Here is a 108649-nt window from a genome sequence, read left to right as displayed (position 1 = left end):
GCGTGAACGCGTGACCTGCCGCAGGCGAACACCGCAACCTGAAACAGGAGACGCCTCACGTGGCGACCCACGACCTCAAAACCAGGTCACTAGGGCCTGTCGGCACTAGTCTCTGGCGACACAGAGCCAGCCTTGGGGAGGCAGCCGTGCCGCAGGATCCGACGGAACGCCGCGTCGTCGTCACCGGGGTGCCCCGGCGCACCCGCGGGCTCACCGGATACCGGCCCCGGACCGAGATCGAGGAGCAGACCACCCTCGGCCACACCTATGTGCGTTCCCTCATGCGCAGCCAACTGCTCGCCGGACTCACCGTGTTCGCCGTGCTCGTGCTGCTGGTCGGGCCGCTGCCGCTGGTGTTCGCGGTGCGGCCGCAGAACCCCGGGCTGGTCTGGGGCGTGCTCGGCTTCGGCGTCTACCCGCCGCTCGTGCTGCTCGCCCGCTGGTACGTGAAGCGGGCCGAGCGCAACGAACGCGACTTCGCCCGCCTCGTCGAGGACCGCTGACCCGGAAGCCCGCTGACCCGAGGGCCCCTGCCCCAAGGGCCCCTGCCCCGAGGACCGCTGACCGCCCGCCCGGCGCCCGCCGAGGAACGTGAGAACGTGAACCAGAACTACGCCGTACCGGCCGTGGCCCTCGTGGTCCTCGCTACGGTCCTCGTCGGCGCGCTCGGCCTGCGCATATCCCGGACCACCTCCGACTTCTACGTGGCCTCGCGCACCGTGGGCCCCCGGCTCAACGCGGCCGCGATCAGCGGCGAGTACCTCTCCGCCGCCTCCTTCCTCGGCATCGCGGGCCTCGTCCTCGTCCAGGGCCCCGACATGCTCTGGTACCCGGTGGGCTACGCCGCCGGCTATCTCGTCCTGCTGGTGTTCGTCGCGGCCCCGCTGCGCCGCTCCGGCGCGTACACCCTGCCCGACTTCGCCGAGGCCCGGCTCGAATCGCGCTCCGTGCGACGGCTCGCCGCCGCCCTGGTCGTCGGGGTGGGCTGGCTCTATCTGCTGCCCCAGCTCCAGGGCGCGGGCCTCACCCTCAAGGTCCTCACCGGGGCGCCGCGGTGGTTCGGCGGGGTCCTGGTCGCGGTGGTCGTCGTCGCCACCGTCGCCGCGGGCGGCATGCGCAGCATCACCTTCGTGCAGGCCTTCCAGTACTGGCTGAAGCTCACCGCCCTCCTCGTGCCCGCGCTCTTCCTGCTGCTCGCCTGGCACGGCGACGGCACCCCGCGCGTCGCCTTCGACGAGCCCTCCGCCTTCCGTGAACAGCGGGCCGTACGCGTCGACGACACCCTCGACATCAAGCTCGCCGCCCCGCTCACGGTCACGGCGACCGGCACCGTCGACGGCACGCGCCACCCCGGTGAACGCGTCCTGCTGCCCACCGGCACCCACCGCGTCGAGCGCGGCACCCGGCTCGTGTTCGCCCCCGGCGACCCGGTCCCCAGCAGCGACGCGGGCGGCGCGGGCATGTCCACGCCGCTCGCGCACGCCCGCCAGGAACGCCCGCTGTACGCCACGTACGGACTCATCGTCGCCACCTTCCTCGGCACCATGGGCCTGCCGCACGTGGTGGTCCGCTTCTACACCAGCCCGCACGGCGTCGCCGCCCGCCGCACCACGGTCGTCGTCCTCGGCCTGATCGGCGCCTTCTATCTGCTGCCGCCCGTATACGGCGCCCTGGGCAGGCTGTACGCGCCCGAACTCGCCCTCACCGGACAGGCCGACGCGGCCGTGCTCGTCCTGCCGCACCGCGTCATCGGCGGGGTCGGCGGGAACCTGCTCGGCGCGCTGCTCGCGGGCGGCGCCTTCGCGGCCTTCCTGTCCACCGCGTCGGGGCTGACCCTGGCGGTCGCGGGCGTCCTCACCCAGGACGTGCTGCCGACCCGGGGGGTCCGGCACTTCCGCCTCGCCACCCTGCTCGCCGTCGCGGTACCGCTGGCGGCCAGCGCCCTGGTGGGCGGGCTTCCGGTGGCCGACGCGGTGGGCCTCGCGTTCGCGGTCTCCGCCTCCTCGTTCTGCCCGCTGCTGGTACTCGGCATCTGGTGGCGCGGGCTCACTCCGCCGGGCGCGGTCGCCGGGATGGTGGCGGGCGGCGGCTCGGCGCTGCTCGCGGTCACCGCCACCATGGCGGGCCTGCCCGGCGGCGGACCGCTGCACGCGCTGCTCGCCTGGCCCGCGCTCTGGTCGGTGCCGCTCGGCTTCCTGACGATGATCCTGGTGTCCCTGGCGACGCCGGCCCGGATCCCGGCGGGCACGGCCGCGATACTGGCCCGTTTCCATCTGCCGGAGGCGCTCTACGCGGGGCAGCGCGGCGGACCGGCTCGCACCGCCGCACCCCGTCAGGCCCAGGCGTGAACGGGTTCCTGGCCGGGATGTTCGCGGCCGCCCTCCCGCTGGTCGCGGCCGGCTTCTGGGCCGGGAGGCGCACCGCGCGCCCGCCGGGGCTCGGCGATCTGGGCACGCCCGTCGAGCACGCCACCTTCCAGACCCTGCACACCGCGTCCCTGGCCGCGCCCCCGCTGCGGGCCGGGCTCACCCCCGACACCGCGCGCCGGGCCGTCCGGGGGCTGCGCACCCTGCTCGGCACCGACGCGCTGTGCCTGACCGACGGTTCCTCGGTGCTGACCTGGGACGGCGCGGGGGAGCACCACAGCGCGGAGATCCTGGAGCGGCTCGGCCGCATCCGTGAGACCGGCCGCGGCGAAGCGTTCCGCATCCACTGCGACGACGTCGGGTGCGCCCTGCGCTGGGCGGTGGTGGCCCCGCTCACCGTCGAGGACCGGGTGCACGGCGCCCTGGTCGCCTGCGCGCCGCGCGAGTCGGCGGTCCTGGTGCGGGCGGCGGGCGAGGTGGCCCGCTGGGTGTCGGTCCAGCTGGAGCTCGCCGACCTCGACCGGTCCCGCACCCGGCTGATCGAGGCCGAGATCAAGGCGCTGCGGGCGCAGATCTCCCCGCACTTCGTCTTCAACTCGCTGGCCGTGATCGCCTCGTTCGTGCGCACGGACCCGGACCGGGCGCGCGAACTGCTCCTGGAGTTCGCGGACTTCACCCGGTACTCGTTCCGCAGGCACGGCGACTTCACCACCCTGGCCGACGAACTGCACGCCATCGACCAGTACTTGGCCCTGGTCCGCGCCCGCTTCGGCGAGCGGCTCTCGGTGACCCTCCAGATCGCCCCCGAAGTGCTGCCGGTGGCCCTGCCCTTCCTCTGCCTCCAGCCGCTCGTGGAGAACGCCGTCAAACACGGTCTGGAGGGCAAGACCGACAACAGCCACATCAGCATCACCGCGCAGGACGCCGGGTCCGAGGCGCTGGTCGTCATCGAGGACAACGGCGTCGGCATGGAGCCCGACCGGCTGCGGCGCATCCTCGCGGGCGAAACCGGCCCGTCCACCGGCATCGGTCTGTCCAACGTGGACGACCGGCTGCGCCAGGTGTACGGGGACGGCCACGGCCTGGTCATCGAGACGGCGGTGGGCGCCGGCATGAAGATCACGGTCCGGCTGCCCAAGTACCAGCCCGGCGTCCACTCGGCGCCGGGCCACCTGGGTACCGCCGCTGGCTAGGGCCTGTCCGGTGGGTCCGGTCGGCTTCGGCGAGGGGTGCGTTTTCGGTGTTGGTGAGCGGGGGTCTGATGCGTCCAGCTGCAAGGCGGAGGATTGAGTCGACGCGATGGGGGTCCCCCTGCTCGAGCGAAGCCGAGAGCTTGGGGGAGTCGGCGATTGACGACAACGCCGCTGGGGGTCCCCCCTGGCCCTTAAGGCCTTGGGGGAGGGCGTGCCAGACCCCCGCGTGCCGGCCGGACCCACCGGACAGGCCCTAACCCGCGTACTCGCTCAGGTCGATGGAGTGGACCGCCACCTGGTGGCCGTACCGGGGGTCGATGGTGACCTTCTCGGGGACCATGCCCAGCTTGCGGATCACGTTCTCCGACGCGCTGTCGCCCACCCGCGCGATGGCGACGACCCGGTCGAGCCCGCGGTCCTGGAGCGCGAACTCCAGCGACGCCTGCGCCGCCTCCGAGGCGTACCCCTGCCCCCAGAACTGGCGTCCCAGCCGCCAGCTGATCTCCACGGCGGGCAGCACCTCGGGCAGATAGGTGGGGACCGAGAGCCCGACGACCCCGGCCAGCTCGCCCGAGCCGAGGAGCTCGACGGCGAAGAGCCCGAAGCCCTCCTCGTCCCACTCCTCCTCCCAGCGCTCGATGTCGTCGGCCGTCTCCTCCAGATCGAGGACCGAGCCGTCCCCGGTCCAGCGCATCACGTCCGGGTCCGCGTTGATCTCGGCCAGGGCGGGCAGGTCGTCCTCGTCCCAGCGGCGCAGGAGAAGGCGGGGGGTGTGGATCTCGGTCATGCGCCCATCCTGTCGAATACGGGGCCGAACCGGTAATCCGCGGCTCCGGCGCGGGCGGCGTCGGCCCTACCGGGCGGTCATCCGTACCGCGCGACGCCTGTTCTCCTGCGGCCCGCTGTGCTTCCATGCCACAGCGATGACCGGGTGCGCCCTCGGGGGCCGCCGAGCGGCAGGGGGAGCGTGGGCATGGACCGGCGGGGCTTTCTCAAGGGTGCGGCCGTGCTTCCGGCCGCCGGACTCCTCGCGTACGCGGGCGCCGCTCCCGCCGCGGCCCGCACCCTGGGCACTGGCGACTGGATGGCGGGTCTCGGCGGCGCGACCGACCTGCGGCAGCTGACGATCCCCGGCACGCACGACACCGGCGCCCGCTTCGGCGGGCTGTGGGTGAAGTGCCAGAGCGCCGTCGTCGCCGCCCAGCTGAACGCGGGGATCCGCTTCCTGGACGTACGCTGCCGGGCCACCGGTGAAGCCTTCGCCATCCACCACGCCGCCTTCTACCAGAACCTGATGTTCGGCGACGTGCTGATCGCCTGCCGGGACTTCCTCGCCGCCCACCCGGGCGAGACCGTGCTGATGCGCGTCAAGCAGGAGTACTCGACGGTGAGCGACGCGGAGTTCCGCCGGATCTTCGACCTCTACCTCGACCAGAAGGGCTGGCGGCCGCTGTTCCGCCTCGACCCCGCGCTGCCCACCCTGGGCGGGGCCCGGGGCAAGGTGGTGCTGCTCGCCGACAACGGCGGCCTGCCGGGCGTGCGCTACGGCGACCCGGCGCTCTTCGACATCCAGGACGACTACAACGCCGAACCCTTCGGCAAATATCCCAAGATCGAGGCCCAGTTCCGCAAGGCCGCCGACCAGCCCGGCAAGCTCTTCATCAACTATGTGAGCACGGCCGCCGGGCTGCCGCCCGAGTGGAACGCCGCCCGCCTCAACCCGCAGGTGCGCGACTTCCTGAGCGGTTCCGCGCTGCCGGGCCGCACCGGCCTCGGCATTGTCCCCATGGACTTCCCCGAAGCGACCTCGGGGCTGATCGACGCGGTGCTGCGGCACAACCCCGCCCCCGCCGCCTCCGGGGCGCGCCCGAACGGGTGACTGTGGGCCGACCGCACCACGACGGGCCCTTTGGGCGCGACTCCGTGATGCGGAGGAAAAACCCCCGAAGATAAGCTGACGCAGTGGCTGCACGCGACCGACGGCAGATCGGGCCGGGCGAGAGGCTGGCCCTCAACCGCATGGGCAGCTTCGACTGGGACCTGGAGAACAACACCCTTGCGTTCGATGACGCAGGTCTCGCCGTCTTCGACCTGAGGCCCGACGAGTACGACGAGAACCCCGACTCGCTGGTCTCCCGGGTGCCTCCCGAGGAGGGCATGCGGGTCAACGCCGTGATCGACGAGGCCATGCAGACCGGCCGCTCCTCCTACGGCGCCTACTTCCAGCTGCGGCGGCGCAACGGACACCGGCAGTGGACCCATGTGCGCGGGCGGATCCTGCGGGACGAGCGGGGCAACGCGTACCGCGTCCTCGGGATCGTCCGCAACGCCTCCACCGAGCTCACCGAGTTCACCTCGATCAGCCCGATGGAGGCGGGCCGAAGACGCATCACCAGCATCGTCCAGGGCACCACGGCGGCCCTCTCCAAGGCGGTGACCGTCGACGACGTCGCCGCGGTCCTCACCGGCAGCGACGGGAGAGAACGGTTCGGCGCCGACGGTCTCGTCCTCGGCCTCGTCGAGGGCGGCGCGCTCAAGGTGATCGCGCTGGCCGGCGACTCGATGGAGGCGCTCGACGAGCTGAAACTGCACCGCCTGGACGACTCGCTGCCGCTCGCCGAGGCCGTGCTGACCGGCCAGCCCCGGTTCGTCACCTCGCTGGGCGAGCTCGGCCACACCTTCCCCCGGCTCGCCCCGTACATCCAGAGCCTGGAGGTGGACGCGGCGGCCTTCCTGCCGCTGATCGCCCAGGCCCGTCCGGTCGGCGGGCTCGCGCTCTTCTTCCGGGGCCGCAACGACTTCTCGGCCGAGGACCGCAACCTGTGCCTGGGCCTCGCGGGCATCGTCGCCCAGTCGCTCCAGCGGGCCATCCTCTTCGACCAGGAGCGCGAGTTCGCCACCGGCCTCCAGGCTTCGATGCTGCCGCGGCACGTGCCCGAGTTCCCCGGCGCCGAGATCGCCGTGCGCTACCACGCGGCCTGGGGCCGCCGGGAGGTCGGCGGCGACTGGTACGACGTGGTGGCGCTGCCCCGCGGCCGGGTCGGGGTGGTGGTCGGCGACGTCCAGGGCCACGACACCCACGCCGCCGCGATCATGGGCCAGCTGCGCATCGCGATCCGCGCCTACGCGGCGGAGGGGCACCCGCCCGCCACGGTGCTCGCCCGCGCCTCGCGGTTCCTGGCCGAGCTCGACACCGAGCGCTTCGCGACCTGCACGTACGCCCAGGTGGACCTCGCCTCCGGTGGTGTACGGGCCGTCCGCGCGGGCCACCTGGGGCCCTTCATCCGGCACACCGACGGCCGGGTGGGCCGCCCCAACCTGCGCGGCGGACTGCCGCTCGGGCTCGCCACCGAGTTCGAGGACGAGGAGTTCCCCGAGACCCGGCTCGACCTGGTGCCCGGCGAGACGATGGTGATGTGCACCGACGGGCTCGTCGAGGAGCCCGGCCTGGACATCTCGGCCGGGATGGACGCCCTGGCGGGGGCCGTAAGAACGGGCCCCGCCGGAGCCGACGCGCTCGCGGACCACCTCTCCGCCACCCTCTGGGAGCGCTGGGGCACCGGGGACGACGTGGCTCTGCTCGTGCTGCGCCGCGCCCCCGACCCAGGCACCCCGCAGGCCCCCCGCATCCACCAGTACATCCACCAGGCCGACCCCGAGGGCCTCGCCGAGTCCCGGGTGGCGCTGCGCCGGGCCCTGGAGGACTGGGGCTTCGGGGAGCTCGTCGACGACGTGGAACTGGCCGCGGGCGAGCTCCTGGGCAACGTGCTGCTGCACACCGAGGGCGGCGCCGTCCTCACCCTGGAGGTGCTGCCCGAGCCGGTGCGGCGCGTACGGCTGTGGGTCAAGGACCGCTCCAGCGTTCGCCCGCGCCGCCGCACCCCCGGCGAGGCGGCCACCTCCGGGCGCGGGCTGATGCTCATCGAGGCGGTGTCGGCCCGCTGGGGCGTGGAGCCCCGGGGTGACGGCAAGGCGGTGTGGTGCGAGTTCGTACCGGACGGCACGGAGGCGGACCTGTCGGCCGAGCGGCCGGTGGTGCCGCCGGAGGAGCCCCCGGAGGACTGACCGGCCCGCTGACCGGTCAGCCCTGCGCGTACGGGAGGTACGGGCTCAGGGCTTGATGACCCAGGCGTCGCCCAGCGAGCGCTCGCCCGAGGAGTCCGAGGGGCGGTTGATGACGCCGTCGGCCGCCGTGGCCATCACGCTGGAGCCGCCGCCGTCGAGGTTGAGCGCCTCGCGGGCGCCGAGCTGGCGCATCAGCTCCGCGGTCCGCGCGATGCTCAGCCCCTCGCTGTAGCCCGCCTGGCGGCCGTCGACGACGGCCAGCATCAGCCGGCCGCGGTCGTCCACGCCCATCATCGAGCGCGGATTGGCCCGGTTGGTCCAGTCGTACGTGAAGGACTGGTCGGAGCCGAACCTGATGATCCCGTCCGCCAGCGCGTTCACCGACACCTTGCCGTGGCGCACCAGGGTCGGGCCGACCTGCATGATCGTGGTGTCCCGGGTGAGCGGGACCGGGATGCCGTAGCTGTCGGTGACACGGGTGTGGATGTCGAGCCGGTCGCCCACGTGCACATGGCCGAGCAGCCAGCCGGCGCTGTCCCCGATGGCCTGGAGGGTGGACCCGCCCTGCGGGGCGGCGGCCCCGCGCGAGGAGTTCACGGCGACCACCCGGTCGCGGGCGTCGAGGACCGCCTCGGCGCCCGCGCCGGTCGGCGGCGTGCCCCACTCGGGGGTGAACCGCACCAGCTCGCTGGGGTCGGTGCACTCGAAGTCGTGCTGCGGCTTCTGGGTCGGGGTGTCGCCGCCGACTCCGCCGCAGTTCCAGACGTCGCCGGGGAAGCGGTTGACGCCGTCGATCTCCTCGATGGCGCCGCCCGGCGTCCGCAGCGAGATGTGCGCCTTGATGGCGTCGACGCGGACGCGCCGCCCGCCGTCGGTGATCAGGATCGCGCCCCGGCCCTGGGTCGCCGAGGCGAGCACCTTGCCGTCCTTGACGTAGAACCCGCCGGGGGCGTCGTTGTAGAACCACTGGCCGTTGATGCCCGCGATCGCGTGCGCGCGGGCGACGAGGTCGGTCGCCGGTTCCGTGCCGTGCAGCGTGGGCCCGAACTCGGTGTCCACCTTGCCCTGGAACTCCCGGAAGTCGACTCTTATGACGTTGACCTTCTCCGGGGCGTGGAAGTCGGTGCCGTCCTGCGCGGTGTAGCGCGTGTCGCCGGTGAACCCGGCGGCCTTCACCCTGGCCAGCTCCGCGGCCGCGTCGGGCCGCTCGGCGAAGCCGCCCACCCGGACCGTCCAGCCCAGCGTGCCCGCCGCGAGGTCGGCGTACGCGGGCGAGCGGACCTCTTCGACCCGCGGCGTGAAGCCCTTCTCGCGCAGGGCCTGGGCGACCCGGTCCGCCGTGCCCTTGGGGCCCAGCTCGGTCGCGGCCCTGTTGGCCGGGCCGTCCGGCAGGGCGGGCAGGTACACGTGCACGGTCCAGAAGTCGTCCGCGTTCTTCGTGCCGAAGGTGTACGTGGTGAGGGTGACACCGGGGCTCAGGGTCCGGGACACCGGGGGCGCGGTGGTCGGCAGCGGCGGCGGGAACGGCTTGGCGTCGAGGGCGGGCCGGAGGGCGCCGTGCGGGGCGGCCTCGGCAGTCGGCATGGCGACCGCGGCGGTCAGTGCGACGACGGCTGACAGCGCGGCGGCGAGGGTGGTTCGGCGCATGAGGCTTCCTTCATGGGTGGGAAGGTGCGTCGAAAATTAGATGGTGTGGACATGACTTGCGCTGATACGTCACACGCTGCCCACATGAAGTGACTCTCACTGATGAGTGAACGAGGCAGCAGGCCGGAAGTAGTTGGCCCGGCCCAAGTTCAACTGCCTTTCACATAACGGCCGTTGTGCCCCCCACCGGGGCATGTGTCGCACTCGGAGTCCCCTCTTCCGATCGGATGATCCGTCAGTTATTTCGTCCGATTTATAACGGAGGCGAACGGATCTTCCACGCGAATCGCCGTCACCCCCGCGGCGCTGTCCCCCGGTCGGCTCCCGCCGGGCTCCCCCACCCGGCCGAGCGGCCCTCTCGCCGTGCGGGGACGGCCGCGGGCGGGCAGCCTGGATCTTCCAGAGGTGTCCACGCGCGGCCGTGGAGGAGGTGGTCCGCCGTGCCCGACCGGGATGCGCCCGGCCCCCCGCCCCGCCGCGGGCCCCCGCACCAGGCGGTCCTCTCCCGGGTGCTGACCGGGCTGCTGGACGACGTCCAGGCGCACTCCGGCGCCGTCTACGTGCTCGATCGCGGGGACAACGTCCTGGTCATGACCGCGATCGCGGGGCTGCCCAGGGTCTTCGCCGCGCCCTGGGAGCGGGTCGGGCTGGCCGCCCCGATCCCGGTCGCCGACGCGGCCCGCGAGCGGCGCCTGGTCTGGGTCGGCGGTGAGGAGGAGATGGCGGGCCGCTACCCCCGGATCGCGGTCGTCCTGCCCTACCCGTTCGCCCTGGCCGCGCTCCCCGTGGCCACCGCCGACACGGTCTACGGGGCTGTCTACGTGACCTGGCCCGGCTCGCACCCGCCGGAACTCTCCCGGCACGAGCGCGAGCGGCTCACCGCGGCCTGCGACCGGCTCGCCGAGTACATGGAGTGGGCCGCGGGCCAGGGCAGGCCCGTGCTGCCGGAGCCCGGTGTGCGCCCGGTGGAGCCGCCCCTCGGGGAGGTCCACGCAGCCGAGGCGGCCCGGATGGCCGCGCGCCTGCCGTACGGGCTGTGCGCCCTCGATCTCGACGGGCGGGTCGAGTACGCCAACCAGTCGGCGGCCGACCTGCTCGGCATCCCGCTCAAGCGCCTGCTCGGCACCCCGCCGTGGGTGACCCTGCCGTGGCTGAACGACCCGATGTACGAGGACCGCTACCGGGCGGCCCTGCTCAGCCAGCAGATCACCTCGTTCGTGGCGCTGCGCCCACCGGGCGACTGGCTCTCCTTCCGGCTCTACCCCAGCACCACCGGCCTCAGCGTGCGCATCACCCGGGCCCGCGCCTCCACGCACCCCGGAGGCCCCCCGCCGCGCGACGCGGGGGAGGGGCCGGGGCGCCTGGTGACCATCTCGCACGTCCTGAGCCTGGCCAGCGCCCTGACCGAGGCGGTGGGCGTACGGGACGTGATCGACCTGGTGGCCGACGAGATCATGCCGGCCGTGGGCAGCCAGACCCTGGTCATGCTCGGCTCCTCCGGCGGGCGGCTCCACGTCCTGGGACAGCGCGGGTACGAGGACCCCTTCGTGGTGGACCGGTTCGACGGGATGCCGCTGACCGCCCAGACGCCGGGCGTGCGCGCCCTGCGCACCGGCGTACCGGCGTTCTTCGAGTCGCGCGCGCAGCTGGAGCGCCTCTACCCGATCCGGTACGCCACCCCCGACGGCATGGCCGCCTGGGCCTATCTGCCGCTGATCGCCTCCGGCCGCGCCGTCGGCACCTGTGTGCTGGGCTACGCCGAGGAGCGCACCTTCACGGCCGAGGAGCGCGCGGTGCTGACCAGTGTGGGCGGGCTCATCGCGCAGGCCCTGGAGCGGGCGCGCCTGTACGACGCCAAGCACCGGCTCGCCCACGGCCTCCAGGAGGCCCTGCTGCCGCACACCCTGCCGGAACTGCCCGGGCTGGAAGTGGCCGCGCGCTATCTGCCCGGCACCCAGGGCATGGACATCGGCGGCGACTTCTACGACCTGCTGCCCGTCGGCACCGCGGCCGCCGCGGTGATCGGGGACGTCCAGGGCCACAACGTCACCGCGGCGGGCCTGATGGGCCAGGTGCGCACCGCCGTACGCGCCTACACCGCCGTCGGCCAGACCCCCGGCCGGGTCATGGAGTCCACCAACCGGCTGCTGGTCGACCTCGCCACCGAGCGCTTCGCCAGCTGCATCTACCTGCATCTGGACACCGCGCGCGGCCGTGCCCTGCTGGCCCGCGCCGGACACCCCCAGCCGCTGCTCAGGGACCCGGACGGCCGAGTGCGCCTGCTCGATCTGGCCGGTGGTCCGCTGCTCGGCATCGAGGCGGACGCCGTCTACCCGACCACAGAGGTGCCGCTGCCGCCCGGGTCGGTCCTCGCGCTGTACACCGACGGCCTCGTCGAGATCGCGGGCGTCGACCTCGACGTGTCGGTGACCGCCGTCGCCGACCGGCTCGCCGAGGTGGGCGGGCGCCCCCTGGAGGAGGTCGCCGACAGCCTCGTACGCCATGTCCAGGAGACCCAGGGCCGCAGCGACGACGTGGCCCTCCTGCTGCTCAGGCCCGAGTGAGCGGCGGCGGGGGAGCGGTGCTCTCGCGCTCGATCAGCCGGGGCAGCGGCATCGGGACCGACCGGGCGGCGCCGCCGTCGAGCAGTGCGGTCAGCTCCCGCGCGGCCAGCCGCCCGAACGCGATGGTGTCCCGGGAGAGCGCGGTCAGCCACGGGTGCACCATCCTGCACAGCACCGAGTCCTCCCACGACACGATCGAGACGTCGCCCGGCACCGAGAGGCCGAGCCCCGCCACCACGGCCGCGCCGGCCGCCGCCATCACGTCGTTGTCGTAGACCAGCGCGGTCGGCGCCGCCCGCCCGCCGAGGACCCGACGGGTCACGGCCGCGCCCTCGGTGTCCGAGTAGTCCGTGGTCACCGAGCGCACCCCGGTCAGACCGCGCCGTTCGGCCTCGGCGCGCAGCGAGCAGATGCGGCGGTCGGTGTGGGCCAGCGAGCCGAGGCCCGCGATGTGCACGACTCTGCGGTGCCCCAGCTCGTACAGCCTGCCGACGACCGCCGCCATCGCCCCGGTGTCGTCGGCGCGCACCTGCGACAGGTTGGGGTGCGCGTCCGGCAGCCCGCCGATGACGACCCCCGGTAGCCCGAGCTCGTCCAGCAGCTCCGGGCGCGGGTCGTCGGTGCGCGGGTCCACCACCAGGACGCCGTCCACGCGGTGCTCGGCCCACCACCGCCGGTACACCGCGCACTCGGCGTCCACGTCCTCCACCACCTGGAAGAGCAGGCCGAGTTGACGCTCCGCCAGGACCTCCTGGATGCCGGAGATCAGCTGGAGGAAGAACGAGTCCACGCCGAGGGTCGCGGCCGGGCGCGCCACCACCAGGCCGACCGTGGCCGCGCCCTCGCCGGAGAGCGCCCGGGCCGCCGTGCTCGGCCGCCAGCCCAGTTGCTCGGCGACCCGGCGGACCCGGTCCCGGGTGACCTCGGAGACGCCGGGGCGGTCGTTGAGCGCGAACGACACCGCGCTCTCCGAGACCCCGGCCCGCTGGGCGATGTCCTTCATCGTCGGGCGGCGCGCCACCGTGCGCCGGGCCGCCTGCGTGTCCTTGCCGGACGGCGGGCTGTCCGTCACCCGTGCCCCTTTCCCGCTGGAACCGGCCGACTGCGGCCGGTGAATGCCCCAGCGTACTAATGCGCTTGAGCACCATGACTCTAAAGCGCATTAGTAGATCGCTGCAACTGTCCCAGCATGCGCGGCTGACCTGCATGTATACCCACCAACTGGCCCGGCCTATTGACTTTTTGAAGATTCGCACCGCAAAGTCTGCCGATGTGAGCGTCCGGTACCGCGTCTTTCCGGGGACAGCCTCGCCCTGGCGAGGCCGGACGCCGCAGTCCGCACGTCTGGTCCGAGCAAAGGAGCCGTACACCGTGCGCATCTCCCGCAGGGCACTCGCCGCTGCCGCCGTCCTCGCCACCGTCCTTCCGCTGAGCGCCTGTTCCAGCGACTCCGACTCGGGCTCCGGTTCCGCCGACGCGTCCGGCAAGGTCGAAGGGAAGATCACCTTCCAGACCTGGAACCTCCAGGCGAACTTCAAGGACTACTTCAACGGCGTCATCGCGGACTTCCAGAAGAAGTACCCGGGCACCGAGGTGAAGTGGGTCGACCGGCCCGCCGAGGGCTACGCCGACAAGATCAGCGCCGACGCCGCCGGCGGCACCCTGCCCGACGTCGTCAACGTCTCGCCGGACCTGGTGGCCCCACTCGCCAAGGCCGGGCTCGCGCTCGACCTCGACAAGGCGGCGTCCGAGTACCGCAAGGAGTATCTGCCCGGCGCCTGGCAGAGCCACCAGATACCCGGCATGCGGGGCACGTACGCCTTCCCCTGGTACCTCAACACCGGCCCGATGTTCTACAACAAGCGGCTGTTCAAGGACGCCGGGCTGGACGCGGAGAAGCCTCCCAGGACGTACGAGGAGGTCTTCGCCGCCGCGCTGAGGATGGCCCGGCAGAGCAACGGCCGGATCGCGACCTTCTCCAATGTGCCCGCCATCGAGGACTTCGGGCGCTACGGCGCCCATCAGATGAACGAGAGCGGCGACGGCTTCGCGTTCAACGACGCCAAGGGCGTCGAACTCCTCACCAAGTACAAGGAGTTGTACGACGCCAAGGCGCTCGACCCGCAGGCGCTGACCGCCACCCCCGAGTCGGCCGGCCACAAGTTCCTCACCGAGTCGGTGTCCATGAACCCCGGCAGCGCCCTCGACCTCGCCAACTTCAAGAAGCAGGCGCCGACGCTCTACAAGAACATCGGGATCACCGACCAGATCAGCAGCACCGGCAAGGCGAACATGTACGTCATGGGCGTCATGGTGAACACCAGGACCAAGCAGAAGCCCGCGGCGGTCGCCTTCGCGCACTTCGTGACCGACGCGACCCGCCAGATGGAGTTCGCCAAGAAGGTCGCCATCTTCCCGAGCACCGCGGGCTCGCTCGACGACCCGTACTTCACCAAGGAGGACGGCACCGACGACACCCGGGTGCGGATCGCCGCCGCCAAGTCCCTGAAGTCGGCGGCCAATTACACGCCGGTGCTGTTCAGCGAGCAGATGAAGACCGCGCTGCGCAACGAGGTGGCCAAGGCGCTCCAGGGCAAGGAGAGCCCCAAGGAAGCGCTTGACAACGCTGTCAAGGCCTGTGACCAGCTGCTGAAGCAGAGCTGAGCCGTTCGTGAACAGCCCCACCGCCTCCACGGCGGACCCGTCCGGCACCCTCACCGCCGCCCCGGCGGCCCGGAGCCCCCGCTCCCGGCCGCACCGGACCGGCCGCCGCATCCGGCGCCATCTGCCCACCAGCCCCTGGCTGTTCGCGGCGCCCGGACTGCTCGTCGTCGGCGTGTTCAGCCTGTACCCGTTCGTCAGCACCGTCGTGAACTCCTTCACCGACCGCCGCACCCTGGTGCCCGGCCACTACGTGGGCCTCGCCAACTTCCGCGAGCTGTGGCACGACGACATGTTCTGGACCGGACTGCGCAACAGCACGCTGTACGTGCTCGGCGTCGTCCCGGCCCTCGTGGTCCTGCCGCTGCTCCTGGCGCTGCTCGTCCAGCGGCACATCCCCGGCATCGCCTTCTTCCGGGCGGCGTTCTACACCCCGGTCGTGGCGTCCATCGTCGTCGTCGGCCTCATCTGGGTGTGGATGCTCGACGACCGGGGGCTGATCAACTCGGTCCTGGAGGCGGTGGGCGTCGGCAAGGTCGGCTTCCTCAGCGACCAGTGGCTGCTGCTGGGCAGCGCGATGGCGGTCACGGTCTGGAAGGGCCTCGGCTACTACATGATCATTTACCTGGCGGCGCTGGCCAACGTGCCCCGCGAACTGCACGAGGCGGCCGCGGTCGACGGGGCCGGTGCGGTGCGCCGCTTCTTCACCGTCACCGTGCCCGCCGTCCGCTCCACCATGGTCCTGGTCGCCGCGCTCTCCTCGGTCTCGGCCTTCAAGGTCTTCTCCGAGGTCTATCTGATGGCGGGCCCGAGCGGCGGCCCCGCGGGCGAGGACACCACCTTGGTGATGCTGGTCCAGCGCGTCGGCACCGGCCTCACCGGCCGGGTCGGCTACGCCTCGGCGATCTCCGTGGTCGTCTTCGTCGTCACCGTCGCACTGATGCTGCTCGTGCTGCGGGCGGACCGGAGGGAGGACGCGTGACCACCGCGCCCATGGAAACCGGCGAAACCGGTGAAGCCGGTCGCGTCGACACGGTCCGCCCGGCCGCGCGCAGGGGCGTCACCGACGCCGACGGCCGACGCGTCCCCCTCTGGCAGCTCCTCCTGCGTTACGTCCTGCTGCTCGCGGTGCTGGCCCTCACCATCGGCCCGTTCCTCTGGCAGCTCTCCACCTCGCTCAAGGGCCCGCACGAGGACATCTTCAGCTCCCCGCCCAAGCTCCTGCCGGAACGGCCCACCTTCGACAACTACACGCGCGTGGCGGACACCATCCCGGTCTGGGACTACGCCGTGAACTCGCTGAAGGTCGCCGCCGCCAACGTCGTCACCAACTGCGTCGGCGCCTCGCTCGCCGGATACGCCCTCGCCCGGATGCGCTTCCGGGGCCGCCGTGCGGCCACCCTCACGTTCATCCTCGCCATGCTGGTCCCCGTCGAGGGCATCATCATCGCCCAGTTCACGACCATGCGGGACCTCGGCCTCAACAACACGCTCGTCGCGGTCCTGCTGCCCGGCTCCATCGGCGCGATGAACGTCCTGCTGATGCGCAACGCCTTCCTCAACCTCCCGTACGAGGTGGAGGAGGCGGCGTACGTCGACGGCGCCAACGCCTGGCAGCGCTATCTGCGCATCGCCCTGCCCGCCGTGCGGGGCACCCTCGCCGTGGTCGCCATCTTCGCCTTCATGGGCGCCTGGGACGACTTCCTGTGGCCGCTGATCGTCCTCAGCGACCCGGACCGCTTCACCCTCACCATCGGCCTGAACTATCTGCACGGCACCTTCGCCAACGACGAACGGCTCGTCGCGGCGGGCACGGTCATCGCCGTCGCCCCGCTCATCGCGCTCTTCGCCTGCCTGCAGCGTTACTTCTTCCGCGGCGTCGGCGAGGGAGCGGTCAAGGGCTGAGCCCCGCGGCCCCGACCCCTGCCCCCGTGGCACGCCCACAGAACGGACCCGCATGCCTTCAGAACAGGCCCGCATGCCTGCCGCCGTGCGCTTCGGCGCCAACTACACGCCCGGCCAGGGGTGGTTCCACCACTGGCTCGACTTCGACCTCGACGCCGTACGCGCCGACCTCGACGCGATCGCGGCGCTCGGCCTCGACCACATCCGGGTCTTCCCGGTGTGGCCGTACTTCCAGCCCAACCGCACCCTGATCCGGCCGCGCGCGGTCGAGCAGCTGGTCCAGCTCGCCGACGCGGCGGGGGAACGCGGCCTCGACGTCAACGTCGACGGGCTCCAGGGGCATCTGTCCAGTTTCGACTTCCTGCCCTCCTGGACGCAGACCTGGCACCGGCGCAGCCTCTTCACCGACCCCGAGGTGCTCGACGGGCAGGCGGCGCTGCTGCGCACCCTGGCGGGCGCGCTCGCGGACCGGCCCAACTTCATCGGGATGACGCTCGGCAACGAGATCAACCAGTTCGCGGCCGGGCCGCACCCCGACCCCGACCGCATCACGCCCGCGCAGGCGGAGGCGTGGTTGGGGCGGATGCTCGCCGCGTGCGAGGAGGGCGCCCCCGGCAAGCCGCATGTGCACGCCGAGTACGACGCGGCCTGGTACCAGGACGACCAGCCCTTCACGCCCGCGCACGCCGCCCGGCTCGGCGCCATGACCACCGTGCACTCCTGGGTGTTCAACGGTACGGCCCAGGCGCACGGCCGCACCGGCACGGCCACCGAGCACCACGCCGCGTACCTCGTCGAGCTGTCGAAGGCCTGGGCCGACGATCCGCGCCGGCCGGTGTGGCTCCAGGAGGTCGGGGCGCCCGCCCCGCTGATCCCCGCCGGGCACGCGGCCGCGTTCACCGAAGCGACCGTGGTGAACGCGCTGGACTGCGCGGACCTGTGGGGCGTCACCTGGTGGTGCTCCCACGACGTGGACCGGTCGCTGGCCGACTTTCCCGAACTGGAGTACAGCCTGGGGCTGTTGACCAGTTCCGGGCGGGTCAAGCCGGCGGGTGACGTGGTGGCCCGGCTGGCCCGGGAGTGGCGCGGGCGTGTCCATGCGCCCGCACCCCGGACCACCGCGCTCGTCGTCGACGTGGGGGACGACGTCTCGGCGCCCCGGCGGTCCGTGTGCGCGCCCGGGGGGCCGGTCTTCGAGGCGTTTGCCCGGCTCGTCTCGGACGGGGTGCGGCCCACCGCCGTGCTGGCCTCCCGCGCCTTGGACAAGGAGCATCTGGCACTGCGCGGGATCGGGGAGGTCGTGGTGCCGGATGAGGTGTGCTGACCGTTCCACCGCGGACCGTGGGCGGCCGGTCGCGCAGTTCCCCACGCCCCTTGAGGACGTTGCCCGCCCCGCACCTCGAAAAACGCCGCCCCCCTGAGCCCCCAGCGCCGCCTCTACCGATCCCCTGGTCCCCAGCTCCCCGTGCCACTCCTCCCACCCGAAACGAAACGGAGAACACCATGCCCCAGCACCTCTCCGGGCCCACCCGCCGTGCCGTCGTCCTCGCGGGGGCGGGGGTGGGGACCGCCGTCGTTGTCCCGGGATCTGTCGCCCGAGCCGTCGAGGCCGGGCCCGCCGACCTTCAGCCGTATGTCTCGTACTGGTATCCGGACTCGGTGCCCTCTGGCACGCCGGGGCCAGGGATCACCTGGCGGAGTCTGAAGGCGTGGCGGGTCGAGGACGACGAGGATCTGGCCTTCAACACCGCGACCGTGCCGCTCGCCGCGCGGTTCACACCGGTGCCGGTGAACCGGACCGCGCGGGCGGGGCAGGCCCGTATCCAGGCGCTCGTCTCCTTCGAGCACACCGCCGGCAACCCGTCCCAGGGCGCGGCCACCGCCGACTACTACGCGCTCACCCACTGGGCCTACCTCGACGAGCTGGTCTTCTGGGGCGGTTCGGCGGGGGAGGGGCTGATCCTGGCGCCCAACGCGCCGGTCGTGGACGCGGCCCACCGCAACGGGGTGCCCGTGCTCGGCACCGTCTTCCTGCCGCCGACCGCGTGGGGCGGCGATCTGCGCTGGACCCGCGACCTGGTGCGGCGCGACGCGCTCGGCCGCTTCCCGCTCGCCGCGAAGCTCGTCGAGGTCGCCGTCGCACACGGCTTCGACGGCTGGTTCGTCAACGCCGAGACCGACGGCGGAGACGCGGCCCTGGGCGCCGACATGCTCGCCTTCGTACGCGACCTCAAGGCCCGCAGCGAGGCCGCGGGGCTGCGGATCACCTGGTACGACGCGATGACCGTCGGCGGGTCGGTGGGCTGGCAGGGCGAGCTCAACGGCGACAACAAGGACTTCTTCCGCAGCGCCGACGCGATGTTCGTGGACTTCCGCTGGTCGCCGGAGGGGCTCGTGGCCTCGGGCGACCTGGCGCGGCGGCTCGGCCGCGACCGCTACGAGCTGTGGGCGGGCGTCGACGTCGAGGCCCATGGGTGGAACACCTCCGTGGACTGGGACGCCATCGTGCCCCGCGACCGGGACCACATCGTCTCGTACGGCCTCTACCGGCCCGAGTGGACCCGCAACCAGCTGCCCGCGGGCCGCACCCCGGCGCAGTTCCACGCCGCCGACGACCGGTTCTGGACCGGCCGTTCGCTCGACCCCTCCCAGCCCGACACGGACGGCTGGCGCGCCCCGGCGACGGTGGTCGCCGACCGCTCCACGGTCGACCGGCTGCCGTTCGCCACCTCCTTCAACACCGGGCACGGCCTGCGCTGGTACGAGGGCGGCAAGGTGACCTCGGCCGCCGAGTGGAACCACCTCGGCCTCCAGGACCGGCTCCCGGGACGCCGCTGGGTGGTCCGCACGGCCGGGCGCCGCCCCTCCGTCGCCTTCGACTTCGCCGACGCCTGGCGTGGCGGGTCCAGCCTCCTGGTCGACGGCGACTTCGACGCCCCCGCCTCGGTCGAGCTGTACGCGACCCGGCTGCCCCTTACCCGGTCCACGGTCGTCGAGCTGACCCACCGGGTGGACGAGGGCGCCGTCACCGTCGAGCTCGCGGTCGCCCTGCGCGAGCCCGCCGGACCGGGCGAGCCGGTCCCGTACACCTACGTCCCGGCGGGCCGACTGCGGGCCGGTGGCGCCGGCTGGACCACCGCGACCCTGCGCCTCAACGCCCTTTCCGGCACGGCCCGTTCGCTCGGCTTCCGGCTCACCGCCGAGGGCCGCGCCCAGTGGCGCCTGGGCGCCCTGGCGGTGCGCGACCGGGCCGCGACGGCGCCGGCCGCCCCCACCTGGCTGCGCGTCACCGGTTCCTCGACCGGCGCCGAGGGCACCTCGCTGCGCTTCGCCTGGCGCCGGGCCCCCGGCGCGGTGCGCCACTACGAGCTGCACCGGGTGCTGCCCGGGGGAAGCCGCCGCTTCCTCGGGGGAACGTGTGGGAATGCCTTCTTCGTTCCCGCACTGAAGCCGGAAGGGGGCGAGCGGGCGGCGCGGTTCGAGATACGAGCCGTCGACGAGCTCTGCACGGCCTCAGCCCCCGCCTCCACCGTCCACCACTGGTAGCCCCTTTCCCTTCCTGGCATCCGCACCCCGCGCGACCCTCGACCCTCGGAGCAGACCCTCATGCATGACGACCGCAGCCTGGTCGAAGCCCGCCTCAGGCGAGTCCTCGACGAGCGCATCCGCCCCGCCGTCTACCCCGAATCCGTCCCGCTGGAAGTGGCGGTATGGCATGCGCCGGGCGAGCCCGTCCCGGTCGCCGAGGGCCTGGCCGGCATCCCCGTGCCGATCGCGGTCGGCGACGCCTGGGGCGCCCCGTGGGGGACCAGCTGGTTCCGGGTGACCGGGACCGTACCGGCCGAGTGGGCCGGGAAGACCGTCGAGGCGATCCTCGACCTCGGCTTCGACGAGAACATGCCGGGCTTCCAGTGCGAGGGTCTCGTCTACCGCCCCGACGGCACCCCGGTGAAGGGCCTCAACCCGCGCAACCAGTGGGTGCGCGTCGGCGCCCCCGCCGTGGGCGGCGAGGAGGTGCGGCTGCACATCGAGGCCGCGTCCAACCCGGTCATCCTCGACTACCACCCCTTCGTGCCGACCACGCTGGGCGACAAGGAGACGGCGGGCACCGAACCGCAGTACCGGCTGGCCCGGATGGACCTCGCGGTGTTCGACGAGACGGTGTGGCAGCTCGTCCTCGACCTGGAGGTGCTGGGCGAGCTGATGCACGAGCTGCCGGTCGACGGGGCCCGGCGCTGGGACATCCTGCGGGCGGTGGGACACGCGCTGGACGCGGTGGACCTGCAGGACGTGAACGGCAGCGCGAGGGAGGCCCGGGCCCGGCTCGCGGACGTCCTGGCGGTGCCCGCCGGGCCGACCGCCCACCGCATCAGCGCGGTGGGGCACGCGCACATCGACTCGGCTTGGCTGTGGCCGCTGCGCGAGACCGTGCGCAAGGTGGCCCGTACGACGTCGAACATGACGGCGCTCCTGGAGGACGAGCCGGACTTCGTCTTCACCATGTCGCAGGCCCAGCAGTTCGCCTGGATCAAGGAGCACCGGCCCGAGGTCTACGCGCGCGTGAAGAAGGCCGTCTCCGACGGGCGGTTCGTGCCCGCGGGCGGCATGTGGGTGGAGTCGGACACCAACATGCCGGGCTCGGAGGCGATGGCCCGTCAGTTCGTGCACGGCAAGCGGTTCTTCCTCGACGAGTTCGGCGTCGAGAACGACGAGGCCTGGCTGCCGGACACGTTCGGCTTCGCCGCCGGGCTGCCGCAGATCATCAAGGCGGCGGGCGCCAAGTGGCTGCTCACCCAGAAGATCTCCTGGAGCCAGACCAACAAGTTCCCCCACCACACCTTCCAGTGGGAGGGCATCGACGGCACCCGGATCTTCACCCACTTCCCGCCCGTCGACACCTACAACTGCTCGATGAAGGGCAGCGAGATCGCCCACGCGGCCCGCAACTTCAAGGACAAGGGCCACGCCCGGCACTCGCTGGCCCCGACCGGCTGGGGCGACGGGGGCGGCGGTACCACCCGGGAGATGGTCGCCAAGGCGGCCCGGCTGCGGAGCCTGGAGGGCTCGGCGACCGTCGAGTGGGAGAGCCCGGCGGAGTTCTTCGCCAAGGCGCAGGCGGAGTACCCGAACGCGCCGGTGTGGGTGGGCGAGCTCTATCTGGAGCTGCACCGTGCCACGCTGACCAGCCAGGCGAAGACCAAGCAGGGCAACCGGCGCAGCGAGCACCTGCTGCGCGAGGCCGAGCTGTGGGCCGCGACGGCGTCCGTGCGGGCCGGATTCCCGTATCCGTACGACGAGTTGGACCGGATCTGGAAGGCCGTGCTGCTGCATCAGTTCCACGACATCCTGCCCGGCTCCTCCATCGCCTGGGTGCACCGGGAGGCGGAGAGGACCTACGCGGCGGTCGCGCGGGAGCTGAACGCGATCATCGACGGCTCGCAGCGGGCGCTCGCGGGCGAGGGCGCCCCGGGCGCCACCCTGGTCTTCAACTCCGCGCCCCACGCGCGCGACGGCGTCGCGGCGGGCGCCGCCGCACCGGCCTTCCGTCCGGGCGTCAGCCGCGCGGCCCCGCGCGAGGGCGGCGGCTTCGTCCTGGACAACGGGCTGCTGTCGGTGGAGATCGACGCCCGGGGGCTCGTGGTGTCCGCGTACGACATCGGCGCCGGGCGCGAGACGGTCGCCCCCGGCAGGGCCGCGAACCTGCTCCAGATCCACCCCGACTTCCCGAACATGTGGGACGCGTGGGACGTGGACGCGTTCTACCGCAACACCGTGACCGATCTGACGGACCTCGACCAGCTCGTGGCGGTGGAGGACGCGGGCGTGGCCGCCGTCCGGATCGTCCGCAGCTTCGGCGACTCCCGGGTCACCCAGCTGCTCAGCCTCGCCCCCGGCGCCAAGCGGCTCGACATCGACACCGAGGTCGACTGGCACGAGACGGAGAAGTTCCTCAAGGCCGCGTTCCCCCTGGACATCCACGCCGAGCGGTACGCGTCGGAGACCCAGTTCGGCCATGTCCACCGGCCGACCCACACCAACACCAGCTGGGAGGCGGCCAAGTTCGAGGCATGCAACCACCGCTTCGTCCATCTGGAGGAGCCGGGCTGGGGCGTCGCTCTCGTCAACGACTCCACGTACGGGCACGACGTGACCCGGACCGTGCGCGACGCCGCCGAGGGCCCCGGCACGACCACCACGGTCCGCGTCTCGCTGCTGCGCGCCCCGCGCTTCCCCGACCCCGAGACCGACCAGGGGCTGCACCGCTTCCGGCACGCGCTCGTGCCCGGAGCCACCATCGGTGACGCGGTGCGCGAGGGCTACCGCGTCAACCTGCCGGAGCGGCGGGTCGCGGGCGACGCGGAGGTGGCGCCGCTGGTCTCGGTCGACAACGACGCGGTCGTCGTCAGCGCGGTGAAGCTCGCGGACGACGCCAGCGGTGACGTGGTCGTACGGCTCTACGAGTCGCGGGGCGGCCGGGCGCTGGCCCGGCTCACCCCGGGCTTCGCGGCGGACACGGTGGTGGCGACGGACCTGCTGGAGCGCCCCCTCGCCGAGTCCACCGGGCCCGAACTGGCCGACGGCGCAGTCCAGTTGGCGCTGCGCCCGTTCGAGCTGGTCACTCTCCGGCTGACGCGGGCCCGTTCGGGAGCCTGACGGAGTCCAGGGCCTGCTCCAGCGTGGGAGCAGGCCCCAGGACGGCCGTGAGGGCGGTGATCCGCAGGATCCGCAGGGTCAGCGGATGGTCGCAGACGAGCGCCCAGGACCCGCCCCGCTCGGTCACCCGGCGGTGGGCCCGCACCAGCAGGGCGAGGCCCGAGCAGTCCAGGAACCGGACGGCGCTCAGGTCCACGGCCAGCGCTCCCACCCCGTCCCCGGTGAGGGTGTCCAGGCGCGGCCGCAGCGCCTGGACGGCTTGGATGTCGATCTCGCCGTGCAGCTCGGCGATGGTCACTCCGGCCCGTGTGTGGACCCGCAGGAGCGGCCGCTCGCGGTGCGAGCGGGAGGCCGGCACGAGCTCTCGCGGGCCGTCGTCGACGTATTCGTTGCGGCGCACAGTCTCTCCCCCAAGGACAGCGTTGATGTGAACGGCCGGGGGCTTGGGCCGTCAGGGGGAACGTTAGACGCTAGCCGGAGCGCCAGAAGTGCAGAAACAATTCACACGACCGTTTCATCACTCGATCGAGTGAAGTGATGTTGTGGCGCTTGCCAGTTCGTCGTCCGGCACCCGCGCCGACATGAACCGGGTGGTACGGCGGAGCCGGAAACCCAGGGACTCGTAGAGGCGGATGGCGCCGGTGTTGAGTGCGCCCGTGTGCAGGAAGGGCCGCTCGCCCCGGTCCCGGATGTTCGCCACCACCGCCAGGATCAGCCGGGTGCCCAGTCCCTGGCCACGGAAGGCGTCGTCGGTGCAGACCGCGCTGATCTCCGTCCAGCCCGGCGGATGCAGTCGCTCGCCCGCCATCGCCACCAGGACGCCGTTCCTGCGCACGCCCAGATACGTGCCAAGCTCGATGGTGCGCGGCGTGAACGGCCCCGGCCGGGTCCGCTCCACCAGCGCCATCATCTCGGGTACATCGGCGGTGGTCAGCGTGACCGCCTCGGCGAACGGCCGGGCGGTCACCCCGTCGTCCACGAGCTGCACACCGTCCGCCTCGAACGTCAACTCCCAGCCCGCGGGCGGCAGATGGCTCATCCCGAGCAGGGGCACCTCGTTGCCGGGCCCCGCGAGCGCGGCGACATCGGCCCAGTCCTCGGGCCCGGGCTCGTCCGAGAGCGCCAGCCACGGCGTCACCTCGGGGGGATACCGCAGCACCCGCCCCAGCCGCTCGGCGAAGTGGGCGTGCGGCCCGGTGAGGGAGGCACGGGCGGGGTTGTCGAGGGGGTGCGACGCGCTCATGCCGCCACCTCGATGACTGCCTCGCCGCGCGCGTGGCCGTCCTCGTCCGCCCCGGCCGCCCGGACCACGATCAGCAGCTGACCGGGGCCCGGGCGAGGGCGGTCCCGCTCGATGGACGTCTCGGTCGCGGGACCGCCGTTCCGGGTGTACGCGTACGCCTTGGGCATCTGCTGACTCCTCGCTCTCTCAGCAGCTCCAAGGACCATCCCGGTGTCGCTATTCCCGGGAGCGCGCACTGTTCACGTGACCGCGACGCGGGCGGGCACATCGTGGCGCCCGTGCCTCTAGCAGTTCGGCACGTCGCCGCTGGCCTGCATGTACGCAGCGCTGACCCAGCCGCGGGCGTTGCTCAGCCAGTACCAGGTGGAGGTGCCGTTCACGTTCGAGCCGTGGGTCCTGCACTCGATGCGTTCCCGGCTGCCCGGGCTCAGGGCGACGACGACGCCGGCGTTCAGGCTCGGGTTGTCGCGGACGTTCAGCTCGATGCGTGAGGTGACCGTGCCCCAGACCCGGCCGCCGTCGTGGTGGTCCCGGGAGTGATCGCTGTGGTGGTCCCGGGAGTGATCGCTGTGGTGGTCGTCCCGGTTCCGGTCGTTCCGGCCGTCGCGGTGGTCGTCCCAGCGCCATCCGCCGCCGTGGTCGTCCCGGATCCAGCCGCTGATGTGGGCGTCCCACGACCAGCCGTTGCCCTGGCCGCGATCGTGGCCGTCGCCCGGGTCGTGCGCCGGGGCCGCTGCTGCCGTGGCGGCGAAACCGCCCATGGCGAGACCGCACGACAGCAGGGTCGCGGCGGCCGCTCGACGTATCCGTCCGGTGTCCATACCGGCTCCTTTCGTCGCTCCCACCCCTCGTGACCAACCCTTCCATCACACACCCGGGCCGCGCGGGGTGCGATTTGGGCAGGTGAGAGGCCGGAATGGGGGTACTGGAGGCCGGTCTTTCGGTCGAAATTCAACCAGAGTGGGCGGTTCGGCTTGCGTTGGGAGCCCGGGTCGGTTTCAGAAGCGCGACGCGTGTGCTCAGAGCCCCGACAGGCGCGCCGCATCGCGGAACACCTCGACGAGCATGGGGAGCGTGAGCCGTCCCGTGGAGGTGTTGCGCTGGCTCGGGTGGTAGCAGCCGAGCAGGTTCAGCGGCGGGCGGTCGTCGTCCGAGGCGGCCAGGGTCACGTGGACGCCGTGCCCGAACTTCGGCCGGGGGCGCGGCACTTGCCAGCCCGCCGCGCTCAGCACCGGAAGCAGCGCCTGCCAGCCGAACGCGCCGAGCACGACGACCGTACGCAACCCCGGGCTCAGCAGCTCCAGTTCGGCCGACAGCCACGGGCGGCAGTTGTCGCGCTCCTGCGGGGTCGGCTTGTTGTCCGGCGGCGCGCAGTGCACGGGCGCGGCCAGCCGTACGCCCCGCAGTTCGAGCCCGTCCCCGGCGTGCGTGGCCTCGGCCTGGGAGGCCAGGCCCACCGCGTGCAGCGCGGCGAAGAGGAAGTCGCCGGAGGCGTCTCCCGTGAACATGCGGCCGGTCCGGTTGCCGCCGTGCGCGGCCGGGGCGAGGCCGACGACCGCGAGCGCCGCGTCCGGCGGACCGAACCCGGGCACCGGCCGCCCCCAGTACTCCCAGTCCCGGAACGCCGCCCGCTTGGTGGCGGCCACCTCCTCGCGCCAGGCCACGAGGCGAGGGCAGGCCCGGCAGCGGATCACCTTGGCGTCCAGCGCGTCGAGGCTGCGGCAGCCCGGCGCCCGGCGGGCGGGGAACTCGGCGTCGTCGGGCGCTGCCGACGCCGCCTTCGCTCCGCTCCGCTTCGCTGCCCTCCGCGCCTCTGCCATGCCCCCACGCTAGGGGACCCCGACCCGGCCCGCCGTCCCGCCGAGGCATGCAGAAGAGCCAAAAGGGGGAGTCACAACCGGCCGAATTATTCGAACGCGTCGAGCTCCGGGACACGCAGGGATGTCGGTGTGCCTTCTGTTTGCGCTGGCGGACGCCCGTAGAAGTCGGCGGCCCCGGCACCGGCCCCCTCGGCCGCGGGCGCAGATGCCGTTGGCAGGTACCGGGGGCCTCCTGCGCTCGGCCCCGGCGCGCACTACTGTGAAGGTCCGGCTGCAGGGGAGTGTGGTTGGGACGTGGACAGTTCGTGGAAGATCCTTGTGGTGGACGACCGTGAGGACAACCTCTTCGCCATGGAGAGTGTGCTGCGTCCCGTGGGCCGCCCGATAGTGTGCGCCCGCAGTGGAGACGAGGCGCTGAAGACCGTGCTGCGCGGCGGCATAGCGGTGATCCTGCTCGATGTGCTGATGCCCCAGATGGACGGCCTCGAAGTGGTCGACTACCTCAAGCGCCTGGACCACACCCGGAGTCTGCCGGTCATCCTGGTCACCGGCATCGGCCGGGACGACGACCTCGCGGCCCGCGCCTACCGCCTCGGCGTCGCGGACTTCCTGGTGAAGCCGGTGGAACCGTGGGCCGTGCGCTCCAAGGTGCGCGTCCTGGCCGACCTGTACGTGGAGAACCAGCTGCTGCGCCGCCGCCTCGGTTCACTGGGCGCGTCACTGCCGCCGCTGCCGACCGTCCTGCCTCAGACGCATCGGCCGCCGTGGCGGGCGGTTCGCGTGACGGACGACAGACATTGAAATCTGTCGTCCGCCACCTGTTATCTCTCACCTGTTAGCTGATATCTCTGCCCCGTCAGCCGTCAGCCGTCAGCCGTCAGCCGTCAGCCGTCAGCCGTCAGCCGTCAGCCGTCAGCCGTCAGCCGTCAGCCGTCAGCTGTCAGCTGTCAGCTGTCAGCCGTCAGCCGTCAGCCGGATGCCAGTTGCAGTTGACGCAACGACCCCACCAGCTGATCCACCTCCTCCGACGTGTTGTAGAGCGCCAGCGAGGCGCGGGCCGCCGATTCCAGGCCGTAGTGGGCGAGTGCGGGCTGCGCGCAGTGGTGGCCCGCGCGGATGGCGATGCCGTCGCGGTCCAGCCAGTCGGCGACGCTCGCCGGGTCGTGGCCCGCCAGCGTGAACGTCAGCACCGCGATCCGGTCGGGCGCGGCCCCTACCAGCTCAAGCCCGGGCACCGTGGCCATGGCCTGCTGGGCGTAGGCCATCAGCCCCTCCTCGTACGCCGTGATGGCGTCGCGGTCGAAGGAGCCCAGCCAGTCCAGCGCGGCCAGCAGCCCGATCACGCCACCGATGTTGCCGGTGCCGGCCTCCATCCGGTGCGGGACGGGGGCGAAGGTGGTGAGGCCGAAGTCCACCGAGTCGATCATGTTGCCGCCGCCCTGCCAGGGCCGCATGCCCGCCAGGACCTCCGGCTTGGCGTACAGGGCGCCGATGCCGGTCGGGGCGAACAGCTTGTGCCCGGAGAACGCGTAGAAGTCCGCGTCCAGATCCTGCACGTCGACCGGGAAGTGGGCGACCGCCTGTGCCCCGTCCACCAGCACCTTCGCCCCGTACCGATGGGCGAGCGCGGTCATCTCCTTCACCGGCGGGACCGTGCCCAGGACGTTGGAGGCGTGGCTGAGCGCCACCAGCTGGGTCCGCGAGGAGAGCAGGTCCGCGTACGCGAACTGGTCGATCTCCCCCTCCGGCGTCAGCGGAACCGGCACCACCCGGGCCCGGGTCTCCTTGGCGATCATCTGCCAGGGGACGATGTTGGAGTGGTGTTCGAGGACCGGTACGAGGATGTCGTCCCCTGGGCCGAGGTTGTCCCGCCCCCAGCTCTGGGCGACCAGGTTGATCGCCTCCGTGGTGCCGCGCACGAACACGATGCTCTCGGGGTCCGGCGCCCCCAGGAACCCGGCGACCGCCGCGCGCCCGGCCTCGTACGCCTCGGTGGCCTCGCGGGCCATGGTGTGGGCGCCCCGGTGGATGTTGGAGTTGGCCGCGCTGTAGTACGCGCCGAGCGCCTCGATGACCTGGCGGGGCTTCTGCGTCGTCGCCCCGTTGTCCAGCCAGACCAGCGGACGGCCGTTGACCGTGCGGTGCAGGATCGGGAAGTCCTGCCGGGCCGTCTCGGCCGAGTAGGCACCCGGCGCCGAGGGCCGCCGGGGGAGCCCGGGCCGAGCGGGCTGCTGGGGCTGCTGGGGTTGCTCGGGTGCGATGGCCGCCTGCTGAGGGACGGCCGACCCGTCGGGAACGGCCTGCTGCTCCGGGACGGCCACGGCCTGCCGGGGCATCGCGGGCAGCCCCGTGACCGGCACCGACGGCGCACCCGGCACTCGCCGTGTGAGGTCAGGAATAGTCATGGTAGTTGGACACCTCGACGTTCTGGAGCACGGCGATGGCGTCCTCCACCAGGACGGCCGTGTTGAAGTACGCGGTCATCAGGTACGAGGTGATCCCCTTCTGGTCGGTGCCCATGTTCCGCATCGCCAGACCCGGTTCGACCTCGTCCTGGACGCTCGACGGGCGCAGCCCGACCACGCCCTGCTCCGCCTCGCCCATCCGCATCAGCAGGATCTCGGTGGTGCCGGAGCCCACGCCTCCCGTGAAGCGGCACTTGTCGGACGGCAGCAGCGGCACTCCGCGCCAGGTGAGCAGCGGACTGCCGAACCGGGTGTCGGTGACCGGGGGCACGCCCCGCCGCGTACATTCGCGGCCGAACGCGGCGATCGCCCGGGGGTGCGCGAGGAAGTACCCGGGCTGCTTCCAGACCTTGGCGAGCAGCTCATCGAGGTCGTCGGGGGTGGGCGAGCCGGTGCGGGCCTGGACGCGCTGCCCGGCCGGGACGTTGTTGAACAGACCGAACTCCGGGTGGTTCAGGAGCGCCGCCTCCTGCCGCTCGCGCAGCGCCTGGATGGTGAGGTTGGACTGTGCGCGGGTCTGGTCGATCGGCCCGTTGTAGAGGTCCGCGACGCGGGTGTGGACGCGCAGCACGGTCTGCGCGAGCGTCATGTGGTACTCGCGCGGCGCGTCCTCGTAGTCGACGAAGGTGCCCGGCAGATCCGGCTCGCCGACATGACCGGAGGCCAGGTCCACCGGCACCTCGGCACCCGGCACCATGTGGTTCCCGGCGGAGTAGTCGTCCATGGCGGCCCGGAGCCCGGCGTCCCGGTCGGCCAGGGCGGCGAGCGCGCTGCGCTCCGCGACCAGGGCCACGCCGGGCGTGAGCGCCTGCACGCGGTACGGCATCGGCTCGGACCGGGTCCAGCTGTCCAGGTCGAAGAACTGGCCGTCGCCGATGACTTCGAGCAGCGCCTCCTCGCCGTACCGGCCGGTCATGCGCTTCTCGGCGCGGCCGCTCACGATCACCCACAGCCGGTCGGCCGGGTCGCCGCTCTGCACCAGGACCTGCCCGGACTCGAAGGACACCTCGGTGAAGGCGCCGGCCAGCCCGGTCAGGAGCGCGTCCTCGGCGTCGCGCAGATACGGCATCTCCCGCAGGTCGCCGGGAACGACGCGGTTGGCGCCGTCGTTGTCCGTGTACGTGGTGATCCGGTCGTCGCCCAGGACGAAGGTGCGGCGCCGGTTGACGCGGTACACCCCGGACTCGACGTCCACCCAGGGCAGCGCACGCAACAGATAGCGCGGGGTGATGCCGCGCATCTGCGGCGTGGTCTTGGTGGCGTTCGCGAGTTGCCGTGCCGCATCCGGGCTGAGGGACATCCGGTCGTTCACCACAGGAACCTCCTCGAAGACATGTGCGGCAGCCGCCGGGGCGGCTGCCGCACAGGAACGAGGGCGATCGTCTGCTTGCCCCCGGGCAGTCCACAAGGCGCCATTCACGGGCGCGCGGAGCCGCCCGGCCTGAAACCCTTCATTCGTGCGATGGATTCCTGAAATGGAATCGGCGGCTCTCTCGGCAGGCTGCCTGGTGGGTGCCGTCCTGGCGTGACCGGGATACCTTTTCCGGATTCGTTGAAGCAAATTCAACTTTCCTGGAAAAGGCGCAATATGACCCAATGGTGACGCTATGAGCGCCTGAAAGTCCCGCTTATGGTGGCGAGTTACCGCGTGGGCGATCCCAGTGGGCCCGGTGGGGTAGGCGAGTTTCCTGTGTTAGCCGTGGTAAGCGTTGCTCGGAGCGAGACTTACGGGAGTGAATGTGGGGGACCGTTGCTCGGCCGTGGGACGGGAGCGGTACTGTGCGCGCACCGTCATTCCGGCGGTGCGGAACAGTGGAGGATTCTGTGACCGTAATCAGAGGAACGGGGCGTCGTCGTGGAGCGCTGATAGGGGCAGCCGCTGCGGGCCTCGTCGGCGTCGGCCTGGCCGCGGTGCCCGCGCAGGCCCACACCCCCGTGTGGAAGGTGACCTGCTCGACCGTCACGGTGGACCTGACCAGGTACTCCGGCGAGGCCACCAACACGGTGACCATCAAGACGGCCGACGGCAAGGACGTGCTTCCCACCGAGCAGTTCAAGAGCGAGTTCCACCAGACCCTCAAGCTCCCCGCCCACGACAAGGAGCTCACGCTCCGGCTCGTCGTGAAGGCGGGTGACGGCGACCAGTACTCGCGCGAGGAGACCAAGACCTCCCCCGTCTGCGACACGCCGCCGCCGACCAAGCCGTCGAGCAACCCGTCCAAGCCGCCGAAGCCGAGCCCGACCCCCTCGGCCAAGCCCAGCAAGCCCGCCCCTGCGCCCAGCACGTCCACGGCCGCGGCCCCCGCGCCCCAGCCGAGCAGCCCCAACCTGGCGGAGACCGGCTCGTCGAGCTCCACCCCGCTCATCGCCGGCATGGGCGGTGCGGTGCTCGTCGCGGGCGGCGGCATCGTCTGGGCCGCGCGCCGGCGTCGCACGGCCCGGCACTGAACCACTCACCCCGTGGCGACCGCGCCGGAGACCCAAACGGGTCTCCGGCGCGGTCGTCTGTCACACGAACACGAGACCTCAGGGATACGACACCACCGTCGACGGCGTCGTCGACGTACCCGACGTCGGCGTCCCGGTGCCGTTGACGACGTGCGCGTACTGCCCCTTGCCGCCGAGTGAGACCACCAGCAGGTCATGCAGCCGCACGCCCGGCCGGTCCGGCACCTCGAAGCCGTGGTCCTGGACGATCGTCGGATCCACGTTGTAGTAGCAGTAGCTGCCCAGTCCCCAGCCCTCGTGGGTGGTCACCGAGTCGGCCACCTTGTACGCGGCGAACCCGCGCACGCTGCCGTTCTGGACGGCGGCCTGGTTGGGCGCGTCGTACGACTTCTCGTTCTGGAAGAAGATCGTCCGGCCGCGTTCGCCGTTCCACCGCACGTCGTACTTGTTGAAGTGCTCGACGAACAGGCCCGTGGCCAGGACGTCATGGCCGTTGACCGTCAGACCGTAGTCGGCCCGGTTGGTGTCCCAGCCGACGCCGCTGCCGTGGTCGGCGCGCCACAGCCAGGTGTGGTCCACGATGGTGTGGTTGCTGTTGATCTCCATGCTGGAGGTCGCTCGGCCCGCGCCCGCCCCGCCGATCCGGACGAACACGTCCTGGACGGTCGTCGGGTCCGCCGCGTGGTCGGCGCTCGCCCCGGGCGGTCCGACCTGGAGCAGGACGGGCGAGTCGACCGGCCCCGCGTCGATGAGGAGACCGGCGAGCCGCACGCCGTCCACGTCGGCGACCCGCATCGCGGTGACGCCGTTGTCCGGCACGACCGTGGCGAGCCCGAGACCCAGGACCACCGTGTCGGGCCGGTTGACCTCGATCGGCCTGTCCACGTGGTAGATCCCGGGCGTGAACAGGAGGTTGAGGCCCTGGGCCAGCGCCTGGTTGATGGTCGCGGCGGTCGCGCCGGGCTTCACCACGTAGAACTGGCTGAGCGGGAGCGAGCTGCCCTGCGGTGCGCCGGAGCCCCAGGACACGTCGCGCGCGTTGGTGCGCTTCGCGGGCACGAACACCTTGTAGTCGTTGCCGTCGAGGTAGAGGAACGGCTTCTCGCGCGAGACCGGTGTGGTGTCGAGCGTGGTGTACGGGGGATTGGGGAAGCTCTGCGCGGGCGCGCCCCGCACGCCGGAGAACGTCATGTTCCACACGCCGTTGGTCCAGCCGCCCACCGAACTGTCACGGGTGTACCACTGCTGCTGTGAGTACGGGCCGACCGTGCCGTCGATCCTGCTGTCCGCGATGTACCCGCCGCTGGCCCAGCCGTAGCCGTTGGGCGCCAGGTTCAGGCCGCCCTTGACGTGCATCCGCCGGAACGGCGCGGCCTGGGCGACCGCCCAGCGGTCGGTGCCGCTGACGGGGTTGAGCGCCAGGTTCTCGGCGGAGCGCCAGAAGTTCTGGGTGGCGTTGCCGTTGAACCAGCCCGCGTCCACCGTGACATCGCCGTTGAAGGTCGTGTCGTCCGGGTTGAGCCCGAGCCCCGCTATCGAGGTGTAGAAGCCGAGGTTCGCATTGATGCCGTTGTACGTTCCGGGCTTGAACAGAAGGGCGTAGCGGCCGGTGCCGAACTGCGCCGACTCCTGCTGCCGGAACACCTGGTCGAGCCTGCCCTGGATGTCGGGGGTCGACGGGTCGAAGACCAGGACGTTGGGGCCCAGGTCGCCGCCGCCGGGCAGGGTGGAGCCGGCGCTGCCGAACACCTGGAACTCCCAGAGGGAGTACCCGTATCCGGTGGCGCGGGCCGTGCCGTACATCCGTACATAGCGGGCCGTGCCCGAGACGGGCAGGGTCTCGGTGCCGCCCGGGCCGTTGGCCGTGGAGTACGCCGTGGTCCAGGCGGTGCCGTCGGTGGAGAGCTCGACGCGGTACGCCTTGGCGTACGCCGCTTCCCACTTGAGGACCACCTTGCCGAGCGCCGCCGGGGCGCCGAGGTCGACCTGGATCCACTGCGGATCGGAGAACGCGCTCGACCAGCGGGTTCCGTCGTTCCCGTCGACGGCCGAGGCGGCCGGGGTGCCGCCGTTCTCCTGGCTGGACGCGGTGACGGGCCGGCCCGGGGAGAGCGGCGGAGGGTCGGCGTGGGCGGCGGGGGCGGGGACGAACAGGAGCAGTGCGGCCACCAGGACCGCGGCCACGGCCGCGGCCGTCCGCCGGGGATGGGCGAAGGGGCTGGGGGACGGTCTGGAGGACACCGGCGAACCGGTGGGGGGAGCGTGCATCGCGCCTCGATCCTGAGTCGTGGGGGTGAAGCGGGCTACGGGAGAGCGCTCTCCAACTGCACCCAGATGGTTCTCCGGCGGTACGAAGGCGTCAAGAGTTGTACGCGGACTGGTTGTTGGGGCTTGTTGGGGGCTGATCGTTGGGGCGGTCAGCGCCGCGCACCCCGGCAGCGGCCACCGCCGGGTCCGATCGCCCCCGCGTACAGTGCCGTCATGAGCGGAGATCTGCCGGTGTCGGCCGGCGCGCCCACGCTGGAGGACGTGGCGCGGGTCGCGGGTGTGTCACGGGCGACGGTGTCCCGGGTCGTCAACGGCGTCCGCAATGTCGACCCCGGCATCCAGGAGGCCGTGCGGCGGGCCGTCGCCGCCACCGGGTACGCGCCCAACCGCGCCGCCCGCTCGCTCGTCACCCGGCGCGCCGAGACGATCGCCCTGGTGGTGTCGGGGGTGGACGGCGACGCCCAGGACGACGGGCCGGACGCGTTCGCCGCGCGGGTGCTCGCCGACCCGTTCTTCGGCCGCGTGGTCGCCGGGGTCGTCGGCTTTCTGCGGCCCCGCTCCACGCATCCGGTGCTGATGTTCGCGGAGACGCCCGCCGAGCGGGAGCAGATCGTCGGCTATCTGCGCCAGGGCAGCGCCGACGGCGCGCTGATCGTGTCGGCGCACGGCGAGGACCCGTTGCCCGCGCTGGTCGCGGAGGCCGGGCTGCCCGCCGTGCTCTTCGCCCGCCCGGCCCGGCCGGTGCCGCTCAGCCATGTCGACCTCGCCCACGCGGACGGGGGACGGCTGGCGGCCGAGCACCTGCTGGCCCGGGGCTGCCGGCGGATCGCCACGATCACCGGGCCGCTGGACGTACCGGCGGGCCAGGACCGGCTCACCGGGTTCCGGGACGCGATGGCGCGCCGGGGTCATCCGTACGTACCCATCGTCGAGGGGCGCTTCACCCAGCGCAGCGGCGAGGAGGCGATGGCGCGGCTGCTCGCCGAACACCCGGACCTGGACGGGGTGTTCGTCGGCAACGACGTGATGGCGCGGGGTGCCTGCCAGGTGCTGGGGGAGCACGGCAGGCGGATCCCCGACGACGTCGCCGTGGTGGGCTTCGACGACAGCGCGGCGGCCACCTCCGGGCGCCTCGGCCTCACCACCGTGCGCCAGCCCGTGGAGGCCATGGCGGCGGAGATGGCCCGGCTGCTCCAGGAGCACATCGAGACCCCGGAGCGCCCGGTGACCTCTGTTGTCTTCGAACCGGAGCTGGTGGTACGGGAGTCGGCGTGAGCGACGCTCTCACCGGTGCGGTGGTACGGGAGTCGGCCTGAGCGCGCCCTTCCGGTGGGCGGTGGGCGGTGGGCGGTGGGTACCGTGGCTCGACCCGGTGCACGGCCGGGGCTTCCCCGCCGACATGAGGCAGGTGTACGGGGTCGACCTGCCCGAGCACCCCGGCGACCTCGCCGCCATCGCCGAGCCGCTCGACTGGCTGGGCCTCAACTACTACTTCGGCGTGCGCGTCGCCGACGACCCGCACGGCTCGTACCCGTTCGCCCGCCAGGCCCCCCCGGCTGCCGCGCACCGGCATGGACTGGGAGATCGACGCGAGCGGCATCGAGACGCTGCTGATGCGTCTGACCGAGGAGTACGGGGCCCGCCGGATCCACGTCACCGAGAACGGCTCCGCCTACCCCGACGTCGTCCGGGCCGACGGCACCGTCCACGACCCCGAGCGCCTCCAGTACCTGCGCGAACACCTGGCGGCCTGTGCCCGCGCCGCCCGCAGGGGCGCCCCGCTCGCCGGGTACTACGCCTGGTCGCTCCTGGACAACTTCGAGTGGGCGTACGGCTACGACAAGCGGTTCGGCCTGGTGCGCGTCGACTACGCGACCCAGAAGCGGACAATCAAGGGCAGCGGACGCCACTATGCCGAGATCATCGCGAGCCACCGTCGGCGCGGCCGGCGCGCGGCCTGACCGCGTCAGGTGCGCCCGGCGTCCTTCAGGTGCGCGGCCAGCCGGTCGAGGAAGACCCGCTGCCCCGCCACCAGCTTGACCGCCGCCTGCTCGGGCGGGAGCCAGGCGACGCGGTCGAGCTCGGGGAACTCCTGGTGCACGCCGGAGCCCCGGGGCCACTCCATGGTGAAGGTGCCGGGCACCACGCCCGCGAGGTCGAGGTCGGCTTCGAGGGCCCAGACCGTCACCACCTTCCCGTTGGCCTGCCGCGACTCGCCGAGCGGCACCGGGGTGCCCTCGGGGGCGGGCAGGCCCAGCTCCTCCTCGAACTCGCGCAGCGCAGCCGCCTCCGGTGTCTCGTCCGGGCCGTACTCGCCCTTGGGGATCGACCAGGCGGCCTCGTCCCGGCGGGCCCAGAAGGGGCCGCCCATGTGCCCGATCAGCACTTCGACGCCGGTCGGTGCGGTCCGGTGGAGAAGGAGCCCCGCGCTGCGTTTCTCGGCCATGGCGACCAGTGTGCTGACTGATTGGGCCGAGGGCGATCGGGTTATAGCAGAAGAAAGCCGCATATCTGGTCATTTCGGATGCGTGTCCGTTTGTGTCCGTCCGTGTCCGTCGGTCGGTCGTCCGTCGGTTCGGAACCACACCTCGGAGAGGGAGCGCCATGGCCCGTCGCCGCCTGCTGCCGTGGAGGCACCGCAGCGATCTGACGCCTCCCCAGCGGCGCCGGCGCGGCCTCGCCTTCCGGTCGACGCTCGCGGTGTGCCTGCTCGGCGCCGGGACCGTGGGCTGGTCGGTGGGCGACGCCCTCGCCTATCCGGGTGACGACAGCACGGCCGCGCGCCTGGCGGGCTGGGCCCGCGAGCACGAGCTGGGCTTCGTCGTCGACGAGCTGGAGAACCTCCAGTACGAGATGGACCCGCCGAGGGTCGGCGGGTCGCTGCCGAGCGAGTCGCTGGCCCGGATGCGCGCGGCCGCCGTCGCCCCGCCGGTCGCGGCGCACAGCGGGCTGCCGCTGCGGGCCCCGATGCGGCCGCTGGTCACCCCGGCGCTGCCGGGCGAGGGCGTCTGGCGGGCACTGGTCTCGGCCCACGGCCGCCCGATCGTGCAGGGCGCCTATGTACGCCCCGACGCCGCCCACACCTCGTACGAGGCGGCCGTCGCCTGGATCAGCGCCAAGGACGCCCGCTTCGAGCTGCACCCCGGACTGCGCGAGCCGGGCGGCTCCTTCGCCGTCCCGCCGAGCATCCCCAAGGGGCGGCGCACCGGCCTGGTGGCGACGTGGAACGGCGGCTTCAAGATCACCGACGGCGGCTCCCGGGGCGGCTTCCACCTCGCCGGGAAGACGGCGGGAGAGCTCCGCGACGGCGCCGCCTCCGAGGTCTTCTACCGCGACGGCTCGATCCGCGTCGGCGTCTGGGGGCGCGAACTGCGGATGACCCGGACGTCGTCGGGGTGCGCCAGTGCCTCGACCTCATGGTCGACGGCGGCAGGGTCGTCCCCGACATCGACAACGACGCCAAGTGGGGCGCCACCGACCAGAGCAGGATGTACGTGGCGCGCTCCGGCGTCGGCGTCACCGCCGAGGGCGATGTGATCATGGTCGTCGGCCAGGCCCTGTCGGCCCGTACGCTCGCCGAGCTGATGGAGCGCGCGGGCGCGGTCCGCGCGATGCCCCTCGACATGAACCGCGCCTGGCCGTCCTTCATGAGCTACGACGGCAGCCGCACCCCGGACGACCCGGTGCCCACCAACATCCTGGACTTCGAGAACCCGCCGGAGCGCTACTACAACCAGGCCACCCGCGACTTCGTCGCCGTCTACGCCCGCTGACCGCCAACGGCCGCCCGGGCTATGGCTGGTGGACGTACGGCGTGGTCGTGCTCAGCCGCGCGAAGCCCAGGCGGCGCAGGATCGGGGCGCTCCGGTCGGACGCGTCGACCTGGAGGAAGCGGTAGCCGCGCTCGGCGGCGATCCGGGCGCGGTAGGAGACCAGCGCCCGGTAGATGCCCTTGCCACGCCAGGCCTCGGCGGTGCCACCGCCCCACAGCCCGGCGAACTCCGTGCCCGGGATCAGCTCCATGCGGGCCGCGCACACCGGCACACCGTCCGCCATCGCCACCACCGCGACCAGGGTCTCGGGAGCCTCGGCGAGCTGGAGTTCCATGCGCCGGGCGATCCTGGAGGCGTCGTCGCCGAACGCCTGCTCGTGCACGGCCGCCATCAGCGCGACCCCGGCCGAGTCGGTCACCGGCACCAGCTCGACGCCCTCGGGGAGCGCCACCTCGCCCAGTTGGTCCTTGGTCTCCGCGACCATCAGGGCCTCGGCGGGCTCGGCCGTGAACCCGGCCGCGAGCAGCCGCTCGCCGAGGTCGCCCGGGGTGTCGTGCGCGTACAGCTTCCACTCGAACTCGCGGTCCCGCGAGGCGAAGTGCCGTACCTGCTCGGCGATCTCACGGTCGGCGGACTCCTCGTCGAGGTCCGACCAGAGGATACCGTTCCAGGCCGGTTCGGGGCCGACCTGGCGCACGACCCGGCCCGTGCGCTCGACCCGGGCGCCGGGGCCGTCGGGCGGCGAGGTCTCGCGCATCTGCCGGTCGAACAGGGCCAGCACTTCGTCGTTGTCCATGCGCACACTCCAACACCGGTGGCCGGCGGGGGCAAACGGGTTTCGGACCGCTGCGGAAGGAGTGGATCCGTCTACAACTCCTGCGGTAGTCCGTGCACCGCAACTGGTTGACGCCGCGCGTCTGACCTGCAATTAAGCTGCGGTAATGCGGATCCGCCCCGTTGCCGCCGATGTGTTCATCGCGCTGGCACAGACGTGTGTCGCCGTGCTGCTGGGACGGGAGGCGTCCAGCCAGGGGCAACCCCCGCTCGACCTGGCCGGATACGTGCTCGCGGTGGTCATCAACATGGCGTGCGCGTTCCGTTCCAAGGCGCCGGTGGCAGTCTGCCTCTTCGTCATCACGACGTGGACGCTCTACATCGCGCTGGGAAACTGGCCGGTCGTGGGCAGCTACGGAGGGATGAACGCGTGCTACACGGTGGCCGCCACCCGGCGCGCCCGGACCTCCGTCACCTGCGCGGCGGTCCTCGGCGCGGTCTGGGTGTTCGCGGGGATCCGCGCCGGCAGCGACTCCATGCCGTCCGTGGCCGTGCAGGCTCTCGCCGTCCCGGCCGTGATCTGGCGGTTCGGCCGGGTGGCGCGCCGCTCCGCCAAGCTCGCCGAACAGCTGGCCAAGGAGCAGGAGGCCCGGGCCAGGCGCGAGGTCGCCGAGGAACGCGGCCGCATCGCACGGGAGTTGCACGACATCATCGCCCACCACATGTCGGTGATATCGGTCCAGTCGGGCCTGGCGCGCTTCGTCTTCGAATCCGATCCGCCCACCGCGCGCGGGGCGCTCGGCACCATCTCCGCCACCAGCCAGGAGGCGCTGGAGGAGCTGCGGCGCATGCTGCACGTCCTGCGCGCCGAGGACCTCGACGGCGAGCCGTCGGCCCCGATGCCGGGCCTCGGGCGCCTGTCGGACATGGTGGAACGGCTGCGGGCGGGCGGTCTGCCGGTCGAGCTGCGGGTGGAGGGACAGGCGCGGCCGCTCGCGCCCGGCGTCGACCTGTGCGCGTACCGGGTGATGCAGGAAGCGCTCACCAATGTCCTGAAACACGCGCCCGGCGCACGGACGACCGTGGAAGTCTCTTACGAGCGGAACCATGTCGCCCTCGCCGTCGTGAACGAGAGTACGGGAGAGAATCCGGTCAGAAATCGATCAGGTGGTGGACACGGGTTGATCGGAATGCGGGAGCGGGCCAAGCTCTACGGCGGCACGATCCGTACCGGCCCGAGGAGCGGGGGAGGCTTCGAGGTCCGGCTGCTCCTGCCGACCTCGGCCCAGCCGACCGCCTGACCGGGACCGTTGACACAGGGGGAAGACGCGCTGCCATGACCAGGGCACTGGTGGTCGACGATCAGTTCCTCGTACGGGCCGGTCTGGTCGCGCTGCTGCGGGCGGCCGGCGTCGACGTGGTCGGCGAGGCGAGCGACGGCGAGGAGGCCGTCGCCCAGGCGGCGCTGACCCGCCCCGATGTGATCCTGATGGACATCCGGATGCCGGGGATGAGCGGCATCACCGCCACCGAGCGGATCCTCGCGGACGCCGAGGACCCGCCGCCGCGCATCCTGATCCTCACCACGTTCGACCTCGACGAATACGTGTACTCCGCGCTGCGGGCCGGCGCCTCGGGGTTCCTGCTCAAGGACTCGGGGCCGGAGCGGCTGCTCAACGCGGTCGCGGCGGTCGGCGGCGGCGACACCCTCTTCGCGCCGAGCGTCACCCGGCGCCTGGTGGAGTCCTTCGCGCGGCCCGCCGAGTGCTCCCCGCGCCTGTCGTCGGACCTGTCAGCGCTCACCGCCCGCGAGACCGAGGTGCTCAAGCTCACCGCGCGCGGCCTGTCGAACCTGGAGATCTCCGACCACCTCTTCATCAGCGAGGCGACGGTCAAGACCCATCTGAACCGCGCCATGAGCAAACTGGACCTGGCCAGCCGGGCCCAGGCGGTGGTGCTCGCGTACGAGTCGGGCCTGGTCACGCCGGGCGGGGGCGCGCCCTAGCTCCCGAGTGCTCCCGAGGACCCCTGAGGGGCCCCGAGGGCTCCCGAGGGTCCCGAGGGGGTCAGCTCCCGTCCGGAGCCGTGCTGTTGTAGCGCAGCAGATACGTGGCGAACCGGTCGAGGTCGGCCTCGTCCCAGTCCGCGAGCCGTTCGTGGAAGGCGTGCCGCCGCAGCACCGCGGCCTCGGCGAGCTTCTCGGTGCCCGCGTCGGTGAGGTGGAGCAACTGGATGCGGTGGTCGGCCGGGTCGGTGCGGCGCTCGATGAAGCCCAGCTTCTCCAGGGCCGCGATCTGCCGGCTGATCGTCGACTTGTCGAGCATGTAGTACGCGGCGAGATCGGTCGCGCGGCACCCCTGCTGGTCCTCCAGGTGGGACAGCAGCGTGAAGGAGACCAGTGACAACTCGGGGTGCATGCGCGCGGCGGCTGCCCGGGCGCGCCGGGCGAACGCGGTCAGCTCCCGCTGAATGGTGGTGACCGACTGGTCTCGGCTGGGCACGGCTGGTCCTCTCACTGGCTAGTTGCATAATACAACGCCAGTGGGGGCCGCGCTCGTCCCTCACCCGGGGCCGGGCTCACTCCTCCCCGTCCACATTATCCAGCGCCTGCGTAAGCCAGCGGATCCAGAACGTCTCCAGCTCGATGCCGCCGCGCAGCACGAGGTGGCGCAGCCGGTCCTGCTCGCTGTCCCGCTCCGGCGGGAAGTCCCGCCGCTCGAACCCCTCGTACATCTCCAACTGCCGCTGGTGCAGGTCGAGATGGCGGCGCAGCTCGGCGGTGAGCCCGTCCGTGCCGACCACCGCCGCCGCCCGCATCCTCAGCAGCAGGGGGTCCCGCATGGGGCGCGGGTCCTGCCCGGCGGCCGCCCACGCGGCGAGCTCCGCGCGGCCCGCGGGCAGCACCTCGTACTCCTTCTTCTGGCCGCGCGCCGGGGTCTCGGACGGCAGCGCGCGGATGAACCCGGACTGCTCCAGCTTGCCCAGCTCGCGGTAGATCTGCTGGTGCGTCGCGGACCAGAAGAAGCCGAACGACTTGTCGAACCGGCGGGTCAGCTCAAGCCCCGACGAGGGCTTTTCGAGCAGAGCGGTCAGGATCGCGTGCGGGAGGGACATGAGCGCATCGTAGGTTCTGCGGGACCGGCCGCGCCGACCGCGGCCGTCAGAGGGCCGCCGCCAGCCTGGTGCCCTGGTCGATGGCGCGCTTGGCGTCCAGCTCGGCCGCGACGTCCGCGCCGCCGATCAGGTGCACGGTGACGCCCGCCGCCGTCAGCTCCTCGTACAGGTCGCGGCGCGGCTCCTGCCCGGCGCAGAGCACGACGGTGTCGACCGGCAGCACGGTGGAGGTGCCGTCGACGGTGATGTGCAGCCCGGCGTCGTCGATCCGGTCGTAGCTGACGCCCGGCACCATCGTCACGCCCCGGTGCTTGAGCTCGGTGCGGTGGATCCAGCCCGTGGTCTTGCCGAGGCCCGCGCCGACCTTGGAGGTCTTGCGCTGGAGCAGGTGCACCGCGCGCGGGGGCTTGGGCCGCTCGGGCGCGCGCAGCCCGCCGCGCTCGCCGTACGAGGTGTCGACGCCCCACTGCCGGAAGTACGTCTCGGGGTCCAGGCTCGCCGCGTCGCCGCCGTCGGTGAGGTACTCGGCGACGTCGAAGCCGATGCCGCCCGCGCCGACGATCGCCACGCGCTCGCCGACCGGCGCGCCGTCGCGCAGCACGTCCAGGTAGGTGACGACGCTGGGGTGGTCGGATCCGGGGATCTCGGGGGTGCGGGGCATCACGCCGGTGGCGACGACGACCTCGTCGTAGCCGTCCGCGATGAGCTGCCCGGCGGTAGCGGTGGTGTTCAACCGGACGTCCACACCGCGGAGTTCGAGCTGCGTACGGTAGTAGCGCAGCGTCTCGTCGAACTCCTCCTTGCCGGGGACGCGCTTGGCGATGTTCAGCTGGCCGCCGATCTCCGCGGCCGCGTCGAAGAGGGTGACCGCGTGGCCGCGCTCGGCCGCCGAGACCGCGAAGGCGAGTCCGGCCGGGCCCGCGCCGACCACGGCGAGGCTCTTGCGGCGCTTGGTGGGGGAGAGGACCAGCTCGGTCTCGTGGCAGGCGCGCGGGTTGACCAGGCAGGAGGTGATCTTCCCGCTGAAGGTGTGGTCCAGGCAGGCCTGGTTGCAGCCGATGCAGGTGTTGATGGTCTCGGCCCGCCCGGCCCGCGCCTTCGCGACGAACTCGGGGTCGGCGAGGAACGGCCGCGCCATCGACACCATGTCCGCCCGGCCCTCGGCGAGCAACTGCTCGGCCACTTCAGGGGTGTTGATGCGGTTGCTGGTGATCAGCGGGATGGAGACGGACCCCATCAGCTTCTTGGTCACCCAGGTGTACGCGCCGCGCGGCACCGAGGTCGCGATGGTGGGGATGCGGGCCTCGTGCCAGCCGATGCCGGTGTTGATGAGGGTGGCGCCGGCCGCCTCGATGGCCTTCGCGAGCGTGACGACCTCCTCCAGGGTGGAGCCGCCGGGCACCAGGTCCAGCATGGAGAGCCGGTAGACGATGATGAAGTCGTCGCCGACCCGCTCGCGGGTGCGGCGGACGATCTCGACGGGGAAGCGCATCCGGTTCTCGTACGAGCCGCCCCAGCGGTCGGTCCGCCGGTTCACGGCGCCCGCGATGAACTCGTTGATCAGGTAGCCCTCGGAGCCCATGATCTCGACGCCGTCGTACCCGGCGGACTTGGCCAGCGCGGCCGCGCGGACGAAGTCCTCGACCGTCTGCTCGACCTCGTCGTCGGTCAGGGCGTGCGGCACGAAGGGGCTGATGGGGGCCTGGAGCGCGCTCGGCGCCACCAGGTCCTGGTGGTAGGCGTACCGGCCGAAGTGCAGGATCTGCATCGCGATCCGCCCGCCCGCCGCGTGCACCGCGTCGGTGACCGTGCGGTGCTGGGCGGCCTCCGCCTCGGTGGTGAGCTTGGCGCCGCCCTCGTACGGGCGTCCCGCGTCGTTCGGGGAGATGCCGCCGGTGACCATGAGACCGACCCCGCCGCGCGCCCGCTCGGCGTAGAACGCCGCCATCCGCTCGAACCCGTTCTCGGCCTCTTCGAGCCCGATGTGCATGGAACCCATCAGCACCCGGTTGGGAAGGGTGGTGAAGCCGAGGTCGAGGGGGCTCAGCAGGTGGGGGTAGTCGCTCATCGGGGCGTCTCCAGGTATGGCGGTGTCGTCGCTCCAGTTGTAGAGCACGGGGCGCGCTTATGCAACAAGTTGCATAAAGGTCGACGGTGGGACACGCCGGGCCCGGCGGCCGTACGACCGAGGGCCCGGCGGAAACGTCCCGCCGGGCCCTCGCCCACGTGCCGCGGATCACACCCTCCGCTCCGCGGATCACACCTTCCGGTAGTCGTACGCCTCCGTGGCCGCCGCCTCCACCGCGTCCAGCGGCGCCCCGGCCGACGCGGTCACCACGGCCGCCACCGCACCCTCGACGAAGGGGGCGTCGACGAGCCGCGTCCCCGCCGGGAGCTCGTCGCCCTCGGCCAGCATCGCCTTCACGGTGAGCACCGCGCTCCCCAGGTCCACCAGGACCGCCACGCCCGCGCCCCGGTCGACGGCGTCCGCCGCCCGCGCGATGAGCTCGGAGCTGGTGCCGAGGCCGCCGTCGGGGGTGCCGCCCGCGGCCGCGACGGGAGCGGTCGCGCCGCCGCCCGCGAGGCCGGTCGCGAGCGCGGCGACGGCGGTGGCGACCTGCGCGCTGTGGGAGACGAGCACGACCCCGACGAGTCCGTCGGCCTCGCCCTGGCCCGCGCTCACGCGGCGGCCTCCTGGAGCGCCGCCACGAGCAGCGCGGCCGAGGTCGCACCCGGGTCCTGATGCCCGATGGAGCGCTCGCCCAGATAGCTGGCCCTGCCCTTGCGGGCCTGGAGCGGCACGGTCGCCAGCGCCCCGGCCTCCGCCGCCGTGCCCGCCGCCGCGAAGGACTCCGCGAGCGCCTCGACGGCCGGGAACAGCGCGTCCAGCATCGTCTTGTCCCCGGCGGCGGCCCCGCCCAGCTGCGCCACCGCCGCCACGCCCTCGCCCAGCGCCGCGGCGAGCTCCTCCCGGCTCACCTCGGCCCGGTCGCCGAGCGCCTTGCCGGTGCGGCGCAGCAGCGTCCCGTACAGCGGTCCGGAGGCGCCGCCCACCGTCGAGATCAACTGCCGCCCGGCGAGGGCGAGTACGGCCCCGGGGGTGTCCGGCGACTCCTTCTCCAGGACGGCGGTGACGGCGGTGAAACCGCGCTGGAGGTTGGCGCCGTGGTCGGCGTCGCCGATGGCCGAGTCCAGTTCGGTCAGCCGGTCCGCCTCCCGGTCCACGGCCGAGGCGGTCGCGGTCATCCAGCGGCGGAAGAAAACGGCGTCGAGCACGAGCACTCCTTCAGATGTACGGACGTGAGGCGGGCCGGGGACGGGGACGGGGCCGGGCCGGGGAGCGGGATCGGCGGGGGTTCAGCAGCCCCACCGCAGCGCGGGCGTGTTCACCGGCGCGTCCCACAGCCGCAGCAACTCCTCGTCGGCCTGACACAGCGTCACCGAGCAGCCCGCCATGTCGAGGGAGGTCACATAGTTGCCCACCAGCGTGCGGGCCACCGGGACGCGCCGCTCGGCCAGCACCCGGTGCACCTCGGCGTTGAACCCGTACAGCTCCAGCAGCGGAGTCGCCCCCATGCCGTTGACCAGGAGCAGGACCGGACTCGACGGCTTCAGGTCCTCCAGCACGGCGTCCACGGCGAAGTCCGCGATCTCCCGGGAGGTCATCATGGGCCGCCGCTCGCGCCCGGGCTCGCCGTGGATGCCGACGCCGAGCTCCAGCTCGCCGGGCGGCAGCTCGAAGGTCGGGCTGCCCTTGGCGGGTGTGGTGCAGGCGCTGAGCGCGACGCCGAAGCTGCGCGAACTCGCGTTCACCCGGCGGGCGATGGCCTCGACCCGCTCCAGGGGCGCGCCCTCCTCGGCCGCCGCGCCCGCGATCTTCTCCACGAAGAGGGTGGCCCCGGTGCCGCGCCGCCCGGCGGTGTACAGGCTGTCGGTCACGGCGACGTCGTCGTCGACGAGCACTTTGGCGATCTGCACGCCCTCGTCCTCGGCGAGCTCCACGGCCATGTCGAAGTTGAGGACGTCACCGGTGTAGTTCTTGACGACGAACAACACCCCGGCCCCGCTGTCCACGGCGGCCGCGGCCCGCGCCATCTGGTCCGGCACCGGCGAGGTGAACACCTCGCCGGGACACGCGGCGGCGAGCATCCCGCGCCCCACGAACCCACCGTGCAGCGGCTCGTGCCCCGACCCCCCGCCGGACACCAGAGCGACCTTCCCGGCGAACGGCGCGTCCCGGCGCACGATCACCCGGTTCTCCACGTCGACGGTCAACTCCGGATGCGCGGCCGCCATCCCGCGCAGCGCGTCCGCCACGACCGTCTCGGCCACGTTGATCAGCATCTTCATGAGTACCTCCGGGTGCAGTGCGTGCGGGGGCGGCGCAGATCCGCGGTGAGGCGGGTCAGGACCTTGTCGTCGGCGGGGAGCGAGAAGTGGTCGACGCCCGGGTTGTCGGTGAGGGTGAAGTGGTGGCAGGGCATCGCGCGCCAGGCCAGGACCGCGTCGTTGGTGAGGTCCTCCTGGTTGCCGTCGCCGTCCCGGTGGAGGAACTCGGCCCCGCTCGCCGGCTGTCCCACGGTCAGGTCCGGCAGCCGTGCCCCGACGGTGGTGGACAGGCCCGAGCCCTTCTCCGCGTACACGTCGACGTCGGGGAAGTCCCGTCGGTCGCTGAACCCCACGAAGCCGATGTAGTGGTCGGCCAGGGCGCGGGCCTGAGGGGGAAGCCCGGCGTCCCTCAGCAGTCGGCGGTAGTCGCGGGGGGTGTAACTACGGCCGGTGGAGCGGTCGTTGACTACTGTCTCGCGGTCGCCCATCACCCGGGGGTCGGACGCGCTCATGTACGTCGACGGGGCGCTCAGATACATACGGGCGCTGCTCTGCGCGTTCGCCCTGGTGGTGGGGTAGGCGAAGTCCTGGATGTTGAGCCCGGTGAACAGCGTGGGGTAGAGCAGGCCCTGGCCGGGGAAGTTGCCCGCGATCGGGGTGAAGCCGTGGATGTAGGTGTCGCGCCAGGCCTGTGAGGTGTGGGTGAGCAGGTACTGGGCGTAAAGCGGCCCGTTGGAGTGGCCGATCAGGTGGACCGGGCGGTTGCCGTTGGCCCGGTAGGTGCTCTCGACGAGCTCGCGCGTACGGGAGAGGAAACCGCCCAGGTCCGGGGTGAGCCGGGAGTCGTACCCGGCGACCCGGATGCCCCGGTCCCGCCGCAGGCCGGCCGCGTCGAGGGAGCGGTAGAGCGGCTCGTAGAAGGGGGCGCTGCGGGTGCTTCCGTACTCCTTGACCCGTACGGTCACGCCGGGCTGCTCCGAGAGGCGCGACGGCACCGGCCCGGTGCCGTCCGCGCCGTAGCGCAGGGTCAGCAGCCGGTCCTGGCAGACCTGGCTGAAAACGGTGCTCGGACGGTCGTTGAGGTACCAGTCCTCGAAGCTGCCGGAGCGGGGGCAGCCGGGCACGGTGGTCTGGCCGCTGACGTTCACCGTGAGCTTGGTGAGGTGGAAGGCGGGGAAGAGGACGACGGGCGCCGGGCGGGGGCTCGCCGCACCGGCCGTGGCCGGAGCCGCGGCGAGCAGGAGCAGCGACGCGACGAGCGCCCGGAGCCAGGACGTACCGCGCATACGGGAGTACTCCCTTCGGCGTTCGGCGGGGGGAACGCGGATCACCGTAGCCACTGCCGGGCCCCGGCGCGGGACGACTGCCGCGTGTCGGCCACACGGGTGCCCGCCGCGCGCGCGTCGGGTGGTTGCGGTGTGCCGACCGTGAGTATGGGGGCAGGGGGGGGAGGAGAGGGACAGGGCATGGAGAAGAGATTTCGCCGCCGCCGCCGGTGGTGGTCGGTATCGGCACTGGCCGGGACGACCGCGCTCGGGCTGGCCGTCGGCGCGCTGCCGGTGGCCGCGGCCGGGTCCGGGTCCGGCCAGGGCAGCGGCACCCCCGGCCAGATCAGTGCCGACCCCGGGCACGTCACTGCCGGACCCGGTGACCTCCGCGTCACCCGTGGCGCCGGGCAGAGCCGGAAGGAACCGGCCGAGGACGAACACCGCCTGGCCCAGCGGCAGTTGGAGCACGCCGTCCGACATCCCGCCGACCTCGCCCGCCTGCTCCGCGACCTGCCCAAGGGCGGCGACCTGCACCACCACCTCGGTGGAGCCGTCCGCGCCGAATCGCTCATCGCGTACGCCGCCCGCGACCGCAGGTGCGTCGACGCCGCCACGTACGTCGTCACCCCCGGACCCCAGCCGTGCGCCGCCGGGCAGCGGCCCGCCCAGGACGCCACGCGGCCCGGACCGTTCCGCCGCCAGGTCGTCCGGGCCTGGTCGATGCGCGGCTTCGTCCTGCCGCCCGACGGCGACCCGCAACCCGGCCACGACCACTTCTTCGCCACCTTCGGGAAGTTCGCCGAGGCCGAGGCGGGCCACGACGCGGACATGCTCGCCGAAGTGGCCCGGGACGCCACGCGGGAGCGGACCGCCTATGTGGAGACGCTGGTGACGGTGGCGGCCGAGCCGCTCCAGCGGCTGGTCGACCGGGTGCATCCGGCCGACCCCGGCGCGTCCGGCCTGGCGGAGTTCCATGACGCCCTGACCCGGGACTCCCGGTTCCGGGCGATCGTCCGGGAGGCGGCTGCCGCGTACGACCAGAGCTTCCGCGACTACCGCGAAATCCTCGGCTGCGACCGCGCGCCCGCGCCGCGAGCGTGCTCCGTCGTCATCCGCTTCGACTACCAGGTCGGCCGCGCCCAGCCCGCCCGCCATGTCCTCGCCCAGCAGATCCTCGGCTTCGAACTCGCCCGCCGCCGGCTCGGCCGGGTCGTCGGCGTCAACATGGTCCAGCCCGAGGACGCCCCGGTCGCCCTGCGCGACTACGCGCTGCACATGAGGATGATCGGCTTCCTCAAGTCCCGGGCCCCGTCCGTCCACGTCAGCCTGCACGCCGGTGAACTGGTCGAGGGCCTGAAGGGGGTCGGCCGCCGCGATCTCACCTTCCACATCGCCCAGGCCGTCGACATCGCGGGCGCCGACCGCATCGGACACGGTGTCGACCTCGTCCACGAGCGCGGCCACCAGGCCCTCGCGGCCCGGATGCGCGGGCGGCACGTCCTGGTCGAGGCCCCCTTGATCAGCCACGCCCAGATCCTCCGGGTCCGCGGTGACCGGCACCCCCTGCACAGCTATCTCGACGCCGGTGTGCCCCTCGCCCTGGCCACCGACGACCCGGGCGTCAGCCGCAGCAGCCTCACCGACGTCTTCCAACTGGCCGTCGCCGAGCAGAGGTTGGGCATCGAGGAGCTACGGACCTCCGCGCGCGCCTCCCTGGACCACGCCTTCGTCGAGGGGGCGAACCTGTGGCAGGAACAGGACCGGTACGACACCTTCGCCGCACCCTGCCGGAACGACACCCCCAACCCCGACGGCAGGCCCGGTGCGGCGTGCCGGACGTTTCTCGCCGCCAGCCCCAAGGCCGCCCTCCAGTGGCGGCTGGAGACGGAGTGGAGGGCGTTCGAGCGCCGCTGCGCCCGCGACTGGGCACACCGTTGAGCCTCGGGGGCATACGGGGGTAATTCGGGCAGGATGTCGTCCATGTCGTCCATGTCGCCCATGATTCCGTCCCGGTCACGGCCACGGTCACCGCTGCGGCTGCGTCTGGGGCTCGCCCTCGCCGCCTCGGGGACCCTCCTGCTCACCGGCGGGACGACGCCCGCCGAGGCGGCGCCCCCGTCCGGCGACTCACCCGATGCGACAGCGTCCCGTACGAGAGGAGAGGCCGCTCCGGACGGCGACGACTGGTCGGACGCCGATGTCCTCGGCTTCTGGACCCCGGGCCGCATCGCCTCCGCCACCGACCCCGCGCGCCCCGGCCCGGACGACGCCCCCGGCGGCACGCCCGGGCCCCCGGCCGCCGTGCCCGGTATGCCGAGCGCCGAGCACTTCCCCGGGATCGCCTCGGTCGGCGTGCTGTTCACCTCCGCGAGCCCGGACCCGACCACCGGCGAGATGCGTGCGCACAAGTGCTCGGCGAGTGTGGTGGAGAGCGACGGGCGCAGCCTGATCCTGACGGCCGGTCACTGTGCGCGCGGGCGGGCGGTGTTCGTACCGCAGTACCGCTCGCGCAGCGCGCTGGGGGACCAGCCGTACGGGTTCTACCGGGTCACCGACTGGTACGTGGACGACCAGTACGTCCGCAACAGCAAGGGAGCCGTCTCCGACCTGGACTACTCCTTCGGCCGGCTGGCGCCGTCGCCCGACGGCAGGGACGCGCAGGACGTCGTGGGAGCCAACCACCTGGTCCGTACGCCCGGATACCGCCAGGACGTGACGATGCTCGGCTATCCCCGGGTGGGGCGCAATCCGGCGGACCTGCCGGTGCGCTGCGCCGCGCGGTCGGGGCGGCTGTCCGGGTTCCGGCAGATGCGGGTCGAGTGCGCCGGGATGTGGGGCGGGGTCTCCGGCGGTCCGTGGTTCTCCGACGTCGACTGGGACGCCGGGACCGGCGACATCATCGGGAACGTCGGTGGCTACAACGGCGGCGGCATGAACGTGCCGGAGTCCGACCCCCGGTACAACCGGATCACCTACAGCCCCGTCTACGGCGACCGCTTCTTCCGGCTCTACGCCGACGCCCAGAACGGCCGCCGTCCGCACTACGGCCGGTACCGCCAACCCAAGCGGTGACAAGGGAAGTTGGGCGGACGGCGGGCGGATCCGGTGAACCGGTCCGCCCGCCGCCCTGACCGCGCCGCGGCCCGCTGCCATGGGTACCCTCCGGGCTGCCTGGCGGGGGCGCAGGAGCCAGCAGGGGGCGGGGTCGTGACACGGCCGTACCTGGGGCGGGCCTCAGACGACCTGCATCGTCGCCATCATGCCCATCGACGCGTGGTCGAACATGTGGCAGTGGTAGACGTACTTGCCGCGGTAGCCGGTGAAGGTGGCCTGCACCTTCACCTTCTCGCCCGGCATCAGCCGGACCGTGTCCTTGAGCCCGAACTCGGGCCCGGACGTCACCGGTACGCCGTTGCGCTCCAGCACCCGGAACTGGACCAGGTGGATGTGGAAGTTGTGCGGCACCCGCTGGTTGACGTTGCTGACCGTCCACACCTCGGTGTCGCCGTACTTGATGGTGTTGTCGACGCGGTTGCTGTCGTACACCTTCTCGTCGATGTACCCCATGCCGTCCGGGATGTTCTCGTCCACCCGCAGCACGACGTTGCGGTCGACGGTCGGTGTCGGCAGCGCGGGCAGCGTCCGCAGCTTCGCCGGGACCCTGCTGTAGTCCGCGGCCTTGCGGGTCACCCGGAACTGGAGCACCGGCGTGGGAGGCACACCCACGGGCACGTTCTCCGTGTTGACGATCTCCAGGGTGGTGCCCACCGGGTACTTGGAGAAGTCGATGACGACGTCGGCGCGCTCGCCGGAGGTCAGCGAGATCGTGTCGGTGGTCAGCGGGGCCTCCAGCAGACCGCCGTCCGTACCGATCTGCTGGACGGTCGAGCCGTCCGACAGCTTCAGCGTGAAGAACCGCATGTTGGCCGTGTTGTACAGGCGGAAGCGGTACTTGCGCGCCGCGACCTCGAAGTACGGCCACGCCTTGCCGTTGGCGAGGATGACGGTCCGGCCCCGGAAGTCGTTCATCTGGTAGAGGAGCTGCCCGCTGTCGTCGAAGCGGGCGTCGCGGATGCCGATCGGGACGTCGTACGCGCCCGACGGCAGCCCGAGGGCCTTCTCCGGCAGGTCCATCAGCGTGTAGAAGCCCGTAAGACCGCGGTAGACGTTCTCCGACTCGATGTGGTGCGCGTGGTCGTGGAACCACAGGTTCGCGTTGGGCTGGTTGTTCGGGTACGTGTAGGTCTTCTCGCCGCCCGGCTGGATGAGGTCCATCGGCGTGCCGTCGCTGGACTCCGGGACATGGCCGCCGTGCAGGTGGATCGAGGTCGGCGTCGGAAGGTTGTTCTTCTGCGTCACCACCACGCGGTGGCCCGAACAGGCCTTGATCCACGGGGCCGGCCAGTGGCCGTCGAAGGTGCGGACGGTCGTCTGCTTGCCGGGGAGGATCTCGGCCTGGACCTCTTTCATCTCAAAGCTGTAGTACGCCGTCGTACCCGATATGCGGTCCGGCTTCAGGGTGTCCGGGACCGGCATCTCCTGGGCGAACTTGGGGATGGTGGTCGGGTCGATGTCGGTCGCCTGAGCCTGCGCCTCGCTGCCCAGGGCCGGAATCAGCAGTCCCGCGCCCCCCACGGCACCGGTGAGCGCGACGCCGGCTTTCATCGCATTTCTGCGTGTGATCATCAAGAACTCTCCCAGCGAGACATGCAGAGGACGCCCCCGCGGCGTCCTGGCAGTGATCGTGCGGGCGGCGTACGGGCACACCCGCAGGCGCCGCCGGCCCGTCACGCGGTCCGGCGAGTGGATCGGCTCGCCGCCGCCTGACCGGCAGTCCCGGGGAACAGCCCCACCTCGTTCATGAAGCTCGGCCTCGGGGTGTCACATGGTCTTCGGCGCCCTTCCGGGGTGGGGCCCGGCGCGACGCAGTAGATCTTGTCCCCAAGTCTCCTGGTGCCGCTCTGGCCGAACAAGACACTCTGGTTTCAGGGTTGTGTCAGATTTCGCAGATTACTTGCGGGTTGTGTAGGCGCTCTGGCATCCGAACGTCAGACTCCGTCAGGCACCCGAGGATGGGCTGTACGGAGGCGGGGAGCTATCGTCGGAAGTCCGGATCGGTCGCGCGTCCGGAACGTGTGGGCGGCCCCGGACCGTGGAGGGCCGGTTCCGCGGCGACATAGGGGGGCGGTCGGGCGATGGAGCAGGACGATGCCGTGATCGGCTGCACCGGCGAGGTACTGATCGGCACCCGCGGCTCCGGCGGCCCCGGCGAGGTCCTGGTACGGGTCCGGGGTGGCTCGGAAACGTTCCTCGCCTGGTCCGAGGAGCCCCTGCCGCGCGGCGCGAGGGTCCTCGTCGTGGAGTCCCGTGGCACGCGGCAGGTCGACGTCATCGAGTGGGCCGACCCGCTGGACGAGCTGGGCCTCGGCTCCGGCTGAAATCCGCCCGGTGTCTCGGCCCGGGCTGCCCCGGCCGTCGGCGACCGGCTGAAACCCGCCCCGGCCCCTCGGGGCCGCCCATCAGCACAGCAAGCAACAGACAAGGGAGACCCACATGTTCGGTTACCGCGTGCCCGCCCCGGACGAGGCGATGCTCATCTCGGGCGGCAGACGAGGCCTGGGAGGAGCGCCGTTCCGGGTGGTGACCGGGCACGGCAAGTTCGTGCTCCCCATCTTCCGCAAGACCCGGTTCCTCACCCTCGCCATGTGCGAGGCCGAGGTCACCGAGACCTGTGTGACCAAGCAGGGCATCGCGCTCACCGTCCGGGCCGTCATCGCCTTCAAGGTCGGCAACGACACCGAGAGCATCGTCAACGCCGGTCAGCGCTTCCTCTCCGACCAGGACCAGATGTCGGTGCTCACCGGCCGGATCTTCGCCGGTCATCTGCGCGCGATCATCGGCTCGATGACCGTCGAGGAGATCGTGACCGAGCGCCAGAAGCTGGCCGCCGAGGTCCTGGACACCTCGAAGTCGGAGATGGCGAAGATCGGCCTGATCGTCGACTCGCTCCAGATCCAGTCCATCGATGACGGCGAGACCGGTTACATCGAGGCGATGTCCGCCCCGCACAAGGCGGCCATCCAGCGCCAGGCCCAGATCGCCCAGGCGCAGGCCACCCAGGCCTCGGTGGAGGCCGAGCAGGTGGCGGCGCGCAACCAGGCCGAATACGCCCGCCAGACCGCCGTCGTCAAGGCCGAGTACTCGGCCGAGGTCGACCGCGCCGAGGCCAAGGCCGCCCAGGCCGGCCCGCTCGCCCAGGCCCACGCCCAGCAGGAGGTCCTCGCGGCCCAGACCGAACTGGCGCTGCGGCAGGCCAAGCTGCGCCAGCAACAGCTGGTGGCCGAGATCGTCAAGCCCGCCGAGGCGGAGGCCGAGCGGATCAGGGTGCTGGCCGTGGCCGATGCCGAGCGGATGAAGATCCAGGCCGAGGCGGCCGCCTCGTACGACCGGGTCGCGCTCGACCGGATGCTGATCGACCAGCTGCCGCAGATCGTCAAGGAGGCCGCGGGCGGTCTCGCGGGCGCCAACGTCAATGTGCTCAACGGGGCCGACGGCCTCGGCGAGATCGCGGCGGGCCTGGTCGGCCAGGGCCTGACGATCCTCGACTCCGTACGGCAGAACCTGAGCGGATCCAGCCAGGGGCAGGACCGCCGCGACGGCTCCGCGAAGGGGAGTGGTCTGCTGGAGCTGCAGAGCTACCTCGGCGCGTCCGGGAAGCCGGCGCGGCCTGAGCAGGACACCTCGGCCGACCAGGGCACCTCGCAGGCCAGGACCGGCGAGGGCCCCGTCACCCTGGACTGATCCCGCCCCACGCGTCCTTCGGGCACGGATTGGTCAAGCGGCCGGGAGAGAAGCGTGATGGGGGTGTCCTACGGGTGAATCGTGCGCGAGGATGGGGTTATGACCGCGGCCCATCGCGCCATGGCTCAGTTGGAGACATGGCCGAATCTGGTAAGTGGCCCGCCCCGGTGCGCCGTTGGGCAAGCCTTCCGCACGACGGAGTACGAAGTGGTGCACTTCCACTCCGACTACGCCGCTGATCTGCATCTCACCCATATGGCCATCGAGCGGCTGCTGCCGGAACTCCGGCGCAGCAGCGCGATCCGGCTGACGCCCGGATCCGCCTGGCTCACCGTGCTCCTGGACTGCGACGCCGATGTCGAGCTGCTGCTCAGCCTGATCAGCGTCGCCCTGAAGGCGCACGGCGACGACCGTCAACTCCATCCGGGCGCGCCCTGCGAGTGGTTCGGCTCTGCCGCGCCTTCTCCGCGCGCCGCGGTGGGGGCCGGGGTCGGGGTGACGGTGGGGGTGGCGCCCGCCGACACCCCCCACGGCCTGGTCCCCGCCGCCCGACGGGCGATGGGCCGCTTCATCCCGCACGGTCACCGGCCGGGCTGACACGCCCGGCTCCGCCCCAGTAGTCGGCGCGAACGAGCGTCGGGTTCCGGCGAGTTGGTGTGGCCTGGATCACGTGCGTTTTCCGGGCGGAACCGGCGGATCAATGTGCGAACCCGCCGGTGAAACGCCTGGGGCGGATGCGAGGATGGGCGCGCCATGACTGCCGGAGACTCTTGCCGCACGCTGCGGGCCGCGATGTTCGCGGCCCTCTGTGTGCTGCTCACCGCGCTCGGGCACGCCCTCATGTCGGATGCCCCGGTGCCCTGGTGGGCCCTGGGGTGCGGCTTCACCGCCACCGGCGCCACGGCGTGGGCCCTGGCGGGGCGCGAGCGCCGGTTCGGACCGGTCGTGGCCGTCGCCGTGGGCGCGCAGGCGGTGCTGCACGAGCTGTTCTCGTGGGCCCAGTCCACCGCGCGCCCCGCCGGGCCGCCCATGGACATGCCGATGAGCGAGATGGCCATGGGGAAAATGGACTCAATGGGGCATATGAGCCACATGGGTTCCCTGGATCACATGGGTTCCCTGAGCCACATGGGTTCCCTGGGCCACATGGGTTCCCTGAGCTACATGGGTTCTCTGGGCCACGACATGGCCGGTATGCCCCAGGGGATGTCCTCCACCGGCATGCTCGCCGCCCACCTCCTGGCCGCGCTGCTGTGCGGCCTGTGGCTCGCGCACGGTGAGCGCGCGGCCTTCCGGATCCTGCGGGCCTTCGCCGGCTGGCTCTTCGCACCGCTGCGGCTGACCCGGCTCACCGCCGCGCCGCCTCGGCCCGCGCGCCCGCGCGCACGCCGGGACCGTACGGTCCGCTCGCCCCGGCAGCTCTTCCTCGTCCACGCGATCACCTCACGGGGCCCGCCCGCGGGGACCGCTGTCGTCTGACGACAGCCGGTTTCCCGCGGCGCCCCCGGAGTACCTCTCCGGCGCCCGGGCATCGGCCGCACGCCTTTGTGCCGCCGTACCCCTTCACCGGACCCCGCCGCCTGGCCGGCCGGTCCGGATCCCGGATTCCCGAGAAGGACATCAGGTGATCACTCCTGCCCTGCCCCGCTCGCGCGACGAGTCGACGGACCAGGCGATAACGGCCTGGGCGCTCGCCGCCCGCGCCGGAGACCCCGAAGCCGTCGAGCACTTCGTCCGCGCGCTCCACCGCGACGTACGTCGTTACGTCACCTACCTCGGCGCCGATCCACAGGCCGCCGACGACCTGACCCAGGACACCTTCCTGCGGGCCCTCGGCAGCCTGCACCGCTTCGAGGGCCGCTCCTCCGCCCGCACCTGGCTGCTGTCGATCGCCCGCCGCGCGGTGATCGACAACCTGCGGTACGCCGCCGCCCGGCCGAGGGTGTGCGACACCGACGACTGGCAGTCGGCCGCCGAGCGGGCCCAGCCCCGGGGCCTGCCCGGCTTCGACGACGGGGTCGCCCTCGCCGATCTGCTGGCGGCGCTCCCGGACGAGCGCCGGGAGGCCTTCGTCCTCACCCAGCTCCTCGGGCTGCCCTACGCGGACGCGGCCCAGGTGAGCAACTGTCCGATCGGCACGGTCCGCTCCCGGGTGGCACGGGCCCGCGCGGTGCTGATCGAGCGGCTGGAGTCCGCCGAGCGCGCCGAACTCGTGGGTGCGCCCGCCTGAGCAGCGCGGAAGGCCCGGACCACGATCGGTCCGGGCCTTTCACGGCGCTCGCGCAGGGCGAGCCCTATTCGGCGGCGCCCTCTCCCTGGAACGCTCCCAGGATGCGCTCCGCCGCCAGGGTCGGCGTCAGTTCGCCGTCGCGGACGCGCCGCTCAAGGGCGGGGGCGAGGTCGCGTACCGCGGGGTGGGCGCGCAGCCGGTCCAGGAGCTCGTCCTGAACCATCGTCCAGGTCCAGTCGACCTGCTGGTCACGGCGTTTGGCGGCGAGGCGCCCGGTGGAGTCGAGGAGCGTGCGGTGCTGGTCGATCCGCTCCCAGACGGTGTCCAGGCCGCTTGACTCGCGGGCGCTGCAGCACAGCACCGGCGGAGTCCAGGCCGCGTCCGCGGGGTGCATCAGGCGCAGGGCGCCCGCCAGTTCGCGCGCCGCCGACTTGGCGTCGCGCTCGTGCGGCCCGTCCGCCTTGTTCACCGCGATCACGTCCGCCAGCTCCAGGACACCCTTCTTGATGCCCTGGAGCTGGTCGCCCGTGCGCGCCAGGGTGAGCAGCAGGAACGAGTCGACCATGTCGGCGACCGTCGTCTCGGACTGGCCGACGCCGACGGTCTCCACCAGGACGACGTCGTAACCCGCCGCCTCCATCACCACCATGGACTCGCGCGTCGCCTTGGCGACACCGCCCAGGGTGCCGGCGCTCGGCGAGGGCCGTACGAACGCCGCCGGGTCCACCGCGAGACGCTCCATCCGCGTCTTGTCGCCGAGGATGGAGCCGCCGGTACGGGTGGAGGACGGGTCGACGGCGAGCACCGCCACCCGGTGGCCGAGCCCCGTCAGCATCGTGCCGAACGCGTCGATGAAGGTGGACTTGCCCACCCCGGGCACCCCGCTGATGCCGATCCGCCGGGCGTTCCCGGCGTGCGGCAGCAGCTCGGTGAGGAGCTGCTGCGCCAGCGCGCGGTGGTCGGGCCGGGTGGACTCGACGAGGGTGATCGCCCGGGCGACGAACGACCGCTTCCCGTCGAGCACACCCTTGACATAGCTGTCGAGATCGATGCGCACGGGCGGCTACAGCTCGTCGTGGCCCAGCGCCGCGCCGAGCCGCGTCACCAGGTCGTACGCCGCGTCGGGGATGACCGTCCCCGGCGGGAAGACCGCCGTGGCGCCCATCTCCAGCAGGGTCGGGACGTCCTGCGGCGGGATGACACCGCCGACGACGACCATGATGTCCTCCCGGCCCTCGGCCGCCAGCTCCTCGCGGAGCGCCGGTACGAGGGTGAGGTGACCGGCGGCGAGCGACGACACACCGACGATGTGCACGTCCGCCTCGACCGCCTGCCGGGCCACCTCGCCCGGCGTCTGGAAGAGCGGGCCGACATCGACGTCGAAGCCGAGGTCGGCGAAGGCGGTGGCGATCACCTTCTGGCCGCGGTCGTGGCCGTCCTGGCCCATCTTGGCGACGAGGATGCGCGGACGGCGGCCCTCCGCCTCGTCGAAGCGGTCCACCAGCGCGCGCGTGCGCTCCACGGAAGGCGACTCTCCTGCCTCGTTGCGGTACACGCCGGAGATCGTACGGGTCTGGGCGGCGTGCCGTCCGTACACCTTCTCCAGGGCGTCCGAGATCTCACCGACCGTCGACTTGGCGCGGGCCGCGTTCACGGCCAGTTCGAGGAGGTTGCCGGTGCCGGTGGCCGCCGCGTTGGTCAGGGCGCGCAGCGCGTCCTGGCAGACCGCCTCGTCGCGCTCCTCGCGCAGCCGCCGCAGCTTGGCGATCTGCTGGGCGCGCACCGAGGAGTTGTCGACCTTGAGGACATCGATCTGCTCGTCGGTCTCGACGCGGTACTTGTTGACGCCGATCACCGGCTGGCGCCCGGAGTCGATGCGCGCCTGGGTACGGGCGGCCGCCTCCTCGACGCGCAGCTTCGGGATGCCCGCGTCGATGGCCTGCGCCATTCCGCCGGCCGCCTCGACCTCCTGGATGTGCTGCCAGGCGCGGCGGGCCAGGTCGTACGTGAGCTTCTCGACGTACGCGCTGCCGCCCCACGGGTCGATGACCCGGCAGGTGCCGGACTCCTGCTGGAGCAGCAGCTGTGTGTTGCGGGCGATGCGGGCGGAGAAGTCGGTGGGCAGCGCCAGCGCCTCATCGAGGGCGTTGGTGTGCAGCGACTGGGTGTGGCCCTGGGTCGCGGCCATGGCCTCGACCATGGTGCGCGTGACATTGTTGAACACGTCCTGCGCGGTCAGCGACCAGCCCGAGGTCTGCGAATGGGTGCGCAGCGAGAGGGACTTGGCGTTCTTCGGGTCGAACTGCTTGACCAGGCGCGCCCACAGCAGCCGCGCCGCCCGCAACTTCGCGATCTCCATGAAGAAGTTCATGCCGATCGCCCAGAAGAAGGACAACCTGGGCGCGAACGCGTCGACGTCCAGGCCCACGTCGATCCCGGCCCGCAGGTACTCCACACCGTCCGCGAGCGTGTACGCCAGCTCCAGGTCAGCCGTCGCACCCGCTTCCTGGATGTGGTAGCCGGAGATGGAGATCGAGTTGTAGCGCGGCATCTTCTGCGAGGTGTACGCGAAGATGTCGGAGATGATCCGCATCGAGGGCTTGGGCGGGTAGATGTAGGTGTTGCGGACCATGAACTCCTTGAGGATGTCGTTCTGGATGGTCCCGGCCAGCTTCTCGGGCGGTACGCCCTGCTCCTCGGCCGCCACGATGTAGAGCGCGAGGACCGGCAGCACCGCGCCGTTCATCGTCATCGACACCGACATCCTGTCCAGCGGGATGCCGTCGAAGAGCTGGCGCATGTCGTAGATCGAGTCGATGGCCACACCCGCCATGCCGACGTCGCCCGTCACCCGGGGGTGGTCGCTGTCGTAGCCGCGGTGGGTCGGCAGGTCGAAGGCGACCGACAGACCCTTCTGTCCGGCCGCGAGGTTGCGCCGGTAGAAGGCGTTGGACTCCTCGGCCGTGGAGAACCCGGCGTACTGCCGGATCGTCCAGGGCTGGTTGACGTACATCGTCGGGTAGGGGCCGCGCAGATAGGGCGCCGCGCCCGGGTACGTACCGAGGAAGTCCAGGCCCTCCAGGTCGCGCGCGGTGTAGAGCGGCTTGACCGCGATGCCCTCCGGGGTCTCCCACAGCAGATCGCCGTCGGCCTTCCCGGTGGACTCCTTCACGGCCGTGCGCCACTGGTCTACGGAGCCGTCGGCGCCGGCGCCCTCAGCCAGCGGCAGCTCCGAGAAGTCGGGGATCGTCATGACGCCACTCCCATGCGGTCGAGGGCGGAGGAGAGCACGGCCACCGCGTCGCAGCCGGCGAAGACGTACTCGTCCACACCGGCGAACTCGCCGCGGCCGGCGAGGTAGACATGCGTCGCGCCGGCCGACCTGAGGGCGGCGGCGACCGCCTCGGCCTGCTCGGCGTAGAGCGCGTCGCTGGAGCACAGGCACGCGACGGTGGCGCCGCTGGCGGCGAACGCCTCGGCCGCCGTGGCCGCGTCCACCGACACCGGGTCGTGCACGGGCTCGATGCCGCCCGCCTGGAACAGGTTGGAGGCGAAGGTCGCCCGGCCGGTGTGCGCGGCGGCCGGGCCGAGCGCGGCGAGGAAGACCCGCGGGCGGGATCCGGTCGCGGCCAGCTCGGCGTCCGAGCGGGCGCGCAGCTCCTCGAACGCCTCGTCGCGGCGCACCTTGGGCAGCCCGCCGGTGGGCTCGGCGGGGGCCGCCTCGCGCTCGACGGGGCGTTCGGCGAGATACGGGAACTCGCTGACGCCGGTGACCGGTTCGCGCCGCTTGGCCAGCTTGCGGCTGCGCTCGGCCCAGGTCGCGGCGAGCCGCTCGCGGATCAGCCCGGAGCGCAGCGCGGCGGCCTGGCCGCCCGCGCGCTCGATCGTCTGGAAGAACTCCCAGGCGGCCTCGGCGAGTTCGGTGGTGAGCCGCTCCACGTACCAGGAGCCGCCCGCCGGGTCGATCACCCGGGCCAGGTGCGACTCCTCCAGGAGGATGGAGGAGGTGTTGCGCGCGATGCGGCGCGCGAAGCCGTCCGGCAGACCGAGCGAGTGGTCGAAGGGCAGGACGGTGACGGAGTCCGCGCCGCCGACGCCCGCGCCCAGACACGCCACCGTGGTGCGCAGCATGTTCACCCACGGGTCGCGGCGCGTCATCATCACCGGAGACGTCACCGCGTGCTGGCGCTGCGCTCCGGCGGCGGGGGCCCCGCTCGCCTCGGCGACCCGCGCCCACAGCCGCCGCGCGGCGCGCAGCTTGGCGATGGTCAGGAACTGGTCGGCGCTCGCCGCGTAACGGAACTCCAGCTGGCCGCAGGCCGCCTCGACGGAGAGGCCCGCCTCGGTGAGGGCGCGCAGATACGCGACACCGGTGGCCAGCGACGCCCCGAGCTCTTCGGCGGCCGAGCCACCGGCCTCGTGGTACGGCAGCGCGTCCACGGTGAGCGCGCGCAGCCGCGGGAACCGCTCGTCGCAGAGCCGGGCGAGCCCGGCAGCGGGAGCCACGTCCAGCGCCTCGCCGGTACGGGCCTCGTGGCCGAGCGGGTCGGCGCCCAGGTTGCCGCGCGCGGAGTCGGCGGGGACGCCGCGCTCGTCGTAGAGGCGGAGCAACTCCCGTGCGGCGGGCTCGAAGTCGGCGCCCGCGTCCAGGACGACGGGTGCGAGGTCGAGGTAGACGCCGTCGAGGGCGCGGCCCAGTCCGGAGACCGGGACGCCGCCGCGGCCCACCGCCAGCCAGAGCGAGGTGACCCCGTTCTCCAAGTCGGCCAGTACGGCCTCGTTGACCCGGGCGGGGTCGGTTCCGGCGTGGCGCTGTCGTACGCCCCAGCCGTCCGAGGCGTTGCCCTCGGCCCGACTTCCTCGGACAAAGGGGGAAAAGCCCGGATAACCGGCATCGGGCGCGGAGTCTCGCGCGGTGTACAGGGGCCGGGTGGTGAGCCCGGCCTCGACCGGGGTGGACAGTGCCTCCTCGGCAGCCGTGCCCGAGACATCTTTACCCGATTTGCGCAGCACGCCTTCCACGAGGCGCTGCCACTGCTCATGGGTTGCATCAGGGAACTCGGCGGCCAGCGAAAGCCCGTCGTCAGGCAGGACCGTCATGCTCAGGATGCTAGGGCAGCGCTCAAAGGTGCAGCAGGGGGAAGGGCTGTGACCTTGCCCTCTCCGGAACGCTCTTGATCCTTTACGGACTGTGCCGTATCCGGCGCGGGGGCTGCGCGTCAGCGCTGTGTTTGCCTGAGGGTTGGTGGGCCGCGAGGGGGTGCCGGGGTGGGCCCCCGCGAACCCACCCGCCCCCGTGCCCGGGTTGGGGTGCGGGGCGGCGTGCCCGGCGAGGGAGGCGGGGCGGCGCCCCACGGGGGTGCAGGGGGCGAAGCCCCCGCCGGGGTCCGGGGCGGACCCCCGTAGCGGGGTGCAGGGGCCGCAGGCCCCGCAAACGGGGTCCGGGGGCGTAGCCCCCGGGAGAACCACCTCCACCCTCCTCCCACCCCCGGAGGCCACGCGGCGGAGCCGCACATGTCACAGCGGGAGGGGCCGGGTGGGGCCACCTCGCAGCAGGGACCGCAGCGTCGCCCTCCCCACCAACCCCACCCCGTGCCCATCCCGCACCACCACCGCCAGCTCCTCCCCGCGCTCCTCCAGCTCCGCGAGCACCGCGTCGGCCCGCTCGCCCACCCCGAAGTGGGGGAGCGGCGCGCCGAGGTGGTCACGTACCGGTGTGTCCGGCTTCAACGTGCCGTCCTCCACCGCGGCGGACAGTGCGTCGAGCGAGAGGGAGCCCGCCAGCTCCGGGACGGTCGGCGCGCGGTCCGGGCCCACCGGGCACGGACCGGCCGGGACGACCGACGGACGGCCGAGGTCGCGCAGGGACCGAAGGACGCCCAGCGCCTCGGCGGCCGTACTGAGCCGGTTCACATACGGCAGCGGCTCACCCCATACCGCCGCCGGCACCGCGTCTCCGACCCGCACCGCGCCCTCCTCCCCGTCCAGGAACCCCAGCCGCAGCAGCCACGCGTCGTTGAAGTACTTCGAGAGGTACTGGCGCCCCGAGTCCGGCAGGATCACCACGACCAGCGACTCGGGGTCCAGCCCCGCGGCCACCCGCTGGGCCGCCGCCACCGCGAGACCCGCCGAAGCGCCGACCATCAGGCCCTGTTCATGGGCGAGTTGACGAACCGTCAACAGTGCGTCGCGGTCGCTCACCGGGAGGAGCTCGTCGACCACGTCCTGGTGGTACGAGGTGGGCCAGACGTCCTCGACCGTCTCGGGGTGGCGGACGTGCCCGGTCGCCTCGACGAAGTACGGGCGACCGTCACCGCCCGAGTACACCGACGCCGCCGGATCGGCCCCGGTCACCCGCACGGCGCCCCCGCTGACCTCCTTGAGGTAGCGGCCCGTACCGCTGATCGTCCCGCCGGTGCCGACGCACGCCACCAGATGCGTGACCCGCCCCTCCGTCTGGCGCCAGATCTCGGGGCCGGTCGTGGCGTAGTGCGCACCGGGGTTGGCCGGATTGTCGTACTGGCCGGCGAGCCAGCTGTCCGGCCTCTCCGCGGCGATCCGCGCCGCCGTGTTGAAGACGTTCTCCGGGTCCTCGGCGGGCAGTCCGCTGCGGCGGACGACCACCTCCGCGCCGAACGCCCGCAGCGTGGCGATCTTCTCGGTGCTCGTCTTGTCGGGGACGACGAGGACGGCCCGGTACCCCTTGGCCGCCGCCACCATCGCGAGCCCGGCCCCGGTGTTGCCGGAGGTCGCCTCGACGACGGTGCCGCCGGGGCGCAGCAGCCCGTCCCGCTCCGCCTGCTCGATCATGTGCAGACCGATGCGGTCCTTCACGCTGCCGCCCGCGCTGAGGTATTCGAGCTTCGCGTAGAGCGCGGCCGACTTCTCGCCCCCCGGCGTCCGCAGCCGTACCAGCGGGGTGCCACCGACGAGTTCGAGCACTGATTCGTGAACGTCCATGGAGCCGAGCTTACGAGGCACGCGCACCCGCCAACGCCGGTGCGGCCCCGACGGTGCGGCCCCGGCGGGCACACGCCCGCCGGGGCCGCACCAGCGCGCACTACGCGGCGTCGAACGTATAGAACTTCTTGTGGTCCAGCATGTCCGCCGGCGTCACGTTGTTCCACGGGCGCATGGTGTCGCGCAGGTCCACCACGTTCGCCGTCCCGGCGGCCGGGAGGTACGGCGAGGCGGGGTGGCGCTCCTGCCACTGCGCCCAGAGCTTGTCTATGAACGCGTGGTGCAGCCAGAACACCGGGTCATTGGGGGAGACGCCGGTGGCCATCTGGCCGCCGACCCACACGTGCACCCGGTTGTGCAGGTTGACCCCGCGCCACCCCTCCAGGTGGTTGCGGAAGCCGTCCGAGGCGCTGTTCCAGGGGGCCATGTCGTACGTGGACATGGCGAGGACGCTGTCGACCTCGGCCTTGGTGGGCAGCTGCGGCACGCTCGCGCCGAGCGCGCGGCGCAGGTAATTGCGGCCGTCCACCCGGACGTTGATGGCCCACTTGCCGCCGCTGGAGGCGAACGGGCCGTCCATCACCTGGCCGTCACGGCTGCGGCCGGTGCCGCCCAGGAAGTCCGAGGCCCAGAGGGAGGAGGCCGTGGTGCGGTCGGCCGTCCAGTCCCAGTAGGGCAGCGCGACGGTGGAGTCCACCGACTGCAGGGCCTGCTCGAACTCCAAGAGGAATCTGCGGTGCCACGGCAGGAACGACGGCGAACGGTGGCCGACGCGGTCGCTGTCGTCGGTGTCGCTCATGATGAACTCGTTGTGCGTGGTGACGAACGCGTCGTACTTTCCATTGCGCTTCAGCGTCAGGATCGCGTTGACGAAGCGCCGCTTCTCGTCCGCGGTGAGCGTCGCCTGGTTCTTGCGTACGGTCATGGAAATGCTCCAGATTGTGGTGCTGTGCGGGTGCGGGTGATGTGCCGGAAGCGGGTCAGGCGAGCGGGACGAGCGTGGCGCCCTGCAGCTCCACCACGGCCGCGCGGGCCACGGCGCGCGGCGTCGCGAACGTCTCGTAGTGGTTGACCACGCTGATCCAGGTGCCGTCGGCGTTCCGCATCACGTGCAGCTCTTTGCCGTCTATCTGCACCGCGTATCCCCCGTGGTGGCCGCCGTGGGCGCCGCCCTGCGCGGGCGCTCCCTGTATGCGGCGGCCCTGGTAGACCTCGTCGAACGGGGCGGGCGCGTCATGCCCCGTGTGGTCCATGCCGTCCATGCCGCCCATGTGACCGGTGTGGCCGTCGCCCGAGGCGGGGACGACACCGTTCGCGGCTCCGCTCGCGGTCGCCGCGTACGCGGTACCGGCCAGGCCGAGGCCGGCCACCGCGCTCGCGGTGAGGCCCAGCGCGCTGCGGCGGGTGAGTCGGGACATGGGTAACCCCCTGTGGTTCGGTATTGCTCCGTAGTGGTCCAGCGGCGTCGAGGGCGCGAACGTGTGAAGTCGCCGTCCTCGCAATGCGCTTGACGGGTCGTCGACGGATCTGTGTCCGGCGTGGTCACGGCCGGGACGTGTCCGTCGGAACCGTCTTGACCAATGCCTACAGCCCGGCAACGGAACGGCAAAGCGTCACCCAAGTGGTTGGGCTCAATGCGGACATGTCCAGATTCGAAGTGCAATGTTGAACAAAGATGATCTTGCTGTCCGCGCCCGCCCGGCTTGCTGAAAGTGCAGATCCTTCATCGAATTTGACGATCTCGTGAAGATTTTGTTGCTGGGGTGGTGAGGGTGTGGCGGCCCTCACGCGGGAAACCTGGCTGGTTTCGCGCCTCGTGTTCGACATGTGACGGGGTGTTCGAGACGGGCGGGGGAGGGGCGTGCGAAGCGCGTGTGTGGAACGCGCGCCCGGGGGCGTGGGGGAATGTGCGAAGCCGTCCGCGCCTGCGTCATGGGCGAGACCCGTGACGCGGTGGCTCGCCACGGGCCGCTGGGCCGAACCACGCGCTCGCGCTGCCGGGCGCGCCGAGCAGGAACCTGGCGCCGCCGTCGGCCGGACACGGTAGCGGGCACGGCAGGACCTCCTGCCCGCCTGTCAGCCGGGCAGGAACCCGGCGCCGCCGTACGCCGGACACGGCCCGGCCCGCCTCGGCGCGCCCGTCACGCGAGGCCGAACAGTTGCGTCCAGTACGTGCCCGCGCGGCCGCCGCCCGCGAAGCCGACGCCTATGTGGGTGAAGTCGGGCTTGAGGATGTTGGCGCGGTGGCCCGGGCTGTTCATCCAGCCCTCCACCACCTCGGCCGCCGTGCGCTGCCCGCACGCGATGTTCTCGCCGATGCCCCGGTGCGCGGCCCCGGCCGCCCGGGCCCGGTCCCACGGCTCCAGGCCCTCCGGCGAGGTGTGGGAGTAGAAGCCGCGGGCGGCCATGTCCGCGCTGTACGCCTGGGCCGCCGTGGCCAGACGGGTGTCGTCCGCCAGCGGGCGCAGCCCGGCCCTTGCGCGGCGGCCGTTGGTGAGCGCGACCACCTCGGACACCGTCCGGTGCAGCCCGTCCCCGCTGAACGGTCTGGCCCACAGCGCCGTCCAGTACACCTCGCCCGTACGGTCGTCGCTGGCGCGGCCGACGCCCGCCTCGGTGAACGCGGCGTCCCGCAGCGGACGCCGGGTGTGGGCGTCCTCCAGGCAGTACGCCAGGAACTCGGCCGGTGTGCGCGGCCCCGACACCAGGTGCTCGGCGATGCCCAGATACGCGTACCCCCGCGTGGTCACCCGCTGGAAGACCGAGACGCCGTCCGGGCTCTCCACGCTGAGGCGGCCCTGCGCGGCCATGGTCGCGGCGTGCGACTCGGCGGCCGAGGTCAGCCGTCCGTCGATCGTCACCGGCGGGGCCCCGGCCCGGGCCCGCTCGGCGTTGACCAGTCCGCCGAAGCCGTCGCCCTGTCCCGCTTCCGGCCGCCGGGCGGCGGGGACCGGTATCGCCGCAGTGGGCAGCTGGACGGTGGGCGCGTGCGGCGGCGGGTCCTCGTCGGCCACGTCCACCCCGAAGTCACGGGCCACTCCCGCGAGGCCGTCCGCGTACCCCTGCCCCAGCGCGCGGACCTTCCAGCCGGTGCCCCGGCGGTAGATCTCGGCCAGCAGCAGCACCGTCTCCCGTTCCGGCTTCGGCGGCGTGAACCGGGCCAGGACCTCGCCGCCGGGACCGCTCAGGCGCAGGCTCGGCACCGGAAGCCGGCCGAGCGGAACGCCCGGATCCGCGGGACTGACGACCACCGTGAGCCGGCTCGCCCCGGCCCGCAGCCGGCTCGGGTCGACCGTGATGACGTCGTCGTCGAGTCGGGTGCCGGGCGCGGACGGCTGGTTGTAGAAGACGAAGTCGGCGTCGCCGTCGACCTTGCCGGTGTCGTCGGTGATCAGCACCGACAGGTCGAAGGGCCCCGGGACGCCGATCGTCAGAACGCCGTCCGGGAGGGGCCGGTTACCCCCGGGAACCAGCTCGCTCATCGACCCCCCTGTCCACTGCCCACCACGGCCCACCGCAGCCCGCCACCGCGCCACGCCGTGCCGTCCTGCACCGGGCCGTCCTGCACCGTCCTGCGCTGCTCTGTGGTGGGCTGCCCTGCGCTGCTCTGCGGAGCGTTGCTGTGGTGAGAACGCGGCGAGCGCGGCGACTGGTTCCCGGCTCCGGCGTCTCGTACGGGTGACTTTCGCGGAGGCGACCACGCGGGCCGCCGCAGGGCCCACCGCAGGCCCCGCTGCCGGGCCGGGGCCGGACAGGGACCAGGCTGGGATCGGGCCGGGGCCAGGCCGGGACCCGGCCGCGACCGGGCCGTACGGGCGAGATTTCTGGGGCGGATGCGTACTGCGGGACCGGGTACCAGAATGGAGCCACGCCGGACTAATGAGGAGGCGGCATGAACGCTCAGTCCGAGCCCGCGCCGAAGCGGGAGGGGATCACCCCGGACGCACTGCTGCACACCGGTTCAAGCGGTGACGTCACCGCCGAGGACCTGGTACTGGCGTCGGGGCGCGACATCACGCCCAAGACCCTGGAGTGGGCGGAGCGCCGTCTGGCGCAGGACGGCCCCGCGGCGATCGACAAGCTGCTGCCCTGACCCCCTCGCGGAGGCTCGGCCCTTCCGGGCTCAGCCCCTCGCGTACACGCTGCTCGCGAACGAGGCGAACTGGTCCGCAGGGAGGTGCCGGGCCAGATCCGCCTCGGTGATCACACCGACCGGCTCGCCGTCGTCCACGACGACGAGTCGGCGGACGCGCGCGTCGCTCATCACCCGTACCGCCTCGGCCGCGTCCGCGTCGGCGGAGACGGTACGCGGCATGCCCTCGGCGAGGTCGCCCGCGCTCACCTCGGCCGCCTCCTTTCCGGCGGCGAGGACCTTGACCACGATGTCACGGTCGGTGACGATGCCGGTCAGCGTGCCGTCGCTGTCCTTCACCGGCAGCGCGCCGATGTTGTGGTCCCGCATCAACTGCGCGGCCCGGTCGAGGGTTTCGCTCGCCGGGATGCAGCGGACGTCGACGGTCATCAGATCGCGGGCGGTGGTCATGGGGGGCCTCCGGAAGGGGCGGTCGGTACGCCTTCGTCATGCTGGCCGCGCCCCGGGCGCGCGGCGACCGTATGGAGACGAACGGGTGACCCGCCGAGGGGGACGGGTCCCGCTCCCGCAAGGCATGTGAGACCGCGCCCGCCACGGCGTCGCCCTTCCAGATTCCTGGAACACGTTCTACTGTGTGCCCGCTCGCACGACGCGGAGCGACGCTCAGCGACGGACCGTGACCCGCCTGGAGGGCCCCGTGCACCTCGAATACACGCCCGAGCAGCAGCGGCTCCGCGCCGAGCTGCGCGCCTATTTCGCCGAACTGGTGCCCGACAACGCATACGCCCGCGCCCAGAGCCCTGAGAGCCCGGGAGGTGGCCCCAGCACCGACCCCGCCGCCCAGAAGCGCTTCTACCGCGACACCGTGCGCCGCCTCGGGGCGGACGGCTGGCTGGGGGTGGGCTGGCCCGAGGAGTACGGCGGGCGCGGGCTGAGCCCGACGGAGCAGTTCATCTTCTTCGACGAGGCCGCCCAGGCCGGGGTGCCGCTGCCCCTGATGGCGCTGAACACGGTCGGCCCGACCCTGATGCGGTTCGGCACGGACGAGCAGAAGGCGTACTTCCTGCCGAGGATCCTCTCCGGCGAGATCGACTTCGCGATCGGCTACAGCGAGCCCGACGCGGGCACGGACCTGGCCGCGCTCAAGACGAGGGCGGTGCGCGACGGCGACGAGGCCACCGGCCACTACACGGTCAACGGCCAGAAGATCTGGACCACGAACGGCGACACGGCCGACTGGGTCTGGCTGGCCGTGCGCACCGACCCCGACGCGCCCCCGCACAAGGGCATCTCCATGCTCCTCGTGCCGACCTCCGACCCCGGCTACTCCTGCACGGTCATCAACACGCTCGCCTCGCACGACACGACCGCCAGCTACTACGAGAACGTCCGCGTCCCGGTCTCCCGACGGGTGGGCGAGGAGAACAACGGCTGGCGGCTGATCACCAACCAGCTCAACCACGAACGCGTCACGCTCGCCGCGCACGGCACCATGGCGATCCGCGCCCTGCACGACGTCCAGCGCTGGGCTGCCGGCACCAAGCTCGCCGACGGCCGCCGCGTCATCGACCTCGGCTGGGTACGCGGCCGCCTGGCCCGCACCCACACCCGCCTCGACGCGATGAAGCTCCTCAACTGGCAGATGGTGAACGCCGTCCAGGAGGGCACCCTCACCCCCCAGGACGCCTCCGCCGTCAAGGTGTACGGCTCGGAGGCTCGCCGCGACGCGTACGCCTGGCTCATGGAGGTCGTCGGCGCCGCGGGCCCCATGAAGGAGGGCTCGGCGGGCGCGGTCCTCCACGGCGAACTGGAACGCGGCTACCGCTCGGCCGTGATCTTCACCTTCGGCGGCGGCAACAACGAGATCCAGCGCGAAATCATCTCCTGGATCGGTCTGGGGATGCCGAGGGTGCGCCGTTAGCCTGGCCCTACAGGAGGTGGCGTCGCATGCCCGAAAGCAGTCCCGGACCCGGCACGCCCGATCCCGGCACGCCCGATCCCGGCACGCCCGGCCCCGCCACACCCGACCCCGGGTACTTCGGGCCCGGCTCCGTGACCTGGCAGATGCACGGTGACCCGGTCATGTGGATCGCCGGGGTGCGGGCGCTCTACCTTCAGGCGCTGCACCCGCGTGCCGTGCGCGGGGTCATGCAGAACAGCGACTTCCGCAAGGACACCTGGGGGCGGCTGCTGCGCACCGCCCGTTTCGTCGCGACCATCTCGTACGGCACGAAGGTCGAGGCCGAGCGCGCCGGTGCGCGGGTTCGGCGCATTCACGGGTTTCTGAAGGCCGACGATCCGGTGACCGGGGAGCGGTTCCGGATAGACGAGCCGGCGCTGCTGCTGTGGGTGCACTGCGCGGAAGTCGACAGTTATCTGCACGTCGCGCGCCGGTCCGGGTTCCCCCTCAGCGACGCGCAGGCCGACCGGTACGTCGACGAGCAGCGCGAGGCCGCGCGGCTCATCGGGCTCGACCCCGAGCGCGTCCCGGCGTCCACCGGCCGGCTCGCCGCGTACTTCGAGGCCGTACGGCCAGAGCTCGCCGCCGGTGCCGACGCGCGCGAGGTCGACGCCTTTCTGCGGCGGCCGCCCGTGCACCCGCTGCTGGCACCGGCGCGCGCGGTGCTCTGGCGGCGCGTGGCCCGGCTCGCCTACGACGCGCTGCCCCCGTACGCCCACGAGTTGTACGGGCGGCCCGCGCCCGCGCCGTACCAGGTCACCCGGCGGCTCGTCGCCGCCGGGCGGCTGCTGCGGTGCATTCCGCCGACCGTGCGCTGGCAGCTGCCGCCCAAGCACATCCTGCGCGCGGTCGCCCGGATGGGGCCCGGAACGCGCCCGTCGCCGTACACACTCCGCAGACAGGCGGCCATACTGGAGGGAGCCGGGGAGGGCGCAGCGGAGTGACGTGACGGGGGCGACATCGCGCGATGGCGGACACCACGCTGATCCACGGCCGGTACCGGCTGCTGGAGGTGATCGGGCGCGGCGGCATGGGCGAGGTGTGGGCGGCCCGCGACGAATCGCTGGGGCGGCGGGTCGCCGTGAAGTGCCTCAAGCCGCTCGGGCCGCAGCACGAGCAGTCGTTCGCGCGCGTGCTGCGCGAGCGGTTCCGGCGCGAGGCGCGGGTCGCGGCGGCGCTCCAGCACCGGGGCGTCACGGTCGTCCATGACTTCGGGGAGTTCGAGGGTGGGCTCTATCTCGTCATGGAGCTGCTCGACGGCCGCAATCTGAGCGAGCTCCTCCAGGACCACAAGGGCCACCCGCTGCCGGTGGCGGACGTCGTGGACATCGCCGAGCAGGTGTCCTCGGCTCTCGCCTACACCCATCAACAGGGGATCGTCCACCGGGACTTGAAGCCCGCCAACATCATGTGGCTGCCGGACGGCACGGTGAAGATCCTGGACTTCGGGATCGCCCGCCTCGGCGCCGACATCGGTTTCACCTCCCGGCTCACCGGCACCGGTATCGCCATGGGCACCCCGCACTACATGTCGCCCGAGCAGATCGGCGGCGCCCCCGTCGACCACCGCAGCGATCTGTACTCGCTGGGGTGCGTGCTGTACGAACTGGCCACCGGGGCACCGCCGTTCGACCTCGACGACGCCTGGGCGATCCTCGTCGGCCACCGCGACACCGTGCCCGGCCCTCCGCGCGTCAGGCGCCCCGAACTCCCCGAGTTCTTCGAGGAGATCGTGCTCGACCTGCTCGCCAAGGAGCCCGGGTCGCGGCCCCAGGACGCGCGGGAGCTGGTGCGGCGCCTCGCCGCCGGGCGCGGGCTCGTCCCGGCCCCGGCCACCCCCTCCACGGTGGCGCCGCCGCCCGTGCGGCCGCGCGGACTGCCGTCCTGGGCGCGCGGGATGACCACCGGCCGCAAGGCTACGGGCTCCACTCCGCCCGACCCCGCCCCGCCCGACCCCGACGCCAGCCTGACCGGCGCGTGGACGACCGCCCTTCCGCCTGTCCCGCCCGCCCCCGACCGGCCGCCGCCACCCCGGCCCGAGCTCCTCGCCGCGCTCGACGAGCGCCACCGCGAAGGCCTGGACCTGGGCCGCGCCGGCCGCTGGGCGGAGGCGGGCGAGGTGCACCGCGCGGTCGCCGCCGCGCGCGCCGAGGCGCTGGGACCCGACCACCCCGACACCCTGGTCAGCCAGTACGAGGTGGCCTTCGCGCTGAGCCGGACCGGGCGCGAGGCCGACGCGCTGCGCGAGTTCGACCTGGTCGCCCAGGCCCGGGCCCGCACGCTCGGACCCGACGACCCGGGCGCGCTCGACGCCCGCCAGGAGACGGCGTACGTCCTGGGCCGCCTCGGGCGCCACTCCGAGGCCCATGAGGTGTACGCCTCGGTGCTCGCCGCCCGGAAGCGCGTCATGGGACCCGACGATCCGGCCACCCTGCGCTGCCGCCACAACCTGGCCTTCAACCTGGGCCGCCTCGGCCGTCTGGAGGACGCGTACCGCATGGCGTGCGACGTCGCCGCGGACCGCGCGCGCGTACTCGGCGCGGGGCACCCCGACACCTTGGTCTCCCGCTACGAAGTCGCATACGTACTGGGGCAGTTGGGGCGCTGGGTGGAGGCGTTGCAGGTCTACCGCGAGGTCGCCTCGGCGCGCGCGACCGCGCTCGGGGCCGACCACCCCGACACGCTGGCCGCCCGGTACGAGATCGGCATCGCCCTCGGCCGTCTCGGCCGCAGCGCCGAGGCGCTGGAGCTGTACCGGGTGCTCGTCGACGACCGCACCCGTATCGACGGCGCCGCGAGCCCCGAGACCCTGCGCGCCCGCCACGGCCTCGGCGTCAACCTCGGGCGGCTCGCCCGCTGGGAGGAGGCCCTGACCGAGGCCCGCGACGTGTGCGCGCTGCGGGAGCGCGTGCTCGGCGCCGACCACCCCGACACCCTGGTCAGCCGGCGCGAGATCGCCGTCGGCCTCGGCTGGCTCGGCCGGTGGACGGCGGCCCTGACGGTCTACCGCCAGGTCGCGGACGCCCGCGAGCGGGTGCTCGGCGCCACCCACCCCGACGCCCTGGCCAGCCGGAACGAGGAGGCCCACTGTCTGGAGCAGCTCGGCCGTGACACCGAGGCGGCGGCCCTGCGCCGGAGGGTCGCGACGCTGCGGCAGGAGAGCGGGGTGCCGGGGCGGGGGCGGTAGGGGGTGGTGGACCGTCGGCGTCGTCCTGACAGTCGGTGTTCGGTGCGGGTCGCCCGCGTCGCCCTGACAGCCGGTGTTCGGTCCCGGTCGCCAAGCGCCGCCCTGGCCGCCGGTCTTCAGCGCGGGTGGCGCGTCACCCGCGTCAACCTGGCCGCGAGTGTTCGGTGCGGGCGGCAAGCCCCCGCGCCACCCTGGCCGCCGGTGTTCGGTGCGTGCTAGGAAGGGCCATGCCCGCACACCAGGTGTACGACACCGTGATCGTCGGCGGAGGCCACAACGGTCTGGTGGCCGCCGCCTACCTCGCCCGCGCCGGCCAGTCGGTGCTGGTCCTGGAGCGCCTCGGCCACACCGGCGGCGCGGCCGTCTCGACCCGCCCCTTCGCGGGCGTCGACGCCCGCCTCTCGCGCTACTCCTACCTCGTCTCCCTGCTGCCGCAGAAGATCGTGGACGACCTGGGGCTGCGCTTCGCCGTCCGTAAACGGACCGTCTCCTCCTACACGCCGGCGGTACGCGACGGACGCCCCACCGGGCTGCTGGTGGGCGGCGGCGAGGAGCGCACCCGGGCCTCGTTCCGCCGCCTGACCGGCTCCGACGCCGAGTACGCGGCCTGGGAGGCGTTCTACGGGATGACCCGGCGGGCCGCCGAGCGGATCTTCCCCACCCTCACCGAGCCGCTGCCGACCCGCGCCGCCCTGCGCGAGCGCCTCGGGGACGACACGGCGTGGCGGGTGCTCTTCGAGGAGCCGCTCGGCGTCGCCGTGGAGGAGCGGTTCCGCGACGACCTGGTACGCGGCGTCGTCCTCACCGACGCCCTGATCGGCACCTTCGCCGACGCCCACGACCCCGCCCTCGCCCAGAACCGCTGCTTCCTCTACCACGTGATCGGCGGCGGCACCGGCGACTGGGACGTGCCGGTGGGCGGGATGGGCGCCTTCACCGACGCGCTCGCGGGCGCCGCACGGGCGGCCGGTGCGGAGATCGTCACCGGGCACGAGGCGACCGCGCTGCGCACCGACGGCCGCGAGGCGGAGGTCGACTTCCGCACGGGGGCGGAGGCGGGGCCGGAATCGGCCGAGGGCACGGTCGTGGCCCGGCACGTGCTGGTCAACGCGTCACCCGAGGCCCTGGCCGCGCTCACCGGCGCCCCGGCCCCGGGGCGCGCCGAGGGCGCCCAGCTCAAGGTCAACATGCTGCTCACCCGACTGCCCCAGCTCAAGGACACATCGGTCGACCCGCGCGAGGCGTTCGCCGGGACCTTCCACATCGGTGAGGGATACGGGGAGTTGGCCGCCGCGTACGCCCAGGCGGCGGCGGGCGAGCTGCCCTCGGCGCCGCCCTCCGAGATCTACTGCCACTCGCTCACGGACCCCTCGATCCTCGGCCCGGACCTGGCGCGGCGCGGCTACCAGACGCTGACCCTGTTCGGGCTGCACACCCCGGCCCGGCTGTTCGGCGGCGACCACGACAAGACGCGCGAGGTGCTGCTGGAGGCGACGCTGGCCCAACTGGACGCGCATCTGGCCGAGCCGCTGGGGGACTGCCTGGCCACCGACGCCGACGGGCGGCCCTGCATCGAGGCGAAGACCCCGCTCGACCTGGAGCGCGAACTGCGGCTGCCCGGCGGCAACATCTTCCACCGCCCGCTCGCGTTCCCGTACGCGCAGGAGTCCGCCGGCCGCTGGGGCGTGGAGACCGCGCACCCGAACGTCCTGCTGTGCGGGGCGGGCGCGGTCCGGGGCGGCGGGGTCAGCGGGATCCCGGGCCACAATGCGGCGATGGCGGTTCTGGGGCGGTAAGGCCCGATGGCCTGGCGGCGGCACCCGTGTCGTCGCTCCGGATCACGGCCGCCACCCCAACCGGCCCGGATGCGCCGGCCACCTAAAGAATCTGACGTAGCATCAGAAAATCTCTTCCCTCGTCGGCTGGGCTGCGGCATCCTGCGCCCCATGCAGACGGAGCTGAGCAGAAGACTGGGAGTGGAGCACGCCATCTTCGGCTTCACGCCGTTCCCGGCGGTGGCCGCCGCCATCACCCGGGCCGGCGGGTTCGGCGTGCTCGGTGCGGTCCGCTACACCGCCCCCGACGACCTCGCGCGCGACCTCGACTGGATGCAGGAGCACACCGACGGGCTGCCCTACGGCCTCGACGTCGTCATGCCCGCCCGGAAGGTGGAGGGCGTCACCGAGGCCGACGTCGAGGCGATGATCCCGGAGGGGCACCGGCAGTTCGTGCGCGAGACGCTTGCCAAGCACGGCGTCCCCGAGCTCGCCGAGGGCGAGGCGTCCGGCTGGCGGATCACCGGGTGGATGGAGCAGGTCGCCCGCAACCAGCTCGACGTCGCCTTCACTTACCCGATCAAGCTGCTCGCCAACGCGCTCGGCTCCCCGCCCGCCGACGTCGTCGAACGCGCCCACGCCAACGGCGTCCTGGTCGCAGCCCTCGCCGGCAGCGCCAAGCACGCCCGCCACCACGCCGACGCGGGCATCGACATCGTCGTCGCCCAGGGATACGAAGCCGGCGGCCACACCGGCGAGATCGCCTCCATGGTGCTCGTGCCCGAAGTCGTAGACGCGGTCGCGCCGCTGCCCGTGCTCGCCGCCGGAGGCATCGGCAGCGGCGCCCAGGTGGCCGCCGGGCTTGCCCTCGGCGCCCAGGGCGTCTGGCTCGGCTCCCTCTGGCTCACCACCACCGAGGCCGATCTGCACTCGCGCGCGCTCACCCGCAAACTCCTCGCGGCGGGCTCCGGCGACACCGTCCGCTCGCGCGCCCTCACCGGCAAGCCCGCCCGCCAGCTGCGCACCGAGTGGACCGACGCCTGGGACGACCCGAGCGGACCGGGCACGCTGCCGATGCCGTTGCAGGGGCTGCTGGTCGCCGAGGCGCTGTCGCGGATCCAGAAGTACGAGGTCGCTCCGCTGCTCGGCACGCCGGTCGGCCAGATCGTCGGCCGGATGAACTCCGAGCGCAGCGTCCAGGAGGTCTTCGACGACCTCACCCGGGGCTTCGAGCAGGCCGTCGACCGTATCAGCCGCATCGCCGGAAGGAGCGGGTCATGACCGACTCCCCGCAGCCGCCCAACGGGTTCTGGGCGCAGGCCGCCGCCGACCCCGGCCGCGTGGTGCTCACCGCGCCCGACGGCGAGCGCTGGACGGCGGGGCGGCTGCACGCCGCCGTCAATCAGCTGGTGCACGGGCTGCGCGCGGCCGGACTGGAACAGGGCGACGCGTTCGCCGTCGTCCTGCCCAACGGGGTCGAGTTCTTCACCGCGTATCTGGCCGCCTCCCAGGCCGGGTTCTACCTCGTCCCCGTCAACCACCATCTGGTCGGGGCCGAGATCGCGTGGATCGTCGCGGACTCCGGCGCCAAGGTCCTCATCGCCCACGAGCGGTTCGCGCGGGCGGCGACGGCGGCGGCCGACGAGGCGAAGCTGCCGGGCAGCCACCGGTACGCGGTGGGCGAGGTGGCGGGATTCCGCCCGTACGGCCAACTCCTCGACGGCCGGCCCGAGTCCGTGCCCGAGGGCCGCACCCTCGGCTGGGTCATGAACTACACCTCGGGCACCACCGGCCGCCCGCGCGGCATCCGGCGCCCGCTCTCCGGCAAGCTCCCCGAGGAGTCCTACCTGGGCGGCTTCCTCGGCATCTTCGGCATCAAGCCGTTCGACGACAACGTCCATCTCGTCTGCTCGCCGCTCTACCACACGGCCGTGCTCCAGTTCGCGGGCGCGTCCCTGCATCTCGGGCATCCGCTGGTCCTGATGGACAAGTGGACGCCCGAGGAGATGCTGCGCCTGATCGACGCGTACCGCTGCACCCACACGCACATGGTGCCGACCCAGTTCCACCGGCTGCTTTCGCTTCCCGAGGAGGTCAGGGCGCGGTACGACGTGAGCTCGCTGCGGCACGCCATCCACGGCGCGGCCCCCTGCCCCGACCACGTGAAGCGGGCGATGATCGAGTGGTGGGGGAGCTGCGTGGAGGAGTACTACGCGGCGAGCGAGGGCGGTGGGGCGTTCGCCACGGCCGAGGACTGGCTGAAGAAGCCGGGCACCGTCGGCAAGGCGTGGCCCATCAGCGAACTCGCGGTCTTCGACGACGAGGGCGTCCGGCTGCCCCCGGGCCAGCTGGGCACCGTCTACATGAAGATGTCCACGGGCGGCTTCAGCTACCACAAGGACGAGACCAAGACGCGGAAGAACCGCATCGGCGACTTCTTCACCGTGGGCGACCTCGGCTACCTCGACGAGGACGGCTACCTCTTCCTGCGCGACCGCAAGATCGACATGATCATCTCGGGCGGGGTGAACATCTACCCGGCCGAGATCGAAGCCGCGCTCCTCAGCCACCCGGCCGTCGCCGACGCCGCCGCGTTCGGCATCCCGCACGCGGACTGGGGCGAGGAGGTCAAGGCCGTCGTCGAAGTGGCGCCCGGACACGAGCCGGGGGACACGCTCGCCATCGAGATCCTCGCCCACTGCGAGGAGCGGCTCGCGGGCTACAAGCGCCCCAAGTCCGTCGACTTCATCGCGGTCATGCCGCGCGACCCCAACGGCAAGCTCTACAAGCGACGGCTGCGCGAGCCGTACTGGGCGGGGTGCGAGCGGGCGATGTGACCCCGCGGGGCGAGGTGTGCCCCAGGTCACATCCGGCGACTGTCACGCGCGAGGGGCCTCGCCCGTCCCGATGCCGAACCTCCTCCGGACCGCGCACCAGCGGCCCGGAGGACCGACCTCAGGACCTCAGGAGAAACCCCATGCGTGTACTTGTCGCCGGAGCCACCGGAGTCATCGGGCGGGCCCTGGTTCCGCTGCTGACCTCGGTGGGCCATGACGTGATCGGCCTCTCCCGCTCGACCGGGCGCTCCGCGTTCCTGGAGGGGACGGGCGCGAGGACCGTCGTGGCCGACGCCCTCGACGCGGCGGCCCTGGACCGGGCCGTGGGCGAAGCGGCCCCGGACGCGGTCGTGCATCTGCTCACCGCCATCCCGCCCCGGCTCAACCCCCGCGGCATGTCCAAGCAGTTCGCCCTCACCGACCGGCTGCGCACCGAGGGAACCCGCAATCTGATCGAGGCGGCCCACAGCGCGGGCGCGCGCCGGGTGATAAGCCAGAGCGTCGCCTTCGGCTACGACCCGGACGGCGCCGGGCTCGCCAACGAGGACACCCCGCTGTGGCCCACCCCGCCCAAGCCGTTCCGGCGCTCCCTCGATGCCCTGCGGGAGCTGGAGCGGCGCACCCGCGACGCGGGCGGACTCGTGCTGCGCTTCGGCCATCTGTACGGCCCCGGCACCGCGTTCGACGCCGACGGCCAGTTCGTCCGCCAGATCATGGACGGCAAGCTGCCGCTGGTGGGCGGCGGTTCGGCCACCTTCTCCTTCACCCACGTCCACGACGCCGCCACCGCCGTGGTCGCGGCCCTCGACAAGAACACCACCGGCACCCTGAACATCGTCGACAACGACCCCGCCCGGATGAGCGAGTGGGTACCGGAGGTGGCCCGGATCCTGGGCGCCCCGGCGCCGAAGCGGCTGCCCGTGTTCATTGCCCGCCTCGCCGTCGGCGGCTGGGGAACGGCGTACATGACACGGCTCCGCGGCGCGGACAACGCGCGCGCCCGGCTCAGCCTCGACTGGCGCCCTCGCCACACCTCGTGGCGCACCGGTCTCGCGGTGGAGTTGAATGGCGCGGTGGCCGCGGCGAAGTGACACCGAAGGCTGTGAACAGCGGAAACAGGGGAGAGGAACCGGTATGGCAGCGCCCGACGAGCAGCAGGACTCGGCGGCGGAAGGGGGCGGCGCGGCCGAGTTCGAACGGTACCGGCCGCTGCTGCTCGGGCTCGCCTACCGCTTCCTCGGGTCCATGTGGGACGCCGAGGACGTGGTCCAGGACGCCTGTGTGCGCTGGCTGGGCACCGACCGGGGCGAGATCAGGGTGCCGCGCGCTTTCCTGATCAAGATGGTCTCGCGGCTCGCTCTCGACCAGCTGCGCTCGGCGCGGGTGACCCGCGAGGCCTACACCGGGCCCTGGCTGCCCGAGCCGGTGGCCACCGACGCGCTGGGGCCGATGGACACCGCCGAGCTCCGTGACACGGTGGCCTTCGCCACCGTGCACCTCATGGAGCGGCTGACCCCGCCGGAGCGGGCCGTGTTCGTGCTGCGCGAGGCGTTCGAGCTGCCGTACGACGAGATCGCCGACATCCTCGGAGCGAGCGCCGCCCACTGCCGCCAGCTGTTCCGCCGGGCCGGACAGCATCTCGCGGACGGGCGCGAGCGCTTCACGCCCGTCGCCGAGGACCACGTGAAACTCTTCACACGGTTCCTGGAAGCCGCACAGCAGGGCGACCTCGGCGGCCTCACCGAGCTGCTCAGCGAGGACGTCGTCGCCTGGAACGACGGCGGCGGCAGGGTGCGCGCCGCCCTGCGCCCGGTCATCGGCCGCGCGAAGGTCCTCGCCTTCATCACCGGCCTGCTCAACCGCTACCCGGTCGGCGCCACCCGCGTGGTCGACGCCAACGGCGCGCCCGCGCTGTTCACCTCGCTCGACGACCACTCCCAGCTCACCTCGCTCGACGTACGCGACGGCCGGGTCCACGGGATCTACGTCGTGCTCAACCCCGACAAGCTCGGCCACATCCAGGCGTGAGCCCCCCGGCGCGGCCCGCCCGAACGGCGGGCCGCGTGGACATCAGCGGTGCTCGCGCACCCGGACGACCCGCAGGGCGGGCGAGGAGAGGATGTCGCGCTCGCAGAAGCGGGAGGTGACCCAGCGCTGCTGTGAATAGAGCTTGGTCTGGTCGCTGTAGTGCGGGGAGAGGACGTTCTCCGACTGGGAGTACGTCAGAAGGGTGCGGGCGACGGGGCACTTGCCGCCGTCCCAGCCGACCGCCTGGATGTGGCTGGATCCGGTCGACACCTCGGTGTAGCCGCGGGCCGGGTCCCACACGCCCTCGACCTTGTTCCAGATGCCGAGCGCCTCGGTGCCGCCGGAGACGGGCAGGCGCTTGCCGCCGCGTACCACGTACTGGTGGTCGCCGAGCCGCGAGCCGAGCGGGATGCCCGCCGCGCGCAGTTCACCGACCGCGTCGGCGAGGGCCCGTGCCACGCCGGGCGACGCGGTGTTGAGGGTGTTCGGCGTGTGCACCGGGTCGGCGGGCGAGAACGGCACCTTCCACAGCTCGGCCGCCGGTACCGACGCCGTCAGCTTGCGCCAGTAGCGGTCGAAGAGCAGCGCGCCCCGGCTCCCGGCGTCCACCGTACGGTCCCAGCCGGTCAGCACTGCGCACGCCGCGGAGACGTCGACCGCCTTGCCGGTGCTGTCCGTCGCGGTGCCGCCCGGCAGCGCGGCGCAGGCCCTGGCCGTGTCGGCCGCCGCCAGGTTCCCGGCGGGCGCCCGGTCGGCGAACTCCTGGCGCTGGAGGTCGGCGACGGTCAGCCGTCCCTTCGCGGCCATCGCCGAGACGTCACCGACGGCTCCGCGCGTGCGCAGCGAGCGTGGGGTGCCGATGGTGCCGAAGATCCGCTCGTAACCGGTCAGGGGGTGCTCGGCGTTGGTCAGCCAGGCGCTGTCGTTGGAGTTCTCGGCGTACGAGGCGTCCTTGAGCACCGGCATCCGCGCGGGCCCGAAGACCCCGGTCTGGACCGCGTCCGGGTCGGAGCCGAGGGCGCACTCGCCGCGCGAGCCGTCGAGCACCGCGACGCCCGCGGCCGGGTAGAGGGCCTTGCCCAGCGGTGTCGAGCAGCGCGCGGCCAGCTCGTCGGTGATCCGGGGGAGCACCTGCGACTGGGTGAACAGCGAGTGCCCGTGCGCGTCGGCGGCCACGGTGTTGACCCAGGGCAGGCCCTGCGTGCGGCGCAGCGACTTCAGGACGTCGTCGGTGCTCCCCGCCTTGGAGAAGCCCAGACCGGTGTCGGCGGCACGCAGATTGAGGGCGTTGGGGTCGTTGAGCGCGAAGGCCGTGGCCTTGGTCCAGGGCATCGGCACCGCCGGGCTGAGCGCGGTGACCACCGGCCCGTACCGCGTCCACCACTGGGTGCGCGTCACCGGAGTGCCGCCCTTCACCGACACCGTCACGGTGCGCCGCGTCATGCGCTCCGAGGCGCCGTCCACCAGGTACGCGGTCGGATCGGCCGGGTCGAGGGTCAGCTGGTGGAGGTTGAGCGTGACACCGGTGGCGACGGTGTGGCTCCAGGCCACCTTGTCGTTGAAGCCGATGCTCATGGTCGCGGTGCCGAGCAGGGCCGCGCCGGAGACGTTCAGCTCGCCGGGGATGGTCTGCTGCATCTGCCAGAAGCGGCGGCCGCCGTGCCAGGGGTAGTGCGGGTTGCCGAGCAGCAGCCCGCGCCCGTTGGCCGTGGCGGCCCCGCTGAAGGCGACGGCGTTGGAGCCCATGTCGGCCTGGTCGGCCGCGAACAGCCGCTGGGCTGCCTGCGCGCTGTCGGCGGGATCAGGCGCCGTGGGGGTGGCCGCGGTGGTCGGCGGCTGCGCGGCGGTGATGCCGTCGGTGGCCCGCCCCTGCCCGCCGAGCACGGATATCGCGAAGCCGCGCGCGGCCACGTCCACGACGGTGACCGGGCGCACCCAGGCCGCGCCCCGGCACGCCGGGTCGGTGACGCGGTGCTGCTTCAGCCAGGCGTTGTAGCCCGCCGCCCAGCCGCGCATCAGCTCCTTGGACTCACGGCTCGGCCCGGCGGGTGCCGGGGTGGCCAGCAGTTTCTCGACCGTGCCGGAGTCGCGTACGGAAGTGAAGTACAGGTCGCTGGAGAGGTTCTTGCTGGCGGCGGAGAGCGAGCCGTCGGGAGCCGCGTCGGGGCCGAACCACTTCGACCGCTCCCCGCGCAGCGTGACGAACCCGTCGGCGAGGGTGCACACCTGGTCGGCCGCCTGGGCGTAGCCGGTGCCGAAGCCGAGGTCGGCGTAGTCCTTGGCGACGATGTGCGGAATGCCGTACTCGGTGTACCGGATGACGGCGGAGAGGCCGCCACCGGAGGGGTGGTGCTCGCGGTCGCCGGACGCGGCCGAGGCCGTCGGGGACAGCGACGCCGAAGCGGTGATCAGCGCGATGCCGGCCAGCGCGAGACGTTCGATCCGGGTGCGGGTGGTGCGGGTGGCGGTGCCGGTGCCGGTGGGGCCTTGGCCGGTGCTGGCGGTGCCGGCCGTGCGGGCGCGGAGAGCCAACGTTCCTCCCAACTCAGTGGGTGACACAGGTGGTTGCTCATGGCACACGAAGTGCCGCCAGCCACTCAGTCAGCTCGGGCACACACCTGTCAACACTCACGCCGTCCCCGCGGGGCCCTGGCGCAGATCCACGATCCGCTTGAACTTGCCCACCGACCGCTCGATGGTCTCGGGGTCGACGACCTCCACCGCCACCGAGACCCCGATGCCGTCCTTCACCGCCGAGACGATCGACCGCGCGGCCGCGTCACGCCGCTCGGGCGCGGTGTCCGCCCGCGCCTCCACCCGTACCGTCAGCGCGTCCAGCCTGCCCTCCTTGGTGAGCCGCAGCTGGAAGTGCGGGGCGAGACCGGGCGTGCGCAGCACGATCTCCTCGATCTGGGTCGGGAAGAGGTTCACCCCACGCAGGATCACCAGGTCGTCGCTGCGGCCGGTCACCTTCTCCATCCGCCGGAAGACCCGCGCCGAGCCCGGCAGCAGCCGGGTCAGGTCCCGCGTCCGGTAACGGATCACGGGCATGGCCTCCTTGGTGAGCGAGGTGAAGACCAGCTCGCCCCGTTCCCCCTCGGGCAGCACATCGCCGGTGAGCGGGTCGACGACCTCCGGGTAGAAGTGGTCCTCCCAGATGTGCAGCCCGTCCTTGGTCTCCACGCACTCCTGCGCCACACCGGGGCCCATGACCTCCGAGAGCCCGTAGATGTCGACCGCGTCGATGGCGAAGCGCTCCTCGATCTCGCGGCGCATCTCCTCCGTCCACGGCTCGGCGCCGAATATCCCCACCTTCAGCGAGGTGGTGCGCGGGTCGACGCCCTGCCGCTCGAACTCGTCGAGGAGGGTCAGCATGTACGACGGGGTCACCATGATGATCTCGGGCCGGAAGTCCTGGATCAGCTGGACCTGGCGGGCCGTCATGCCGCCGGACGCGGGGATCACCGTGCAGCCCAGTCGCTCCGCCCCGTAGTGAGCGCCCAGGCCGCCCGTGAACAGCCCGTATCCGTACGCCACATGCACCTTGTGCCCCGGGCGGCCGCCCCCCGCCCGGATGGAGCGGGCCACTACGTCCGCCCAGGTGTCCAGGTCGCGCTCGGTGTATCCGACCACCGTCGGGCGGCCGGTGGTCCCGCTGGAGGCGTGGATGCGGCGGACCTCGGACTCGGGGACCGCGAACATCCCGAACGGGTAGTGGTCGCGCAGATCCGCCTTGGTGGTGAACGGGAAACGGGCGAGGTCCGCGAGCGAACGGCAGTCCTCGGGCCGTATCCCCGCCTTGTCGAACGCCTCCCGGTAGAAGCCCACGTGGTCGTACGCATGGCGCAGCGAAGCTCTCAGCCGGTCCAGCTGGAGCGCCTCCAGCTCCGTCCGGCTCAGCCGTTCCGCCGCGTCCAGCAGGGGTTCCATGGACCGCTCCCGTCCTCGCCCGTGATCACCGTGTGCAAAAACGGACGACCGATCATTCGGTAGATCTGTTCGGGTTCAGTAATCCAGCCACCGAACCGCACCGTCAAGGCCTGTGGACAACGTGCTTCACCGTGCCGTTCGCGCTGCCGTTCGCGTTGTCGTTCATGTCGCTGCTGAGGTCGCCGTTCGCGCTGTCGGCGAAATCCCCTTGGCGGGGTCACCGTGGACTGTGAGGATCACGATCATGCCGAAGTTCACCGCGTACGACGGGACCGAGCTCGCCTACCACCTGGTGGGGACGGGGAAGCCGCTGATCTGTCTGCCGGGCGGCCCCGCGTGGGCCTCGGCCTACCTGGGCGACCTGGGCGGCCTCGACGCCCACCGCCAACTGGTCCTGCTGGACCAGCGGGGCACGGGCGACTCCGCGGTGCCGGAGGAGGTGTCCTCGTACCGGTGTGACCGGCTGGTGGACGATGTGGAGGCGCTGCGCGAACACCTCGGCCTGGCCGCCGTCGACCTCCTCGCCCACTCGGCCTCCGGCAACCTCGCCACGCTCTACGCGGCCGCCCACCCGCACCGCGTCGGCTCGCTCGTCCTGGTCGCCCCCGGCACCCGGGCCGTCGGCCTCCCCGTCACCGAGGACGACTGGCGCGGCGCGGTGGCGCTGCGCGAGGGCGAGAGCTGGTACCCGGAGGGGAGGGCGGCCTTCGAGGAGATCTGGGGCGGGCGCGACTTCCGCGATCTCCGTTCCGCCATCGAGCCGTTCATGTACGGGCGTTGGGACGGCGCCGCCCGGGCGCACGCCGCCGCTGCCGACTCCCAGATCAGACAGGGCAACCGGGAAGCGGCCGCCGTCTTCTACCAGGACGGGGTCTTCGACCCGGCCGTCACCACCAGGGCGCTCGCGGCCGTCGAGGCGCCCGTGCTGGTCCTGGCCGGGGAGTACGACGGCGGCCCCACGCCCGCGCTCGCCTCCCGGCTCGCCGCGCTCTTCCCGCACGGCGAGACCGCCGTGCTGCCGGGCGCCGGGCACTTCCCGTGGGTCGACGCGCCGGGCGACTTCGCCCGTACGGTCGCGGCGTTCCTGGAGCCCGGCGTCCAGAGCGTACGGACCGCGTCCGGCATCCGGCTCGCCCACCGCGCGTGGGGAGAAGTCGGCGCGCCGCCGGTGGTCCTCGTCCACGGCCGGGGCGGGTCCGGCGCCGACTGGACCCAGGTCGCCGAAGGGCTCGCCGCCACGCACCGGGTCCACGCGCTCGACCTGCGGGGCCACGGCCTCAGCGACTGGCCCGGCAGCTACTCGTTCGAGGGCTTCCGCGACGACCTGCGCGGTTTCATCGACGCGCTCGGCCTGGCCGGTGCCGATGTGGTCGCCCACTCCATGGGCGGCGCGGCCGCGCTGCTGCTCGCCCAGGAGGCGCCCGGGCTGGTCGGACGGCTCGTCCTGGAGGAGCCGCCGCCGCTCCTCCCGCTCGACCCGCCGCGCGGGTTCGTGGCACGGCCCGACGAGGAGCTGTCCTTCGACTGGCCTGTCGTCCCGGACGTCAACGTCCAGCTGAACGCGCCGGACCCGGCCTGGCGCAAGGGCATGGCCGAGCTCGCCGTGCCGGTCCTGCTCGTCGCGGGCGGCGGATCCAGCCACATCGACCAGGACAGGATCGCGGAGATGGCCGACCTCATCCCCGACGCCCGCCTCGTCACGTTCGACATCGGCCACAGCGTGCACGCCGTGCTGCCGGACGAGTTCCTCGCCGCGTTGCGGGAGTTCGGGATCTGAGACCCTCAGGCCCGGCCGTCAGTCCGACGCCGACTCCACCGCCACCGCCCGCGCCCAGCGGTAGTCCGCCTTGCCGCTGGGCGAGCGCTGAATGCTCGGTGCGATCACCAGCCGGCGCGGCACCTTGTACCCCGCGAGCCGGGTGCGGCAGTGGCTCTGGATGTCGTCGAGGGTCGGCTCCTCGGCTCCCTCGCGCAGCTGTACGACGGCTGCCACATGGTTGCCCCAGGTGGCGTCCGGCACCCCCGCGACCAGCGCGTCGTACACGTCCGGATGGGACTTGAGCGCCTGCTCGACCTCCTCCGGATACACCTTCTCGCCGCCCGTGTTGATGCACTGCGAGCCCCGCCCGAGGACCGTGACGATGCCGTCCTCGTCGACCGTGGCCATGTCGCCGAGCAGCACCCAGCGCTCGTCGCCCCGCTGGAAGAACGTCTCGGCGGTCTTCGCCGGGTCGTTGTAGTAGCCGAGCGGCACATGGCCGCGTTGGGCGATCCGGCCGGGCTCACCGGGCTTCACCGGCTCGTGGGTGGCCGGGTCGACCACCGCCGTACGGGAGTTGACGCGCAGCCGGAAGCCCTTGTCGGGGCCGGAGTCGTCGGTGGCGGTGCCGTTGAAGCCGGACTCGGAGGAGCCGAAGTTGTTGAGCAGCATCGCCTTCGGGACCAGCGCGCTGAACTGGGCGCGGACCGTCTCCGACATGATCGCGCCGGACGAGGAGACGCTGAACATCGAGGAGCAGTCGGTGCCCTTCATCGGGCCGTTCAGGGCGTCGATGAGCGGGCGCAGCATCGCGTCCCCGACCAGCGACATGCTGGTGACCTTCTCCTTCTCCACCGTCCGCAGGACTTCCTCGGGCACGAACTTGCGGTGCATGACCACGCGCTGGCCGAAGTTGAAGCCGATGAACGCGGTGAGCGTGGAGGTGCCGTGCATCAGCGGGGGAGTGGGGAAGAAGGTGATGCCCTCGCCGCCGGCCGCGACCCGCTCGGCCAGCTCCTCGGGGCGCGCGACCGGCTCGCCCGTCGGCGCTCCGCCGCCGAGCCCGGAGAAGAACAGGTCCTCCTGGCGCCACATCACGCCCTTGGGCATGCCGGTGGTGCCGCCGGTGTAGATGATGAAGAGGTCGTCGGGCGAGCGCGGTGCGAACCCCCGCGCGTCGGACCCGGCCGCCTCGGCCTCGGCGAACGGCACCGCGTCCAGGGCGGGCGCCTCTCTCGGCGGCTCCCCCACCCGTACGAGGTGGCGCAGTTTCCCGGTGTGCGGCAGAGCGCCCGCCACGCGCTCGGTGAACTCCGCGTCGAAGACCAGCGCCGCCAGATCGGCGTCCCGGTAGAGGTAGACCAACTCCTCTTCCACGTACCGGTAGTTGACGTTGACCGGCACGATCCGCGCCTTGAGGCAGCCGAGCACGGTCTGCAGGTACTCGACGCCGTTGTACAGGTGGAGCCCCAGGTGCTCGCCCGGTCCGATGCCGCTGTCGATCAGATGGTGGGCGATCCTGTTGGCGGCCGCGTCCAGCTGTGCGTAGGTCAGCCGGCGCTCCGCGCCCGTGCCGGGGTGGTCGAGGTAGACCAGCGCCTCGCGGTCGGGAACCACGTCGACGACCGACTCGAACAGGTCGGCAAGGTTGTACTCCACCGCTCCTCCTGACCCCGGCGCCATCCGTGTGGCCGTCATCAGAGCAGAGCCGACCACAACTGGGAAGGGGCTCCACCGAAAGAATCTGACTGCCTGTCAGAAAACTATTGAACTGCGCCCCCGGCTCCTGCAACCTGTTCCAGTCCGACGACGGGAGGCATGCGCATGGGTGGCACCGAACACCTCACCGTGTGGCGCGAGGGCGCCACACTCGTACTCACGCTCAACCGGCCGGAGGCCAAGAACGCGCTCTCGCTGTCGATGCTGGTCGGCCTCTACGAGGGCTGGCTGGAGGCCGATGACGACGACGCGGTCCGCTCGGTCGTGCTCACCGGCGCCGGCGGCGCCTTCTGCGCGGGCATGGACCTCAAGGCCCTGGCGGGCAAGGGGATGGAGGGCGAGCAGTACCGGGACCGCCTCAAGGACGACCCCGATCTGCACTGGAAGGCGATGCTGCGCCATCACCGCCCCCGCAAACCCGTGATCGCGGCCGTCGAGGGGCCCTGTGTGGCGGGGGGCACCGAGATCCTCCAGGGCACCGACATCCGCGTGGCGGGCGAGAGCGCCACCTTCGGGCTCTTCGAGGTCAGACGCGGACTCTTCCCCATCGGCGGCTCGACCGTCCGCCTCCAGCGGCAGATCCCGCGCACCCACGCACTGGAGATGCTGCTCACCGGGCGGCCCTACAGCGCGGCCGAGGCGCGGGACATCGGGCTGGTCGGACGGGTCGTGGCCGACGGCACCGCACTGGAGGAGGCGCTCGCCCTCGCCGAGCGGATCAACGCCTGCGGGCCGCTCGCCGTCGAGGCGGTCAAGGCCTCGGTGTACGAGACCGCCGAGATGACGGAGACCGAGGGGCTCGCCGCCGAGCTCAAGCGCGGCTGGCCGGTCTTCGACACCGCCGACGCCAAGGAAGGCGCCCGCGCCTTCGCCGAGAAGCGCCCGCCGGTCTACCGGCGGGCCTGAGGTCCGCCCGTCCGCCGGCGCGCCTGAACGCCGGCACCTCGTCCGCGTGCCCGAGTCCGCCCGCCGGCGCACCCGAGAAGGAGACCCCGATGCCCGAAGTCCTCAGCGCCCCCCTGGTGGTCGAGTTCCCGTTCACCCGCTCGCTCGGCCCCGTCCAGAGCGCCTTCCTGACCGGCCTGCGCGAGCGGACCGTCCTCGGGGTGAAGACCGCCGACGGGCGCGTCCTCGTCCCGCCCGTCGAGTACGACCCGGCCACCGCCGAAGAGCTCCGCGACCTCGTCGAGGTCGCCCCCACCGGCACCGTCACCACCTGGGCCTGGAACCCGTCCCCGCGCCGGGGCCAGCCCCTGTCGCGCCCCTTCGCCTGGGTCCTGGTCAAGCTCGACGGGGCCGACACCGCGCTGCTGCACGCCCTGGACGCGCCGGGCCCCGACGCCGTGCGGACCGGGATGCGGGTGCGCGTGCGGTGGGCGCCGGAACGCGGCGGGGCGATCACCGACATCGCGTGCTTCGAACCGTACGAGAGTGATTCGGCGGGCCAACCGCGCCCGCACAGTGGCGAGTTCGCGGACCCGGTCACCGGGATCGTCGCCCCGGCCCGGCTGGACTACACCTACAGCCCCGGCCGCGCCCAGGCCGGGTACATCGAGGCCCTGGCGGAGCGCCGCACCGTCGGCGAGCGCTGCCCGTCCTGCCGCAAGGTGTACGTGCCGCCGCGCGGGGCCTGCCCCACGTGCGGCGTCGCCACCGACGAGCGGGTCGAGGTGGGTCCGGCGGGCACGGTCACCACGTACTGCATCGTCAACATCAAGGCTGCGCATACGGCGAATCTCGACATCGAAGTGCCCTACGTCTACGCGCACATCGCCCTCGACGGCGCCGACCTCGCCCTGCACGGCCGGATCGGCGGCATCCCCTACGACCAGGTGCGGATGGGCCTGCGGGTCGAGCCGGTGTGGCCCGAGTCCTCATCGGGGGGACGCCACCCCGACCACTACCGGCCCACCGGCGAGCCCGACGCCGACTACGACACGTACAAGGAGCTGATCTGATGCGCCCCGTACGCGATGTGGCCGTCGTCGCCTTCGCGCAGACCGACCACAGGCGCCGCACGGACGAACTCTCCGAGGTCGAGATGCTCATGCCGGTGCTGCACGAGGTACTCGACCGTACCGGGCTGAAGACCAGCGACATCGGATTCACCTGCTCGGGCTCCTCGGACTACCTCGCGGGCCGCGCCTTCTCCTTCACGATGGCGCTGGACGGCGTGGGTGCCTGGCCGCCGATCGCCGAGTCGCACGTCGAGATGGACGGCGCCTGGGCGCTCTACGAGGCCTGGGTGAAGATCCTCACCGGCGAGGCCGACACCGCGCTCGTCTACTCGTACGGCAAGTCCTCGCCCGGCGAGGTCCGTGACGTACTGACCCGCCAGCTCGACCCGTACTACCTGGCGCCCCTGTGGCCCGACTCCGTCGCGCTGGCCGCGCTCCAGGCGCAGGCGCTGATCGACGCGGGCGACACCGACGAGCCCGCGCTCGCCGCGATCGCGGCCCGCAGCCGGGACTCCGCCACCGCCAACACCCACGCTCAGGTGCGCGGTTCGCGGCCCCAGGGCGACTACCTCGTACGCCCGCTGCGCACCGGCGACTGCCCGCCGGTCGGGGACGGGGCCGCCGCCGTCATCCTCGCCGCCGGGGACGCCGCGCGCGGGCTGTGCGAGCGGCCCGCCTGGATCCGGGGCCTGGACCACCGCATCGAGCCGCACGGCCTGGGCGTGCGCGACCTCACCGACTCGCCGTCGGCGCGGCTCGCGGCCGAGCGCGCCGGAGCCTTCGAAAGGCCGGTCGACACCGCCGAACTGCACGCCCCCTTCAGCTCGCAGGAGGTCGTCCTGCGCAAGGCGCTGAGGCTGGGCGACGGGGTGCGGGTCAATCCGTCAGGGGGAGCTCTGGCCGCCAACCCCGTGATGGCCGCCGGGCTGATCCGGATCGGTGAGGCGGCCGCCGGAATCCACCGGGGCGAGTCGGACCGGGCGCTGGCCCACGCCACCTCGGGTCCTTGCCTCCAGCAGAACCTCGTCGCCGTACTGGAGGGGGAGCCGTCATGAGCGCAGCCGTGAACAAGGAGCCGGTGGCCGTCGTCGGAATCGGCCAGACCAAGCACGTCGCCGCCCGGCACGACGTCTCGATCGCCGGACTGGTCCGCGAGGCGGCCCAACGCGCGCTGGAGGACGCCGAGTTGGGGTGGGCGGACATCGACGCGGTCGTCATCGGCAAGGCCCCCGACTTCTTCGAGGGCGTGATGATGCCGGAGCTCTATCTGGCCGACGCGCTCGGCGCGGTCGGCAAGCCCATGCTGCGGGTGCACACCGCGGGCTCGGTCGGCGGTTCCACCGCGCTGGTCGCCACGAACCTGGTGGCCGCCCGGGTCCACGGAACGGTCCTGACCCTGGCCTTCGAGAAGCAGTCCGAGTCCAACGCCATGTGGGGCCTGTCGCTGCCCATCCCCTTCCAGCAGCCGCTGCTCGCCGGGGCGGGGGGTTTCTTCGCGCCGCACGTGCGCGCGTACATGCGGCGCACCGGCGCCCCCGACACGGTGGGCTCGCTCGTCGCGTACAAGGACCGGCGCAACGCGCTCCTCAATCCGTACGCGCATCTGCACGAGCGGGACATCACCCTGGAGAAGGTGCAGGCGTCCCCGATGCTCTGGGACCCGATCCGCTACTCGGAGACGTGTCCGTCCTCGGACGGGGCGTGCGCCATGGTCCTCACCGACCGCACGGGGGCGGCCCGTTCGCCCCACCCGCCCGCCTGGGTGCACGGCGGCGCGATGCGCAGCGAGCCCACGCTCTTCGCGGGCAAGGACTTCGTCTCGCCGCAGGCGGGCAAGGACTGCGCCGCCGACGTCTACCGGCAGGCGGGGATCACCGACCCGCGCCGCGAGATCGACGCCGTCGAGATGTACGTGCCGTTCTCCTGGTACGAGCCCATGTGGCTGGAGAACCTGGGGTTCGCGGCGGAGGGCGAGGGCTGGAAGCTCACCGAGTCGGGCGTCACCGAGCTCGACGGGGATCTGCCGGTCAACCCCTCGGGCGGGGTGCTCTCCACCAACCCCATCGGCGCCTCCGGCATGATCCGCTTCGCCGAGGCGGCCCTCCAGGTGCGGGGCCGGGCCGGGGAGCACCAGGTGGAGGGGGCACGCAGGGCGCTGGGCCACGCCTACGGCGGCGGCGCGCAGTTCTTCTCCATGTGGCTGGTCGGGTCCGAGCCGCCGGACAGGACTTGAGGAGGCGGCAGGCCGGCGGGGCCGTCCGGGCCGGCGTCGCGGGCGGGCCGCGGTACTCCTTCCGTGGCCTGTCCGGGACCGGACGCGATCGCTAGTCTGGCCCCGGACGACAGGGAACCGGGAGGAGCAGGGACGTGGCCGAGAGCACCACCCAGCAGACCCTTGTGGGCTGGGACAAGCCGGATCTCGATCTCAGCAAGGCCGACTGGAGGTCGAGCAGCCAAGGGACGGGAGACGTCCAGATCGCGTTCGTGGAGGGGTTCATCGCGATGCGCAACGGGGGCCGCCCCGGCAGCCCCTCGCTGATCTTCAGCCCGGCCGAGTGGCGCGCCTTCGTGCTGAACGCGCGCGACGGGGAGTTCGACCTCACCTGAGCGCGGTACGGGCCGGGTCGCCCCGCCCGTACGGGAGCTCCCGCGCACCCGTCCGGCCGGTGGGCCGGGCGGGGCCGGAGCCCATGCCGTGGGGGTCCCGAACGCCGTACCCGCCTAACGCTTGCCGCCGTGGTTACCATTAGCCGCATGGCCGACCACTCCCTCGTTCTCGACCTCGCCCTCACCGTCCGCCACGACGGACACGGCGGGGTGGCCGACGACCTGAGCGGGCCGGAGGGGCTGACCGCGTGGGTGCGCGAGCACGCGGCCGCGCTGGACGTGGACCCGGATCTCCGGACGGACGGCTTCACCGCCGACGACGACGCCCTCGCGGCCGTCCGCGCGCTGCGGGCCGCCGTGCGCGCCCTCTTCGCCCGCGCGGTACGGCCCGACCCGCCGAGCCCCGCCGACGCCCAGCGGCTGCTCCCCGTCGAGACGGCCCTGGAGCTGCTGAACGCGGCCGCCGCCGTCCCCACCGTGCCCCGCCTCGCATGGCCCGAGGGCGCCGACCCGTACGCCGTCCACCACGGCACCGGCACCCCCGACGCCGTCACGGCGCTGCGCGCCGCGCTCGCCCGCGCCGCCGTCGACTTCCTGGCCGGGCCCGACCGGGTGAGGCTGCGGGCCTGCCACGCACCGCGCTGCGTGCGGTACTTCCTCAAGGAGCACCCGCGCCAGGAGTGGTGCGGGCCCTCCTGCGGCAACCGCGCCCGGGTCGCCCGCCACCAGCGGCGCCACCGCCTCCACGCCGAGCCGTAGCGACCCCGGCGGCCGTCAAGGCGCCCAGCGCGTCCGCCTCCTCGAAGAGGTGCGCCCAGGGCCGCCGGCCCCGACGTGCCGTAGCGGGCCGTCGTTCGCGACCACGCCAGATTGCCGCTCATCAGCGCCCGCATGCCCGCCACATAGTCGTCGACCTGTGCGCGCAGCTGGTCCGAGACCCCGGCAAGACGAGCCTGATCGCCGAGATCCGCAAGGAAGCCGTCGCCCGGGGCTGCACCCTAGTGCGAGAGCCGCGGCCGGTGCGGCGCCCACTTCTCGTTCGGCCTCACCCTTCGGGTACATCCGGTTCTGCCGCGGCCGCCTCGCCGAGGCCGAGGACCTGGTCCACGGCGGGCTGCGGATCGCCGACCGGGTCGGCCGGCGCATCCCCGCCCAGTGGTTCGCGCTCGGCATCCTGATGGAGATCCTGCTGGCCAGGGGCCGGGTGGACGAGGCGCAGGAGCTGTCCGACCGGTACAACTACGGCCAGGTCGTCCCCAACGCCGTCGTCTACCCCGACTCCGAGACCGTCCACAGCGAGCTGCTGCTGGCGCGCGGTCTGCGCAGCGACGCCGAGCAGCGGCTGCGCGCGGTCGGCCGGCGCCTGGACCGCAGGGGCATGCGCAACCCGGCGTGGTGCCCCTGGCGGCCGCTGCTCGCCGAGGCGCTGGCCCAGACGGAGCCGGCGGAGGCCCAGAAGGTGGCCGACGAGGCGGTCGAGCCGGCCCGCCGGTTCGGCACGGCGGCCGCCATCGGCCGGGCCCTGCACTCCGCCGCCAAGGTGGCCACCGGCGCGAAGAGCCTCAAGCTCCTCGCGGAGGCGGTGCAGCACCTGGAGCGCTCGCCGTCCCCGTACGAGCTGGCCTGCGCGCTGGTCGACCACGGCACGGCGCTCAGCCGCGGGTCTGCCCCAGGACGCCTCCGAGCTGCTCCTCCGGGGCATGGAGAACGCGACGACCTGTGGCGCCGACGCACTGGCGGCCCGGGCGCGCGACGAGCTGGCCGCGTCGGGCCTGCGCCCGCTGCGCCTGCGTGCGGTGGGTACGGACTCGCTCACCGCACAGGAGAAGACGGTGGCCGACCGGGCGGCGCGGGGCTGGGAGGACACCCGCATCGCCGAGGAGCTGGGCATCCGGGAGCGGGACGTCGAGCTGCTGCTCTCGGGCGTCTTCCGCAAGATCGGCACCGACCGGGCCGGGCTGCCGGAGCTCCTGCGGCACAACGAGATCCGCTCGGCATCGCAGGCGCCGCCCCGCTGAGCCGCCGGACGTGGGCCGGGGCCCGTGCGGGCGCCCCGGCCACGTACCATGGCGGCATGTCGTTCCTCCGCCGCCGCAGCTCCGCCACTCCCGCGGGCCCGGACTTCGATGTCCTGGCCATGGACCCGGGTGACTGGCCCGGAAACCTCGGTGCCGGGCTGCTGCCCGCACCCGACGGAAGCTGCCAGGGCGTCTTCCTGCGCTACGACCTCTTCGGCGGCCGCGGCCCCGCGATGGTCATCGGCAATCTGCCCGAGGGTTCCCCGGCCCGGGAGCTCGACGAGGGCCAGGTGCCGTTCGAGGTCGCCCAGCTGCTGCTGGCGCTGGAGAACGACGAGCCCGTCGAGGTCGTCGACTCCGAGGACATCCCCGTGATGCAGGGCGACAACCTGCTGATCGTGCGGCGCCTGAAGCTCTCCGAGAGCCGCGTGTCCTGCGTGCAGTTCGACCGCAGCGACAACGTGCTGGTCACCATCGCGAGCTGGGACCGGCCGATCACCGACGACCTGTACGCGCTCCTGAAGCCGCTGCCCGCCGAGCTCTTCCAGCAGGGCTGACGGCGTCACCGGCAGGTCAGCGGCCTGCCACAGGTCTGATCCACTGATACAACTCACCCTTCTGGCGGCGCTCTTGACGCGCCCTCACCCGGGGTCACACAGTGTGCGCGCACCGCACCCGAGGTGAACTCCCGGCAGGAAGGGTTGTCATGACATCCCATCAGAGGACCAGGCTCGTTCTCGCGCTGACCGCCACCGGGGCCTTCGGCCTCGCCCTGCTCGCTCCCGCGCCGGTGGCCGGCGCCGAGGAGCGCGCCACCGAGTGCCCGCGCGTGCTGACGTGTGACTGGGTCCCGGCGGCCTACCAGCAGAACGGCGATCCGGCCAACAAACAGGCGTACGGCAACTACGACATCGCCAACAGGCCGTCCACCAACCGGATCAAGTACATCGTCCTGCACGACACCGAAGAGGACTACGCCGGCACGATCCGGATCTTCCAGGATCCCAAGAGAGCCGTCTCCGCCCACTACGTCGTGCGCTCCTCGGACGGCCACGTGGCGCAGATGGTGAAGACCAAGGACGTCGCCTGGCAGGCCGGGAACTGGTACGTCAACACGCACTCCATCGGCATCGAGCAGGAGGGCGTCGCCGTCGAGGGCGCCACCTGGTACACCCCGCAGATGTACCGCTCCACGGCCGCCCTGGTGCGCTACCTCGCCGCCAAGTACGACATCCCCCTCGACCGCCAGCACATCCTCGGCCACGAGAACGTGCCGCCGACCACGGCCGGGGGCACCAAGAACATGCACTGGGACCCGGGCCCGTACTGGGACTGGAACCGCTTCATGGCCGTGCTCGGCGCCCCCACCCACCCCACCGCGCCACCGAGCAGCCAACTGATCACCATCAGCCCCAAGTTCGGCTCCAACCAACAGGTGTTCCGCGACTGCGAGAAGAACGCCGACCTGCCCGTCCAGGGCAGCAGCGCTGTCCCGCTGCACACCGAACCCTCCGCCACGGCCCCGCTGTTCGCCGACCCCGCCCTGCACGCGCCCGGTGAGGCGGGCACCAACTGCGCCAACGACTGGGGCAGCAAGATCAGCGCCACCCAGCAGGCCGTCGTGGCCGAGCGCAAACCGGGCTGGACGGCGATCTGGTGGTACGGCCAGAAGGCCTGGCTCCAGACGCCCGGTCACACCCGCACGACCACCCCGACCGCGGGCTACGTCGTACGGCCCAGGGCGGGCCTGACGGAGGTGCCGGTGTACGGCGTCGCCTACCCCGAGAAGTCCGACTACCCGGCCGACTTCACCGCTCCGCGCGTGGGCACTCCGCTCCCGTACACCATCAAGGCGGGCCAGTCCTACCCCGGCGGCGGCGAGGCGCCCAGCGGCTACTACTACGCGCCGACGATCGACTCGTCCTTCCCGTACGACCACACGTACTTCCCCGGCTCGGCGAAGTACGTGACCGTGCAGATCGGCCACCGCATCGCCGTGGTGAGAGCCGCCGACGTCGATGTCGTACGGGTGCGCTGAGCGCGGCCGGCGCACACGGCGGCGCGCCGCGCGTCCGGTGTGTCGGCACCGGGCGCGCGGCGCGCTCCTTTCCCCGGGGCCCGTCCGGCGGAGCAGGTAGCCGGAACGGGCCCCTCACGCGGCGGTCAGCGGGTCCCGACCGCCGCACGCACGGCCCGACGCGCCATGGCGCAGTCGTCGTGCAGCCTGCGCAGCAGCAGCCGCTGCTGCTCCCCGGCCGAAGGCACACCCGGCTGCTGCGACGAGCCCGCGCCCGAGGGCGCCGACTCACGCATGGCGCGCTGCACGGCCGTCTCGTACGTCCGGATCTCCCGCGTCAGTACGAGCATCAGGTTCACCAGGAAGGCGTCCCGCGCGGCCGGGCCCGACGCCTGGGCCGCCTGGCTGATCTGCCGCCGGGCCACGGGCGCGTCGCCGAGCACCGTCCACAGCGTCGCCAGGTCGTACCCCGGCAGGTACCAGCCGGCGTGCTCCCAGTCGACGAGCACCGGACCCGCGGGCGACAGCAGGATGTTCGTCAGCAGCGCCTCGCCATGCGAGAACTGCCACGCGACCGGGCGGCCCGAGTGGGCCAGACCGTGCAGCAGCTTCTGGAGGTCGCTCAGATCCCGGTCGGTGAAGAGCCCGAGCTCGTGGTAACGGGCGATGCGCTGCGCGTACTCCAGCGGCCGGGTGAACATCTCGGCCGGCGGCCGCCAGGCGTTGACCCGGCCGATCGCCCCGAGAGCGGCCCGGACGTCGGCGCGCGGCGGAGCCTCGACCGGGTGCCGGCTCAGGGCCGCCGCACGGCCCGGCATCCGCTCGATCACCAGGGTGCAGTTGTCCGGGTCCGCGGCGATCAGTCGGGGCACCCGCACTGGTGGGCGGTGCCGGACGAACGCGCGGTATGCCGCTATTTCGTGCCTGAACCGCTCGGCCCAGGCGGGCGAGTGGTCCAGGAGGCACTTGGCGACCGCCGTGGCGCGGCCGGTGGTTCCGACGAGCAGGACGGACCGGCCGCTGCGCCGCAGCACCTGCACCGGGTTGAACTCCGGACAGATGCGGTGCACCGACGTGATGGCCATCCGCAGCTGCGCGCCCTGCGGGCCCGACAAGTCGATCCTCCCGCTGAGCGGTTGGACGCCCACCCCTGGTCGGCGCGCGGTCCGGCCGGCGCCGAGCGCCGCCGGGGCGGCGTGCGAGGGGTCGAGGTACGGTCCGCCGCCCGTCACCAGGTGGCGGTGCGGCCGGGGCGGGGCTGACACGGAGGACGATGCTGTGTACATGGGCGAAACAGATCCCTTCGTGCGCCGACGAGTTGCTGGCCAGCCCGGCCCCGGTGGCCCTGATCCCACCCTGGGGAATGGGGTCCGCCTGCCGGGGCGGGGTGGCGCCTTCTTACCTGACACCCGACCGCGGGTGGCACACCATCTGGCGCACCCTGGCGAACCCTGGCGAATAGTCCCACCGCATCTGACAGGGGGTTACTGTCAACTCAGCCGAGAACCTGGGGGCTTGAAGTGAACGGACAACCCAACACTCGCCTGAACGACCTCTTCGGCCTCGCCGGCTGGTCCAAGGGCGAACTCGCGAGGCTGGTGAACCGGCAGGCGGCCGCCATGGGCCACCCCCAGCTGGCCACCGACACCTCGCGGGTGCGGCGTTGGATCGACATGGGGGAGTCCCCGCGCGATCCGGTGCCGAGAGTGCTGGCGGCTCTGTTCACCGAGCGGCTCGGCCGTGTCGTGACCATCGAGGACCTCGGTTTCGACCGGCAAGGGCGCGCCGGGAAACGGCGGGACGTCGGGCCCAAGCAGAACCCCGACGGCCTACCGTGGGCGCCTGAACGGACGGCGGCGGTCCTCACCGAATTCACGGGAATGGACCTCATGCTCAACCGACGCGGTCTGGTGGGCGCGGGCGCCGCGCTCGCCGCAGGCTCCGCACTCAGCAGCGCCATGCACGACTGGCTGCACACCGACCCCGTACTCTCGGCCGACGCCCCCCACCTCGACGATCCCCTCTACGCCGACCCCGCCGGGTACGACCGCTATGAGGCCGCCCCCATCGGGTCGCAGGAGATCGGGGCGCTGGAGCGCTCCGTCGAGGTCTTCCGCGCCTGGGACGCGTCCCGGGGCGGCGGACTCCAGCGCAAGGCCGTGGTGGGCCAGCTCAACGAGGTGGGCGGCATGCTCGCCTACCGTCACCCCGACCATCTCCAGCGGCGCCTGTGGGGCGTCGCCGCCAACCTGGCCGTCCTGGCCGGCTGGATGTCCCACGACATCGGCCTCGAACCCACCGCCCAGAAGTACTTCGTCATCGCCGCGCACGCGGCGCGCGAGGGCGGCGACCGCCCGCGCGCCGGCGAAGCACTCTCCCGCGCCGCTCGGCAGATGGTCCATCTGGGCCGTCCCGACGACGCGCTCGACCTCATGAAGCTCGCCAAGTCCGGTTCCGGCGAGGAGACGTTGCCGCGCACCCGCGCCATGCTGCACACCATCGAGGCCTGGGCGCAGGCGTCGATGGGGCAGGGCCAGGCGATGCGGCGCACCCTCGGCGAGGCCGAGGAGCTCTTCGTCTCGGACCGGGGCGACGTACCCCCGCCGAGCTGGATGCAGATGTTCGACGAGGCGGACATGCACGGCATGCAGGCTCTGGCGTTCCGTACGCTCGCCGAGCACGACCCGAGCGTGGCGGGCATCGCGGCCAACCATGCGAAACAGGCGCTCGAACTACGGGTCAACGGGCGCCAACGCTCGAAGATCTTCGACTACATCTCGCTCGCCTCGGCCTGCTTCATCGCCGACGACCCCGAGCAGGCGGACCGCTACGCCCGGCTGGCCCTGGTGTCAATGGGGGAGACCTCCTCCCACCGCACCTGGGACCGGCTGCGTGAGATGTACCGGCTGACCGGGCAGTTCGCCGGGTTCCAGAAGATCCAGGACCTGCGCGAGGAGATCGAGCTGGCCCTGCCGAAGGCGCCGACGCGCCGGGGCAGGAGCATGGACCTGTAACAGCGGGCCCGGACGACCGGACCCGCTCACCACCGAACATCAGATCAGCACCCGCTCACGACCGAACATCAGATCAGCCGTTCGAACCCGTTCGTCAACCGACCCGTACCGCCGGGGAGTTCACGACCCGATGCGCGCCACCAGCACGCACGCGTCGTCCTCGCGGTCCGTCTCGCCGAACTCCTCGACCACCGTGCGCACGCCGTCCTGAGCCGTGCGGACCGTGTCGAGGCGGGGGGCGAGCTCCAGCAGCCTGCGGCACCCCGGTTCGTCCGAGGCGCCCCGCCGGGTCAGCCCGTCGGTGTGCAGGACCAGCAGATCGCCGGGCCTCAGCTGCACCTCTGCCTGTCCGTACCCGGCTCCTGACGTCGCTCCCAGCAGCACCCCGTCCGGCGGCGTCAGGGCGCACCCCGTCCCGCCGCGGAACAGCAGCGGGGCGGGGTGTCCTGCTTGTGCCCAGGAGAGGACGCGGGTGGCCGGGTCGTACTGGCAGCAGACCGCGCTGCCGAGCGCGGGCTGCACCGAGTGGTCGAGCAGCTGGTTGAGGTGGCCCATCAGGTCGCCCGGGCGGATGCCGGCGACCGCCATGCCGCGCAGCGCGCCGAGCAGCATCGCCATGGCGCCGGTGGCGGTGACGCCGTGGCCCGTGAGGTCTCCCACGGTCAGTAGAGACCTGCCGTCGGGCAGTTCGAGCGCGTCGTACCAGTCGCCGCCGATGAGGGCGCTGCTGGCCGACGGCAGATAGTGCGCCGCCACGTCGAGCGCCGCCGGGTTGCCCTGGGGCAGCCGCAGCGAGCCGCGCCACGGCGGCAGGACGGCCTCCTGCAGCTCGACCGCGAGCCGGTGCTCGGTCCGGGCGATGTGCCGCTCGCGCCGCAGCGAGTCGCGCGACTCCCGTACGGCACGCTCGCTGCGGCGCAGCTCGCTGACGTCGCGCAGCACGGCCCACATCGACGCGGTGCAGCCGTCGGCGTCGAGCACCGGCTCGCCCATCATGTGCAGCGTCCGCACGCGCCCGTCGGTCCGGACGATCCGGAACTCGCCGTCGATCGGCTTCCCGTCGACCAGACAGTCCGTCACCATGGCCGTGAGCAGCGCCTGGTCGTCGGCGAACACCATCGACGGCAGTTCGTCGAGCGACAACGCTCCGCTCTCGGGCGCCCGTCCGAAGATCTGGAAGAGCTCCTCGGACCAGTCCACCGCGTCCGTCAGCAGGTTCCACTCGGCGCTGCCGACCCGGCTGAGCAGGGATCCGGGCATTGGGTCGAGCTCGAACCCGGGCGGCGGCTCCTCCTCGGCGACCTCCTCCGGGAGGGGCTCGGGCAGGCCCTCCTTCAACTGGTCCAAGTGCGTGCCGAGGTCGTCGAGGTGATGGACCGCCAGATCGCACAGGGCGCGCTGCCAGCGGCACTGTGCGTCGTCGTCCACGAGCGCGTCCCGCCGTACGGCGTCCACTCCGCCGCGCAGCCGGCGGGTCTGTGTGATCAGCGCGTCGACCGTTTCCCGCTCCGGCGGTTGCGGGCTGGGACGGTCCGCGAACAGATGGGACGGCATGACGTACTCCGATACAGGCGCGGCACTGCAAGTCGGAAGGATGGACCGGTAACGACTGTTGCACAGGGAGCGATGCCCCGTAAGGGATTTGGCAACACTCGATACGGTGGTGCTTCTGGCATATACCTGCGGCCTCCCGTGGGCGATCAGCGCACCCACCGCCGATCAGGGAATCCACGGGTACACGTGGTCCAAACCACCGGAGCCGCCCGGATCGGTGTCGGCGCCTCCGCTGGAGGAGGATAGCGCGGTGACGGCGTCGGCCGGCGCGGGACCGGTGAGCCCGCCGGTCAGGACCGCGCGCCGGGGCAGCCCGCGCGGTATCGCGGGCTCCTTCCCCCGGACACCGCGCTGACCTGCGCGGAAACCTGTTCCGGGGCGGGGAGCGAGGTTCCCGGCGGTTCATGACATCCTGTGTCGTCACAGCTCGCCGGACAGATCGGCGGACGTCCGGGGGGTTACAGGGGAAGGTCGATGAGGCTCTGCTTTCTGGTGGAGGAGCACTACCGCCACGACGGCATGCCGGTGGAGGTGATCCGCCAACTCGTCGCCTGGGGTCACCGGGTGGACGTACTGCGCCCCGGCGGCTCCCTGCTGCGGATGTCCGAGGCGGTCAGCGCGGGCAGCCATGACGCCTGGGTGCTCAAGACGGTGTCCGGCGGCCCGGGCCTCACGCTCCTGGAGGCCGCCGCCGCGGTCGGCCTGACCACCATCAACGACGCCCGGTCGATCCGGGGCGTACGGGACAAGGCGCTCGCGGCGGCCATCGGCCGCAGCCGGGGTCTGCCGATGCCGACGACGTACGCGGCGGCCGTCCCCGAACTGCTCGCGGAGATACCCGACTCCGAGTTCCCGCTGGTGGTCAAGCCCGCCGATGGCAGCGCCGGGCGCGGTGTGTGCCTGGTGCCGTCGCCGGACCGGCTCGCCGCGATGACGGGGCAACTGGCGGGCCAGGGCATGCTGGTGGCCCAGCCATATGTACCCAATTCGGGCGTGGACCTCAAGGTGTACTGCGTGGGCGGCGAGCTGTACGCCACCGAGCGCTGCTCCCCGCTCCACCCCGACCGGGCCGTGCGCGAGCAGCAGGTGGCGCTCCCCGCCGAGGTGGCCGCGACCGTCGCCCAGGTCGGCGCGGTCTACGGCCTCGACCTGTACGGCGTGGACGTGCTCCTCGGCCCCGACGGGCCGGTGGTGGTCGACGTGAACGACTTCCCGAGCTTCCGCCAGGTCCCGGAGGCGGCGGCGCGGGTGGCGCGCGCGGTGCTCGAACTGGCTCGCACGGGCCGGGGGAGCGTCCCGGACGCGTTCCCGGCCGCCCGCATCCCGGAGCAGCCGGGGGCGGCGGTATGAGGGTCGGGCTGATCACCCCGGAGCCCGGCCATCCGCTGCTCGCCGCCACCACCGCTCTGCTCGCCCGCGAGCACGTGGTGGAGGCGGTGGACCCGGCTTCGGCGCCCCCGGGCCGCGTCGCCGACGTCTACCTGCTGAAGTCCCGTACGCCCCGCGCCCTGGCACTCGCCCGGGAGCTGGAGCTGCGCGGCGCCGCCGTGCTGAACTCCGCTTCGGCGACGACCCTCTGCCAGGACCGCACGGCGATGGCGGAGCTGGCCGACCGGGCGGGGCTTCCGTTCGCGGCCACCCGCACCTTCCCCGCGCTCGCCCCGCTGCCGGACGACCCGGATCTCACGTATCCGCTGGTGGTGAAGAGCCGCCACAGCCGCCGCCACGACCTGGTCGCCCGCGCCGACGACGCGGCGGCGCTGCGGACGCTGGCCGGGGCGTGGGGGCCCGAGCCGGTGGTGGTGCAGGAGTTCACCGCCAACAGCGGCTGGGACCACAAGCTGTGGGTGATCGGCGGCCGGGTCTTCGCCGCCCTGCGCCGCTCCGAGCTCGCCCCCGGAGGCCGCGGCCCCACCCGCTCGCTCTCCCTCGACGCGCTGCCGCCCGGCTGGGCCGGGCTGGCGCTCCGGGTGGGGGAGGTCTTCGCCCTGGACGTGTACGGGGTGGACCTCATCGACGCGGGCGGCGCGAGCCCGCTCATCGTGGACGTCAACGCCTTTCCCGGGATACGGGGTCAGCTCGGCGCCCCCGAGGCGCTCGCGGAGCTCGCCCTGGCGGCGGGGAGCGGCCGGCTCACCCCACGGACACGGGCACGCCCTGCGGAAGAGTCGTGTTCCACGCCGTGATCACCGGCCGGCCGTGCTCGGTCCCCAGCCGCGACACGGCCCCGGTGCCGAGCAGGAACAGCGACCCGGCCGAGGCGGGCAGCCCCAGATAGCGGGCGGTCAGGACGCGCAGGAAGTGCGAGTGGGCGACCAGGGCCACATCACCGTCGGACTCCAGGGCCCCCACGGCCTCCGCGAGCACCCGGTCGGCCCGCTCGCCGACCTGCTCGGCGCTCTCGCCCGGGTGTGCGGCGGGGCCGACGGCGACCCCGTCCGTCCACAGGTTCCAGTCGGGGCGGTCGCGCTGGATCTCGCGGGTGGTGACGCCCTCGTACGCGCCGTAGTCCCACTCGCTCAGGTCGGGCCGCGCGTGCGGGGCGGTGAGCCCGGCGAGTTCGGCGGTGCGCCGGGCTCGGGCCGCCGGGCTGACCAGGCTGAGCCCGATCCGGCGCCCGGCGAGCAGCGGCGCCACCGCGCGGGCCTGGGCCTCACCGTGTTCGGTGAGCGGCAGGTCGGTGTGGCTGGTGTGCTGCCCGGTCAGGGTCCACGCCGTCTCGCCGTGCCGTATCAGGATCAACTCGCCCATGGATCGTTCCCGTTCTCCGCGACCGGACCGCCGGGCTCGTCCCGCCGGATCGTGTACGGCACAACCATGCCGTGCCCGATGACATTCCGGCTGGTGGGGCCGGTGGCGGAGGTCACGTTTGGCGGGCTTGGCGGCCCACCGGTTCACCGACTGAGCGGCCTCAGCGGGCGAGGAAGGCGCGTCCCTGGGGCCCACGATGGCCAGATGTGTGCGTCAGGCCGTCGGGCAGGTGGTGTCGCCCGCCGGGATCCGGTCGTCGAGGAGATAGCCCTCGACGAATCCGTCCGCGCACGCGTTGCCGTTCAGGTACTGACCGTGGTCGCCGCCGTCCACCGTCACCAGGCGTGAGGTGGGCAGGGCGCGGTGGGCGCGGAGGGCGCCTTCGTAGTGGGTGGCCGGGTCGTGTACGGAGTTGAGCATCAGGACGGGCGGCAGGCCCTTGCCGGTGACCTCGACGTGCGGCGCCTTCGAGCGCGGCCAGGACGCGCAGATCGAGGCGAACGTCAACTCGCGGGCGCCCGCGAGCGGGTAGGCGCGGGTCGCCTCGGCGCTCTCGCGGACCCAGTACCCGCTGTCCCGGTTCCACGGTGTGTCGCCGCAGGTCACGGTGAAGAAGTCGGCGACGAAGGCCGCGCCCATGGCGTGCTGGAGGCGCTGGGCGAGCGCCTTGCGGTCGGCGGGCGCGGCCGTGTCGGGGTGTTCCAGCACGCCGAGCGCGGAGGCGAAGCCGCCGAAGCGCCGCGTGTTGTACATCGCGTCGGTCGCGGCGACGTCCAGACTGTTGGCGGTGACGGTCGTGCCCTCCAGCTCCAGCGGGTGGTCGTGCAGGGCCCGGCGCAGCCGTTCGTAGCCGGCCTTCGCCTCGTCCGGGGTGCGGCCCTGGTGGTAGACGGCGTCGTTCTGGGCCAGCCACGGCAGGAAGTCCTGCTCGAACCGGCGCTGGAAGCTGCGCGGCTGCCCCGTCATGAACGACTGCCACGACCCGCTGAAGTCGACATTGCTGTCCAGGACCATCCGCTCGACCCGGCCGGGGAACTCGGTGGCGTAGTACGCGCCGAGGAAGGAGGCGTAGGACGGCCCGAAGTAGGAGATCTTGTCGACGCCGAGCAGCGCGCGGTACAGGTCCATGTCGTGGACGGCCTGGTCGGTGGTGATGTACGGCAGCAGGTCGCCGGAGTTGCGCTGACAGTCCCGTACGAACGCGCGGGCTCTGGCGAAGGTCTGACGGATCGCCTGGGAGGTGCGGTCGCGCAGGTCGCCGCTGGTGAAGAGGGAGTCCACGGTGGGCTGGTCCGAGCAGACCACGCGCGTACTGCTGCCGACGCCGCGCTGGTCGAAGCTGACGATGTCGTACGCGGCCGCCACCTTCGGCGCGCCCTGGGCGAGGCCGGTGGGCCGGGTCAGGCCCGAGGCGCCCGGGCCGCCCGCCGCCATCATCAGGACGCCCTTGCGGGCTCCGGGGCCGGTCGCCCGGTGACGGGAGACCGCGACGGTGAGGTCCGGGCCCGCGCCGGGGTGACGCCAGTCGCGCGGGACCGCCATCGCCGCGCACTCCAGCGCCCCCGAGTCGCAGGGCCGCCAGTCGAGGTGCTGCTGGAGATAGCGCTCGGGTATGCGAGCGGCGCCTCCCGCGGGCGCGGTGGAGGCTTGGGCCGTGGCGGCCGGCAGCGCGGCGGCCACCAGGAGCCCGGCCGCGGCGGCGACGGACCACCGGGTCGCGTTCCGGAACGTGCTCGACCTGCTCAACGTGCTCATGTTGTACTCCCCGTCGGGGTGGATCGGTCGTCTGCGATCCTCCTGCCGGGGGCAGGGTCCGATCGATCCCGCTGGTACCCGGATCGGGGGTGGCACTGGTGCCACCGGCCGCCCGGTCAGCGGTCCTCACCGATCGGCCAGCGTGTTCCAGAACATCGCCTCGTACGACTGCAGCAGCCTGCCGTAGCGGCGGGCCAGGGTGGTCTCGGCGTCGGAGTGGACGCCCGAGGCGACGGCCGCGAGGGCCTGGCGCTCCAGGTCGGGCGCGGGCTCGGCGAAGAAGTCGAAGAAGCCGCACGCCTCGTCGGGGAATCCGTAGCGGCCGCGCAGCGCTTCGGCCACGGTGGCGCAGTAGCCGCCCCACGCCGCGAAGTTGGCGGTGAGGGCGAGCGCCACCAGGGACGGCTCGCCGTTCAGTGCCAGCCACGCCACATAGGCCGGATACGCCTGACAGCCGGCCAGCGGCTCGTAGCGCTCGAGGTCGTCCGCGTCGAGCCCACAGGCCGTCTCGTACGCGTCGAGCCGCTCCAGGGCGAGCGTCTCGCCGGTCGCGAGTGACTCGAAGAACTCCGCGCACGCCGAGTTGCCCGCTCCCGCCGACCGATCGGCCAGGAAGGCGAAGGCGCGCAGGTCGGAGGCGATGACGTGGCGCTGCTCCAGCGCCAGCGCGGCCAGCGCGTGCACGGTGGCCGAGCCGGTCGCGATCTGCGGCGCCAGCCGGTTGGCGTCCTTCGCGGGAGCCAGCTCCGCCGTGACACTCTCCACCAGTTCCCGGGCCGTGCCTGCCATGCGGGACCCCTCTGCCACGTGCGCTCACCGCGCTGGGGCACCCAGGCTCTCATGCGCACACGGGGCGAGACGCCCCAGTGCGGAAGAAATCCGCCGGATCGTCCCGCACGGGTGATTCGGCCGAACTCTGCGTAGACTATTTAGCTGCCTTGGACATGTAGTGGAGATCGGCACGATGGCGATCGGCACGTTGGTAATTGGCAATCTGCAAGACGGCAAGACGGCAAAACGGCAAGACGACTCTTCGCTTGCGAGGTTCACCCATGACCGGATCTGTCTCCTTCCCCCAGGACCGCACCTGCCCCTATCAGCCGCCCACCCCGTACGAGCCGCTGCGGGAGGCGAGGAGCCCGCTGTCGCGCGTGACGCTCTTCGACGGGCGCACCGCGTGGTTCGTCACCGGCCACGCCGCGGCACGGGCGCTGCTCGTCGACCCCCGGCTCTCGTCCGACCGGCTCCACCCGGCCTTCCCGGCGACCACCGAGCGGTTCGTGGCGCAGAACGTGCGCCGCATCGAACTCCTCGGCGTGGACGACCCCGAGCACAACACCCAGCGCCGCAAGGTCATCCCCGGCTTCACCCTGAAACGCACCGCCGCCCTGCGGCCGATGATCCGGCGGACCGTCGACGGCCTTCTTGACGCCATGGTCGAGAAGGGGCCGCCGGCCGACCTGGTCTCCGCGTTCGCGCTGCCAGTGCCGTCGATGGTGATCTGCGCGCTGCTCGGCGTCCCCTATGACGACCACGACTTCTTCGAGGAGCAGTCCCGGCGGCTGCTGCGCGGGCCGGATCCGGCCGACACGCAGGACGCCCGCGACCAACTCGACGACTATCTCGGCAAGTTGATCGACCACAAGGTCCGCGAGCCGGGCGACGGGCTGCTCGACGAGCTCGTCGAGGACCAGTTGCGCACCGGCGGCATGGACCGGACGGAGCTGGTCAGGATGGCGGTGCTGCTGCTCGTCGCCGGACACGAGACCACCGCGAACATGCTGTCGCTGGGGACGTTCACGCTCCTGGAGCACCCGGAGCGGCTCGCGGAGCTGCGGGCGGACCCCTCGCTGATGCCGGTGGCGGTCGAGGAACTGATGCGATTCCTCTCCATCGCGGACGGCATACTGCGGGTCGCCACCGAGGACATCGAGGTGGCCGGGACCGTGATCCGCGCCGAAGAAGGCGTCGTCCTCGCGACCTCCCTGATCAACCGGGACGGCTCGGTCTACCCGGACGCCGACGTGCTCGACTGGCACCGGCCGGCCCGCCACCACGTGGGCTTCGGGTTCGGTATCCACCAGTGCCTGGGGCAGAACCTGGCGCGGGCCGAGATGGAGATCGCCCTGAGCGGCCTCCTTGCCCGGTTGCCGGGGTTGCGGCTGGCGGCGCCCGCCGACCGGATTCCGTTCAAACCGGGCGACACCCTCCAGGGGATGCTGGAACTCCCCGTCACTTGGTAGTGGAGTGGGTTCATGAAGATCAGCATCGATGGTGACGTCTGTATCGGCTCGGGGCAGTGCGTCCTGACGGCGCCGGGCGTGTTCACCCAGGACGACGACGGATTCAGCGAGTTGCTGCCGGGGCGCGCGGACGGTGGGGGAGACCCCATGGTCCGCGAGGCGGCCCGCGCCTGCCCGGTGCAGGCCATCTCGCTGGCGGACTGATGCCGCGCCGGCGGTACGGCACTGGTTCGTCTGGGTGCCGTACCGCCGGGTGACAGTGGCTGTCAGCTGTCAGTCGTTCTCTGTCAGCTGTCAGCTGTCAGCTGTCAGTGGTCAGTGGTCAGTGGTCAGTGGTCAGTCGTTCCCTGTCAGCCGTCAGCCGTCAGCCGTCAGCCGTCAGCCGTCAGCTGACAGTGGTCACTTGTTACCTGCCACCCGCCACCTGCCACCTGCCACCTGCCACCCGCCACCTGTCACCTCTCCGTGTGCCGCAGCCGTACGACCGGGATGTCCCGCTCGGTCCTCTTCTGGTACTCCGCGTACGGCGGGAAAACCTCCACCAAGTGCGGCCACACCCGGGCCTTCTCCTCGGGGGAGAGGGTCTCGGCGCGGGCTGGGAACCGCTCGGTGCCGACCCGGACGCTGACGTCCGGCTGGTCCACGAGGTTGAGGTACCAGAGCGGATGGTCGTCGGATCCGCCCTTGGAGGCCACGATCAGAAGGTCGTCGCCGTCGCGCCCGTAGATCAGCACGGTACGGCGTACGGTGCCGGTGCGGCGGCCGACGTAATCCAGGAGCAGACAGGGCGCGCCGTGCAGGGTCGTTCCCTTGGTGCCGCCCGACTCCTCGTACAGCTGGGCCTGTTGGGCCACCCAACCGGTCGGGCTGATCTCCACCGCGCCGCCGTCACCGGGTTTCAGAGCCACTGCGTCCTCCCTTGCCGAGGGTGATTTGCCTTCCAGCCTGCCCCACTTGGCGGACGTACGCCGTCCGGGCGCACCCCGGCGGCCGGATCCGAGCCCTCGCCCACGCCCAGTCGTCAGCCGCCGGTGGTGGAGCCGGGCCGCAGGATCATGAGGACGGTCACCACCGCCCACAGGAGGTTGAACACCCCCGTGAACATGGCGAGCCGGACGGTCTGGCGTGCGTCGACGGCGGTCACCGGTCCGGTCTGCGCACCTGTGGCGGCCGCGTCGAGCTCGGTGACTATCGCTTCCTGGCCGGGCACGACGAGCGCGTTGAGCGCGAGCGCCGCGAGCGTCGTCAGCACGATGGAGACGATGATCCAGGTGTCGCCGAGGATGTGCATGGTGCTCGCCGTGGCGAGCCCGAACACGGGCACGGTGACGCCCACGGCCGCGTAGACCCGGCTGATCCGGAACAGCAGCCGTACTGACGCCAGCGCCTGCGCGTCGTCGGGCGCGGCCAGCGCCCGCCGGGCGGCGGGCGGGAACATGCTGGCGGCCACCGCGACCGGTCCGATGGCGAGAATCGCGGCCAGGAGGTGCAGGGTGAGGAGGAACTTCGTCACGGGATGGGCGCTTTCGTACGGACGTGAGGGCCCCCGGACGGGAGCCCCGGCCGAACGTTATGGCGTGATCGGGCGCCGGAGAAGTGGCGGGAGTGCCAGCATCCAACGGATTTCCGCCAGACCGCCGCGCCGAGCCTCGCCCCGGCGGGTGCGCCACCGCCGTGCACAGGTCTGCACGGGTCTGCACAGGCCCGCACAGGTCTCCCCGGGCACTGTCAGTGCCGGAACCTACGATGGTTGGAAGATCACTTCCATTGGGGACGGTCGTCGTCCGGAGCCGGAGGTTTCTTGTGGAGCAGAGGTTCGTCACCGTCGTCACGGGCGGCAGCCGCGGTATCGGCGCCGCGATTTGCGCCCGGCTGGCCGCCGACAGCCACGACGTGGTCGTGGGCTACCGCTCGGACGCCGAGGCCGCCGAAGCCGTGGCCGAGGAGGTGCGTCAAGCGGGCCGCCAGAGCCTGGCAGTGGAGGTCGACACGGCGGACGAGGTCTCTGTGGACCGGCTCTTCGACGCCGCCGCCGCGCTCGGCCCGGTCACCGGGCTCGTCAACAACGCGGGGGTCAGCGGCCCCAACGGCCGTCTCGCCGACGCCGACGCGGAGGGGATGCGCCGGGCCATCGACGTGAACGTGCTGGGCTATCTGCTCTGTGCCCGCCGGGCCGTGCGCGATATGACGGCACGCGGCGGCGGGTCCATAGTCAACATCTCCTCGGCCGCCGCCACTCTGGGCAGCCCCGGGCAGTACGTGCACTATGCCGCCACCAAGGCGGCCGTGGACGCGATGACGGTCGGCCTTTCCAAGGAGGTCGCGGGCGACGGGATCCGGGTCAACTGTGTGGCGCCGGGCATCATCTGGACCGGTTTCCACGAGGACCCCCAGCGCCCCGCGAAGCTCGCCGGCAGCATCCCGATGGGCCGGCCCGGGCGGCCCGACGAGATAGCCGGAGCGGTCGCCTGGCTGCTCTCGCACGACGCCTCGTACGCGACGGGGACGGTCATGCGGGTGGCGGGCGGGATCTAGCCGGGGAGCCGCCCCGGCCCACAGGCGTCGGTGTCGGGGTTGGTGTTCGTATTGGTGTCGGCGTCGGGTGAGGCGTCAGGTGAGGGGGCCGGGCGAGGGATTGGGTTCGGGTACGGGGTCGGGCCCCGGCGGGTTGGGTACGGGATCCGGCTCCGGTACGGGCACCGGCCCCGGCCCCGGCAGTGGTCCGGGCCCGGGTGCGGGCGGGCCAGGGGTCGGGCCGGGCGTCGGGCCGGGCGTGGGCGGCACGGGATCGGGCGGACCGGGGGTCGGGCCGGGGGTGGGCCCCGGCGTCGGCGGGTTGGGATCGGGGTAAGGGGGCTGGGTCATCGGGACCTCCTGGGGTGCTCCGGCCCTGCTC

91 protein-coding genes and 1 pseudogene are annotated in these 108649 nt (G+C 72.5%); 52 read left to right on the top strand and 40 right to left on the bottom strand.

All coding sequences use genetic code 11. From position 1 onward, the window contains the following. Positions 1–146 precede the first annotated feature (146 nt). From AB0G17_RS10885 to AB0G17_RS10875, 3 genes are all read left to right on the top strand, one after another. Positions 147–503 carry a hypothetical protein gene (locus AB0G17_RS10885; RefSeq protein ID WP_361378896.1) on the top strand — a complete coding sequence of 119 codons (357 nt, stop codon included), beginning with the start codon at positions 147–149 and terminating at the stop codon, positions 501–503. Positions 504–599: 96 nt separating this feature from the next. Then, a complete protein-coding gene (locus AB0G17_RS10880) occupies positions 600–2348 on the top strand; it encodes a cation acetate symporter (RefSeq protein ID WP_361378893.1) in 1749 nt (582 codons plus the stop codon). Continuing rightward, entirely contained in the window at positions 2345–3559 is a 1215-nt protein-coding gene (locus AB0G17_RS10875) for a histidine kinase (protein WP_361378890.1), read from the top strand. Before AB0G17_RS10880 ends, AB0G17_RS10875 begins: the two co-directional genes overlap by 4 nt. A 253-nt stretch (positions 3560–3812) precedes the next feature. On the opposite strand, the gene AB0G17_RS10870 is transcribed toward AB0G17_RS10875, so the two are convergent. Continuing rightward, positions 3813–4346, bottom strand: a complete 534-nt coding sequence (locus tag AB0G17_RS10870; RefSeq protein WP_361378887.1) for a GNAT family N-acetyltransferase — start codon at positions 4344–4346, stop codon at positions 3813–3815. 186 nt (positions 4347–4532) lie between these two features. On the opposite strand from AB0G17_RS10870, the gene AB0G17_RS10865 reads away from it, so the two are divergent. Then, the gene (locus AB0G17_RS10865; protein WP_361378884.1) at positions 4533–5438 is read left to right on the top strand and encodes a phosphatidylinositol-specific phospholipase C; all 906 of its coding nucleotides are present in this window, start codon (positions 4533–4535) and stop codon (positions 5436–5438) included. 140 nt (positions 5439–5578) lie between these two features. Next, positions 5579–7624, top strand: a complete 2046-nt coding sequence (locus tag AB0G17_RS10860; RefSeq protein ID WP_361378954.1) for a SpoIIE family protein phosphatase — start codon at positions 5579–5581, stop codon at positions 7622–7624. A 45-nt stretch (positions 7625–7669) separates the two neighbouring features. Here the strand turns inward: AB0G17_RS10860 and AB0G17_RS10855 are convergent, their stop codons facing one another. After that, the gene (locus tag AB0G17_RS10855; protein ID WP_361378882.1) at positions 7670–9271 is read right to left on the bottom strand and encodes a phosphodiester glycosidase family protein; all 1602 of its coding nucleotides are present in this window, start codon (positions 9269–9271) and stop codon (positions 7670–7672) included. Positions 9272–9711: 440 nt separating this feature from the next. On the opposite strand from AB0G17_RS10855, the gene AB0G17_RS10850 reads away from it, so the two are divergent. Further along, positions 9712–11835 carry a SpoIIE family protein phosphatase gene (locus tag AB0G17_RS10850; RefSeq protein WP_361378880.1) on the top strand — a complete coding sequence of 708 codons (2124 nt, stop codon included), beginning with the start codon at positions 9712–9714 and terminating at the stop codon, positions 11833–11835. On the opposite strand, the gene AB0G17_RS10845 is transcribed toward AB0G17_RS10850, so the two are convergent. Beyond that, entirely contained in the window at positions 11822–12838 is a 1017-nt protein-coding gene (locus tag AB0G17_RS10845) for a LacI family DNA-binding transcriptional regulator (protein ID WP_361378951.1), read from the bottom strand. The genes AB0G17_RS10850 and AB0G17_RS10845 overlap by 14 nt on opposite strands. 368 nt (positions 12839–13206) lie before the next feature. Between AB0G17_RS10845 and AB0G17_RS10840 the strand changes: the two genes are divergently transcribed. The 6 genes from AB0G17_RS10840 to AB0G17_RS10815 all read left to right on the top strand — a co-directional run bounded on the left by AB0G17_RS10840 (position 13207) and on the right by AB0G17_RS10815 (position 23055). Further along, complete coding sequence (locus AB0G17_RS10840; protein ID WP_361378877.1) at positions 13207–14499, top strand: extracellular solute-binding protein; 1293 nt, start codon at positions 13207–13209, stop codon at positions 14497–14499. A 109-nt stretch (positions 14500–14608) separates the two neighbouring features. Continuing rightward, complete coding sequence (locus AB0G17_RS10835; RefSeq protein WP_361378948.1) at positions 14609–15478, top strand: sugar ABC transporter permease; 870 nt, start codon at positions 14609–14611, stop codon at positions 15476–15478. Between the two features lie 11 nt (positions 15479–15489). After that, on the top strand, positions 15490–16401 hold the full coding sequence (locus AB0G17_RS10830) for a carbohydrate ABC transporter permease (RefSeq protein ID WP_361378945.1): 912 nt from the start codon (positions 15490–15492) through the stop codon (positions 16399–16401). A gap of 73 nt (positions 16402–16474) precedes the next feature. Next, positions 16475–17725: a glycosyl hydrolase gene (locus tag AB0G17_RS10825; protein WP_361378942.1), complete on the top strand. Its 1251-nt coding sequence runs from the start codon at positions 16475–16477 to the stop codon at positions 17723–17725. A 179-nt stretch (positions 17726–17904) separates the two neighbouring features. After that, positions 17905–19947, top strand: a complete 2043-nt coding sequence (locus AB0G17_RS10820) for an endo-beta-N-acetylglucosaminidase (protein ID WP_361378874.1) — start codon at positions 17905–17907, stop codon at positions 19945–19947. Between the two features lie 60 nt (positions 19948–20007). Then, positions 20008–23055 (top strand): glycoside hydrolase family 38 C-terminal domain-containing protein, encoded by a 3048-nt coding sequence (locus AB0G17_RS10815; protein ID WP_361378871.1) that lies wholly within the window; start codon positions 20008–20010, stop codon positions 23053–23055. On the opposite strand, the gene AB0G17_RS10810 is transcribed toward AB0G17_RS10815, so the two are convergent. The 5 genes from AB0G17_RS10810 to AB0G17_RS10790 form a co-directional block, all read right to left on the bottom strand. Continuing rightward, entirely contained in the window at positions 23018–23455 is a 438-nt protein-coding gene (locus AB0G17_RS10810; RefSeq protein WP_361378868.1) for an STAS domain-containing protein, read from the bottom strand. The genes AB0G17_RS10815 and AB0G17_RS10810 overlap by 38 nt on opposite strands. 117 nt (positions 23456–23572) lie before the next feature. After that, positions 23573–24298: a GNAT family N-acetyltransferase gene (locus AB0G17_RS10805; RefSeq protein WP_361378865.1), complete on the bottom strand. Its 726-nt coding sequence runs from the start codon at positions 24296–24298 to the stop codon at positions 23573–23575. Further along, complete coding sequence (locus AB0G17_RS10800) at positions 24295–24465, bottom strand: hypothetical protein (RefSeq protein ID WP_361378862.1); 171 nt, start codon at positions 24463–24465, stop codon at positions 24295–24297. Before AB0G17_RS10800 ends, AB0G17_RS10805 begins: the two co-directional genes overlap by 4 nt. A gap of 117 nt (positions 24466–24582) precedes the next feature. Continuing rightward, complete coding sequence (locus AB0G17_RS10795; protein ID WP_361378859.1) at positions 24583–25119, bottom strand: hypothetical protein; 537 nt, start codon at positions 25117–25119, stop codon at positions 24583–24585. 198 nt (positions 25120–25317) lie between these two features. Then, positions 25318–26118: a uracil-DNA glycosylase gene (locus AB0G17_RS10790; protein ID WP_361378856.1), complete on the bottom strand. Its 801-nt coding sequence runs from the start codon at positions 26116–26118 to the stop codon at positions 25318–25320. Between the two features lie 294 nt (positions 26119–26412). On the opposite strand from AB0G17_RS10790, the gene AB0G17_RS10785 reads away from it, so the two are divergent. Further along, positions 26413–26919 carry a response regulator gene (locus AB0G17_RS10785; protein ID WP_361378853.1) on the top strand — a complete coding sequence of 169 codons (507 nt, stop codon included), beginning with the start codon at positions 26413–26415 and terminating at the stop codon, positions 26917–26919. A gap of 167 nt (positions 26920–27086) precedes the next feature. Here the strand turns inward: AB0G17_RS10785 and AB0G17_RS10780 are convergent, their stop codons facing one another. Both AB0G17_RS10780 and AB0G17_RS10775 read right to left on the bottom strand, forming a co-directional pair. Next, positions 27087–28523: a cysteine desulfurase gene (locus tag AB0G17_RS10780; RefSeq protein WP_361378850.1), complete on the bottom strand. Its 1437-nt coding sequence runs from the start codon at positions 28521–28523 to the stop codon at positions 27087–27089. Beyond that, positions 28510–29895, bottom strand: a complete 1386-nt coding sequence (locus AB0G17_RS10775; protein WP_361378847.1) for a family 2B encapsulin nanocompartment shell protein — start codon at positions 29893–29895, stop codon at positions 28510–28512. The genes AB0G17_RS10780 and AB0G17_RS10775 overlap by 14 nt, the downstream gene beginning before the upstream one ends. 512 nt (positions 29896–30407) lie before the next feature. Here AB0G17_RS10775 and AB0G17_RS10770 point away from each other — a divergent pair. Beyond that, positions 30408–31031, top strand: coding sequence for an LAETG motif-containing sortase-dependent surface protein (locus AB0G17_RS10770; protein ID WP_361378844.1), 624 nt, complete (start codon positions 30408–30410; stop codon positions 31029–31031). A 78-nt stretch (positions 31032–31109) separates the two neighbouring features. Here the strand turns inward: AB0G17_RS10770 and AB0G17_RS10765 are convergent, their stop codons facing one another. Continuing rightward, positions 31110–33299 (bottom strand): discoidin domain-containing protein, encoded by a 2190-nt coding sequence (locus AB0G17_RS10765; RefSeq protein ID WP_361378841.1) that lies wholly within the window; start codon positions 33297–33299, stop codon positions 31110–31112. A gap of 213 nt (positions 33300–33512) precedes the next feature. On the opposite strand from AB0G17_RS10765, the gene AB0G17_RS10760 reads away from it, so the two are divergent. Together AB0G17_RS10760 and AB0G17_RS10755 are read left to right on the top strand one after the other, a co-directional pair. Continuing rightward, complete coding sequence (locus AB0G17_RS10760; protein WP_361378838.1) at positions 33513–34574, top strand: LacI family DNA-binding transcriptional regulator; 1062 nt, start codon at positions 33513–33515, stop codon at positions 34572–34574. Between the two features lie 73 nt (positions 34575–34647). Then, positions 34648–35260, top strand: a pseudogene (locus AB0G17_RS10755) (family 1 glycosylhydrolase); the annotation flags it as partial. Positions 35261–35265: 5 nt separating this feature from the next. Here AB0G17_RS10755 and AB0G17_RS10750 read toward each other — a convergent pair. After that, positions 35266–35745, bottom strand: a complete 480-nt coding sequence (locus AB0G17_RS10750; RefSeq protein ID WP_361378835.1) for an NUDIX domain-containing protein — start codon at positions 35743–35745, stop codon at positions 35266–35268. Between the two features lie 158 nt (positions 35746–35903). On the opposite strand from AB0G17_RS10750, the gene AB0G17_RS10745 reads away from it, so the two are divergent. Beyond that, entirely contained in the window at positions 35904–36836 is a 933-nt protein-coding gene (locus AB0G17_RS10745; protein ID WP_361378832.1) for a hypothetical protein, read from the top strand. After that, a complete protein-coding gene (locus AB0G17_RS10740) occupies positions 36746–37072 on the top strand; it encodes a phosphodiester glycosidase family protein (RefSeq protein ID WP_361378939.1) in 327 nt (108 codons plus the stop codon). Before AB0G17_RS10745 ends, AB0G17_RS10740 begins: the two co-directional genes overlap by 91 nt. Before the next feature lie 19 nt (positions 37073–37091). On the opposite strand, the gene AB0G17_RS10735 is transcribed toward AB0G17_RS10740, so the two are convergent. Next, positions 37092–37868 (bottom strand): GNAT family N-acetyltransferase, encoded by a 777-nt coding sequence (locus tag AB0G17_RS10735; protein ID WP_361378829.1) that lies wholly within the window; start codon positions 37866–37868, stop codon positions 37092–37094. Positions 37869–38013: 145 nt separating this feature from the next. Between AB0G17_RS10735 and AB0G17_RS10730 the strand changes: the two genes are divergently transcribed. Together AB0G17_RS10730 and AB0G17_RS10725 are read left to right on the top strand one after the other, a co-directional pair. Then, positions 38014–39147 carry a sensor histidine kinase gene (locus AB0G17_RS10730; protein ID WP_361378826.1) on the top strand — a complete coding sequence of 378 codons (1134 nt, stop codon included), beginning with the start codon at positions 38014–38016 and terminating at the stop codon, positions 39145–39147. Positions 39148–39182: 35 nt separating this feature from the next. Continuing rightward, complete coding sequence (locus tag AB0G17_RS10725; RefSeq protein ID WP_361378823.1) at positions 39183–39851, top strand: response regulator transcription factor; 669 nt, start codon at positions 39183–39185, stop codon at positions 39849–39851. Between the two features lie 61 nt (positions 39852–39912). On the opposite strand, the gene AB0G17_RS10720 is transcribed toward AB0G17_RS10725, so the two are convergent. The 7 genes from AB0G17_RS10720 to AB0G17_RS10690 all read right to left on the bottom strand — a co-directional run bounded on the left by AB0G17_RS10720 (position 39913) and on the right by AB0G17_RS10690 (position 46575). Continuing rightward, on the bottom strand, positions 39913–40347 hold the full coding sequence (locus tag AB0G17_RS10720) for a MarR family transcriptional regulator (RefSeq protein ID WP_361378820.1): 435 nt from the start codon (positions 40345–40347) through the stop codon (positions 39913–39915). Positions 40348–40423: 76 nt separating this feature from the next. Next, positions 40424–40960: a PadR family transcriptional regulator gene (locus AB0G17_RS10715; RefSeq protein WP_361378817.1), complete on the bottom strand. Its 537-nt coding sequence runs from the start codon at positions 40958–40960 to the stop codon at positions 40424–40426. Positions 40961–41006: 46 nt separating this feature from the next. Beyond that, a complete protein-coding gene (locus tag AB0G17_RS10710; protein ID WP_361378814.1) occupies positions 41007–43028 on the bottom strand; it encodes an NADPH-dependent 2,4-dienoyl-CoA reductase in 2022 nt (673 codons plus the stop codon). A 189-nt stretch (positions 43029–43217) separates the two neighbouring features. After that, a complete protein-coding gene (locus AB0G17_RS10705) occupies positions 43218–43643 on the bottom strand; it encodes a PTS fructose transporter subunit IIA (protein WP_361378811.1) in 426 nt (141 codons plus the stop codon). After that, positions 43640–44236 (bottom strand): dihydroxyacetone kinase subunit DhaL, encoded by a 597-nt coding sequence (gene dhaL / locus AB0G17_RS10700; RefSeq protein WP_361378808.1) that lies wholly within the window; start codon positions 44234–44236, stop codon positions 43640–43642. Before dhaL ends, AB0G17_RS10705 begins: the two co-directional genes overlap by 4 nt. An 81-nt stretch (positions 44237–44317) precedes the next feature. Continuing rightward, a complete protein-coding gene (dhaK, locus tag AB0G17_RS10695; protein ID WP_361378805.1) occupies positions 44318–45310 on the bottom strand; it encodes a dihydroxyacetone kinase subunit DhaK in 993 nt (330 codons plus the stop codon). Next, positions 45307–46575 (bottom strand): hypothetical protein, encoded by a 1269-nt coding sequence (locus tag AB0G17_RS10690; RefSeq protein WP_361378802.1) that lies wholly within the window; start codon positions 46573–46575, stop codon positions 45307–45309. The genes dhaK and AB0G17_RS10690 overlap by 4 nt, the downstream gene beginning before the upstream one ends. Before the next feature lie 180 nt (positions 46576–46755). Between AB0G17_RS10690 and AB0G17_RS10685 the strand changes: the two genes are divergently transcribed. Both AB0G17_RS10685 and AB0G17_RS10680 read left to right on the top strand, forming a co-directional pair. Beyond that, positions 46756–48495, top strand: coding sequence for an adenosine deaminase (locus AB0G17_RS10685; protein WP_361378799.1), 1740 nt, complete (start codon positions 46756–46758; stop codon positions 48493–48495). A gap of 51 nt (positions 48496–48546) precedes the next feature. Further along, positions 48547–49629, top strand: a complete 1083-nt coding sequence (locus AB0G17_RS10680; RefSeq protein WP_361378796.1) for a trypsin-like peptidase domain-containing protein — start codon at positions 48547–48549, stop codon at positions 49627–49629. Between the two features lie 162 nt (positions 49630–49791). On the opposite strand, the gene AB0G17_RS10675 is transcribed toward AB0G17_RS10680, so the two are convergent. Next, on the bottom strand, positions 49792–51243 hold the full coding sequence (locus AB0G17_RS10675; protein WP_361378793.1) for a multicopper oxidase family protein: 1452 nt from the start codon (positions 51241–51243) through the stop codon (positions 49792–49794). A 509-nt stretch (positions 51244–51752) separates the two neighbouring features. On the opposite strand from AB0G17_RS10675, the gene AB0G17_RS10670 reads away from it, so the two are divergent. The 5 genes from AB0G17_RS10670 (at position 51753) to AB0G17_RS10650 (ending at position 55588) form a co-directional block, all read left to right on the top strand. Continuing rightward, positions 51753–51995 carry a hypothetical protein gene (locus AB0G17_RS10670; RefSeq protein ID WP_361378790.1) on the top strand — a complete coding sequence of 81 codons (243 nt, stop codon included), beginning with the start codon at positions 51753–51755 and terminating at the stop codon, positions 51993–51995. 115 nt (positions 51996–52110) lie between these two features. Then, positions 52111–53358 (top strand): SPFH domain-containing protein, encoded by a 1248-nt coding sequence (locus AB0G17_RS10665; protein WP_361378787.1) that lies wholly within the window; start codon positions 52111–52113, stop codon positions 53356–53358. A gap of 99 nt (positions 53359–53457) precedes the next feature. Further along, a complete protein-coding gene (locus AB0G17_RS10660) occupies positions 53458–53955 on the top strand; it encodes a luciferase family protein (RefSeq protein WP_361378784.1) in 498 nt (165 codons plus the stop codon). A 156-nt stretch (positions 53956–54111) separates the two neighbouring features. After that, positions 54112–54837 carry a hypothetical protein gene (locus AB0G17_RS10655; protein ID WP_361378781.1) on the top strand — a complete coding sequence of 242 codons (726 nt, stop codon included), beginning with the start codon at positions 54112–54114 and terminating at the stop codon, positions 54835–54837. A 145-nt stretch (positions 54838–54982) separates the two neighbouring features. Next, positions 54983–55588, top strand: a complete 606-nt coding sequence (locus AB0G17_RS10650) for a sigma-70 family RNA polymerase sigma factor (RefSeq protein WP_361378778.1) — start codon at positions 54983–54985, stop codon at positions 55586–55588. Positions 55589–55652: 64 nt separating this feature from the next. Here the strand turns inward: AB0G17_RS10650 and meaB are convergent, their stop codons facing one another. The 7 genes from meaB to AB0G17_RS10615 form a co-directional block, all read right to left on the bottom strand. Beyond that, complete coding sequence (gene meaB / locus AB0G17_RS10645) at positions 55653–56645, bottom strand: methylmalonyl Co-A mutase-associated GTPase MeaB (RefSeq protein WP_361378775.1); 993 nt, start codon at positions 56643–56645, stop codon at positions 55653–55655. A 6-nt stretch (positions 56646–56651) separates the two neighbouring features. Further along, positions 56652–58841, bottom strand: a complete 2190-nt coding sequence (gene scpA / locus AB0G17_RS10640; RefSeq protein WP_361378772.1) for a methylmalonyl-CoA mutase — start codon at positions 58839–58841, stop codon at positions 56652–56654. Further along, positions 58838–60688, bottom strand: coding sequence for a methylmalonyl-CoA mutase small subunit (gene mutA, locus AB0G17_RS10635; RefSeq protein WP_361378769.1), 1851 nt, complete (start codon positions 60686–60688; stop codon positions 58838–58840). Before mutA ends, scpA begins: the two co-directional genes overlap by 4 nt. 417 nt (positions 60689–61105) lie before the next feature. After that, complete coding sequence (locus AB0G17_RS10630; protein WP_361378766.1) at positions 61106–62548, bottom strand: pyridoxal-phosphate dependent enzyme; 1443 nt, start codon at positions 62546–62548, stop codon at positions 61106–61108. A 100-nt stretch (positions 62549–62648) separates the two neighbouring features. Continuing rightward, positions 62649–63473: a tyrosinase family protein gene (locus tag AB0G17_RS10625; protein ID WP_361378763.1), complete on the bottom strand. Its 825-nt coding sequence runs from the start codon at positions 63471–63473 to the stop codon at positions 62649–62651. A 55-nt stretch (positions 63474–63528) separates the two neighbouring features. Beyond that, positions 63529–63966 carry a tyrosinase cofactor gene (locus AB0G17_RS10620; RefSeq protein ID WP_361378760.1) on the bottom strand — a complete coding sequence of 146 codons (438 nt, stop codon included), beginning with the start codon at positions 63964–63966 and terminating at the stop codon, positions 63529–63531. A 723-nt stretch (positions 63967–64689) separates the two neighbouring features. Further along, positions 64690–66030, bottom strand: coding sequence for a CAP domain-containing protein (locus tag AB0G17_RS10615; protein ID WP_361378757.1), 1341 nt, complete (start codon positions 66028–66030; stop codon positions 64690–64692). Positions 66031–66440: 410 nt separating this feature from the next. Between AB0G17_RS10615 and AB0G17_RS10610 the strand changes: the two genes are divergently transcribed. Further along, on the top strand, positions 66441–66641 hold the full coding sequence (locus tag AB0G17_RS10610; RefSeq protein WP_361378754.1) for a hypothetical protein: 201 nt from the start codon (positions 66441–66443) through the stop codon (positions 66639–66641). A gap of 30 nt (positions 66642–66671) precedes the next feature. Here AB0G17_RS10610 and AB0G17_RS10605 read toward each other — a convergent pair whose 3' ends face one another. Next, the gene (locus AB0G17_RS10605; RefSeq protein ID WP_361378751.1) at positions 66672–67091 is read right to left on the bottom strand and encodes a CBS domain-containing protein; all 420 of its coding nucleotides are present in this window, start codon (positions 67089–67091) and stop codon (positions 66672–66674) included. A 247-nt stretch (positions 67092–67338) separates the two neighbouring features. On the opposite strand from AB0G17_RS10605, the gene AB0G17_RS10600 reads away from it, so the two are divergent. The 8 genes from AB0G17_RS10600 (at position 67339) to sigJ (ending at position 78428) form a co-directional block, all read left to right on the top strand. Continuing rightward, positions 67339–68562, top strand: coding sequence for an acyl-CoA dehydrogenase family protein (locus AB0G17_RS10600; protein ID WP_361378935.1), 1224 nt, complete (start codon positions 67339–67341; stop codon positions 68560–68562). Positions 68563–68705: 143 nt separating this feature from the next. Then, on the top strand, positions 68706–69545 hold the full coding sequence (locus AB0G17_RS10595; protein ID WP_361378932.1) for an oxygenase MpaB family protein: 840 nt from the start codon (positions 68706–68708) through the stop codon (positions 69543–69545). Positions 69546–69568: 23 nt separating this feature from the next. Then, complete coding sequence (locus tag AB0G17_RS10590) at positions 69569–71788, top strand: serine/threonine-protein kinase (protein ID WP_361378748.1); 2220 nt, start codon at positions 69569–69571, stop codon at positions 71786–71788. A 227-nt stretch (positions 71789–72015) separates the two neighbouring features. Beyond that, entirely contained in the window at positions 72016–73584 is a 1569-nt protein-coding gene (locus tag AB0G17_RS10585; RefSeq protein ID WP_361378745.1) for an NAD(P)/FAD-dependent oxidoreductase, read from the top strand. A gap of 150 nt (positions 73585–73734) precedes the next feature. After that, positions 73735–74844 carry a nitronate monooxygenase family protein gene (locus AB0G17_RS10580; RefSeq protein WP_361378742.1) on the top strand — a complete coding sequence of 370 codons (1110 nt, stop codon included), beginning with the start codon at positions 73735–73737 and terminating at the stop codon, positions 74842–74844. Next, entirely contained in the window at positions 74841–76400 is a 1560-nt protein-coding gene (locus AB0G17_RS10575) for an acyl-CoA synthetase (protein WP_361378739.1), read from the top strand. The genes AB0G17_RS10580 and AB0G17_RS10575 overlap by 4 nt, the downstream gene beginning before the upstream one ends. A gap of 140 nt (positions 76401–76540) precedes the next feature. Next, positions 76541–77491, top strand: coding sequence for an NAD(P)-dependent oxidoreductase (locus tag AB0G17_RS10570; RefSeq protein WP_361378736.1), 951 nt, complete (start codon positions 76541–76543; stop codon positions 77489–77491). A gap of 43 nt (positions 77492–77534) precedes the next feature. After that, complete coding sequence (gene sigJ, locus AB0G17_RS10565) at positions 77535–78428, top strand: RNA polymerase sigma factor SigJ (RefSeq protein WP_361378733.1); 894 nt, start codon at positions 77535–77537, stop codon at positions 78426–78428. 42 nt (positions 78429–78470) lie between these two features. Here the strand turns inward: sigJ and AB0G17_RS10560 are convergent, their stop codons facing one another. Together AB0G17_RS10560 and paaK are read right to left on the bottom strand one after the other, a co-directional pair. Next, positions 78471–80870 carry a penicillin acylase family protein gene (locus AB0G17_RS10560; protein WP_361378929.1) on the bottom strand — a complete coding sequence of 800 codons (2400 nt, stop codon included), beginning with the start codon at positions 80868–80870 and terminating at the stop codon, positions 78471–78473. A 186-nt stretch (positions 80871–81056) separates the two neighbouring features. Beyond that, entirely contained in the window at positions 81057–82358 is a 1302-nt protein-coding gene (gene paaK / locus AB0G17_RS10555) for a phenylacetate--CoA ligase PaaK (protein ID WP_361378729.1), read from the bottom strand. Positions 82359–82602: 244 nt separating this feature from the next. On the opposite strand from paaK, the gene AB0G17_RS10550 reads away from it, so the two are divergent. After that, positions 82603–84135 carry an alpha/beta hydrolase gene (locus AB0G17_RS10550; protein ID WP_361378726.1) on the top strand — a complete coding sequence of 511 codons (1533 nt, stop codon included), beginning with the start codon at positions 82603–82605 and terminating at the stop codon, positions 84133–84135. Between the two features lie 18 nt (positions 84136–84153). Here the strand turns inward: AB0G17_RS10550 and AB0G17_RS10545 are convergent, their stop codons facing one another. Continuing rightward, positions 84154–85776 (bottom strand): acyl-CoA synthetase, encoded by a 1623-nt coding sequence (locus AB0G17_RS10545; protein ID WP_361378723.1) that lies wholly within the window; start codon positions 85774–85776, stop codon positions 84154–84156. Positions 85777–85941: 165 nt separating this feature from the next. Between AB0G17_RS10545 and AB0G17_RS10540 the strand changes: the two genes are divergently transcribed. From AB0G17_RS10540 to AB0G17_RS10515, 6 genes are all read left to right on the top strand, one after another. Continuing rightward, positions 85942–86742 (top strand): crotonase/enoyl-CoA hydratase family protein, encoded by an 801-nt coding sequence (locus AB0G17_RS10540; RefSeq protein WP_361378720.1) that lies wholly within the window; start codon positions 85942–85944, stop codon positions 86740–86742. An 89-nt stretch (positions 86743–86831) separates the two neighbouring features. Beyond that, positions 86832–87794, top strand: a complete 963-nt coding sequence (locus AB0G17_RS10535; RefSeq protein WP_361378717.1) for an OB-fold domain-containing protein — start codon at positions 86832–86834, stop codon at positions 87792–87794. Next, positions 87794–88849, top strand: coding sequence for a thiolase domain-containing protein (locus AB0G17_RS10530; protein ID WP_361378714.1), 1056 nt, complete (start codon positions 87794–87796; stop codon positions 88847–88849). The genes AB0G17_RS10535 and AB0G17_RS10530 overlap by 1 nt, the downstream gene beginning before the upstream one ends. Positions 88850–88857: 8 nt before the next feature. Further along, complete coding sequence (locus AB0G17_RS10525) at positions 88858–90027, top strand: thiolase domain-containing protein (RefSeq protein WP_361378926.1); 1170 nt, start codon at positions 88858–88860, stop codon at positions 90025–90027. 134 nt (positions 90028–90161) lie between these two features. After that, positions 90162–90401, top strand: coding sequence for a DUF397 domain-containing protein (locus tag AB0G17_RS10520; protein ID WP_101386816.1), 240 nt, complete (start codon positions 90162–90164; stop codon positions 90399–90401). Between the two features lie 147 nt (positions 90402–90548). Next, complete coding sequence (locus AB0G17_RS10515; RefSeq protein WP_361378711.1) at positions 90549–91160, top strand: CGNR zinc finger domain-containing protein; 612 nt, start codon at positions 90549–90551, stop codon at positions 91158–91160. A gap of 286 nt (positions 91161–91446) precedes the next feature. Here the strand turns inward: AB0G17_RS10515 and AB0G17_RS10510 are convergent, their stop codons facing one another. Continuing rightward, entirely contained in the window at positions 91447–92043 is a 597-nt protein-coding gene (locus AB0G17_RS10510) for a hypothetical protein (RefSeq protein ID WP_361378708.1), read from the bottom strand. A 58-nt stretch (positions 92044–92101) separates the two neighbouring features. Between AB0G17_RS10510 and AB0G17_RS10505 the strand changes: the two genes are divergently transcribed. The 3 genes from AB0G17_RS10505 to AB0G17_RS10495 all read left to right on the top strand — a co-directional run bounded on the left by AB0G17_RS10505 (position 92102) and on the right by AB0G17_RS10495 (position 94457). Continuing rightward, on the top strand, positions 92102–92419 hold the full coding sequence (locus AB0G17_RS10505) for a LuxR C-terminal-related transcriptional regulator (protein WP_361378705.1): 318 nt from the start codon (positions 92102–92104) through the stop codon (positions 92417–92419). 56 nt (positions 92420–92475) lie between these two features. Beyond that, on the top strand, positions 92476–92976 hold the full coding sequence (locus tag AB0G17_RS10500) for a hypothetical protein (protein WP_101392197.1): 501 nt from the start codon (positions 92476–92478) through the stop codon (positions 92974–92976). A gap of 149 nt (positions 92977–93125) precedes the next feature. Continuing rightward, positions 93126–94457 (top strand): peptidoglycan recognition family protein, encoded by a 1332-nt coding sequence (locus AB0G17_RS10495; RefSeq protein WP_361378701.1) that lies wholly within the window; start codon positions 93126–93128, stop codon positions 94455–94457. 125 nt (positions 94458–94582) lie between these two features. Here AB0G17_RS10495 and AB0G17_RS10490 read toward each other — a convergent pair whose 3' ends face one another. Further along, the gene (locus AB0G17_RS10490; RefSeq protein ID WP_361378698.1) at positions 94583–95722 is read right to left on the bottom strand and encodes an aminoglycoside phosphotransferase family protein; all 1140 of its coding nucleotides are present in this window, start codon (positions 95720–95722) and stop codon (positions 94583–94585) included. A gap of 234 nt (positions 95723–95956) precedes the next feature. Here AB0G17_RS10490 and AB0G17_RS10485 point away from each other — a divergent pair, with 234 nt between their 5' ends. After that, positions 95957–97450 carry a hypothetical protein gene (locus AB0G17_RS10485; RefSeq protein ID WP_361378695.1) on the top strand — a complete coding sequence of 498 codons (1494 nt, stop codon included), beginning with the start codon at positions 95957–95959 and terminating at the stop codon, positions 97448–97450. A gap of 120 nt (positions 97451–97570) precedes the next feature. On the opposite strand, the gene AB0G17_RS10480 is transcribed toward AB0G17_RS10485, so the two are convergent. Further along, positions 97571–99004, bottom strand: a complete 1434-nt coding sequence (locus AB0G17_RS10480) for a SpoIIE family protein phosphatase (RefSeq protein WP_361378692.1) — start codon at positions 99002–99004, stop codon at positions 97571–97573. 474 nt (positions 99005–99478) lie between these two features. Here AB0G17_RS10480 and AB0G17_RS10475 point away from each other — a divergent pair, with 474 nt between their 5' ends. Both AB0G17_RS10475 and AB0G17_RS10470 read left to right on the top strand, forming a co-directional pair. Further along, a complete protein-coding gene (locus tag AB0G17_RS10475; protein ID WP_361378689.1) occupies positions 99479–100354 on the top strand; it encodes a hypothetical protein in 876 nt (291 codons plus the stop codon). Beyond that, the gene (locus AB0G17_RS10470; RefSeq protein ID WP_361378686.1) at positions 100351–101190 is read left to right on the top strand and encodes an alpha-L-glutamate ligase; all 840 of its coding nucleotides are present in this window, start codon (positions 100351–100353) and stop codon (positions 101188–101190) included. Before AB0G17_RS10475 ends, AB0G17_RS10470 begins: the two co-directional genes overlap by 4 nt. Here the strand turns inward: AB0G17_RS10470 and AB0G17_RS10465 are convergent. From AB0G17_RS10465 to AB0G17_RS10455, 3 genes are all read right to left on the bottom strand, one after another. Continuing rightward, positions 101138–101755, bottom strand: coding sequence for a histidine phosphatase family protein (locus AB0G17_RS10465; protein WP_361378683.1), 618 nt, complete (start codon positions 101753–101755; stop codon positions 101138–101140). The two genes, AB0G17_RS10470 and AB0G17_RS10465, sit on opposite strands and share 53 nt — an antisense overlap. A gap of 213 nt (positions 101756–101968) precedes the next feature. After that, on the bottom strand, positions 101969–103510 hold the full coding sequence (locus AB0G17_RS10460; RefSeq protein ID WP_361378680.1) for an alpha/beta hydrolase: 1542 nt from the start codon (positions 103508–103510) through the stop codon (positions 101969–101971). 126 nt (positions 103511–103636) lie between these two features. Next, positions 103637–104299, bottom strand: coding sequence for a transcriptional regulator (locus AB0G17_RS10455; RefSeq protein WP_361378677.1), 663 nt, complete (start codon positions 104297–104299; stop codon positions 103637–103639). Between the two features lie 263 nt (positions 104300–104562). Between AB0G17_RS10455 and AB0G17_RS10450 the strand changes: the two genes are divergently transcribed. Further along, positions 104563–105753 (top strand): cytochrome P450, encoded by a 1191-nt coding sequence (locus AB0G17_RS10450; RefSeq protein ID WP_361378674.1) that lies wholly within the window; start codon positions 104563–104565, stop codon positions 105751–105753. Positions 105754–105765: 12 nt separating this feature from the next. Beyond that, entirely contained in the window at positions 105766–105957 is a 192-nt protein-coding gene (locus AB0G17_RS10445; protein WP_361378671.1) for a ferredoxin, read from the top strand. A gap of 251 nt (positions 105958–106208) precedes the next feature. Here the strand turns inward: AB0G17_RS10445 and AB0G17_RS10440 are convergent, their stop codons facing one another. Both AB0G17_RS10440 and AB0G17_RS10435 read right to left on the bottom strand, forming a co-directional pair. Next, positions 106209–106661, bottom strand: coding sequence for a nitroreductase family deazaflavin-dependent oxidoreductase (locus AB0G17_RS10440; RefSeq protein ID WP_361378668.1), 453 nt, complete (start codon positions 106659–106661; stop codon positions 106209–106211). A gap of 113 nt (positions 106662–106774) precedes the next feature. After that, positions 106775–107266, bottom strand: coding sequence for a DUF2269 family protein (locus tag AB0G17_RS10435; RefSeq protein WP_361378665.1), 492 nt, complete (start codon positions 107264–107266; stop codon positions 106775–106777). Between the two features lie 290 nt (positions 107267–107556). Here AB0G17_RS10435 and AB0G17_RS10430 point away from each other — a divergent pair, with 290 nt between their 5' ends. Continuing rightward, complete coding sequence (locus tag AB0G17_RS10430; protein ID WP_361378662.1) at positions 107557–108288, top strand: SDR family oxidoreductase; 732 nt, start codon at positions 107557–107559, stop codon at positions 108286–108288. Positions 108289–108649: the final 361 nt, after the last annotated feature.

The sequence above is a fragment of the Streptomyces sp. NPDC023838 genome (assembly GCF_040639555.1).
In the GTDB taxonomy this organism is placed as follows: domain Bacteria; phylum Actinomycetota; class Actinomycetes; order Streptomycetales; family Streptomycetaceae; genus Streptomyces.
Note: the sequence above shows the minus strand (reverse complement) of the source record. Positions and strands in the feature narration are given on the sequence as shown.

Bases quoted from the DNA above. Each gene is read 5' to 3' on its own strand.
- AB0G17_RS10870 (WP_361378887.1), bottom strand. From the start codon at position 4,346: ATGACCGAGATCCACACCCCCCGCCTTCTCCTGCGCCGCTGGGACGAG.
- AB0G17_RS10865 (WP_361378884.1), top strand. From the start codon at position 4,533: ATGGACCGGCGGGGCTTTCTCAAGGGTGCGGCCGTGCTTCCGGCCGCC.
- AB0G17_RS10860 (WP_361378954.1), top strand. From the start codon at position 5,579: ATGGGCAGCTTCGACTGGGACCTGGAGAACAACACCCTTGCGTTCGAT.
- AB0G17_RS10855 (WP_361378882.1), bottom strand. From the start codon at position 9,271: ATGCGCCGAACCACCCTCGCCGCCGCGCTGTCAGCCGTCGTCGCACTG.
- AB0G17_RS10845 (WP_361378951.1), bottom strand. From the start codon at position 12,838: ATGAAGGACATCGCCCAGCGGGCCGGGGTCTCGGAGAGCGCGGTGTCG.
- AB0G17_RS10830 (WP_361378945.1), top strand. From the start codon at position 15,490: ATGGAAACCGGCGAAACCGGTGAAGCCGGTCGCGTCGACACGGTCCGC.
- AB0G17_RS10825 (WP_361378942.1), top strand. From the start codon at position 16,475: ATGCCTGCCGCCGTGCGCTTCGGCGCCAACTACACGCCCGGCCAGGGG.
- AB0G17_RS10820 (WP_361378874.1), top strand. From the start codon at position 17,905: ATGCCCCAGCACCTCTCCGGGCCCACCCGCCGTGCCGTCGTCCTCGCG.
- AB0G17_RS10815 (WP_361378871.1), top strand. From the start codon at position 20,008: ATGCATGACGACCGCAGCCTGGTCGAAGCCCGCCTCAGGCGAGTCCTC.
- AB0G17_RS10805 (WP_361378865.1), bottom strand. From the start codon at position 24,298: ATGAGCGCGTCGCACCCCCTCGACAACCCCGCCCGTGCCTCCCTCACC.
- AB0G17_RS10800 (WP_361378862.1), bottom strand. From the start codon at position 24,465: ATGCCCAAGGCGTACGCGTACACCCGGAACGGCGGTCCCGCGACCGAG.
- AB0G17_RS10795 (WP_361378859.1), bottom strand. From the start codon at position 25,119: ATGGACACCGGACGGATACGTCGAGCGGCCGCCGCGACCCTGCTGTCG.
- AB0G17_RS10790 (WP_361378856.1), bottom strand. From the start codon at position 26,118: ATGGCAGAGGCGCGGAGGGCAGCGAAGCGGAGCGGAGCGAAGGCGGCG.
- AB0G17_RS10780 (WP_361378850.1), bottom strand. From the start codon at position 28,523: ATGACTATTCCTGACCTCACACGGCGAGTGCCGGGTGCGCCGTCGGTG.
- AB0G17_RS10765 (WP_361378841.1), bottom strand. From the start codon at position 33,299: ATGCACGCTCCCCCCACCGGTTCGCCGGTGTCCTCCAGACCGTCCCCC.
- AB0G17_RS10760 (WP_361378838.1), top strand. From the start codon at position 33,513: ATGAGCGGAGATCTGCCGGTGTCGGCCGGCGCGCCCACGCTGGAGGAC.
- AB0G17_RS10750 (WP_361378835.1), bottom strand. From the start codon at position 35,745: ATGGCCGAGAAACGCAGCGCGGGGCTCCTTCTCCACCGGACCGCACCG.
- AB0G17_RS10745 (WP_361378832.1), top strand. From the start codon at position 35,904: ATGGCCCGTCGCCGCCTGCTGCCGTGGAGGCACCGCAGCGATCTGACG.
- AB0G17_RS10735 (WP_361378829.1), bottom strand. From the start codon at position 37,868: ATGGACAACGACGAAGTGCTGGCCCTGTTCGACCGGCAGATGCGCGAG.
- AB0G17_RS10730 (WP_361378826.1), top strand. From the start codon at position 38,014: ATGCGGATCCGCCCCGTTGCCGCCGATGTGTTCATCGCGCTGGCACAG.
- AB0G17_RS10725 (WP_361378823.1), top strand. From the start codon at position 39,183: ATGACCAGGGCACTGGTGGTCGACGATCAGTTCCTCGTACGGGCCGGT.
- AB0G17_RS10715 (WP_361378817.1), bottom strand. From the start codon at position 40,960: ATGTCCCTCCCGCACGCGATCCTGACCGCTCTGCTCGAAAAGCCCTCG.
- AB0G17_RS10710 (WP_361378814.1), bottom strand. From the start codon at position 43,028: ATGAGCGACTACCCCCACCTGCTGAGCCCCCTCGACCTCGGCTTCACC.
- dhaK (WP_361378805.1), bottom strand. From the start codon at position 45,310: ATGAAGATGCTGATCAACGTGGCCGAGACGGTCGTGGCGGACGCGCTG.
- AB0G17_RS10690 (WP_361378802.1), bottom strand. From the start codon at position 46,575: ATGCGCGGTACGTCCTGGCTCCGGGCGCTCGTCGCGTCGCTGCTCCTG.
- AB0G17_RS10685 (WP_361378799.1), top strand. From the start codon at position 46,756: ATGGAGAAGAGATTTCGCCGCCGCCGCCGGTGGTGGTCGGTATCGGCA.
- AB0G17_RS10680 (WP_361378796.1), top strand. From the start codon at position 48,547: ATGTCGCCCATGATTCCGTCCCGGTCACGGCCACGGTCACCGCTGCGG.
- AB0G17_RS10675 (WP_361378793.1), bottom strand. From the start codon at position 51,243: ATGATCACACGCAGAAATGCGATGAAAGCCGGCGTCGCGCTCACCGGT.
- AB0G17_RS10670 (WP_361378790.1), top strand. From the start codon at position 51,753: ATGGAGCAGGACGATGCCGTGATCGGCTGCACCGGCGAGGTACTGATC.
- AB0G17_RS10665 (WP_361378787.1), top strand. From the start codon at position 52,111: ATGTTCGGTTACCGCGTGCCCGCCCCGGACGAGGCGATGCTCATCTCG.
- AB0G17_RS10660 (WP_361378784.1), top strand. From the start codon at position 53,458: ATGACCGCGGCCCATCGCGCCATGGCTCAGTTGGAGACATGGCCGAAT.
- AB0G17_RS10655 (WP_361378781.1), top strand. From the start codon at position 54,112: ATGACTGCCGGAGACTCTTGCCGCACGCTGCGGGCCGCGATGTTCGCG.
- scpA (WP_361378772.1), bottom strand. From the start codon at position 58,841: ATGACGATCCCCGACTTCTCGGAGCTGCCGCTGGCTGAGGGCGCCGGC.
- mutA (WP_361378769.1), bottom strand. From the start codon at position 60,688: ATGACGGTCCTGCCTGACGACGGGCTTTCGCTGGCCGCCGAGTTCCCT.
- AB0G17_RS10630 (WP_361378766.1), bottom strand. From the start codon at position 62,548: ATGGACGTTCACGAATCAGTGCTCGAACTCGTCGGTGGCACCCCGCTG.
- AB0G17_RS10625 (WP_361378763.1), bottom strand. From the start codon at position 63,473: ATGACCGTACGCAAGAACCAGGCGACGCTCACCGCGGACGAGAAGCGG.
- AB0G17_RS10620 (WP_361378760.1), bottom strand. From the start codon at position 63,966: ATGTCCCGACTCACCCGCCGCAGCGCGCTGGGCCTCACCGCGAGCGCG.
- AB0G17_RS10615 (WP_361378757.1), bottom strand. From the start codon at position 66,030: ATGAGCGAGCTGGTTCCCGGGGGTAACCGGCCCCTCCCGGACGGCGTT.
- AB0G17_RS10610 (WP_361378754.1), top strand. From the start codon at position 66,441: ATGAACGCTCAGTCCGAGCCCGCGCCGAAGCGGGAGGGGATCACCCCG.
- AB0G17_RS10605 (WP_361378751.1), bottom strand. From the start codon at position 67,091: ATGACCACCGCCCGCGATCTGATGACCGTCGACGTCCGCTGCATCCCG.
- AB0G17_RS10595 (WP_361378932.1), top strand. From the start codon at position 68,706: ATGCACGGTGACCCGGTCATGTGGATCGCCGGGGTGCGGGCGCTCTAC.
- AB0G17_RS10590 (WP_361378748.1), top strand. From the start codon at position 69,569: ATGGCGGACACCACGCTGATCCACGGCCGGTACCGGCTGCTGGAGGTG.
- AB0G17_RS10585 (WP_361378745.1), top strand. From the start codon at position 72,016: ATGCCCGCACACCAGGTGTACGACACCGTGATCGTCGGCGGAGGCCAC.
- AB0G17_RS10580 (WP_361378742.1), top strand. From the start codon at position 73,735: ATGCAGACGGAGCTGAGCAGAAGACTGGGAGTGGAGCACGCCATCTTC.
- AB0G17_RS10575 (WP_361378739.1), top strand. From the start codon at position 74,841: ATGACCGACTCCCCGCAGCCGCCCAACGGGTTCTGGGCGCAGGCCGCC.
- AB0G17_RS10570 (WP_361378736.1), top strand. From the start codon at position 76,541: ATGCGTGTACTTGTCGCCGGAGCCACCGGAGTCATCGGGCGGGCCCTG.
- sigJ (WP_361378733.1), top strand. From the start codon at position 77,535: ATGGCAGCGCCCGACGAGCAGCAGGACTCGGCGGCGGAAGGGGGCGGC.
- paaK (WP_361378729.1), bottom strand. From the start codon at position 82,358: ATGGAACCCCTGCTGGACGCGGCGGAACGGCTGAGCCGGACGGAGCTG.
- AB0G17_RS10550 (WP_361378726.1), top strand. From the start codon at position 82,603: ATGCCGAAGTTCACCGCGTACGACGGGACCGAGCTCGCCTACCACCTG.
- AB0G17_RS10540 (WP_361378720.1), top strand. From the start codon at position 85,942: ATGGGTGGCACCGAACACCTCACCGTGTGGCGCGAGGGCGCCACACTC.
- AB0G17_RS10535 (WP_361378717.1), top strand. From the start codon at position 86,832: ATGCCCGAAGTCCTCAGCGCCCCCCTGGTGGTCGAGTTCCCGTTCACC.
- AB0G17_RS10530 (WP_361378714.1), top strand. From the start codon at position 87,794: ATGCGCCCCGTACGCGATGTGGCCGTCGTCGCCTTCGCGCAGACCGAC.
- AB0G17_RS10515 (WP_361378711.1), top strand. From the start codon at position 90,549: ATGGCCGACCACTCCCTCGTTCTCGACCTCGCCCTCACCGTCCGCCAC.
- AB0G17_RS10505 (WP_361378705.1), top strand. From the start codon at position 92,102: ATGGAGAACGCGACGACCTGTGGCGCCGACGCACTGGCGGCCCGGGCG.
- AB0G17_RS10500 (WP_101392197.1), top strand. From the start codon at position 92,476: ATGTCGTTCCTCCGCCGCCGCAGCTCCGCCACTCCCGCGGGCCCGGAC.
- AB0G17_RS10495 (WP_361378701.1), top strand. From the start codon at position 93,126: ATGACATCCCATCAGAGGACCAGGCTCGTTCTCGCGCTGACCGCCACC.
- AB0G17_RS10490 (WP_361378698.1), bottom strand. From the start codon at position 95,722: ATGTACACAGCATCGTCCTCCGTGTCAGCCCCGCCCCGGCCGCACCGC.
- AB0G17_RS10480 (WP_361378692.1), bottom strand. From the start codon at position 99,004: ATGCCGTCCCATCTGTTCGCGGACCGTCCCAGCCCGCAACCGCCGGAG.
- AB0G17_RS10475 (WP_361378689.1), top strand. From the start codon at position 99,479: ATGAGGCTCTGCTTTCTGGTGGAGGAGCACTACCGCCACGACGGCATG.
- AB0G17_RS10470 (WP_361378686.1), top strand. From the start codon at position 100,351: ATGAGGGTCGGGCTGATCACCCCGGAGCCCGGCCATCCGCTGCTCGCC.
- AB0G17_RS10465 (WP_361378683.1), bottom strand. From the start codon at position 101,755: ATGGGCGAGTTGATCCTGATACGGCACGGCGAGACGGCGTGGACCCTG.
- AB0G17_RS10460 (WP_361378680.1), bottom strand. From the start codon at position 103,510: ATGAGCACGTTGAGCAGGTCGAGCACGTTCCGGAACGCGACCCGGTGG.
- AB0G17_RS10455 (WP_361378677.1), bottom strand. From the start codon at position 104,299: ATGGCAGGCACGGCCCGGGAACTGGTGGAGAGTGTCACGGCGGAGCTG.
- AB0G17_RS10450 (WP_361378674.1), top strand. From the start codon at position 104,563: ATGACCGGATCTGTCTCCTTCCCCCAGGACCGCACCTGCCCCTATCAG.
- AB0G17_RS10445 (WP_361378671.1), top strand. From the start codon at position 105,766: ATGAAGATCAGCATCGATGGTGACGTCTGTATCGGCTCGGGGCAGTGC.